Annotated in this window: 106 protein-coding genes, 1 other RNA gene, 2 pseudogenes and 1 other annotated feature (1 of these 110 running past the window's edge); of the genes and pseudogenes, 32 read left to right on the top strand and 77 right to left on the bottom strand. The window is 56.5% G+C overall.

Annotated features, from left to right (window positions below; genetic code table 11):
* The 6 genes from ABLV12_RS02585 to nqrC form a co-directional block, all read right to left on the bottom strand.
* A protein-coding gene (locus ABLV12_RS02585; RefSeq protein ID WP_348866759.1) for an FtsX-like permease family protein crosses the window boundary here: on the bottom strand, nt 1-26 show its 5' end (the start). Its footprint begins 1,105 nt before the window's first position; the window shows 26 of its 1,131 coding nt (coding positions 1-26); the start codon lies at nt 24-26; its stop codon lies beyond the left edge, outside the window.
* Entirely contained in the window at nt 16-1,299 is a 1,284-nt protein-coding gene (locus tag ABLV12_RS02580; RefSeq protein ID WP_004113521.1) for an ABC transporter permease, read from the bottom strand. The genes ABLV12_RS02585 and ABLV12_RS02580 overlap by 11 nt, the downstream gene beginning before the upstream one ends.
* Before the next feature lie 2 nt (nt 1,300-1,301).
* Entirely contained in the window at nt 1,302-2,681 is a 1,380-nt protein-coding gene (locus tag ABLV12_RS02575; protein ID WP_335270316.1) for a Fe-S-containing protein, read from the bottom strand.
* A gap of 262 nt (nt 2,682-2,943) precedes the next feature.
* A complete protein-coding gene (locus tag ABLV12_RS02570; RefSeq protein ID WP_004102822.1) occupies nt 2,944-3,471 on the bottom strand; it encodes an iron transporter in 528 nt (175 codons plus the stop codon).
* 27 nt (nt 3,472-3,498) lie between these two features.
* Entirely contained in the window at nt 3,499-5,439 is a 1,941-nt protein-coding gene (locus ABLV12_RS02565; protein WP_201506034.1) for an FTR1 family protein, read from the bottom strand.
* Nucleotides 5,440-5,689: 250 nt separating this feature from the next.
* A complete protein-coding gene (gene nqrC, locus ABLV12_RS02560) occupies nt 5,690-6,460 on the bottom strand; it encodes an NADH:ubiquinone reductase (Na(+)-transporting) subunit C (RefSeq protein ID WP_017145718.1) in 771 nt (256 codons plus the stop codon).
* Between the two features lie 303 nt (nt 6,461-6,763).
* On the opposite strand from nqrC, the gene ABLV12_RS02555 reads away from it, so the two are divergent.
* Together ABLV12_RS02555 and fdhF are read left to right on the top strand one after the other, a co-directional pair.
* Nucleotides 6,764-7,846: a malate/lactate/ureidoglycolate dehydrogenase gene (locus tag ABLV12_RS02555; protein WP_004102825.1), complete on the top strand. Its 1,083-nt coding sequence runs from the start codon at nt 6,764-6,766 to the stop codon at nt 7,844-7,846.
* A gap of 237 nt (nt 7,847-8,083) precedes the next feature.
* The gene (gene fdhF, locus ABLV12_RS02550; RefSeq protein WP_016809484.1) at nt 8,084-10,234 is read left to right on the top strand and encodes a formate dehydrogenase subunit alpha; all 2,151 of its coding nucleotides are present in this window, start codon (nt 8,084-8,086) and stop codon (nt 10,232-10,234) included.
* Nucleotides 10,235-10,385: 151 nt separating this feature from the next.
* On the opposite strand, the gene ABLV12_RS02545 is transcribed toward fdhF, so the two are convergent.
* The gene (locus ABLV12_RS02545) at nt 10,386-11,537 is read right to left on the bottom strand and encodes a M20 aminoacylase family protein (RefSeq protein WP_023321150.1); all 1,152 of its coding nucleotides are present in this window, start codon (nt 11,535-11,537) and stop codon (nt 10,386-10,388) included.
* Nucleotides 11,538-11,818: 281 nt separating this feature from the next.
* On the opposite strand from ABLV12_RS02545, the gene ABLV12_RS02540 reads away from it, so the two are divergent.
* Complete coding sequence (locus tag ABLV12_RS02540) at nt 11,819-13,024, top strand: MFS transporter (protein WP_004102828.1); 1,206 nt, start codon at nt 11,819-11,821, stop codon at nt 13,022-13,024.
* A 100-nt stretch (nt 13,025-13,124) separates the two neighbouring features.
* Here the strand turns inward: ABLV12_RS02540 and ABLV12_RS02535 are convergent, their stop codons facing one another.
* The 8 genes and pseudogenes from ABLV12_RS02535 to ABLV12_RS02500 all read right to left on the bottom strand — a co-directional run bounded on the left by ABLV12_RS02535 (nt 13,125) and on the right by ABLV12_RS02500 (nt 20,281).
* Nucleotides 13,125-13,847, bottom strand: a complete 723-nt coding sequence (locus tag ABLV12_RS02535) for an amino acid ABC transporter ATP-binding protein (protein ID WP_004102830.1) — start codon at nt 13,845-13,847, stop codon at nt 13,125-13,127.
* Entirely contained in the window at nt 13,831-14,598 is a 768-nt protein-coding gene (locus ABLV12_RS02530) for an amino acid ABC transporter permease (protein ID WP_004102832.1), read from the bottom strand. Before ABLV12_RS02530 ends, ABLV12_RS02535 begins: the two co-directional genes overlap by 17 nt.
* 64 nt (nt 14,599-14,662) lie before the next feature.
* The gene (locus ABLV12_RS02525; protein ID WP_004102835.1) at nt 14,663-15,433 is read right to left on the bottom strand and encodes a basic amino acid ABC transporter substrate-binding protein; all 771 of its coding nucleotides are present in this window, start codon (nt 15,431-15,433) and stop codon (nt 14,663-14,665) included.
* Nucleotides 15,434-15,528: 95 nt separating this feature from the next.
* On the bottom strand, nt 15,529-16,428 hold the full coding sequence (locus tag ABLV12_RS02520) for a MurR/RpiR family transcriptional regulator (RefSeq protein WP_004102837.1): 900 nt from the start codon (nt 16,426-16,428) through the stop codon (nt 15,529-15,531).
* A pseudogene (locus tag ABLV12_RS02515) lies at nt 16,425-17,395 on the bottom strand (ABC transporter substrate-binding protein); the annotation flags it as partial. The gene ABLV12_RS02520 and the pseudogene ABLV12_RS02515, both read right to left, overlap by 4 nt.
* Nucleotides 17,389-18,441, bottom strand: a complete 1,053-nt coding sequence (locus ABLV12_RS02510; RefSeq protein WP_049121755.1) for an iron ABC transporter permease — start codon at nt 18,439-18,441, stop codon at nt 17,389-17,391. The gene ABLV12_RS02510 and the pseudogene ABLV12_RS02515, both read right to left, overlap by 7 nt.
* The gene (locus ABLV12_RS02505; protein ID WP_348866758.1) at nt 18,438-19,463 is read right to left on the bottom strand and encodes an iron ABC transporter permease; all 1,026 of its coding nucleotides are present in this window, start codon (nt 19,461-19,463) and stop codon (nt 18,438-18,440) included. Before ABLV12_RS02505 ends, ABLV12_RS02510 begins: the two co-directional genes overlap by 4 nt.
* The gene (locus ABLV12_RS02500; RefSeq protein WP_004102842.1) at nt 19,460-20,281 is read right to left on the bottom strand and encodes an ABC transporter ATP-binding protein; all 822 of its coding nucleotides are present in this window, start codon (nt 20,279-20,281) and stop codon (nt 19,460-19,462) included. The genes ABLV12_RS02505 and ABLV12_RS02500 overlap by 4 nt, the downstream gene beginning before the upstream one ends.
* A 557-nt stretch (nt 20,282-20,838) precedes the next feature.
* Between ABLV12_RS02500 and ABLV12_RS02495 the strand changes: the two genes are divergently transcribed.
* Entirely contained in the window at nt 20,839-22,860 is a 2,022-nt protein-coding gene (locus ABLV12_RS02495) for a TonB-dependent siderophore receptor (protein ID WP_097365455.1), read from the top strand.
* Nucleotides 22,861-23,159: 299 nt separating this feature from the next.
* On the opposite strand, the gene ABLV12_RS02490 is transcribed toward ABLV12_RS02495, so the two are convergent.
* The 7 genes and pseudogenes from ABLV12_RS02490 to ABLV12_RS02460 form a co-directional block, all read right to left on the bottom strand.
* Nucleotides 23,160-23,948, bottom strand: coding sequence for an ATP-binding cassette domain-containing protein (locus ABLV12_RS02490; protein WP_004102846.1), 789 nt, complete (start codon nt 23,946-23,948; stop codon nt 23,160-23,162).
* Complete coding sequence (locus tag ABLV12_RS02485) at nt 23,942-24,937, bottom strand: ABC transporter permease subunit (protein WP_004113547.1); 996 nt, start codon at nt 24,935-24,937, stop codon at nt 23,942-23,944. Before ABLV12_RS02485 ends, ABLV12_RS02490 begins: the two co-directional genes overlap by 7 nt.
* Nucleotides 24,918-25,955, bottom strand: a complete 1,038-nt coding sequence (locus ABLV12_RS02480; RefSeq protein WP_024274305.1) for an ABC transporter substrate-binding protein — start codon at nt 25,953-25,955, stop codon at nt 24,918-24,920. The genes ABLV12_RS02485 and ABLV12_RS02480 overlap by 20 nt, the downstream gene beginning before the upstream one ends.
* Nucleotides 25,952-26,926 (bottom strand): ABC transporter substrate-binding protein, encoded by a 975-nt coding sequence (locus ABLV12_RS02475; protein WP_064397621.1) that lies wholly within the window; start codon nt 26,924-26,926, stop codon nt 25,952-25,954. Before ABLV12_RS02475 ends, ABLV12_RS02480 begins: the two co-directional genes overlap by 4 nt.
* Before the next feature lie 11 nt (nt 26,927-26,937).
* Nucleotides 26,938-28,083: an acyl-CoA dehydrogenase family protein gene (locus ABLV12_RS02470; protein WP_049121698.1), complete on the bottom strand. Its 1,146-nt coding sequence runs from the start codon at nt 28,081-28,083 to the stop codon at nt 26,938-26,940.
* Nucleotides 28,061-29,165, bottom strand: a pseudogene (locus ABLV12_RS02465) (LLM class flavin-dependent oxidoreductase). Before ABLV12_RS02465 ends, ABLV12_RS02470 begins: the two are co-directional and overlap by 23 nt.
* 145 nt (nt 29,166-29,310) lie before the next feature.
* Nucleotides 29,311-30,204, bottom strand: a complete 894-nt coding sequence (locus ABLV12_RS02460; RefSeq protein ID WP_348866757.1) for a LysR family transcriptional regulator — start codon at nt 30,202-30,204, stop codon at nt 29,311-29,313.
* A 107-nt stretch (nt 30,205-30,311) separates the two neighbouring features.
* Here ABLV12_RS02460 and ABLV12_RS02455 point away from each other — a divergent pair, with 107 nt between their 5' ends.
* Nucleotides 30,312-30,908, top strand: a complete 597-nt coding sequence (locus ABLV12_RS02455) for a cysteine dioxygenase (protein WP_004102858.1) — start codon at nt 30,312-30,314, stop codon at nt 30,906-30,908.
* A 1-nt stretch (nt 30,909) separates the two neighbouring features.
* Entirely contained in the window at nt 30,910-32,490 is a 1,581-nt protein-coding gene (locus ABLV12_RS02450) for a rhodanese homology domain-containing protein (RefSeq protein WP_115239470.1), read from the top strand.
* 304 nt (nt 32,491-32,794) lie between these two features.
* On the opposite strand, the gene ABLV12_RS02445 is transcribed toward ABLV12_RS02450, so the two are convergent.
* The 9 genes from ABLV12_RS02445 to ABLV12_RS02405 all read right to left on the bottom strand — a co-directional run bounded on the left by ABLV12_RS02445 (nt 32,795) and on the right by ABLV12_RS02405 (nt 42,738).
* Nucleotides 32,795-34,198: a DUF1996 domain-containing protein gene (locus tag ABLV12_RS02445; RefSeq protein ID WP_348866756.1), complete on the bottom strand. Its 1,404-nt coding sequence runs from the start codon at nt 34,196-34,198 to the stop codon at nt 32,795-32,797.
* Between the two features lie 80 nt (nt 34,199-34,278).
* Nucleotides 34,279-35,016, bottom strand: coding sequence for a polyphenol oxidase family protein (locus ABLV12_RS02440; RefSeq protein WP_004102865.1), 738 nt, complete (start codon nt 35,014-35,016; stop codon nt 34,279-34,281).
* 184 nt (nt 35,017-35,200) lie between these two features.
* Nucleotides 35,201-36,397 (bottom strand): 3-(3-hydroxy-phenyl)propionate transporter MhpT, encoded by a 1,197-nt coding sequence (mhpT, locus tag ABLV12_RS02435; RefSeq protein ID WP_023321160.1) that lies wholly within the window; start codon nt 36,395-36,397, stop codon nt 35,201-35,203.
* 74 nt (nt 36,398-36,471) lie between these two features.
* Nucleotides 36,472-37,488, bottom strand: a complete 1,017-nt coding sequence (gene mhpE / locus ABLV12_RS02430; protein WP_004113563.1) for a 4-hydroxy-2-oxovalerate aldolase — start codon at nt 37,486-37,488, stop codon at nt 36,472-36,474.
* A complete protein-coding gene (gene mhpF / locus ABLV12_RS02425) occupies nt 37,485-38,435 on the bottom strand; it encodes an acetaldehyde dehydrogenase (RefSeq protein WP_348866755.1) in 951 nt (316 codons plus the stop codon). The genes mhpE and mhpF overlap by 4 nt, the downstream gene beginning before the upstream one ends.
* Entirely contained in the window at nt 38,428-39,234 is an 807-nt protein-coding gene (gene mhpD, locus ABLV12_RS02420; protein WP_004113568.1) for a 2-keto-4-pentenoate hydratase, read from the bottom strand. The genes mhpF and mhpD overlap by 8 nt, the downstream gene beginning before the upstream one ends.
* 9 nt (nt 39,235-39,243) lie before the next feature.
* Nucleotides 39,244-40,110 (bottom strand): 2-hydroxy-6-oxonona-2,4-dienedioate hydrolase, encoded by an 867-nt coding sequence (gene mhpC / locus ABLV12_RS02415; protein ID WP_004113570.1) that lies wholly within the window; start codon nt 40,108-40,110, stop codon nt 39,244-39,246.
* 17 nt (nt 40,111-40,127) lie between these two features.
* On the bottom strand, nt 40,128-41,072 hold the full coding sequence (mhpB, locus tag ABLV12_RS02410; protein ID WP_023321164.1) for a 2,3-dihydroxyphenylpropionate/2,3-dihydroxicinnamic acid 1,2-dioxygenase: 945 nt from the start codon (nt 41,070-41,072) through the stop codon (nt 40,128-40,130).
* A gap of 1 nt (nt 41,073) precedes the next feature.
* Nucleotides 41,074-42,738 (bottom strand): bifunctional 3-(3-hydroxy-phenyl)propionate/3-hydroxycinnamic acid hydroxylase, encoded by a 1,665-nt coding sequence (locus tag ABLV12_RS02405; protein WP_348866754.1) that lies wholly within the window; start codon nt 42,736-42,738, stop codon nt 41,074-41,076.
* A gap of 190 nt (nt 42,739-42,928) precedes the next feature.
* Here ABLV12_RS02405 and ABLV12_RS02400 point away from each other — a divergent pair, with 190 nt between their 5' ends.
* From ABLV12_RS02400 to ABLV12_RS02385, 4 genes are all read left to right on the top strand, one after another.
* Nucleotides 42,929-43,735, top strand: a complete 807-nt coding sequence (locus tag ABLV12_RS02400; RefSeq protein WP_064397632.1) for a DNA-binding transcriptional regulator — start codon at nt 42,929-42,931, stop codon at nt 43,733-43,735.
* Nucleotides 43,736-43,832: 97 nt separating this feature from the next.
* The gene (locus ABLV12_RS02395; protein ID WP_160886018.1) at nt 43,833-44,891 is read left to right on the top strand and encodes an ABC transporter substrate-binding protein; all 1,059 of its coding nucleotides are present in this window, start codon (nt 43,833-43,835) and stop codon (nt 44,889-44,891) included.
* Complete coding sequence (locus ABLV12_RS02390; RefSeq protein WP_064397636.1) at nt 44,884-45,888, top strand: iron ABC transporter permease; 1,005 nt, start codon at nt 44,884-44,886, stop codon at nt 45,886-45,888. Before ABLV12_RS02395 ends, ABLV12_RS02390 begins: the two co-directional genes overlap by 8 nt.
* Nucleotides 45,888-46,637, top strand: coding sequence for an ABC transporter ATP-binding protein (locus ABLV12_RS02385; RefSeq protein ID WP_064397638.1), 750 nt, complete (start codon nt 45,888-45,890; stop codon nt 46,635-46,637). Before ABLV12_RS02390 ends, ABLV12_RS02385 begins: the two co-directional genes overlap by 1 nt.
* On the opposite strand, the gene ABLV12_RS02380 is transcribed toward ABLV12_RS02385, so the two are convergent.
* The 4 genes from ABLV12_RS02380 to ABLV12_RS02365 all read right to left on the bottom strand — a co-directional run bounded on the left by ABLV12_RS02380 (nt 46,621) and on the right by ABLV12_RS02365 (nt 51,541).
* Nucleotides 46,621-47,361: a substrate-binding domain-containing protein gene (locus tag ABLV12_RS02380; protein WP_348866753.1), complete on the bottom strand. Its 741-nt coding sequence runs from the start codon at nt 47,359-47,361 to the stop codon at nt 46,621-46,623. The two genes, ABLV12_RS02385 and ABLV12_RS02380, sit on opposite strands and share 17 nt — an antisense overlap.
* Nucleotides 47,362-47,420: 59 nt before the next feature.
* Nucleotides 47,421-48,257, bottom strand: coding sequence for a shikimate dehydrogenase (locus tag ABLV12_RS02375; protein WP_348866752.1), 837 nt, complete (start codon nt 48,255-48,257; stop codon nt 47,421-47,423).
* Nucleotides 48,258-48,288: 31 nt separating this feature from the next.
* Complete coding sequence (locus tag ABLV12_RS02370; RefSeq protein ID WP_142475159.1) at nt 48,289-49,608, bottom strand: MFS transporter; 1,320 nt, start codon at nt 49,606-49,608, stop codon at nt 48,289-48,291.
* Between the two features lie 76 nt (nt 49,609-49,684).
* Entirely contained in the window at nt 49,685-51,541 is a 1,857-nt protein-coding gene (locus ABLV12_RS02365) for a TIM barrel protein (RefSeq protein WP_335269644.1), read from the bottom strand.
* 126 nt (nt 51,542-51,667) lie between these two features.
* Here ABLV12_RS02365 and ABLV12_RS02360 point away from each other — a divergent pair, with 126 nt between their 5' ends.
* Complete coding sequence (locus ABLV12_RS02360; protein WP_004102904.1) at nt 51,668-52,306, top strand: TetR/AcrR family transcriptional regulator; 639 nt, start codon at nt 51,668-51,670, stop codon at nt 52,304-52,306.
* Between the two features lie 25 nt (nt 52,307-52,331).
* Here the strand turns inward: ABLV12_RS02360 and fumD are convergent, their stop codons facing one another.
* Nucleotides 52,332-52,544, bottom strand: a complete 213-nt coding sequence (gene fumD, locus ABLV12_RS02355) for a fumarate hydratase FumD (RefSeq protein WP_004102907.1) — start codon at nt 52,542-52,544, stop codon at nt 52,332-52,334.
* Between the two features lie 509 nt (nt 52,545-53,053).
* Between fumD and pykF the strand changes: the two genes are divergently transcribed.
* A complete protein-coding gene (gene pykF / locus ABLV12_RS02350; RefSeq protein ID WP_004102909.1) occupies nt 53,054-54,466 on the top strand; it encodes a pyruvate kinase PykF in 1,413 nt (470 codons plus the stop codon).
* Nucleotides 54,467-54,778: 312 nt separating this feature from the next.
* The gene (gene lpp / locus ABLV12_RS02345; RefSeq protein ID WP_003029373.1) at nt 54,779-55,015 is read left to right on the top strand and encodes a murein lipoprotein Lpp; all 237 of its coding nucleotides are present in this window, start codon (nt 54,779-54,781) and stop codon (nt 55,013-55,015) included.
* A 64-nt stretch (nt 55,016-55,079) separates the two neighbouring features.
* Here the strand turns inward: lpp and ABLV12_RS02340 are convergent, their stop codons facing one another.
* The 7 genes from ABLV12_RS02340 to sufA all read right to left on the bottom strand — a co-directional run bounded on the left by ABLV12_RS02340 (nt 55,080) and on the right by sufA (nt 61,689).
* A complete protein-coding gene (locus ABLV12_RS02340; RefSeq protein ID WP_348866751.1) occupies nt 55,080-56,063 on the bottom strand; it encodes a L,D-transpeptidase family protein in 984 nt (327 codons plus the stop codon).
* A 101-nt stretch (nt 56,064-56,164) separates the two neighbouring features.
* A complete protein-coding gene (gene sufE / locus ABLV12_RS02335) occupies nt 56,165-56,581 on the bottom strand; it encodes a cysteine desulfuration protein SufE (protein WP_160886012.1) in 417 nt (138 codons plus the stop codon).
* 11 nt (nt 56,582-56,592) lie between these two features.
* Complete coding sequence (gene sufS / locus ABLV12_RS02330) at nt 56,593-57,813, bottom strand: cysteine desulfurase SufS (protein WP_016807788.1); 1,221 nt, start codon at nt 57,811-57,813, stop codon at nt 56,593-56,595.
* Nucleotides 57,810-59,084 (bottom strand): Fe-S cluster assembly protein SufD, encoded by a 1,275-nt coding sequence (gene sufD / locus ABLV12_RS02325; protein ID WP_108704943.1) that lies wholly within the window; start codon nt 59,082-59,084, stop codon nt 57,810-57,812. The genes sufS and sufD overlap by 4 nt, the downstream gene beginning before the upstream one ends.
* Nucleotides 59,059-59,805, bottom strand: coding sequence for a Fe-S cluster assembly ATPase SufC (gene sufC / locus ABLV12_RS02320; RefSeq protein ID WP_004102917.1), 747 nt, complete (start codon nt 59,803-59,805; stop codon nt 59,059-59,061). The genes sufD and sufC overlap by 26 nt, the downstream gene beginning before the upstream one ends.
* A gap of 16 nt (nt 59,806-59,821) precedes the next feature.
* Nucleotides 59,822-61,309 carry a Fe-S cluster assembly protein SufB gene (sufB, locus tag ABLV12_RS02315; RefSeq protein ID WP_004102919.1) on the bottom strand — a complete coding sequence of 496 codons (1,488 nt, stop codon included), beginning with the start codon at nt 61,307-61,309 and terminating at the stop codon, nt 59,822-59,824.
* Between the two features lie 2 nt (nt 61,310-61,311).
* Nucleotides 61,312-61,689, bottom strand: a complete 378-nt coding sequence (gene sufA / locus ABLV12_RS02310) for a Fe-S cluster assembly scaffold SufA (protein ID WP_004102921.1) — start codon at nt 61,687-61,689, stop codon at nt 61,312-61,314.
* A gap of 537 nt (nt 61,690-62,226) precedes the next feature.
* On the opposite strand from sufA, the gene iraP reads away from it, so the two are divergent.
* Nucleotides 62,227-62,568: an anti-adapter protein IraP gene (gene iraP, locus ABLV12_RS02305; RefSeq protein ID WP_004102923.1), complete on the top strand. Its 342-nt coding sequence runs from the start codon at nt 62,227-62,229 to the stop codon at nt 62,566-62,568.
* Nucleotides 62,569-63,220: 652 nt separating this feature from the next.
* Nucleotides 63,221-63,547, top strand: a complete 327-nt coding sequence (locus tag ABLV12_RS02300) for a hypothetical protein (protein WP_004102933.1) — start codon at nt 63,221-63,223, stop codon at nt 63,545-63,547.
* Between the two features lie 119 nt (nt 63,548-63,666).
* On the opposite strand, the gene ABLV12_RS02295 is transcribed toward ABLV12_RS02300, so the two are convergent.
* The 3 genes from ABLV12_RS02295 to ABLV12_RS02285 form a co-directional block, all read right to left on the bottom strand.
* A complete protein-coding gene (locus tag ABLV12_RS02295; RefSeq protein WP_004102935.1) occupies nt 63,667-63,915 on the bottom strand; it encodes a GlsB/YeaQ/YmgE family stress response membrane protein in 249 nt (82 codons plus the stop codon).
* Between the two features lie 370 nt (nt 63,916-64,285).
* Nucleotides 64,286-64,696, bottom strand: a complete 411-nt coding sequence (gene menI / locus ABLV12_RS02290; protein WP_064397646.1) for a 1,4-dihydroxy-2-naphthoyl-CoA hydrolase — start codon at nt 64,694-64,696, stop codon at nt 64,286-64,288.
* Nucleotides 64,693-67,749: an FAD-binding and (Fe-S)-binding domain-containing protein gene (locus ABLV12_RS02285; RefSeq protein WP_004113593.1), complete on the bottom strand. Its 3,057-nt coding sequence runs from the start codon at nt 67,747-67,749 to the stop codon at nt 64,693-64,695. The genes menI and ABLV12_RS02285 overlap by 4 nt, the downstream gene beginning before the upstream one ends.
* 203 nt (nt 67,750-67,952) lie before the next feature.
* Here ABLV12_RS02285 and ydiK point away from each other — a divergent pair, with 203 nt between their 5' ends.
* Together ydiK and rprA are read left to right on the top strand one after the other, a co-directional pair.
* Nucleotides 67,953-69,074 (top strand): AI-2E family transporter YdiK, encoded by a 1,122-nt coding sequence (ydiK, locus tag ABLV12_RS02280; protein ID WP_004113594.1) that lies wholly within the window; start codon nt 67,953-67,955, stop codon nt 69,072-69,074.
* Between the two features lie 212 nt (nt 69,075-69,286).
* Nucleotides 69,287-69,394, top strand: an RNA gene (gene rprA / locus ABLV12_RS02275) — antisense sRNA RprA.
* A gap of 74 nt (nt 69,395-69,468) precedes the next feature.
* Here the strand turns inward: rprA and ppsA are convergent.
* Nucleotides 69,469-71,847, bottom strand: a complete 2,379-nt coding sequence (gene ppsA / locus ABLV12_RS02270; RefSeq protein WP_004113595.1) for a phosphoenolpyruvate synthase — start codon at nt 71,845-71,847, stop codon at nt 69,469-69,471.
* A 342-nt stretch (nt 71,848-72,189) separates the two neighbouring features.
* Between ppsA and ABLV12_RS02265 the strand changes: the two genes are divergently transcribed.
* The 3 genes from ABLV12_RS02265 (at nt 72,190) to hemP (ending at nt 74,570) form a co-directional block, all read left to right on the top strand.
* On the top strand, nt 72,190-73,023 hold the full coding sequence (locus ABLV12_RS02265) for a pyruvate, water dikinase regulatory protein (protein ID WP_004102943.1): 834 nt from the start codon (nt 72,190-72,192) through the stop codon (nt 73,021-73,023).
* Between the two features lie 154 nt (nt 73,024-73,177).
* Nucleotides 73,178-74,224 (top strand): 3-deoxy-7-phosphoheptulonate synthase AroH, encoded by a 1,047-nt coding sequence (gene aroH / locus ABLV12_RS02260; protein WP_224313644.1) that lies wholly within the window; start codon nt 73,178-73,180, stop codon nt 74,222-74,224.
* Nucleotides 74,225-74,390: 166 nt separating this feature from the next.
* Nucleotides 74,391-74,570, top strand: a complete 180-nt coding sequence (gene hemP / locus ABLV12_RS02255) for a hemin uptake protein HemP (RefSeq protein WP_160886036.1) — start codon at nt 74,391-74,393, stop codon at nt 74,568-74,570.
* Nucleotides 74,571-74,604: 34 nt separating this feature from the next.
* On the opposite strand, the gene selO is transcribed toward hemP, so the two are convergent.
* The 4 genes from selO to ABLV12_RS02235 form a co-directional block, all read right to left on the bottom strand.
* Complete coding sequence (gene selO / locus ABLV12_RS02250; protein WP_348866750.1) at nt 74,605-76,047, bottom strand: protein adenylyltransferase SelO; 1,443 nt, start codon at nt 76,045-76,047, stop codon at nt 74,605-74,607.
* Between the two features lie 257 nt (nt 76,048-76,304).
* Nucleotides 76,305-76,769 (bottom strand): NlpC/P60 family protein, encoded by a 465-nt coding sequence (locus ABLV12_RS02245; RefSeq protein WP_004102948.1) that lies wholly within the window; start codon nt 76,767-76,769, stop codon nt 76,305-76,307.
* Nucleotides 76,770-76,850: 81 nt separating this feature from the next.
* Complete coding sequence (gene btuD, locus ABLV12_RS02240) at nt 76,851-77,600, bottom strand: vitamin B12 ABC transporter ATP-binding protein BtuD (RefSeq protein ID WP_160885998.1); 750 nt, start codon at nt 77,598-77,600, stop codon at nt 76,851-76,853.
* Nucleotides 77,600-78,151, bottom strand: coding sequence for a glutathione peroxidase (locus tag ABLV12_RS02235; protein WP_109220976.1), 552 nt, complete (start codon nt 78,149-78,151; stop codon nt 77,600-77,602). The genes btuD and ABLV12_RS02235 overlap by 1 nt, the downstream gene beginning before the upstream one ends.
* A gap of 225 nt (nt 78,152-78,376) precedes the next feature.
* Between ABLV12_RS02235 and ABLV12_RS02230 the strand changes: the two genes are divergently transcribed.
* A complete protein-coding gene (locus ABLV12_RS02230) occupies nt 78,377-79,177 on the top strand; it encodes a MetQ/NlpA family lipoprotein (protein ID WP_004102954.1) in 801 nt (266 codons plus the stop codon).
* A 57-nt stretch (nt 79,178-79,234) separates the two neighbouring features.
* Here the strand turns inward: ABLV12_RS02230 and btuC are convergent, their stop codons facing one another.
* The 12 genes from btuC to ABLV12_RS02170 all read right to left on the bottom strand — a co-directional run bounded on the left by btuC (nt 79,235) and on the right by ABLV12_RS02170 (nt 89,283).
* Nucleotides 79,235-80,221 (bottom strand): vitamin B12 ABC transporter permease BtuC, encoded by a 987-nt coding sequence (gene btuC, locus ABLV12_RS02225; protein WP_029496803.1) that lies wholly within the window; start codon nt 80,219-80,221, stop codon nt 79,235-79,237.
* Between the two features lie 96 nt (nt 80,222-80,317).
* Entirely contained in the window at nt 80,318-80,617 is a 300-nt protein-coding gene (gene ihfA / locus ABLV12_RS02220; protein ID WP_004102960.1) for an integration host factor subunit alpha, read from the bottom strand.
* Between the two features lie 4 nt (nt 80,618-80,621).
* Nucleotides 80,622-83,009: a phenylalanine--tRNA ligase subunit beta gene (gene pheT, locus ABLV12_RS02215; protein WP_115239461.1), complete on the bottom strand. Its 2,388-nt coding sequence runs from the start codon at nt 83,007-83,009 to the stop codon at nt 80,622-80,624.
* 15 nt (nt 83,010-83,024) lie between these two features.
* Nucleotides 83,025-84,008, bottom strand: coding sequence for a phenylalanine--tRNA ligase subunit alpha (gene pheS, locus ABLV12_RS02210; RefSeq protein ID WP_004102962.1), 984 nt, complete (start codon nt 84,006-84,008; stop codon nt 83,025-83,027).
* Between the two features lie 41 nt (nt 84,009-84,049).
* Entirely contained in the window at nt 84,050-84,220 is a 171-nt protein-coding gene (locus tag ABLV12_RS02205; RefSeq protein WP_153675267.1) for a hypothetical protein, read from the bottom strand.
* Nucleotides 84,162-84,287, bottom strand: a sequence feature (Phe leader region). Its footprint overlaps the gene before it by 59 nt.
* Entirely contained in the window at nt 84,238-84,282 is a 45-nt protein-coding gene (gene pheM, locus ABLV12_RS02200; RefSeq protein WP_001386830.1) for a pheST operon leader peptide PheM, read from the bottom strand. (Overlaps the previous feature by 45 nt.)
* 117 nt (nt 84,288-84,404) lie before the next feature.
* Complete coding sequence (gene rplT, locus ABLV12_RS02195) at nt 84,405-84,761, bottom strand: 50S ribosomal protein L20 (RefSeq protein WP_004102963.1); 357 nt, start codon at nt 84,759-84,761, stop codon at nt 84,405-84,407.
* 50 nt (nt 84,762-84,811) lie between these two features.
* Nucleotides 84,812-85,009: a 50S ribosomal protein L35 gene (rpmI, locus tag ABLV12_RS02190; protein WP_001124225.1), complete on the bottom strand. Its 198-nt coding sequence runs from the start codon at nt 85,007-85,009 to the stop codon at nt 84,812-84,814.
* 96 nt (nt 85,010-85,105) lie between these two features.
* Nucleotides 85,106-85,648, bottom strand: coding sequence for a translation initiation factor IF-3 (gene infC / locus ABLV12_RS02185; RefSeq protein ID WP_052746887.1), 543 nt, complete (start codon nt 85,646-85,648; stop codon nt 85,106-85,108).
* 3 nt (nt 85,649-85,651) lie between these two features.
* Nucleotides 85,652-87,580: a threonine--tRNA ligase gene (gene thrS, locus ABLV12_RS02180; RefSeq protein WP_004102966.1), complete on the bottom strand. Its 1,929-nt coding sequence runs from the start codon at nt 87,578-87,580 to the stop codon at nt 85,652-85,654.
* A gap of 440 nt (nt 87,581-88,020) precedes the next feature.
* Nucleotides 88,021-88,254, bottom strand: coding sequence for a hypothetical protein (locus ABLV12_RS02175; protein ID WP_160885994.1), 234 nt, complete (start codon nt 88,252-88,254; stop codon nt 88,021-88,023).
* Between the two features lie 270 nt (nt 88,255-88,524).
* Nucleotides 88,525-89,283: a YdiY family protein gene (locus ABLV12_RS02170; protein WP_024274361.1), complete on the bottom strand. Its 759-nt coding sequence runs from the start codon at nt 89,281-89,283 to the stop codon at nt 88,525-88,527.
* 286 nt (nt 89,284-89,569) lie between these two features.
* Here ABLV12_RS02170 and pfkB point away from each other — a divergent pair, with 286 nt between their 5' ends.
* The 3 genes from pfkB (at nt 89,570) to ABLV12_RS02155 (ending at nt 91,856) form a co-directional block, all read left to right on the top strand.
* The gene (pfkB, locus tag ABLV12_RS02165; RefSeq protein ID WP_348866749.1) at nt 89,570-90,499 is read left to right on the top strand and encodes a 6-phosphofructokinase II; all 930 of its coding nucleotides are present in this window, start codon (nt 89,570-89,572) and stop codon (nt 90,497-90,499) included.
* 93 nt (nt 90,500-90,592) lie between these two features.
* A complete protein-coding gene (gene ghoS / locus ABLV12_RS02160; RefSeq protein WP_004103083.1) occupies nt 90,593-90,877 on the top strand; it encodes a type V toxin-antitoxin system endoribonuclease antitoxin GhoS in 285 nt (94 codons plus the stop codon).
* Between the two features lie 106 nt (nt 90,878-90,983).
* Entirely contained in the window at nt 90,984-91,856 is an 873-nt protein-coding gene (locus ABLV12_RS02155) for a fructosamine kinase family protein (protein WP_004103085.1), read from the top strand.
* A 19-nt stretch (nt 91,857-91,875) separates the two neighbouring features.
* On the opposite strand, the gene tonB is transcribed toward ABLV12_RS02155, so the two are convergent.
* Nucleotides 91,876-92,613, bottom strand: a complete 738-nt coding sequence (tonB, locus tag ABLV12_RS02150; protein WP_016808819.1) for a TonB system transport protein TonB — start codon at nt 92,611-92,613, stop codon at nt 91,876-91,878.
* A 211-nt stretch (nt 92,614-92,824) separates the two neighbouring features.
* Here tonB and ABLV12_RS02145 point away from each other — a divergent pair, with 211 nt between their 5' ends.
* A complete protein-coding gene (locus ABLV12_RS02145; protein ID WP_101869171.1) occupies nt 92,825-93,121 on the top strand; it encodes a YciI family protein in 297 nt (98 codons plus the stop codon).
* A 206-nt stretch (nt 93,122-93,327) separates the two neighbouring features.
* On the opposite strand, the gene ABLV12_RS02140 is transcribed toward ABLV12_RS02145, so the two are convergent.
* Nucleotides 93,328-94,428 carry an NADH:flavin oxidoreductase/NADH oxidase gene (locus tag ABLV12_RS02140; RefSeq protein WP_335269645.1) on the bottom strand — a complete coding sequence of 367 codons (1,101 nt, stop codon included), beginning with the start codon at nt 94,426-94,428 and terminating at the stop codon, nt 93,328-93,330.
* A gap of 290 nt (nt 94,429-94,718) precedes the next feature.
* On the bottom strand, nt 94,719-94,892 hold the full coding sequence (locus ABLV12_RS02135) for a YciY family protein (protein ID WP_004103093.1): 174 nt from the start codon (nt 94,890-94,892) through the stop codon (nt 94,719-94,721).
* Nucleotides 94,893-95,035: 143 nt separating this feature from the next.
* Between ABLV12_RS02135 and cls the strand changes: the two genes are divergently transcribed.
* Nucleotides 95,036-96,496 carry a cardiolipin synthase gene (gene cls / locus ABLV12_RS02130; RefSeq protein WP_004103095.1) on the top strand — a complete coding sequence of 487 codons (1,461 nt, stop codon included), beginning with the start codon at nt 95,036-95,038 and terminating at the stop codon, nt 96,494-96,496.
* Between the two features lie 34 nt (nt 96,497-96,530).
* Nucleotides 96,531-96,860 (top strand): HI1450 family dsDNA-mimic protein, encoded by a 330-nt coding sequence (locus ABLV12_RS02125; RefSeq protein WP_004103097.1) that lies wholly within the window; start codon nt 96,531-96,533, stop codon nt 96,858-96,860.
* A gap of 69 nt (nt 96,861-96,929) precedes the next feature.
* Here the strand turns inward: ABLV12_RS02125 and ABLV12_RS02120 are convergent, their stop codons facing one another.
* The 7 genes from ABLV12_RS02120 to ABLV12_RS02090 all read right to left on the bottom strand — a co-directional run bounded on the left by ABLV12_RS02120 (nt 96,930) and on the right by ABLV12_RS02090 (nt 104,797).
* Nucleotides 96,930-97,766, bottom strand: coding sequence for an ion transporter (locus tag ABLV12_RS02120; RefSeq protein WP_004103099.1), 837 nt, complete (start codon nt 97,764-97,766; stop codon nt 96,930-96,932).
* A gap of 45 nt (nt 97,767-97,811) precedes the next feature.
* Complete coding sequence (oppF, locus tag ABLV12_RS02115; RefSeq protein WP_004103101.1) at nt 97,812-98,816, bottom strand: murein tripeptide/oligopeptide ABC transporter ATP-binding protein OppF; 1,005 nt, start codon at nt 98,814-98,816, stop codon at nt 97,812-97,814.
* A complete protein-coding gene (locus ABLV12_RS02110; protein WP_004103103.1) occupies nt 98,813-99,826 on the bottom strand; it encodes an ABC transporter ATP-binding protein in 1,014 nt (337 codons plus the stop codon). Before ABLV12_RS02110 ends, oppF begins: the two co-directional genes overlap by 4 nt.
* Before the next feature lie 11 nt (nt 99,827-99,837).
* A complete protein-coding gene (gene oppC, locus ABLV12_RS02105; protein ID WP_004103105.1) occupies nt 99,838-100,746 on the bottom strand; it encodes an oligopeptide ABC transporter permease OppC in 909 nt (302 codons plus the stop codon).
* A 14-nt stretch (nt 100,747-100,760) separates the two neighbouring features.
* Nucleotides 100,761-101,681, bottom strand: coding sequence for an oligopeptide ABC transporter permease OppB (oppB, locus tag ABLV12_RS02100; RefSeq protein ID WP_004103106.1), 921 nt, complete (start codon nt 101,679-101,681; stop codon nt 100,761-100,763).
* Nucleotides 101,682-101,768: 87 nt separating this feature from the next.
* A complete protein-coding gene (gene oppA, locus ABLV12_RS02095) occupies nt 101,769-103,400 on the bottom strand; it encodes an oligopeptide ABC transporter substrate-binding protein OppA (RefSeq protein ID WP_004103108.1) in 1,632 nt (543 codons plus the stop codon).
* A 749-nt stretch (nt 103,401-104,149) separates the two neighbouring features.
* Nucleotides 104,150-104,797 (bottom strand): YchE family NAAT transporter, encoded by a 648-nt coding sequence (locus ABLV12_RS02090; RefSeq protein WP_024274364.1) that lies wholly within the window; start codon nt 104,795-104,797, stop codon nt 104,150-104,152.
* 477 nt (nt 104,798-105,274) lie between these two features.
* Here ABLV12_RS02090 and adhE point away from each other — a divergent pair, with 477 nt between their 5' ends.
* Entirely contained in the window at nt 105,275-107,950 is a 2,676-nt protein-coding gene (gene adhE, locus ABLV12_RS02085; RefSeq protein ID WP_004103112.1) for a bifunctional acetaldehyde-CoA/alcohol dehydrogenase, read from the top strand.
* Between the two features lie 178 nt (nt 107,951-108,128).
* Here the strand turns inward: adhE and tdk are convergent, their stop codons facing one another.
* Complete coding sequence (gene tdk, locus ABLV12_RS02080) at nt 108,129-108,746, bottom strand: thymidine kinase (RefSeq protein ID WP_335269647.1); 618 nt, start codon at nt 108,744-108,746, stop codon at nt 108,129-108,131.
* A gap of 144 nt (nt 108,747-108,890) precedes the next feature.
* On the opposite strand from tdk, the gene ABLV12_RS02075 reads away from it, so the two are divergent.
* Together ABLV12_RS02075 and hns are read left to right on the top strand one after the other, a co-directional pair.
* A complete protein-coding gene (locus tag ABLV12_RS02075; protein ID WP_032726314.1) occupies nt 108,891-109,211 on the top strand; it encodes a hypothetical protein in 321 nt (106 codons plus the stop codon).
* 93 nt (nt 109,212-109,304) lie between these two features.
* Nucleotides 109,305-109,712, top strand: coding sequence for a histone-like nucleoid-structuring protein H-NS (gene hns / locus ABLV12_RS02070; RefSeq protein ID WP_004103116.1), 408 nt, complete (start codon nt 109,305-109,307; stop codon nt 109,710-109,712).
* Nucleotides 109,713-109,845: 133 nt separating this feature from the next.
* On the opposite strand, the gene galU is transcribed toward hns, so the two are convergent.
* The 3 genes from galU to rssA form a co-directional block, all read right to left on the bottom strand.
* Entirely contained in the window at nt 109,846-110,748 is a 903-nt protein-coding gene (gene galU / locus ABLV12_RS02065) for a UTP--glucose-1-phosphate uridylyltransferase GalU (protein WP_004103117.1), read from the bottom strand.
* A 197-nt stretch (nt 110,749-110,945) separates the two neighbouring features.
* Nucleotides 110,946-111,959: a two-component system response regulator RssB gene (gene rssB, locus ABLV12_RS02060; protein ID WP_004103118.1), complete on the bottom strand. Its 1,014-nt coding sequence runs from the start codon at nt 111,957-111,959 to the stop codon at nt 110,946-110,948.
* 89 nt (nt 111,960-112,048) lie between these two features.
* Nucleotides 112,049-112,948 (bottom strand): patatin-like phospholipase RssA, encoded by a 900-nt coding sequence (gene rssA, locus ABLV12_RS02055; protein WP_004103119.1) that lies wholly within the window; start codon nt 112,946-112,948, stop codon nt 112,049-112,051.
* A 112-nt stretch (nt 112,949-113,060) separates the two neighbouring features.
* On the opposite strand from rssA, the gene ABLV12_RS02050 reads away from it, so the two are divergent.
* Nucleotides 113,061-113,519, top strand: coding sequence for a YchJ family protein (locus ABLV12_RS02050; protein ID WP_047719759.1), 459 nt, complete (start codon nt 113,061-113,063; stop codon nt 113,517-113,519).
* Nucleotides 113,520-113,561: 42 nt separating this feature from the next.
* Nucleotides 113,562-114,404, top strand: a complete 843-nt coding sequence (purU, locus tag ABLV12_RS02045) for a formyltetrahydrofolate deformylase (protein ID WP_004103121.1) — start codon at nt 113,562-113,564, stop codon at nt 114,402-114,404.
* The last annotated feature ends 213 nt before the right edge of the window (nt 114,405-114,617 follow it).

Here is a 114,617-nt window from a genome sequence, read left to right as displayed (position 1 = left end):
CACAGCATGTCGCGCTTAGCGGCCATATAGCACCTCCACAGGGTAAAGACGAGCGATCCGGCGGGCCGGGAACCAGGTACCGATTAAAGCAATCAGCACCGCTATCACCAGCACGCAGGGCACCACCACCCAGGCAAAATTCAGCGGCGTAGCAAACAGCATCAGGCCAATTGCCTTTGCCAGCCCCCAACCGGCGATACAGCCCAATGCGCCGCCGACCAGGCCGCCCAGCGCCGCTTCAAGGTAAAACAGCAGCAAAATTTGCCACTGGCGGGCGCCCAGCGCTTTCATGAGACCAATCTCTTTGGCGCGCTCCATAATCGTGCTGGTCATCAACGAGGCGATGCCCATCGCCGCCGCAGCCAGCGCGGCCAGAGTCACCACCCCCATCAGCAGCTGAATTTTGTCGATAACCACACCTTCCGAAGCAGCAACCTGCCAGACCGGACGCACCTCGGCGCCGGAAATGGCCTCTTCCAGCTGGTGGGCGATGGACGATACGTAGGCGGTGCAGTACCAGAGATCGTACTCTTCGGCATTCAGCGCCTCGAGATCCTCACGGGCACGGCGCGACAGCTCGTTCTCCGGTACCGTCAGCGCCGAGACGCGGATCGCCTGCACTTTTCCCGGTAGACCGAGCAGCTGCTGCACGACGCTAAGCGGCATCACCAGTTGGTTATCCTCATCGCCGCCGCTGGACAAAATACCGCTCACCTGGACGTTCAGCACCCTATCCGCAACGTTGAGGGCCAGGCGATCGCCGGGCTGCCAGCCGTAGTTTCGCGCCAGCGCGTGACCGACCAGCGTTTGCGGCGTCTCGCCGACCGGCTCCTGCGGCCATGCGCCGGTCACCTGCCAGAAGGGGCTGACCGTCCGCTGTCCGGTCTCGTACCCCTCTTCATCCGGGATACTGACCGGCTGGCTAAAAAAAGTGCCCAGCACGCGAATATCCTGTCCTGCCACGTTTACCTCGCCGCCGAGCATCGGGGCAAAGCCAACGATGTTATTGCGCCAGAAAATATCTTTGATGTTCGGCAGCTCGGATTCATCAAGAAAGTCGTCGCTGGCCAGCGGGTTGCTTTGCTCGCTGAACAGCGCCGGCAGCGCCGCCTGCCCGGCGGGCTCAATTAAAATATTGGCGCCGTAGGATTTCAGCTCGCGGGACATCTTGTCGCCGATATCGATAGAGACCGCCAGCAGCGCCGAGATCAGGCTGGTCGCCAGAAACACGGTCAATACCGCCAGCGCTTTGCGCCGCAGGTTGCGCCCCCACGACTGGTAGATCATTCGCCACAGCATGGTTACTCCTCCTTCACCGCGTCGGGCACAAACTGCTCTGGCGCATTGCGGAAACGGTCATAGTTGGCTTCAGAGGAGAAGAACCAGGTTTTACCGCCATAGCTGTATTTGTAGTCGGCGCGGGTGTTGGTCAGGGTGGAGCCATCCACCGGGTCGGTGACGTTAATCGTCAGGACGGTAGAGAAATAGTTACCTCCGCCGGCCAGCGCCGCGCCGGGTATCGTCAGCTCTTTGTCATCGTTGCGCCAGCCGTCGATCGGCACCGGGTTACAGCCGCCGGGCTTGCCAATCGAGGGGATAAAAATGTGCACACCGCAGGCGACACAAATCACCTGATTGCCTTCCATAACGTAGCCCTGATCGCCGCACAGCAGGCAGGCGTCAAACACCACGCCAAAGCGCAGCTTATCGGGATAGCGGTTAATGATAAAAAAGCGAATCGCTTTGCCGTCGTCCGCCACCCAGACGAAGCGATGCAGTTTGCCATCTCGAACCTGCTCGACCGGAATATGCACCTGGCCGTCGGCGGCCAGCGTAACCGCCTGCGCCTCGGACAAGCGCGGCGGCTGCGAAGCCACCAGATTCCACCATAGCTGGCCGCCGATAATCGCCAGCGCGCAGCAAACGGTGGTCAACCACAAACGGCTGGCTTTACGGCGTTCGGCCAGCGCAAGGCGGCGGGAGATGGGGTCCTCCGCGGCTTTAACCGCCCAATAATAGCGGCGTAGCGCCGGGATCCAGCACAGACACAGCAGCAGCAGTATCGCGGCGGCGGCCCAGTTATACATCGCCGCGTTGTTGGTCACCCTGGCGACAAAGCTCAGCAGCGGTTTCAGCAGCGGTAGCACCTGTAGCTTCATCAACAGCAGCAGCAGGTTACCGCCGAGCGGTAGCCACAGCAGGACCAACAGCAGCAGGGCCAGCGGCCAGTAGAAGCCGCGCATTCTGCGCAGCAGCATGGCGCAGAGCGCGCAGGCAAGGCACAGCAGCGCGAACGCCGCAGCCAGCGCGGTGATATTCAGCAGCAGATCGGTGTTCAGAACGTGCGTGGAGGTCAATCCGCCCAGGTTCGGGTCCAGCGCCCAGTGCCGGGCTGCGCCGAAAGTGAGGAGCCATTGCCACAGATAGCGAACGCGCGGCGAAGACCAGCTGAAGCTCAGTAAAAACAGCAGCGATACGAGGATTTCAGCGCCGACCAGCAGAAGCTCCAGCGTCTGGCTCGGGCGAATATACAGCCCGGCCAGTAGTCCGCAGCCCAGCGCGGTAAGCAGCGTCCAGACCAGCGGACGCAGGACGGGAGGCGCGCCGCGCCCCCAGAGTACGGCGGAAAGCAGCGCAATGCAGAAAAAGGCCTGTAGCGTCGTGACGAAAAAATAGCTCATGACTTTAACTCAGTACGGCGGATGAATAACACGCCGCAGGATGACCGCCCGGCCATCCTGCGTGAAAACACTCGCATCTGAGGATGCTGAGACTGATGACAACCCTGCTTTAACGATGGCGTCGCATTTCTGGCGGCTAACGCCTCACTCTGCTTACAAAAAAGTAATATCAGCAAGTTATGCGTTACCACAGGATCGCGAATGCGAAACGGAGATTTGCAGCAGGGCGCGCTTTGTCAACAATCTGAGCCTCCGGAGACGCTTAGTTCAGACCGACATATTTAAACTCATAGCTCACATCAAACGGCTTCCACCAGCGGCCGACGCCGGTTTCGCTATCGGTATGGCGGTGCATCCCGGCTTTCGACGGCGGATCAATGTGGTAGGTGACTTTATAGTTACCCACGCCCATCATCTTGATGTTCGCGCCGTAGTGCGGGCCGTCGCTCGCCACCATCGGCATAAAGGTGCCTTCCTGTTTTTCGCCGGTATCGCTATTGACCAGGGTGTAGGAGATCGTCAGATAAGGGATCCATTCACCTGCGCCAAAACCATTTTTACCGCCTTCTACCGCGTGAATATCCGCTTCCAGATGGATATCCGACTTCGCTGCCGGCAGCCCCATGCCGCGCGGCTCCATATCAATAGGCTGCAGGTAAACCGCGGCGATCTCCATTTCATTCATGGTGACCGGCTCGCCGGCCGGATACTCTTTAAAGGCCAGCGCCGCGGGCGCGGTGAAGATACTGGCCAGGGTGGCGCTGATCATCAGGGTCTTCTTCATGGTCATCTGACTCATCCTCTCGTCTTAAAATGGTTAGCAATGCGTTTTTATGGTTTCAGCGGGTGCCTGACGACGGCGCATGATCCATAGCGCCGCCAGCGCCGCGAGCAGCAATATGCCCTGCGGCAATAGCGTTTCCACATAGGGGTAAATTCCCAGCCAGCTGATTTCCGGTATTCCGGCGATCAGCGTTGGCTGAAATAGTTTGCCCTCCACCAGTTCCAGTACCCCTTTTCCGGCGAAGGCAAACGCCATCAGGTACATAAAACCGCCGGTGAACAGGAAGAAGGGTTTGAGCGGTAGCCGGACCACCGAGTAGCGCATGACGAGCCAGGCGATCAGCAGAACGACACAGCCGATAACAAACCCGGCGCCGATGGCAAGATGGCCCGGCAGCCCCTGGGCATCGCCAATCAGGGCGTAATAGAACAGTACCGTTTCGGCCCCCTCGCGGTAGACCGCAAGGAAGCTGGTTAACCACAGTCCCACCAGCGAACCGCGCGACAGCGAATGGGAGAGTTTGCCCTCAAGCCAGGCCTTCCAGTGGCGGGCTTCAACTTTGGACAGTAGCCAGTAGCTCATAAGGAACAGCATCACTACCGCAATCAGCATAGTGATCCCCTCCAGCAGCTCGCGGCTGGCGCCGGATTGAGTAAACAGCAGCTGGAAGATAAACGCCGTCGCCACGCTGGCGACCAGCGCCACCATCACCGACTGGCGGATCAGCGGCAGTTTGTCGTGATGGTTGTTTTTAACCAGATACGCGACGATAGCCGCCACAATCAGCAGCGCTTCCAGCCCTTCGCGCACGATGATCATCAGGCTATAGAGCAGCAGGCTCCACTGGGTCTCTTCGCCTTCGCCAAGCATGGTGACCGCTTTTTGCAGATCCGCCTCAAGGGCGGCGGCTTCCGCGGCCAGCCTCTCCTGCGGCTGTCCGGCCTTCATCAGGCTGACCATACGGGTAAAATGGGCCTCCAGAGAAGTTTTAAAGGCCGCATCGCGAGAACCGATTTTGTTCTCCATCCCGGTGGCTTCAAAGCGGTCGAAATAGGTGTCCTGTACGTCGAGGATCGCCTCCTGCCCTTCCCCATTTTGATAGCGCGTTAGCGCGGCGTTGATGCTCTGGTTAATTCCCTGGGCGACGCTTGCCCAGTCCGCGCGGGCGGTCGTTTCATCAGCCAGCGCGGCGTTATCGGCGCCAGAGGGAGCGCCCATCGGCCGATCGTCGCGGGTGGTTGGCAGACCCGGCAGAATATCTTCCAGATCCTGTAATAGCGTGGTGACCTGATACGACACCTCGTTCAGGCTGTCAGGCTGGGCGGCCAGAGTCAGCAGCGCGCTAAACTGTTGGTTAATGGCGGCCGCTTCCTTCGCCGAGCGATTTTGCCGCACCGAGGTTTCCATTCCGGAGTTTTTAAATCCCTGATACTGCGCCTGCTGCACCTGCTGGCTGGCCTGCGCGTAGTTGCCGGCCTGATACTCCGTTACCGCCTGCGCCAGCCTGTCGTCAAGGGTGCGGAAGCTCTCCTGCCAGTGCTGCGCAATGTCATCGCGCGTAAGCGCGGTATGCTGCTCTTCCGCCACCAGCCGATGCCCGCCGTCCAGCACCGGCTCAACTTCACGCAGCGCCTGCTTCAGCCCGTCGATACGTGCCTGCACCTCGCCGATCGGTTTGCCTTCACCGATCATGCGGCGGATCTCACCGAAAGTGCTCTCCATCTCGTAGCTCTTACGCGCCGAGATATTGATCCGAATTGGCCCTTCAAGGTTTTCAAACACTTCAAAGTAGGCCATTTGCACTTCGCGCCGCGCGTCGGTATTTTTTTGCTGCTGATAAAGTTCTGACGTTTTATCAAGACGTTGCTCGATATCTTCGATATAAGGCGCATACTGGGTCTGCGCCATCGCGCACGCGCTGCCAAACAACAGGCTCAACAGCATCAGCAGCAGGAAGGAACGAGGGCCAGTCATGACAAATCCCTTGCGAGTTAATGATAATGATTATCGTTGTCATTTTTACTCGCAATGTACATGACCTGGATCATGAAAATGTCAACCTGTGACAATTTATGTAAAATGTTGCAAAGAAATAATTATTAATAACTATCCGTTATTAGCGCGTGAGCGACGCCTGGCTTGCGCGAAATAGCTGTCGTGAGCGCATAAAAAAACCGGCGCGATCTTCGCGCCGGTTATGAGGCATATTTTGGCTTGTTCGATATTAACGGCGTAATATCTCAGGGTTATGCTGTAGCTGCCGGAGAAAATTGCCGTAGCCCTGCTCACCCACCCAATAATTAATACTCTTCTCGACGCCGACGGAGGTTAACGTCGCGCCGCTGATACCATCCACGGTGTAATCATCGTGCTGGCCAGGAGTATTTTGTACGACCTTCAGCGCCGGCTGGCCGTTATTATCGCGTATTTTTTTGCCCGGCCATTGGCGACGCCATTCGGGATCTGTCACGCGCGCGCCCAGCAGCGGCGTCTCATTTTGCTGATAATACAGCAGGTCTTTTACCGTGCGACCATCGGTAGCCAGCGCGATCAAGCCATACATCATCGATTTTGCCCCTTTACCGTAAAAAGGCAGTATAACCTGCTGAATTTCATTATCATTATTGCGAATAAGATAAACCACTGCCCGCGGGCAGCGCTGGCGAATGGGCGTCGGGTTCTGCGCTACTGCCGGTTCACCGCAGCCTTTTTGCCCAGCGGTATCCTCTCCCGGCGCAACAAACTGGCCGCTATCCAGATTAACCTGACGGACGATCACCCGTTTTGCATAGAGCGATTTCAGCGCCTGCGGATCGCGAGGTTCGTTGCCGGTTAAACCCGCCACCTGCAGCACCGCATTTTCTGTCGCCGCATTTTCCGGTACGGCATAATTGTCTTTGGACAGTAAAAACCAGGCGACAACAATTGCAAAAATAAGAATACAAAACACCATCAAAATTAAAACAATAATTTTACCTTTACGCATGCGCTTCATTTTCCCATCGGTTGGCATCCTTAATACAGAGTGCAATCATTTGCCTCTGGCTGTCCAGAGCTGATGATAATTATTATCGTTATCATTAATTCTGCAGAGCGCCAAAGCCGGCGGGATAAATATCCCCGACTGCAGAGAAAAATATCTCCCCCCTATTTTTTATTTCTCCCCTGTTCTCTGGAGATGATCGCCCAGCGTAACGACAGCCGCGCGCAAACCTTGATCTTCGCCGTTGCTCAGCGCAGCATGGAACGGCAAACACACTAAAACAATAATCCGCAACCCACTCACAGGAGAGAATCAGTGCAAACAGGACATCGCTTCCAGGCCACGGATCTGCATCATTTTGTTAAAACCCTTTTCGCCCATATGGGAAGCTCCCCCACCGAAGCGTCGCTTATCGCCGACCATCTGGTTGCCGCCAACCTGGCCGGGCATGACTCCCACGGCGTAGGCATGATCCCGAGCTACGTACGATCCCACGCGCAGGGCTATCTGCAGCTCAACCGCCACGCCAGCGTGATGAAGGACGCGGGTGCGGTTGTCACGCTGGACGGCAACGGCGGCTTCGGCCAGGTCGTGGCCCATGAAGCCATGCAGATCGGTATTGAGAAGGCGAAACAGCACGGTATGGCCGCCGTGGCGCTGCGCAATGCGCATCATATTGGCCGCATCGGCTACTGGGCGGAACAGTGCGCCGCCGCCGGAATGATCTCTATCCATTTCGTAAACGTGGTTGGCAACGTGATGGTCGCCCCGTTCCGCGGCAAAGATAGCCGCTTCGGCACGAACCCGCTGTGCGTGGTTTTTCCGCGCGCCGGCCATCCGCCGCTGCTGCTGGATTACGCCACCAGCGCCATCGCTTTTGGTAAAACCCGCGTTGCCTGGCATAAAGGCGTGCCGGTCCCTGCGGGGTCACTGATCGACGCTCGCGGCGTCCCCACGACCGACCCGGCGGTGATGCAGACATCGCCGCTGGGGGCGCTGCTGACCTTTGCCGAACACAAAGGTTACGCGCTGGCGACGCTGTGCGAAATTATCGGCGGCGCGGTATCCGGCGGTAAAACCTCGCATCAGGAGACCCTGCAGGGCAGCGTGGACGCTATCTTCAACTGCATGACCACCATTATTCTCAGCCCGGAAGCGTTCGATGCGCCGGATATGCAGCGCGAGACCGAAGCGTTTATCGACTGGTGTAAACAGTCCCCGCACGAGCCGGACGCGCCGATTCTGGCCCCGGGCGAGTGGGAAGAGGCTAACCGCCAGCAGCGCCTGGCGGAGGGCATTCCGCTGGACGCCGGAAGCTGGCAGGCGATTTGCGCCGCCGCCGAAGAAGTCGGTTTACCCGCCGACACCCTCGCGCGGCTGCGGCAGAAGCTGGCCTGATTTTCCCGCCATGACGCCCGCCCGGGCGTCATGTCATCGTCATTAGTGTCGACATCACTGCCGCCATCTCTTTTCCGAACAAATATTATCTTTATATTCAATGCATTAATTATTGGCACGCGCTGTGCATAACGCTTGCGTCATTTGCCGGTACGCTGGCTTATGGCGCCCTGACACCGGCGGGCCGGGTCCGGTCTGTCCGTTGTTGTTTATTCACTGTTAACAGGTCTGTTACTGATGAAAAAAATCACGAGCGTTTGCCCTTATTGCGGGGCCGGTTGCAAACTTAAGCTGGTCGTCGAAAACAATAAAATTATCCGAGCCGAAGCCGCTGATGGCGTCACCAACCAAAATCAGCTGTGCCTTAAAGGCTATTACGGCTGGGATTTTCTCAACGATACCCAGCTGCTGACGCCGCGTCTGCAGCAGCCGATGATTCGCTATCAAAAAGGCGGCAAATTCACCCCGGTAAGCTGGGATGAAGCTATCCGCTATACGGCGAAAAAACTGCGTGAAATAAAGGAGAAGCATGGCCCGCGCGCCATTATGACGACCGGTTCATCCCGCGGTACCGGCAATGAAACCAACTATGTGATGCAGAAGTTCGCCCGCGGCGTGCTCCACACCAATAACGTCGACTGCTGCGCCCGCGTCTGCCACGGCCCGTCGGTGGCCGGACTTCAGCTGGCGCTGGGTAACGGCGCGATGAGCAACTCGATCAGCGATATCGAAAACTCGAAATGTCTGCTGGTCTTTGGCTATAACTGCGCCGACTCCCACCCTATCGTCGCCCGCCGGGTGATTAAAGCCCGGGAAAACGGCGCGAAAATCATCGTCTGCGACCCGCGCCGTATCGAAACCGCCCGCATCGCCGATCGCCATCTGCAGCTCAACAACGGCAGCAACATGGCGCTGGTCAACGCCTTCGCCCACGTCCTGCTGGAAGAGGATCTCTATAACCACGATTACGTCGACCGTTTTACCGAGGGGCTCGACGCCTATCGCGAAACGGTAAAAGACTATTCACCTGAAGCCGTTGAGGAGATAGTCGGCGTGCCGGCCGCTGAAATTCGCCAGGCGATGCGCATGTTTGCCGCCGCCCCCTCCGCGACCATTATGTGGGGCATGGGCGTCACCCAGTTCGGCCAGGCGGTGGACGTCGTCAGAGGGCTGGCCAGCCTCGCGCTGTTAACCGGTAACCTCGGACGCGCCAACGTCGGCGTAGGCCCGGTGCGCGGGCAAAACAACGTTCAGGGTGCCTGCGATATGGGCGTATTGCCAAATATGTTCCCCGGCTACCAGGACGTCACCGACGCCAGCGTTCGCGATAAGTTTGCTAAAGCATGGGGCGTTAACCCGGCGGTCATGGACGACCAGGTCGGCACCCGAATCACCGAAGTGCCGCACAAAGCGCTGGCCGGCGAAATCAAAGCCTACTACATCATGGGGGAAGATCCGCTGCAAACGGAAGCCGATTTGGGCCTGGTGCGCAAAGGGATTGAGGCGCTCGATTTCGTGGTGGTGCAGGATATCTTTATGACCAAAACCGCAGAGATCGCCGATGTGCTGCTGCCCGCCACCTCCTGGGGCGAACACGGCGGCGTCTTCACCTGCGCCGATCGCGGTTTCCAGCGCTTCGAGCAGGCGGTTATCGCCACCGGCAACGTTAAGCGCGACTGGGAAATCATTTGCCTGCTGGCCAGCGAAATGGGCTACCCGATGCATTACGACAATAACCAGCAAATCTGGGACGAAATGCGCGAGCTTTGCCCCCTGTTCTACGGCGTCACTTATGAAAAAATGGGCGATATGAACCACGTTCAGTGGCCGTGTCCGACGCTGGATCACCCCGGTACGCCGTGGCTGTATAAAGATAATCTCTTCGACACGCCGACCGGCAAAGGCCAGCTGTTTGCCGCCCCGTGGCGAGCGCCGGCCGAAACCCCGGATGAAGCCTACCCGCTGGTGCTCTGTACCGTGCGCGAAGTGGGCCACTACTCGTGCCGTTCGATGACCGGTAACTGCGCGGCCCTGCAGTCGCTTGCCGATGAGCCGGGCCGGGTGCAAATCAATCGCGCCGACGCGCAGCGTCTCGGCATCGCCGATCAGCAGCTGGTGTGGGTGAGCTCGCGACGCGGTAAGGTGATTACCCGCGCCGACATTAGCGATCGCATTAACCAGGGCGCGGTGTATATGACCTACCAGTGGTGGGTGGGTGCCTGTAACGAGCTGACGCAGGATAATCTCGATCCGATCTCGAAAACGCCGGAAACCAAATATTGTGCGGTGAAGGTAGAGGCTATTGCGGATCAGCGCTGGGCCGAGCAGTATGCATGGAACAGCTACAGCGAGATGAAAGCCCGCCTGAAAGCGGCCGTGAACGTGTAAAACACCGGAGGGAGAGACGCGCTTCTCCCTCCATATCCACTTTCGCTCCCGGGGGCGGCGCGCAACGCGCCTTGCCCGGGCTACGGGTTCAGTGCCGTCTGCGGGCCGGTAGCCCGGACAGATGCGCAGCATCGCCTCCGGGATCGGTCTCTTACGCCAGCAGCGTCTCCACCAGCGTCGTCCACAGCGCCACGCCGTGCGGAATCAGTTCATCGTTAAAATCATAGCCGGCATTATGCAGCGGCTTTGACGCCGTCTCGCCATCGGTGCCGATCCAGAAATAAGCGCCCGGGCAGGCCTCCAGCATACAGGCAAAATCTTCCGACGCCATGGACGGATTACCGTTCCAGATCACCGCCGACTCGCCCAGAAGCGCACTCGCCACCTCACGAACTTTCTGCGCTTCAGCAGGATGGTTGGTGGTCACCGGATAGCCGGGATACCAGGCGATTTTGCCTTCCACGTCTGATACCTGCGGCTGGGCGGCGACATAGCTCTCGATCAGCCCCCTGACCCGCTCGCGCACCTGGTTGTTCAGGCAGCGAAAGGTGCCGCGCAGCACGACTTTATCCGGCAGCACGTTAATCGCCTCCCCGCCGGAAATCTGGGTAATGCTTACCACCGTGGATTCCTGCGGCGACAGGCGGCGCGACGGAATGGTTTGCAGCGCCATAATCAGCTGTGCCGCGGCGACAATCGGGTCCGCCCCGCGCTCCGGCATCGCCGCATGGCAGCTCTTGCCGGTCAGGGTGATTTCAAACGCATCGAGAGAGGCCATCATCGCCCCGCTGCCGATCGCCACCTGGCCCAGCGGCATTCCCGGCCAGTTATGCAGCGCGTAAATGGCATCCATCGGGAAGCGCGCAAACAGCCCCTCTTCCACCATTTTACGCGCGCCGCCCAGGTTCTCTTCAGCAGGCTGAAAAACAAAGTGCACGGTGCCGCGAAAGCATCGGGTCTGCGCCAGATGGGCCGCTGTCGCCAGCAGCATCGCGCTATGGCCGTCGTGGCCGCAGGCGTGCATCACGCCCGGGTTTCGCGATTTATAGCCGACGTCGCTCAGCTCGGTTATCGGCAGCGCATCCATATCGGCCCGCAGGCCAATTACCGGACCGGGGCCGTTCTCCAGCGTCGCGACCACGCCCGTACCCGCCAGCCCGCGATGCACCTGAAGGCCAAATGAAGCGAGCAGTTCAGCCACCCGGCGCGACGTTTCCTGTTCCTGATACCCCAGCTCAGGGCAAGCATGAAAATCACGTCGCCAGCGAATGGCCTCGGCGATCAGTGAAGGGGACACAGCCATGACATACTCCTTTCCTGCACAGCTTCAGCGCTGAACGAGTGTTTTATGCGATTTTTTAGGGCTACGGGTAACCCGCTAGCCTATTGGTTATATCCTTTCGCCCGCTCGCTGACAACTTCCGCCAAACCCAGCGCCAACGCGCCCCTGCGCGGCATCGGCCTGCACTGCGTTTTTTTGTAGTCATATCAACGGTGACATAAGGCGTGCGATTAATTATTATGCAGCTATACTGGCGTTTTGCCGAATAATTCACTCTACAGACCTCCTTAACCGAAAATAAAATGTTCAACCCAGAGCAGAATCGTCTTGCCCCCACGCTGGCGATGATCATGGCGGCTTCATTAGTGGGATTTATCACCGGATACACGGTGCCCTTAATCAGTCTGGAGCTGGCGCAGCAGCAGATTGATACCGTTTACGTCGGCCTGCTGGCCGCGCTTCCGCCAGCGGGGATGATGATCTCCTCCTTCCTCTCACCCGCGCTGTGCCGGCGTTTCGAGATGGGACTTCTGCTCTCCGTCAGCCTGGTGGCGCTGGCGGCAGCTACGATCGCCTCCTGCCTGTCGTTTGATATGCTTCATCTCCTGCTGCCGCGTCTGGTGACCGGCCTGGCGTCAGGGGTAATTATCGTCATTGGCGAAAGCTGGATCACCGGCGGCGCGGCGGGGAAAAATCGGGCCACCCTGACCGGCATTTATGCCTCCGCCTTTACCGGCTGTCAGCTGGCGGGGCCGCTGCTGATCTCCGCCGGAGAGGCCTGGCAATCCTGGACGCTGCTGCTGGTCGGCGTGGTGACCCTCGCCTGCCTGCTGATGCTGCGCCACCTGCCAACAGGCAGCCGCGAACGGCTGGCGGAACGGGCCAGCTGGCGCAGCCTCGGCGCTTTTTTACCGGTGCTGGCTTCCGGCGTTTTCTGCTTTGCCTTTTTTGATGCCAGCATACTGGCGCTGCTGCCGCTTTACGGTATGGATAAAGGGCTGAATGAAGTGACGGCGGTATTGCTGGTTACGGTAGTACTTACCGGCGATGCCGTATTTCAGGCGCCGCTGGGCTGGATTGCCGACCGCTTCGGCATCCGCCGCGTACATCTGACCTGCGCAATGGTCTTCTGCCTCGCCCTGCTGGCCCTGCCGTTCCTGCTGGCATCGTACATCCAGCTGATTGTCGGCTGCCTGATTCTCGGCGCCGCGGCGGGGGCGCTCTATACCCTATCGCTGGTCCGCGCCGGGAAAACCTTCTCCGGGCAGAAGCTGATAATGATCAACGCCCTGCTGGGCTTCTTTTGGTCTGCGGGCAGCGTGGCCGGCCCGGTGGTCAGCGGCTTGTTGATTAGCGTCTCGGGCTATGACGGCCTGCTTATCACGCTGTTTGTCAGCGGCGCGCTGTTCCTGCTGATTCAATGCCTGGGTAAAAACGAAAAAGCGCTACTGGCGGACGAACGTGAGCGCGAAGAAGAGAGGGATGATATTCGCGAGGCGGCGCAGTAACGCTTAAGGGCAGTCACGGTTTGACAGAACGAAAGCGCCCTCATCGCCCGCGTAAGGTCTTCTCCCCGGCAGCGCCGTCGCGCGCCGGGGCCGGGAGTCGTTACAGCACTTTACTTAAAAACGCGGCGGTGCGCGGGTTAGTCGGCGCGCCAAAGATCTGCGCCGGTTTACCCTCTTCCTGAATGATGCCCTGGTCGATAAAGATAACCCGGTCGGCCACTTCACGGGCAAAGCCCATCTCGTGGGTTACGATCACCATGGTCATCCCTTCGCTGGCGAGATTTTTCATCACCTCCAGCACGTCGCCCACCAGCTCAGGATCGAGCGCCGAAGTGGGCTCATCAAACAGCATAATCGATGGCTTCATCGCCAGCGCGCGCGCGATGGCCACGCGCTGCTGCTGGCCGCCGGAAAGGCTGGAGGGCCAGGCGTCGCGCTTATCGCTCAGTCCGACTTTCGCCAACAGCTCTTCCGCCAGATGCGTTGCCTCCGCACGCGCCATGCCGCGCAGGCTCATCGGGGCCATAATCAGGTTTTCCAGCACCGTTTTGTGCGGGAACAGATTGAAGCGCTGAAAAACCATACCAACGCTTTCCCGCATCTTATTCAGGTCGGTCGCGCGATCGTGAGCGGCATAGCCGTTCACCTCGACTTCGCCTTCGCTAACGGTTTCCAGCGCGTTCATGCAGCGCAGGAAGGTGCTTTTCCCGGAACCGGACGGCCCGATGATACAGACCACTTCCTGTGGCTTAATATCGCAGCTGATGCCGCGCAGAACGTGGCTGTCGCCGAAGCGCTTGTGTAAATTATGAATGTGAATCACTTTTGCCAAACCTCTTTTCCAGACGGTTAACCAGCTGCGCCAGCAGGAAAGTAATAACCCAGTACACCAGAGAGATGGTCAGGTAGGGTTCCCAGTAGGTGGCGTAAGCGCCGGAAACGGTGCGCGCGGCGTAGGCCAGGTCCGCCAGACCAATAGCCGACGCCAGCGAGGAGTCCTTGACGATGGCGATGGCGTTGTTGCCCAGCGGCGGCAGTATGCGGCGAAACGCCTGCGGCAGAATCACCTGACGCATGGTTTTCCACCACGGCATTCCCAGCGCGCGGGAAGCTTCCATTTGCCCCTTATCGATCGACTGGATCCCGGCGCGGAAGATCTCCGACACGTAAGCCCCGGCGTTCAGCGTAATCGCCACGATACAGGAGAGAAACGCGCCGTAGTTTGAGCGCAGCTCGCGGGCAAAATCGGCGCTCATCATGCCGCTGGTCACCAGCAAACCGTCGCGGGGATTGATAAACAGCGGCACCAGCGCAAAGTGCACCACCATAATTTGCACGAACAGCGGCGTGCCGCGAAACGCGCTGACGTAAAAGCGCACCGGAAACTGCACCAGGTAACGCAGAACGTACTTCCATACCCCATGTTCGGCTTTCGCCATGCGCCCCAGCCCGAGGGTCAGTCCCCACAGGGTGCCGAGGATCACGCAGATAATGGTACATTTAATGGTCATCAGGGCACCGTCCATAAACAGCGGACCGTACTCCTCAATGATCTCCCAACGGAATCCCGTCATAGCCCTTCCCTAAAAAATACGGCTATCGCCAGTGTCGATAGCCGTGATGAAAACAAAAATCGAATTATTGCTGCGCTGGCAGTGTCGGAACGTTCTCGTCGAACCAGGTTTTATAGATTTTGGCGTAAGTGCCGTCAGCGACGATCTTCTGTAAACCGGCGTTTATTTTCGCCTGCAGCTCGCTGTTGCCTTTGGCCACCGCGATGCCGAAATACTGGCGCTCAAATTTGGCATCCGGCACCAGCTTGAACTGCTTCTCGGGGTGCTGCTTAATGTAATATTTCACCACGCCGACGTCGCCGACCGCGGCGCTTACGCCGTCTTCAAACAGCTCCTGCAGCATCAGCGGGGTATTATCAAAACGCTTGATTGACGTGCTGTTCTTACCCAGCACCTCGGAAACCACAATATCGCCGGTGCTGGAGTTCACCACGCCGACTTTCTCATTTTTCAGCGCCTCAAGGGAGGTGACTTTCGAATCCGCCGGCACGACGATGGACTGCTCGGCCGGGAAATAAGGGGCGGAGAAATCCACCATTTGCTTACGCTTATCGGTGATGGTGATCCCGGAAATAATAATGTCGCGATCGCCGGTACTGAGGGTGGCGAAGATCCCTTCCCACGGCGTATTGACCAGTTTGATATCAAAGCCTTCCGCTTTGGCGATCGCTTTAATGATATCGATATCAAAACCTTCCAGCTGTTTTTGGCTGTTCTCAAATTCAAACGGGCGATAGGTGCCGCCGGAGCCCACCACATATGTTTGCTGAGCCGCCTGAGCGGTGCCGATCATTGCTGCCACCAGGCAACATGCTTTCATCCAGTTCTTAACCATGACAACTCCGTTTTATGCATTAATTTTGCATAAAAATACACACAGTCAGCATGGCATGCAACCGGAAACCTTCCCGACGGTAAATTATCTGTCGTTTAGCTTCGTTTACCGCCGGATTTACCAATAGCCCGATGCAATTCATTGATCCGCTTCATCGATTTCACCGTTTTTTGCGGCGCGGTGGAGGCGACCGACAGCACAATCATCTCCAGGCATACCAGCACCGTACCGTGCAGCGGCACCCGACCGTTATCGCCGCCGCGCGGCACCTCAATCACCACCTGCGCCTCCTGGCTAAAGCGGGAATCCACCGCCTGGGTCAGCAAAATCGTCGGTATTCCCAGTCGCCGGGCCTCGCGCAGGGTCGTCATCCCCTCCCGGTGCGGCGACTTTTGCCCCATCATAATCAGCACGTCGCCGCGCTGCAGGCCTATCAGCTGCTCGGCGAGGCTAAACCCGGTGCGGTTCATCACGTACGAAGGCAGACCGATGCGGCTCAGCAGCCGGGCGGTATATTCCGCCAGAATGCCCGAGGCGCCGATCCCGAAAATCCCCACCTGGCGGGCGTCGGTGAGCAGCGCCACCGCCTGCGCCACCGCCGCACGGTTGGCGGGGCGCGACAGCACTTCGCAGGCCCGCTGATGCCCGTCCAGCACGAAATCGATGCTCGAATTGACGTCGCTGGACAAGGCGCTCACCGTGGAGATCATTTTTTCCGACGAGGTCGCCGACGGGCCGAACCAGCGCTCCATGGTCTGCTTCAGCTCCCGCAGGCCGGCGAAGCCGAGCGCCTGGATGGCGCGCACCACCGTGGCGTCCGAGGTATTCGTCGCGGCGGCGATTTCCATAGCCGTGCGCTCCAGCACCGCTTCCCGGTTTTCGTTGATATAGCTCACCACCGCCAGCAAACGTGGCGACAGTTGATGCGCGCGAGCGCGAAAACGTTCACCGAACAGGTCCACCCGTCCCTTCTCTCTTTTAACCACCGTTTTCATTGCAATCCCTCGGGCAAAGGACGACCGGCAATGTGCGACTGCACCTGGGCGACCATCAGCGACAGCGCGGCGTAGGAGTTAGAGATAACCTCGTCGCGCGGCAGCAGAATATAGCGCCCGGTGCGGCAGGCGCGCATAAAGTCGCACCAGCCGGGCATCACGCTCTCCATCGCCTGCAGCTCATCCTGCGGCCTGCCGCCGGTATCGGAACGCCAGGTGGCAAATACGAAATCGGCGTCCAGCGCCGGTAGCTGCTCGGCGCTGACGTCAATACGCTGGCCATCGGGGATGTTGTCGATCAGCGGCGGAAAGCGAAATCCGGCATCGCGCAGCACGCGGCCCAGCGTATGATAAGAGTGATGCACGGTAACCTTGCCGTTGTTGGCCTGAATCACCGAAACCACGATTTTTTGCGTGTCCACAATCGACTTCAGCTGGGCAATCTGCGCCTGATAGCGGCGTTCGAGAATCAATAACCGCGGCTGGGTGCCGGTGAGCTGCGCCAGCTTGCTATAGATGCGCGGCGCGCTGCCCTGCAGGTGGTCGATGCTGACCGTCGGCGCAATCTTCTCCAGCTGCTCCACCGAAACGTGGCGGCTGGGCTCGGTAATAATCAGGTCCGGTTTCGCGGCGGCTACCGCCTCGAGATCGATATCCGCCGTGCCGATAAACCGAATCGCGCTGTTATCAAAATCAACGCCGGTCAGCTGAGCGCTGGCGCGTAAAAAGTGGCTGCCGTCCGGACGCGTCCGGCCATGGCTGGCCACCGGCGGGACGCCAAGCTCAATCAGCGGGATGGTGATATCCAGATCGTGCATCGACACAATGCGCTGCGGATGTCGTGGAACGGTGACCGTGCGACCTAAGTCGTCGGTAAAGGTTTGCGTATCGGCGGCCGAGGCGACGCCCGCCAGCAGCACCAGCAGAGAAACGAACCAACGCATAGCGATCCTTTTTGATTTACAGGGCGTCACGACGACGCCAGAGCAGAACGATAAAAAACGGGCAACCGACCAGAGCGATGACGATCCCAGCGGGGATCTGCAGCGGCGCGAACGCCAGTCGGCCAATGGTATCGGTGACTAACACCAGCAGCGCGCCAATTAACGCGCTGCCGCAGAGCAGCGCCACCTGGCCGCCGCGCAGCAGAAAACGCGCCATATGCGGCGCCATCAGGCCAACAAAGCCAAGGCTACCGACGCAGGAGACGCTGGCGGAGGTGAGCAGCACCGGCGCGAAAAAGCGCAACAGGGTGAGCTGCTGCAGACGTACGCCGAGGCCGATGGCCGTGCGGTCGCCGAGCAGCGCCACATCGGCGGCCCTGGCGGTCAAAAAAAGGATCATCGCCCCGGGCAGCGCCCAGCAGAAGGCAACGACCAACAGCGGCCAGGTCGCCGCGTGCAAACTCCCCGCCAGCCAGATCATCGCCGTTTGTACATCGCGCACGTCGGCGGTGGTCATAAAAATACCGACCGCCGCCGCCAGCGTCCACGACACGCCGATGCCAATGAGAATAAAGCGCGGGCGCGAACAATCGCGGGCCAGCGCCAGAACCAGCAGCGCCACCAGCACGCCGCCGAGCATTCCCGCCAGCGGCCGCCAGACCAGGCCCACCGCCGGGAAGAACAGCACCAGCGCCAGGACGACAATGCTGGCCCCCTCCTTCACCCCGATAAGCCCGGGATCCGCCAGACCGTTGCGGGTAATGCTCTGCATCGCCGCGCCGGCCAGACCGAGCATCGCCCCGCACAGCAGCGCCATAAACAGCCTCGGCAGGCGGATATCAAACAGAATAAATCGCTGCTGTTCGCCCACGTTTCCCCCACCCAGCAGCGCATGGAACAGGGTACCGGAGGGCATCGGGAAACTGCCGCGGGTCAGGCCAAACAGCGCCAGCAGCAGGATGACGAGCAGCGCAACAGCGGCGATGTTTAATGCCGCGGGCCGCAGCAGAATGTGCCAGCGGCCGCAGGTCAGCGGCCGAAAGCCGGCGCGACGGACGGCATTTTTCATTTAAAAAACCTCGCGGCGATAACAATAAACACCGGCGCCCCCACCAGCGCGGTCATTGCGCCGGTCGCCAGCTCCTGGGGGGCCGCCAGCGTGCGGGCGGCGATATCCGCCAGCAGCAGCACCAGGGCGCCAACCGGAGCGGCCAGCGGCAGCGCCAGGCGAATATCTTCGCTAATCAGCCGGCGCACCGCGTGGGGGACCACCAGCCCGACAAAGCCGATCGGCCCGGCCACCGCCACCGCGGAGCCGCACAATAGCGCAATGGCGGCCAGCCCCAGCAGGCGGGTCTGAACGATTTTCACCCCCAGCCCCAGCGCGACCTTATCGCCCAGCGCCAGCACGTTCAGACGCGGGGCAATGATCAGCGCGATCGTCAGCCCCGCCAGCGCCGGAAGTAGCGCAGCGCGCAGCGTTTGCCAGTTCAGCCCGGCAAGATCGCCCGCCAGCCAGGTACGCATCGCCAGTAGCGTTTGTTCATCGAGGATCAGAATCGCCGCCGTCACCGCCGAGGCAAAGGCCGACAGCGCCACCCCGCACAGGGTAATGCGCAGCGGCGTGACGCCACCGCGACCGGACGACGACAGCAGCATCACGCCGCCAAACAGCAGCGCCGCGCCGCAGGCGGCGGCCAGCGGCCTGGCTAACGCGACGCCGCCGAGGCTGATCCCCAGCGCCGATGTCGCCACCACCGCCAGCGAAGCGCCGGCGTTAAGACCGAGAATATGCGGCTCACCCAGCGGATTGCGGATCACGGTTTGCAGCAGCAGGCCCGCCACGCCGAGCGCCGCGCCGGTGAGCAGCGCCGCCGCGAGACGTACCAGACGTAAATCAACGATAATTCGGTGGTCAAAATTGCGCGGATCGTAATGGAACAGCGCCTGCAACACCGTTTGCGGGGAAATCCAGCGCGCGCCGAGCCCGAGATGCACCAGCGAGCCGCCCAGCAGCAGCAGGCTCAGCAATACCAGCGCCAGCCGGGGCCGGGATTGTCGGCGCTGCAGCAGCAGCGCGGAGGCGCTCATAAAGCTTTCTCCTCACGAGCGCGGAACGGCATAAAAAAGGGCTTGCCGGTCTGCGGGTTGAGTGACATCTGAACGTCCACGTCAAAGACGTTTTTGATCAGCTCCGGCGTGCAGATTTCCTGTTCATTAATCACCCCGGCGATCTGCCCTTTTTTGAGAAATACCAGCAGGTCGGCATAGTTCACCGCAAAGTTCAGGTCGTGCAGGACGGTCACCACGGTGCGGCCGTGTTCGCGGGTTAAAGTTTGCAGCAGTTCGAGGATATCGACCTGATAGCGCAGATCGAGCCAGGTTGTGGGTTCATCCAGCAGAATCGTCGCCGTTTGCTGAGCGAGGGCCATTGCGATCCAGCAGCGCTGGCGCTGGCCGCCGGAGAGGCTATCCACCGGTAAATGAGCGAATTCTGCGGTGCCGGTGAGCCGTAGTGCCTCTTCCACCGCCCGTTCATCGGCTTGCGACCATTGCCGCATCAGCCCCTGCCACGGATAGCGCCCGCGCGAAACCAGTTCAAAAACCGTCAGCCCCTCCGGGGTCAGCGGCGATTGCGGCAGAATGCCCAGCCGACGGGAAACCTCCCGGGTCGGCATCTGGTGAATCACCTCGCCGTCCAGACGTACGCAGCCCCCCAGCGGCTTGAGCATCCGGGCGATAGTCGACAGCAGTGTCGATTTACCCGAACCGTTGGCGCCGGCCAGAACGGTCATTTTCCCGTGAGGAATGGTGAGATGAATATTGTCGATAATTAACGTCTGGCCATATCCGGCCGACAGGGAATCAAGGACGATTCCCTGCTCTGCAGGCAACACCCGCTGTGGCATAACTCGCTCCCGCGCCGCAACGGCGTGGCGTCGGGCCCGCGCGTTCCGCACTCAAACATAAATAAATCTCATTCTCTTTTGATCATGCGGTGGATGAATGTAGTAGTCAATACCCCATTACCGCGTCTGACTTCACGCTTTATCACCTCCCCGTTAATGACCAGGTAAAAAATTTATTATCAATAAAAACAATAAAATAAACGCTTACCCTCTCGTCAGATCGCCGCTAAATGATTGATTATTCATTTCGCCGATTTTTTATCTTACATAACGTTTACTACTACATTTCTTCGTGTTTGAATGATTCTCAATTACATATCTGGCGCGCGGTACGGCGTAAAAAACAGCCAGGTTTATTTTCCAGGGCAATGATTTTATTGGCTTTACCTCACCGCAAAGGTGAGGTTCGTTCACGAGAAACAACAATGACTCCATTAAATGTCCCTTCTTCGGCATTAAAAGGGCGTGCGCTTTTTTCACTGATTTTTTTCACCTCACCGGGATTATTGGCAGCGGTTAATGGCGCCGATACAACAAAAAAAACCGCCGACGAGACCATGACGGTCGTGGCCGACGGCAGCAGGCAAAGCGCCACTAACGGTTATCAGCCGGTCAATACGTCAACCGCTACCCTGACCTCCATGCCGATGCTGGATATTCCTCAGGTCGTCAATACTGTCAGCGAACAGGTGCTGCAGGATCAGCACGCGACGAACCTCGATGAAGCGCTGTATAACGTCGCCAACGTGGTGCAAACCAATACCCTCGGCGGAACCCAGGATGCCTTTACCCGCCGCGGCTTCGGCGCTAACCGCGATGGTTCAATCATGACCAACGGCTTGCGCACCGTACTGCCGCGCAGTTTTACCGCCGCCACCGAACGCGTCGAAGTGCTTAAAGGCCCGGCCTCAACGCTGTACGGTATTCTCGACCCCGGCGGATTAATCAACGTGGTGACCAAACGCCCGGAGCGCACTTTTGGCGGCTCTGTTTCCGCCACCTCCACCAGCTTTGGCGGCGGTACCGGCCGATTTGACGTCACCGGCCCCATTGACGGGACGCCGCTGGCGTATCGGGTGATTGGCGAATATCAGCATGAAGATTACTGGCGTAATTTCGGCAAAGAGAAGAGCAGCTTTATTAACCCCTCTCTGACCTGGTTCGGCGAGCGGGCGACGGTGAACGTGTCATATTCGCACCGTAACTACAGTACTCCCTTCGATCGCGGCACCATCTTCGATCTGAACACCGGTCATGCGGTGAACGTCGATCGTAAAACCCGTTTTGATGAACCGTTTAATATTACCGACGGTTATTCCGATCTCGCGCAGCTGAATGCCGAATACCGTCTCAGCGACGCCTGGACCGCCCGCTTCGACTACAGCTACAGCCAGGATCATTACAACGACGATCAGGCCCGGGTAATGGCCTACGACTCGGCGACCGGCAACCTGACCCGCCGCGTCGATGCCACACACGGTTCAACCCAGAAAATGCACTCTTCGCGAGCGGATTTACAGGGTAACGTGGTTATTGGCGGCTTTTACAACGAGATCCTCACTGGTCTGGCCTATGAGAATTACGATCTGCTGCGCACCGATATGATCCGCTGTAAGAACGTCAAGGGTTTCAATATCTATAATCCGGTCTACGGTACTGTTGGCAAATGCTCCAGCGCTTCGGCATCCGACAGCGACCAGCGCATTCAGCAGGAGAGCTACGCGGGCTACGTTCAGGACGCGCTCTATCTTACCGATAAATGGATTGCCGTTGCCGGAGTGCGCTATCAGTATTACACCCAGTACGCCGGTAAGGGCCGCCCGTTTAACGTCAATACCGACAGCAGCGACCAAAAATGGACGCCGAAAGCGGGCCTGGTTTATAAGCTGACGCCGTCCGTTTCGTTGTTCGGTAACGTAGCGCAGTCGTTTATGCCGCAGTCCTCTATCGCCAGCTATATCGGCAACCTGCCGCCGGAAGAGTCCACGGCGTACGAGCTGGGCGCAAAGTTTGAGCTGTTCAACGGCGTCACCGCCAATATTGCGCTGTTTGATATTGATAAGCGCAACGTTCTCTACACGGAATCCGTGGGTGATGAAACCGTGGCGAAAACCGCCGGTAAGGTGCGCTCTCGCGGCGTCGAAGTCGACGTGGCCGGATCCTTGACCGATAACCTGAGCGTCATCGCCAGCTACGGCTATACCGATGCGAAGGTCACCGACGATCCGGATTACAAAGGCAAACCGCTGCCGAACGTGCCGAAACACACCGGTTCGCTGTTCCTGAGCTATGACATTCATAACGTCTACGACAGCAATACGCTGACGGTGGGCGGCGGCGGTCGCGCGGTGAGCAAACGTTCCGGGACCAACGGCGCGGATTATTATCTGCAGGGCTATGCGGTGGCGGATGTGTTTGCCGCCTATAAGATGAAGCTACAATATCCGGTCACCCTGCAGGTTAACGTGAAGAACCTGTTCGATAAGACCTATTACACCTCCTCCATCGGCACCAATAACCTCGGTAACCAGATCGGCGATCCGCGGGAAGTGCAGTTTACGGTGAAGATGGATTTTTAAGCCTCATCCCTGTCCCGGATCGCGGCGCGCGGCGCCTTATCCGGGCTACCACACCATAGCCCGTGCAAGGCGCGCCCCTACCGCGCCGCCCCAGGAATGCCCGCCGAACGGTCGGAATCAGCACGCCCCATGTAGCCCGGGCAAGGCGCGGCCCTACCGCGCCGCTCCCGGGACTACCCGCCGAACGGTCAGAATGAGCACAATCCCTGTAGCCCGGGCAAGGCGCGGCCCTGCCGCGCCGCCCCCGGGAATCCCCGCCGAACGGTCAGAATGAGCGCGCCCCCAGTTAGTGCGTTGCCTTACCAGTCCTCTCCCTGGCCAAGAATACGCAGAATATCCTGACGATGCTGCAGCAGCAGCGGATTGTCGCGATGGCGAGGATACGCCAGCGGCAGCGCAAACTCGGCGATAATCCGCCCCGGCCGCGGCGACATGATTAACACCCGATCGCACAGTAGCAGCGCCTCTTCGATATCGTGAGTGACCAGCAGGCTGGTATAGCCCTGCTGCTGCCACAGGGCGATCAGCTCCCGCTGCATGCTGATGCGGGTAAGCGAATCCAGCTTGCCCAACGGTTCGTCGAGCAGCAGCAGACGCGGTTCATTCAGCAGCGCGCGCGCCAGCGCCGCACGCTGCGCCATCCCGCCGGAAAGCTGGCGCGGCAACGCCTCACTAAACGCCTGCAGACCCATTCGCGCAATCAGCGCGTCGGCCTTTGGCTCAAGCCCCTTTTTCCCCTGCGCCTGCGGCCCCAGCAGCACATTTTGCCGCACCGTCAGCCACGGATAAAGGGTCGGGTCCTGAAACACCAGTATTCGCTCGGGCCCCGGCCCGCCCATCGCCGCCTCATCAATCTGAATTTGCCCGGCCTGCTGCGGCTCCAGGCCAGCCAGCAGCCGCAGCAGAGTGGATTTACCGCAGCCTGAAGGGCCGAGCAGCGCGACGCTTTCTCCGGGCCGCAGCTGCAGGCTGATATTCTCCAGCACCGGCACCGTCCGTTTGCCGAGGGTAAAAGCATGATGCAGATGGCTTATCGACACCGCCGCGCCGGTCGATGCCGCCTGAGAAGTGGCGTTCGCGGTTACCATTGCATCCCTCCCCGCTGCCAGCTCAGCAGCCGGTCGCGCACCATAAACAGCCCGCTAATCAGGCCGGAGCAAAGCAGCGCCATCACCAGCAGCGCCGCGTACATATTGGGATAGGCCGCCCAGCCCTGCGCCCACTGCAGATAAAAGCCGATCCCGGATTTCACGCCGACCATTTCGGCGACAATCAGCACCGAAAACGACGCGCCCAGCCCCATAAACAGGCCGACAAAAACGTTCGGCAACGCGGCGGGGATCGCCACGCGCAGGATCAGGAAACGCTGGCTGGCGCCCAAGGTGCGCGCCACGTCATACCACGCCTTATCGATGCCGATAACCCCGGACCAGGTCAGCACGGTCACCGGGAACCAGGTGCTGAGCGCGATCAGAAACACGCTGGCGCCAAAGCTGGAAGGGAAGATAAACAGGCACAGCGGCAGCAGCGCGGTGGACGGCACCGGCCCCAGCAGACGTAACACTGGATGCACCCAGTAGCCGATCCGCTGGGACCAGCCGATCGCCAGCCCGCTGATAAAACCGCAACTGGTGCCCAGCAGCACCCCGAGCCCGAGCAGCCCCAGCGAATGCAGAAGGCTATCGAGCAGGCGCGGCCAGTCATCGTGCAGCACCTCAATCAGCGCCTGCGGCGGCGCGAAAAACGGCACCGGCAAAAATGCCGTCTTTGCCGTCAGCCCTTCCCACAGCGCAAAGAGCAGCGGCAGCAGCGCCAGCCACTTTCCGGCATGCTGCAGACGCGTCCCCCGCTGCCGCCAGTAGCGGTAGCTCAGCGCCAGCACCAGCAGCCCGCCGCCGAGGGTGAACTGCGCCAGCGCCCACCCTTCGCTAAACGGCCAGCGCCGCCCGGCATCGGGCCAGGCCAGCGTATACAAGCCGCCCAGCAGCCACAGCGCGGCGGCCAGCCAGCCTTCCGTCCACCGCGGCCTGCCGCTTGCCGGGCGCGCCAGCGCCCGTTCAGGCGAAAACGTTGACATAAATGCTCTCCGCAAACTGATGGGGATCGGTTCCCGGTTTAATGACCTGCACCCGCTGAAGATCCACCGCGTACTGGGTCAGCTCTTTAACAAACGCTTCGCCCACCGCGTGATGACCGTGCCCCTGGCCGTGGAGAATGCCGCTGACCTCCGCCTCATTGGTATTCAGCGCATGGGCGAGGAAGGATTGCGCCACGCTCTCCGGGTGCGCGGCGGCATAGCTGTGCGCCTCAAGAATCGCCTGGGTGAGCGCGGCGGCGGCCGGTTTATGATCGCGCGCCAGGCTACCGCTGACCCCCAGTACGCAGCAGCTCAGCCTGGCATAATCGCCGGTCATATTGCTGGCGATAAGCTGATATTTACCGGTGTCCAGCAGACGATAGCTAAAGGGTTCGCTACCGCTGATGGCGGCGATTTCGCGTTTATCCAGCGCCACGCTGAGCAAATCCGCCGGATAGACTTTCCACTGCACATCGCTTATCGGATCGATACCGTGGCGCTTAAGCAAGATGGCGAAAAAGTTTTTATCCGGCCCGGCCATATCGGTGACGCCGATGGTTTGCCCCTTCAGGCTCTCCAGGCCGCCGAACGGCGAGTTTTTCGCCGTCAGCAGGTTCAGGCAGCCGCCGTGGGTTCCGGCGGTGAGCTTCACGTCGAAGCCCTGCTCCAGCGCCTTCAGCCAGCGCAGCGCCATCCCGACGCCAGCGTCGGCCTTGCCGGTGGCAATTGCCTCCAGCAGCACGTCCGTCGAATTGCCGAAGTTAACGAACTCCACGTCGAGATTGTATTTACTGAAGATCTTCTGCTGCTCGGCGACGGCGACTGGCGCCAGGCACACCGCGCTTTTGTTAATCGCCAGCTTGATTTTGTACGGCTGCGCCAGGCGCAGGGCCAGGTGTTCCTCACCACTCGCCATGGCCGCCATATCGTGAGCCCAAAGCGGCAGGGATGCGCCGGCCAGCGCAAGGCTGCCGGTCAAGCGTAAGAAACGACGGCGGGAAAAAGCAGAGGTTATCATGGCGTCGCCTCCGCATGGGCCTGCGCGGCAGGCACGCTAAAGCCGTTATCAAACGTCGGCGTCACCTCCAGCTTCGCGCGGATCAGCCCGTTGGCGAGATAAAAATCCGCCGTCGACTGCTGCTGGGCGACCGTCTTCGCGTTCAGAGGCTGCCACTGCGACTGGCGATTGGCAAACTGCGCGCGGGCGATATCCGCCGGGAAGCGAATAATCTCCCCCAGGGTTTTACCGTAGCTATCGAGATTGGCATACGCCCAGCGCTCGGCGCCGGCCAGGCGATTGAGGTAATCCTGCAGCGCCGCGCGCTTCTGCGGGTCCTTCAGGGCATCATCGGTTGCCGCCAGGAAGGTGTTGCCCGGCAGCAACCCTTTGCCGCTGACCAGGATCTGCCCCTCGGCGGTCTTCACCAGCTGCGTGGTGTACGGCTCCCAGGTCGCCCAGGCATCAACCGAACCGTTGAGCAGCGCCACTTTGGCGTCCACCGGACCGAGAAACACCCACTGCACATCCTTTGGCGAAATTCCCGCCTGCTCCAGCGCTTTCAGCGCCACAAAGTGGCCAATCGATCCTTTACCGGTAGCGATGCGTTTGCCTTTTAAATCCGCGGCGCTTTTCAACGCGCTGCCGGGCGAGACCAGCACCGCGGTGCCGGCCGGATTGCTTTTATCGACGGCGATGGCTTTAACCGGCGCGCCGTTAGCCAGCGCGAACAGCAGCGGCGCATCGCCGATTATCCCCGCATCCACCGCCCCGGCGTTAAGCGCTTCCGCCAGCGGCGCGGCGGCCGGAAACTCGGCCCATTTAATCTCATATGGGAGATTCTGCAGGGCGTTGGCGGCCTCCAGCTGCGAACGCATGCCGCCTTTTTGATCGGCAATTCGCAGGGTGATTCGCTCCTGAGCCGCCGCATAGCCGCTGAGGACCAGCAGTATGATCGCGCCGCCGAAAGCGGTAACATTAAATCTGCGCATGAGAATTATCCTTATTTTTGAAAAGCGTGTTTGCCAGCCGCCAGCCACGCGCTGTCGCTCTGCGGGGTGTGTACCCGTCCGCACAGCACGTTACGATAGTGGCGTTCCAGAGGATTTTGCCGACTCAGGCCATGGTTGCCGGTGAGCTCCAGCGCCAGGTTTACCGCCTGAATGGCATTGTCGGTAATCGTGACTTTCGCGAGATTCGCCTCAATGGCGGAAAAGCCCAGCTGCGCGGCCTTTTCCAGCAGACTGCGATTGACCAGTAGCCAGCCGTCAATCTGGCCGACTTTTTCCTGCACCCGCGGCAGGCTGGAAAGCGGTTGCCCAAGGCTCCCCGGGATACGCGTACCCAGCCAGGACACAAGCCAGTCGCGGGCCGCCCGCGCGATGCTGTCGTAAATTGCCGCCAGTAGCGCCGTGTGGCGGTTGGCAAACAGGCGAAACTGTTCAGCATCCGGCGCGGGAGGCGCATCGGCAGCCCATACATCCACCGCGTGATCGGCGGCCACCTGCACGTTGTTGAGCACCACTTCATGGCTGCCGGTTGCCCGCATTCCGCCGTGGTCCCAGCTTTTGACGACGCTAATACCGTCACTTTCGCGCGGCACCAGCCAGGTGCCGACCAGCGGCGGAGCGTCGTCGCTGCGGCCCCAGATGGCCAGCCAGCTCAGCCCCTCAATACCGGTGGTATAAATTTTATGGCCATTAATCTGCCACCCTTCGGCGCGGCGGGTCGCCACGGTTTGCGGCAGGCCGCCGCGCGCCGGGGAGCCCAGTTCCGGCTCCACGCGCAGGCTGTTGATCAATCCTCCCCGCTCAACGGCATCGTGAAAAACCCGCTGGCGCAGCGGCTCGGACCAGTTCTCGTTTTCCGCCAGCCGCAGATGATGCAGGTACTGCATGCAGACAATCAGCGCCGTCGCCGGTTCGCCCCAGGCAATAGCGGCAATCGCCTGCTGGAGCCTGGGAAGATCGGCACCTGCCCCGCCGTACTGCAGCGGTACGGCGAGGCTTAAAAAGCCGCGCTGGCGCAGACGGTCGATATTGTCGCGGGGAAAGTCGCCGCTGGCGTCGAGGCTGGCCGCCTGCTCCGCCATCAGCTGGCGAATCTCCGCGAGCCGTCGCGCCCACTCATCGGTAGCCGGATGGTTCACGATGCGCGCTCCGCCGCGGCGCGCAGGGCCGCTTTTTCGCGGGCGATCGGCAGCAGCGCTTTACCGTACTCCTGGGCATCGTTGAGCGGATCGAATCCGCGGATCAGGAAGTTGCGCACGCCGAGGTCGTAATAATCGAGCAGCGCGTCAGCAACCTGTTCCGGAGTGCCTACCAGCGCGGTAGAGTTGTGGCCGCCGCCCACCAGCTGCGCAATTCCGGTCCACAGACGTTTATCTACCACCTTGCCCTGCGCTGCGGTGGCCCGTAGACGCTGCGCCCCGACGCTGTCGGGCTTGGCTTTGAAGCCGTCCCCGCTCTGCGCCGCCCGTTCGGTGGCGACGTGCAGAATATGCTCGGCTTTTTCCCAGGCCTCAGCTTCAGTCGCGGCGATAATCGGCCGGAACGAGACGCTGAAGTCGATGTCTCGCTGATGTTTCGCCGCCTCGGCCCGCACGCGCTGGATGGTATCCTCCGTTTGCGCCAGCGACTCGCCCCACAGAGCGAAAACATTGGCGTGCTTGCCGGCCACGGCGATAGCGGCTTCCGACGAGCCGCCGAAGTAGAGAGGGATATGCGGTTTTTGCAGCGGGCGTATCGCCGACCACGCCTGTTCCGCCTGATAAAAATCATTGGCGATATCCACCGGCTGTTCGGCGGTCCATACCTTGCGGACGGTCTCAAGGAAGGCATCGGTACGCGCATAGCGCTGGTCGTGATCGAGATAATCGCCGTCGCGGCGTTGTTCGGCGTCATTGCCGCCGCTGATGATATGCACCGCCAGCCGTCCGCCCAGCAGATGTTCAAGGGTAGCGAACTTACGCGCGGCGAGGGTCGGCGAGACAAAACCGGGACGATGAGCCAACAGGAAGCCGATCTTTTGCGTCGACAGGCCCGCCAGCGCGGTCACCAGAAATCCGTCGGGTTGATCGGACCAGTGGCCCACCAGCAGGCGGTCAAACCCGGCGGCCTCGTGGGTTTGCGCGAAACGCACGATGTAATCGCGGTCAAAAATCGGACCGACCGGGGCGATGGTTTCCGACGACAGACGGTGGCCGATCATGCCGAGAAATTGAATGCTCATGCAGAACTCCTTGTAGCAGGATAATGAGTGGGCCGCCGCGGCGGCGCGTTTTCATTACCCTATACACGGGCTCTTAATGAACAAAATGCATTTTTATCATATCTTAATATGCGAGACAAGCATTTATAAAAATTATATATACGTTTCAGCCAGATACGTTTAGCTGCTGAACGACTTTGCCGGCGAAAAAAGTCAGCGGCTGGCTCAGATTAGCCAGATTCTGCGCGTGAACCAGCCACAGATGCACCTCGGGCTGGAAATCCGCCAGCGTCAATATTGTCACCTCATCGCGCCACGGGCTGGCGGCCAGCGCGGCGCGCGGGACCAGGCCAAGCCCCAGCCCTTGCGCCACGAGGCTGATTTGCAGCTGAGCGCCGGCGGTCTCAACATTCAGCGCCAGACGCAGCCCCTGGGACTGCAGCTCGCGAATCAGCCCGGCCCGCAGGCCGCAGCCGTCGGGATTAAGCACCCAGCCTTTTTCCGCGCAGTCGCGCAGCGCCCCGGCGTGAAGACGCCAGCTTTTGGCCGCAATCACCGCAATATCCAGCGGGCACAGCAAGCGCCCGCCGTAGCCCTCAGCAAAGCGTTGCTGTTCCGGCCCCATCGCCAGCACGCCGTCCAGCTCGACGCTTTCAAGGCGCTTTTGCAGCAGCCCGCTCCAGCCGCAGGTCACCTGCGGTCTCAGGGCGGGAAACTGCTGGCGCAGCGCGGTCAGCGCCGGCTGCAGCGCAATTTCCGCCACGCTCTGCGGAACCCCGAGACGCAGGATGCCGTGCGGCTCGGCCTCGGGGTCGAGCAGGCCGTACAGCTTTTTGGTCTCCCGCTTAATGCTCAGGCACTGCTCGTAAACCCGGTGCCCGGCGGCGGTCAGGGTGAGCGGCCGGGTCTGACGCACAAGCAGCGTCACGTTGAGGGTTTGCTCCAGTCGCTGAAGTCGGCGGGTTATCGCCGATTGGGTAATACCGAGATATTCCGCGGCCTGATTAAGCGAGGAGAACTGCACGGTGGCCAGCAGTGCGTCAATGTCGTCGATGCGCATAGCGTCCTTAATGTGATTTTTGCATATTAATATATGCGGAAATTGCATTTTAATTATATTAACGCCTTTGCTAGCGTAAAGACCAGTCCCGACAACAGGAAGCGACCATGACCGCACCGCGAGTGGAAAAATTACGCCAGTTTATTCAGGACCTTGATGCCCTGCATCGCGAATTTGCCGATGAGCCAGCCCTGCTTGACGCCGTGGCTCAGCGCCTGGCCACGCTGGTAAAAAAAGATGACTGGCTGCCGGAAGAGTACACCCTGCCGCACCCCCACCACTATCAGCAGTATCTACTGCATGCCGATTCCGGACAGCGATTTTCCATCGTCAGCTTCGTCTGGGGGCCTGGGCAATCGACGCCGATTCACGATCATCGGGTGTGGGGCGCCATCGGCATGCTGCGCGGCGCGGAGGAGAATCAGCGCTACCGCCTGGACGAGCGCGGCCAGCCGGTGGTCAGCGGCGTTGCCGAACGCCTCTCCCCTGGTGAAGTAGAAAAAGTCTCTTCCCGCGATGGCGATATTCACCGGGTGAGCAACGCCCTCGCGGATAGCGTCTCGATCAGTATTCACGTTTACGGCGGCAATATCGGCGGCGTCAGGCGCGCGGTCTATACCCCGGAAGGCCTCGTCAAACCTTTTGTCTCCGGTTACTCCAATCGCCACTTGCCCAATATCTGGGATCTCTCAAAGGATAATTAATATGCCCATCTGTTCTTATCGCCCGACCGCTCAGCTGCGCCAGGCGCTGCTTGACGGCGCGGAGCTGGCGCTGATCGATGTTCGCGAAGAGGCCGACTTTGCCCGCAGCCATCCGCTGTTTGCCGCTAATCTGCCGCTCAGCAAACTGGAGCTGGATGTTTTTCGACGCGTGCCGCGCCTGACGACGCCGATTACCGTCTATGACGGCGGCGAAGGTCTGGCGGAGCGGGCCGTCGAGCGCCTGCAGAGCTGGGGTTATCAGGATGTCGCGCTGCTGGAAGGCGGCCTCTCAGGGTGGCAACGAAGCGGCGGGGAGCTGTTTCAGGACGTGAATTCGCCGAGTAAAGCGTTCGGCGAGCTGGTAGAGAGCGAGCGGCATACCCCCTCGCTGAGCGCCGGGGAAGTGAAGGCGCTGCTCGAGGGTCAACAGGAGGTGGTGGTCGTCGACGCGCGCCGTTTCGATGAGTATCACACCATGAATATTCCCGGCAGCATCAGCGTGCCCGGCGGGGAGCTGGCGCTGCGCATCGAGGGCCTGATTCCGTCACCGCAGGCGACGGTGATCGTCAACTGCGCGGGGCGCACGCGCAGTATTATCGGCACGCAGTCGCTGCGCAACGCCGGTTTGCCCAATCCGGTCTACGCGCTGCGCAACGGCACCATCGGCTGGACCTTAGCCGGGCTTGACCTTGAGCGCGGCCAGCAGCGCCGCTACGATGCCGATTTTCGCGCCTCAGTCGAACGCGCGACGGCGGTGAGACAGCTGGCGGAGCGCGCCGGCGTCGCCTTTATAGACACCGCAACCCTTCAGCGCTGGCTGCGGCAGCCCGCGCGTACGACTTACCTGTTTGACGTTCGCAGCCCGGAGGAGTACGCCGCAGGCCATCTGCCGCTGAGCGTTAGCGCGCCCGGCGGGCAGCTGGTGCAGGAAACCGACCATTTCGCCAGCGTGCGCGGAGCGCGGATTGTGCTGATTGCCGATGACGCGATACGCGCGCCGATAACGGCGTCCTGGCTGGCGCAGATGGGGTGGGAAGTGGCGGTGTTAAATGATGCGCGCCCTGAAGACTTTAGCGAGCGCGGTACCCCCGCGGCCAAAGTACCGCCGGGGCCGCAGGCGGAGGAGATTTCGCCACAGCAGTTAGCGGAACAGCTGCGGGTACCCGGCACCGTGGTGCTGGACTTCACCACCAGCGCCAACTATGTCGCCCGGCATATCCCGGGCGCTTACTGGCTGGTTCGTTCGCAGCTGCGCCAGGCGCTGGAGGTGATACCGCAAGGAGAACGTTACGTTGTCACCTGCGGCAGCAGCCTGCTGGCCCGCTACGCGGTGCCGGAGGTAGCGGCTTTAACCGGTAAACAGGTGCAGCTGCTGAGCGGCGGCACCCTGGCGTGGATTGATGCCGGACTGGCGTTGGAGCATGGCGAGACGCATCTGGCGACGCCGCGCAGCGATCGCTATCAGCGCCCATATGAAGGTACCGATAACTCCCCGGCTGCAATGCAGGCCTACCTCGACTGGGAGTTCGGCCTGGTTGAACAGCTGGCGCGCGATGGTACGCACGGGTTTAAGGTATTGTGATTTCCCCCGCTCGCGCTGCGCTTAGCGGGGCTACGGGCCCCTGTACTCTGCTCCCGGGGGCGGCGCTAAGCGCCTGCCCGGGCTACAGGTTCACCGCCATCTGCCATCCCGTAGCCCGGACAGATGCGCAGCATCGCCTCCGGGAAATTATGCCGCGCTGTACTCTGCTCCCGGGGGCGGCGCTAAGCGCCTGCCCGGGCTACAGGTTTACTGCCATCTGCCAGCCCGTAGCCCGGACAGATGCGCAGCATCGCCTCCGGGAAATTATGCCGCGCTGTACTCTGTTCCCGGGGTATAGCTGCGATCAGATCTCCGGCGTATTTTTAAAGCCCATCAGCATCAGCATCGGCTCCTGCTGCGACCCCGCGGGATCGAAATGATAGCGGTTGCCCTGACGGTCTCCGCCGATATACCACGAGATCTCGGTTTTGCCCTCAGCCAGCGCCTTGCGCACCGCTTTATCAACATCGATCGTCCGGTATTCACGCTTTGAATTAAGATACAAAACCCCATCAGAGCTGTAGTTGCAGGACGGACGATGATTCCAGGTCACGCTGTTTGCGCTCCAGTCGTTACTCGCCGGATAGAGGAAAATCTGATCCGCGCCGTTGGTTTCCACTTTTCCACCGTAGATCCGCAACTGATATTTAAACAGCGAAGCGTCCTGGCCCTGCGGCAGCGGCGGGATCGGGAATTTCACCAGCGTCATGGTTTCCGGGTTATGCGTGCGCCCGCCGTTTTTCCAGTTATCGCTGACCACCAGATTTTCCGGAGCGGCATGGGTCACCGTCGGCTCGGTGCTGTCCACCAGCGCGTTCTCCTCTACCGTGGAGAAGCCATAAGGCACCGCGCTACCGCAGTCGATCCCCTTATTCATGCAGCGCTCGGTCATATAGTGCGCTGCCTCAACCGTCCAGCCGTTCATGAAATCCGCGTGCGCCGTATAGATGCTGCCCCAGCGCTCTTGACGCTTGTCGCCGCCCATGACCGGATCCATCGAAAGCTGAATTTTTGCCGTATCCAGCGTTTTTATCTGCGGCAGAACATATGCCACGTTCATGTTTACGGTCGGAATTTTAACCGGGTAATCGCCTGGACAGGCGCCATTGACGTCGTATGTCGCGTTACTGTGGCCGTGCGTCGGTTTCAGGTTGACGCCATCCCAGCAGTTGGGGAACTGGATACCGATATTAAACTGTACCGCATCCCCCGCTTTGCGCAGCCCGCAAATCTGATCGGCCTTATTGGTATAGCCATTGCCGTTGGCGCAGAGAAAGGTAATGCGCGAACTGGGAGCAGAACCGTGATGATCGCCCGCCAGCAGTTCGAGACCGGCCGGGAACGGATGCAGCGGATGCTGTTCGACTTTGCTGGTCTGGTAGTAGGTTTTTTGATAGGCCGGCGCGACCACCTGACCGTCCGGCAGCTTCAGCGATGGCGCCCAGTAGGCGGAGCTGTCGGCTTTGTTATCGCAGGTGGTTTCCGGCTGGTCGCGCAGCGTCTGATAGGTCGACACTGCGTCAGTATGGGTGTTGCCAAAAAAATCATGCCACATAGCCTGATTCGGTTTGCCGAACATCATAATGGCGTCATCGCCCAACGTATGGTGATAAGCGCAGACCACGTGGGCCTGCGGGCCGGCATGAGCAGAAAACGCGCCGGCGGCCAGCAGCGGCGCAAGAGTTAAAGCGAACGGGTTCAATTTCATTTTGCAATCCTCCTTGTTTGAAGGAGTGCAGAGATAGCAAACGCCCGCCGATGTTACACATCATCAAATATCATTTCGTCTCATCGGCCCGCACTATCAGGTTCGCGCATGATCCATGAGTACTGAAATGACTTCGGCGCCGGGAAATGCGTGCGCCGACGAAACGACCCCAGCAGCTGCGGCGTGCAGTAGGTACAGCTCCCCAGCCACTCCATGTTTTCTTCCGGCACCCCCGCGCTGCGCAGCAGGAGATGGGCAAAGGCCCGCAGATCGAACCAGACATTGTCGTCAGCGGTCGCTTGCGCCTGCTCCCCCACTGACGCCGCCTGATGGGGCAGGAAGAGCTGCTCCCGATGGCGCTTTGCCAGCTCGCCTGCGGGCATTGCCAGCAGAGCCTGATAGAAGTCGGCGGTGACTTCGTAGCAGCAGGCGTGAATATGCGGCCCGCTCACCACCACCAGATCTTGCGGGGCGACGTGATAACGCTGAAACAACGCCAGGCTATTTTCAATAATTCCGCTGGCAGCGCCGCGCCAGCCTGCGTGGACGCTACAAATATAGCGCCCATCGCGCGACGCCATCAGCAGCGGCAGACAGTCGGCGGTCACTACCCCTATCTTTTGTCCGCTGACGGCGGTAAACATCGCATCGGCATGGGGTCGCTCCGCCTGCGGCGCCAGATACTCATGCACGATGTTGCTGTGAACCAGTTTAACCGGCGCCATTTCGCTATAGGGAAAGGCGGCGGTTTCATGGACGTCGAGAAAGGCATACCGGATGCCGGGGATAGTGCTCAGTAAGCGGGAGGTAAAAGACATGATGCCCGGAAGAATCAATGGATGATGATTTAACCTATGCCAAAGTAGAGAGATGCGCAAGGCGAAGGACAGCGCCCCGGTTCGCGCTGCGCTTAGCCGGGCTACAAGCAACAAACTGCTGCGGGCCGGTAGCCCGGGCAAGGCGCGGGTTTACCGCGCCGTCCCCGGGAATAAACGAAAATGCTCAGGCCAGCGCGGCGCGCTTTTGTCGGCTCATCAGCCAGAACACCGCCACGCCCGCCAGCAGAATGCCGGGGGCGGACGCCGCCATCACCCCGACGGTGCCGGTGCCCAGCGCCAGCATTTTGCCAGCCAGCAGCGGACCGCTCATCGCGCCGAGACGGCCAATCGCCACCGCCGTTCCCACGCCCGTGGCGCGGATTTCGGTGCGATAGAACAGCGGAGCCAGCGCATACAGCACGCTCTGGCCGCCGGTGGCAAACAGGCCGGCGACAAAGCCGGAGAAGAGCATTGCGGTCAGCGAGGACGCGGTTCCCAGGGCCAGCAGCGACGCCAGCATACCGATATAAATCAGCAGCGACATCCATAGCGGACTGAGCTTATCCATCAGCGCCCCCAGCAGCAACGTCCCGCAGGCGGCGCCGAACTGCAGGACAAACATCACCCCCGCCGCCTCGCTGGGGCTGAATCCCTGGCCTACTAACAGCATCGGCAGCCAGTTGATCAACATATAGACCACCAGCAGCGTAAAGAAATAGCACAACCACAGGAGCAGAGTAGCGGCGGCGTTGCCCGGCGCAAGGAGCGTGCGTAGCGGCACGCCCTGTGCGCTGCGCCGAAACGCCTGCGATTCCGGCAGCCAGCGCATCAATAATGGCACCAGCAGCAGCGGAACGATACCGCCGACCCAGAACACCGTTTGCCAGGCCGCGGCAAGGCCGAAAAAGCCCAGCGCCGCCGCCAGCGCCGCGCCGATGGGCACGCCGCAGTACATCAGGCTGACCGCCCTGCCGCGAAAACGAGGACCCGCAGCCTCGGAGGTTAAAGCAATCAGATTCGGCAGCGCCGCGCCAAGCCCGACGCCGGTTAACAGGCGCGCCAGCAGCAGCGTCGGATAATTCCATGCCAGCGCGGTGGCGATTGAGAACAGGCCGAAGAGCAGCACCGAGCCGAGCAGAATTCGCTTGCGGCCGTAGCGATCCGCCAGCATGCCGCCCACCAGCGCGCCGGGCAGCAGGCCGAGGATCCCGGCGCTGAAAATCCAGCCCATCTGCATTTTATCCAGCGCGAACGCCTGCGCCATGCCGACGGCGGCGATGCCCGCCGCCTGGAGATCCAGCCCTTCCATCAGGGCCACCATAAAACAGAGCCCGACGGTTAACATCAGGCGCGAATTGCTTGCAGTCGTTGTTTGGGTCATAGGGTACCTTTGCGATATCCGGACAAGCGGAGCAGGTAAATGGCGGCTGATACGTTGCCAGCCGCGCGTTGCTTTTATTGATGACGATTGAGCAGGTCCAGCGCGACGTCGACGATCATATCCTCCTGACCGCCCACCATCCGCCGTTTGCCCAGTTCGACGAGGATATCCACCGCGCTCAGGCCGTAGCGCTCGGCGGCCACTTCGCTGTGGCGTAGAAAGCTGGAGTAAACCCCGGCATAGCCCAGCGCCAGCGTTTCGCGGTCAACCCGCACAGGGCGATCCTGCAGCGGGCGCACCAGCTCATCGGCGGCGTTCATCAGGGCATACAGATCGGTGCCATGATTCCAGCTGAGCTTATCGGCGGCGGCGATAAACACCTCCAGCGGCGCGTTGCCCGCACCGGCGCCCATCCCCGCCAGGCTGGCGTCGATGCGGTCGCAGCCCTCTTCCACCGCGGCGATGGAGTTGGCGACGCCGAGGCTCAGGTTATGGTGTGCGTGCATCCCGGTGGCGGTTTCCGGCTTCAGCACCGATTTGAGGGCGCGGAAACGATCGCGAATATCGCGCATATTCATCGCCCCGCCGGAATCGACAACGTAGATACAGGTCGCGCCGTAGGATTCCATTTTCAGCGCCTGCTGCGCCAGCTGCTCCGGAGTGGTCATATGGCTCATCATCAGGAAGCCGACGGTGTCCATGCCCAGCTCGCGGGCGAAGGCGATATGCTGCGCGGAAACATCCGCCTCGGTGCAGTGGGTGGCCACGCGCACAACCCGCGCGCCTGCCTGATACGCATTTTTCAGGTCATGCAGGGTACCGATGCCGGGAAGCAGTAAAGTCGCGATCTTCGCCTGGCTGACCGACTCCGCCGCCGCTTCAATCCACTGCAGGTCGCTGTGCGCGCCGAAGCCGTAGTTAAAGCTGGAACCCTGCAGGCCGTCGCCGTGGGCGACTTCGATTGAATCCACTCCCGCGCTATCCAGCGCCCGGGCAATCTGGCGTACATTGTCGAGTGAGTATTGATGGCGAATCGCGTGCATCCCGTCGCGCAGAGTCACGTCGGAGATATAGAGTTTTTTGCCGTTCATGCTGCCTCTCCCGCTGCGTCATTCAGCGCCTGGGCCATTTTTTCCGCCGTCGCCAGCGCCGCCGACGTCATAATATCGAGGTTACCCGCGTAAGCGGGCAGATAGTGCGCCGCCCCTTCGACCTCGAGGTAAACCGCCGTTTTCAGGCCGGAGAAGCGGCCGACGCCCGGCAGATTCACCGGTTTATCTTCCGGGATGACCTCAAACTGCACCTGCTGCTTCAGGCGATATCCCGGCACATAGGCCTGCACCGCCGCCGCCATCTCGGCGATCGACGCGGCAACCGCCTGCTGCGATGCCGCTTCGCTCAGGACATAAACGGTATCGCGCATCATCAGCGGCGGCTCCGCCGGATTCAGCACGATAATCGCTTTGCCTTTCGCCGCGCCGCCCACTTTCTCAATGGCCTGCGAGGTGGTTTCGGTAAATTCATCAATGTTAGCGCGCGTCCCCGGTCCGGCAGATTTGCTGGCGATCGAGGCGATGATCTCCGCATAGTGCACTTTTGCCACTCTGGATACCGCCGCCACCATCGGGATAGTGGCCTGGCCGCCGCAGGTCACCATATTGACGTTACCCTCGGCAAGATTGGCCTCGAGATTGACCACCGGCACGCAGTACGGGCCGATGGCCGCTGGGGTCAGGTCGATCACGCGGATCCCCGGTTTGGCTTCCCGCAACGCGGCGTCGTTTTTCACGTGCGCCCCGGCGCTGGTGGCGTCAAAAACCACATCGATATCGGCGAATTCCGCCATCTGCATCAGCCCGCCAACGCCCTCGTGGGTGGTGGCGATGCCCATACGCCGGGCGCGGGCCAGACCGTCGGACTCAGGGTCGATGCCGACCATCACCGCCATCTCCAGGTGCTGCCCGTGGCGCAGAATTTTGATCATTAAATCGGTGCCGATATTGCCGGAGCCGATAATGGCGACTTTACGTTTACTCATTACGCTGTTCCTCTTCGGCGACAAAGGTCGCCGCCACTGAACCTAAACCGTCGATATGGGCGATAAAACGATCGCCGGCGGTAATCGCCACCATCGGGCCTAACGCTCCGGTGAGCACGATATCGCCCGCCCGCAGCGGCTCGCCGAGGCTGGCCATTTTGCGCGCCAGCCACACCGCCGCGTTCAGCGGATGGCCAAGGCATTCGCTGCCGCGCCCGCTGGAGACCTCTTCCTCGTTACGGGTCATGCGCATCACGCAATGTTTCAGATCCAGCCCATCCGGACGCCGCGCCGGACTGCCCAAAACGTAAACGCCGCAGGAGGCGTTATCGGCGACCGTATCGACAAAGCCAATCGACCAGTCGCGGATACGGCTGCCGACCACTTCCAGCGCCGGCAGCACCCAGTCGATGGCGGCGTACAGTTCATCAAAAGTGGTATCGGCATGCGGCAGATCCTGTTTCAGCACCAGGGCGATTTCGGCTTCCACCTTCGGCTGCAGCACCCGGGAGAACGGCACATTGGCGTTATCGCCGTAGCACATGTCGGCAAACAGGGTGCCGAAGTCCGGCTGGTCAACGCCCAGCTGCTGCTGCACTTTAGGATGGGTCAATCCCACCTTGCGTCCCACCACCCGGCGGCCGTTCGCCACGTGGTGCTGTACGTTCATCCGCTGGATAGCATAGGCCGCTTCGGCATTGTCGACGCCGAGGAGAGCTCGCAGCGGTTCAATCGCCCGGCCGCGACTTTCCGCCTCACGCAACCGTTGCGCCAGGTGTTCAAGAGATAAAGTTGTCATTCTGCTTCCTCAGGCACGTGCCAGAAAATCGAGCACCAGCTGGTTAAAACTCTCCGCGTGCTCCCACTGCGCCCAGTGGCCGCAGTCGCGATAGATATGCAGTTCGGAACCGTTAATGCCCGCCAGCAGGCGCAGCCCGGCGTCCATCGGCACGAAGCGATCGTTACGCCCCCAGACGATCAGGGTCTGCGCGCGGATTTCGCCGAGACGCGGGCTAAAGTCCGGGAACTGCTTCGGGTTGGCTTCGAGACTTTTGACGAAATTATCCAGATGCTCCCGGCGCGATAGCATATTGTTGAGACGCGCGTCGAACAGGGCGTCAGTCAGATCGCGGGTATCGAAAACAAAGATGTTCATCATCTTTTTCAGGTTTTCGATGGTCGGTTCGCGATACAGGCCGTTCAGCAGCTTGATGCCTTCCGTCGGCATCGGCGTAAACAGGCTCATGCCGCCGGTTCCGCCGCCCATCAGCACCAGTTTGCCGACGCGCTCCGGCCAGCTGAGGGTAAAGGCCACCGCGCTGTGTCCGCCCATCGAGTTGCCCAGCAAATGCACGTTGCTGATATCCAGCTGATCAATGACGCTTTTCAGCACCCGGGCGTTCAGGTCGGAGCGGGAGCCGCGATTGACGATAGCATCGCTTTTCCCCCAGCCGGGGCAGTCCAGCAGAATGACCCGATAGCCCGCCTCCACCAGCGGGTCGATATTGCGGCTAAAGTTGGCCCAGCCGGTAGCTCCGGGGCCGGAGCCGTGCAGCATCACCACGGTTTCGTCACCCTGGCCGCAGTCATTAAAATGGATGCGTAATGTTTCTCCGCCCTCTTCCACGTTGAGAAAGCGGCTGGTGGCGGCTTCGGTTTGCGGTTGGTAGCTCATCATATTCTCCCGTTAATTCAGTTCTGCGCTGTGGCGCTCAGCGAGCCAAACCCGGCAATCCACTCGGGGATTGGTCGGTAATAGCGACCTTCGCAGCGCCAGCGGCCAAATGCGGATAGCGCGGCAAAGGCGGCCACCCAGGTTTTAATTTCGTGCGTTGATTTCCCGGCCATTGCCGACAGCTCTTCGTTACTGACGGCGTCCAGCTCCGCCAGCCGCCCCTGCTCCAGCAGGCTCATGAAGCGGGTATCCCAGACCGGATTGAGCGGATAGAGCGAGTGCTGATCCTCGATAAACTGCTTCGCCGCGCTAATCACGCGCTGCTGGCGCAGTTCCCGTTCGTCCGGCGGCAGCTGCCTGCCGCTGCCCAGCAGCCGGTCGCGCATATGGGCATCGGCCTTCGCCAGCTCCGGTACCGGCGGCTGATGCGACAGGCCGCCGGAGCCGAGGATTAATACCCGTTTATTGAGGGTGGTCAGAAAGCGGCCGATGGCTTCGCCCAGCATGCGGGTACGCTGAAAGCCCGGCAGCGGCGACGCGACGCCGTTGATAAACACCGGCAGAACCGGCAACGTATCCAGCCCGCCGAGCAGGAACTCCAGCGGTTGCGCGAAGCCGTGATCCACCTGCATGCAGTAGGAGACCGCCAGATCGATGCCCTCCTTCATCACAGCGTGGGCGCAGGCCTCCGCCAGCGCCGTCGGCACCGGCAGAACGCCGCTGGCGCTGCTGAAATCGCCGATAGAAGTTGCGCCGATGCCTAAACAGAACGGCGGCATCACATCGTAGAAAAAGCCGTTGTAGTGATCGGGGGCAAACAGCACCACCAGCTCCGGATCGAAAGCGGCAATACGCGCCCGCGCGTCGGCAATGGTGCCGTTAACTTCGTCCAGCACCGCCTGTTCCGGGTCAACGTAACCCACCAGCGGCGTATGCGAGAGGCAATGAAGATAAGCGTTCATATCAGGCCACCTGTTCAATCACGGTTGGCGCTTGCGCGGAGGCCAGCTGCATCTTGCTCGCCAGCGCGTTGAGCTTTTTGCCGAGGGTTTGCGGGATAGCCACGGTCGCGACGAAGCGATCCGGACGCACCACGGCGATGGCGGTATCGTGCTGCGCGAACCAGTTTTTCAGGCGGTTTTGCGTATCGCCGACGCGGATAACGCCGGGCACGTTGTCCTGATCGCAATGAATCTGTACTTCCGGCACGACCTGGATGAACTGCACCCCGACCGCACGCCAGCGGGCTATTTGCTCATCGTTGAGCCCCCACCGGGGATTGCAGCCCCAGGCGATAATGGCGAACCTGGCGCCAATCACCTCATCGAACAGCGTCACCTGCCCCGTTTCCAGCGTCACCTTCGGCTGGATAAACATTTTGCCAACCGGAGACGTTTTGCCTTCGCCTTCCGCCAGCAGCGCGCCGTCGCGATACTGCGGCATCGGCTTGAAACGCATTTCAAGGAAGTAGCGTTTGACCGGCGGCAGATAATTCAGCAGCCACGAAATTCCGTCGCGCACCGCGCCGTGCCAGCGTTTCGGCGGCGCCAGGACGTTGCCGGCGGTGACCGACAGGTCGATCATCGCTTTGGCGTGATCGCGCCGCTCCTGCTGGTAGCTGTCCAGCAGCGCCTCTCCGGCTTTGCCGTTCACCACCAGCGCCAGTTTCCAGGCCAGGTTAAAAGCATCGCGCATACCGCTGTTGTAACCCTGTCCCTGCCAGACCGGCATGATGTGCGCCGCGTCGCCCGCCAGCAGCACGCGATCGACGCGAAAGCGTTCGGCGATGCGTGCGTTATGGGTATAAACGCGCTGGCGAATCAGTTCGACGTTATCCGGGTCCGGCAGCACTTTGCTCAATAGCTGGCGCATCTTGTGCGGCTCGCTGAGCTGGGCTTCGGTTTCGCCGGGCATGACCATAAATTCGAAACGCCTGACGCCGTGCGGCAGCGCGGCGGAGACGTACGGGCGCACCGGGTCGCAGCACAGATAGACATGCGGCGTCGCCAGCGGATCGTTGGCAATATCGATAACAATCCATTGATTCGGCGCGGTTTTCCCTTCAAAAGGAATGTTCAGCGTGCGGCGGATAAAGCTGGCTCCGCCGTCGCAGGCCACCAGCCAGTCGGCGCGAACGGTTTCCCGCTCGCCGCCGCTGCCTTTAACATTTAACGTGACACCGTCACTATTCTGGCTAAAGGCTTCAACTTCGCGGGAAAACAGGCAGCGCACGTGGGGAAAGCGGCTGAGTCCGTCGTACAGCACGGCATCGACCTGCGGTTGAATAAACGCGTTACGGCGCGACCAGCCAAACTCGTCGGTCATCGGCTGAATATCGGCAAAGCAGCGCCCTTTGGGGGTGAGAAAGCGCATCGCGTGCCACGGCGTGGTATGCGGCAGCACATTATCTACCAGCCCCACGGCCTGCATCGCCCGCAGCGCCTCATCGTCGATACCGATGGCGCGGGGATAATCGATCAGCGACTCGAGCTTCTCGATCAGCACCACGCTGACGCCCATCTGCCCGAGGTAGTTGGCGATCGTCAGGCCAACCGGGCCGGCGCCGGCAATCGCGACCTGCGCGCTGTGCTGTACGGCGGGCTGGATATCAGGATTGGATGTTGTCATTTTCAAAACCTCACGCTTCGGACAAATTGCCGCCACTGCACTAATGTCAGCGAGGCAATTTGTTAACTAAATGTGAATTTATTTTTATTGTGAGGTCAGTATAGGGTTGGCGATTTACGCTACAATCAAAACATCACCTGATGTGCACCTGGTGCACAAGCTTGTTTAAACTGATTTTTATTGAGGATGCATGAACGAGAATTCGTCGGCGGAATACAAAACGGTACGCGGATTGAGCCGCGGATTATTGTTATTAAATTTGTTAAATAAATTCGACGGAGGCGCGACGGTCAGCACCCTGGCCGAGTTTAGCGGTCTGCATCGTACGACCGTCAGGCGGCTGCTGGAAACGCTGCAGGATGAGGGTTACGTGCGCCGCAGCCGCTCCGATGACAGCTTTCGCCTGACGATTAAAGTGCGTCAGTTAAGTGAGGGATTTCGTGACGAACATTGGATTTCTGCCCTCGCCACGCCGCTGCTTGGCGAGCTGCTGCGCGAGGTTTTATGGCCGACCGATATCACCACCCTGGACGTCGATGCGATGGTGGTGCGCGAAACCACCCACCGCTTCAGCCGCCTCTCCTTCCACCGGGCAATGGTCGGCCGCCGCCTGCCGCTGCTGCTGACCGCCTCCGGGTTAACCTGGCTGGCTTTCGCGCCGGAACACGAACGACGCCCGATCATCGATATGCTGGCTGCCCGCCCGGAAGCGGAGTATCAGCTGGCGCGCGAGCCGGAAAAACTGGCCGCCATTCTCGAACGCACCCGGCAAAACGGCTACGGTGAAAACTTTCGCGGCTGGCAGCAGGAGGAGAAAATCGCCTCCATTGCCGTTCCCGTTCGCCGTCGGCAGCGGGTTATCGGCTGCCTGAACCTGGTCTATATGGCCAAAGCTATGACCATCGACCAGGCAGCGCAAAAGCATCTCGCCTCGCTGCAGAAGGTCGCTACCCGCATAGAAGAACGGATGTCCGATGAAGAGGTGTTTTACCAATAACCTTGTCCATAGGGGGTAAATCGCCCGTCAGCCATTGCGCCCGGACTCGTTATATATTTTAATATACAACGATTTTTCCTTTGCCGCTGAGCCCATCATGTCCAGACATCCGCGCGTTTTCTTTGCTATGGCGCTGTTAAGCGCCAGCCTGTTCACCGGTCAGGCCTTTGCCGAGCGCACCCTCACCGACCAGCTGGGCCGTGAAGTCACCCTCCCCGACCGCGTCACCCGCGCCGTGGTGCTCCAGCACCAGACCTTAAACCTGCTGGTGCAACTTAATGCTGCTGACGACGTCGTCGGCGTCTTGAGCAGCTGGAAAAAACAGCTTGGCCCGCAGTTTGCGCGCTTTATGCCGAACATTGAAAAACTGCCGATGCCAGGCGATCTCACCCAGGTCAATATCGAGAGCCTGCTGGCGCTACATCCGCAGGTAGTCTTCGTTGCCAACTATGCGCCGCAGGCGATGATCCAGCAGATCCAGAGCGCCGGGATCCCGGTGGTGGCGATCTCTCTGCGCCAGGATGCCGCAGGGGAGAAAAACAAAATGAACCCGACAATGGCCAATGAAGAGCAGGCCTACAATGAGGGGCTGAAACAGGGGATCCGCCTGATTGGCGAAGTGGTCGGTCGCCAGGATCAGGCCGAACAGCTGATTGATTACACCTTCAGCGCGCGCAGTCTGGCCAATGCGCCGGTTGCCGACATCCCGGAAAATGAGCGGGTGCGGGTGTATATGGCCAATCCGGATCTCAACACCTACGGTTCGGGCAAATATACCGGCCTGATGATGAAGCACGCCGGAGCGCTGAACGTAGCCGCCGCCAGCGTGAAGGGGGCGCGCCAGGTCTCGCTGGAGCAGGTACTACAGTGGGATCCGCAGGTAATTTTCGTTCAGGACCGCTACCCGGAGGTGGTCAAACAGATACAAAACGACCCGCAGTGGCAGAGCATTGACGCGGTCAAAAACCATCGCGTGTGGCTGATGCCGGAGTACGCCAAGGCCTGGGGCTATCCGATGCCGGAGGCGCTGGCGATTGGCGAGCTGTGGATGGCGAAAAAGCTCTATCCATCACGCTATAACACCATTGATGTCGATGCGAAGGCGCAGGAGTACTATCAGCGTTTCTACCGCGTGAAGTGGTCGCCGGATGCTTAGTCATCGTCATCCGGCTCTGCTGCACTGTACCCTCGCGCTGGTAACGCTCATGATTGCACTCGCCTCTATCTGCCTCGGGCAGTATCCGTTAAGCCTGGCGGAGGTTTTTCGCCAGCTGGCGCATCTTTCCCCCCTCGACGGCGTCGCCGGTCAGGTGGTGTGGTCGGTCAGACTGCCGAGGATCGTGATGGCGCTGCTGGCTGGCGGCGCGCTGGGGCTGTGCGGGGCCACCTTACAAGGGGTGTTCCAGAACCCGCTGGTCGACCCGCATATCATCGGCGTCTCCTCCGGCTCCGCTTTCGGCGGGACGCTGGCGATTCTGCTGGGACTTAATGCCGCGCTGATGATGACCTCGACCTTTCTCTTCGGCCTTGCCGCGCTGATGCTGGTCTATCTAATCGCCGCGCTGCAGGGGCGCGAAAGTACCCTGGTACTGATCCTCTCAGGAATTATCCTCAGCGGCTTTTTTGCCGCCCTGGTGAGCCTGATGCAGTATCTGGCCGATACCGAAGAAACGCTGCCGAATATCGTCTTCTGGCTGCTCGGCAGCTTTGCCACCGCCAGCTGGCATAAAGTCCTGCTGATGGCGCTACCGGTAGCCTGCGCCGCGATGGTGCTGTTCAGGCTCCGCTGGCGGATTAACCTGCTGGCGCTGGAGGAAAAAGATGCCCGCGGGCTGGGCGTTTCGGTGACCGCGCTGCGTCGCGGGGTGCTGGTATGCTGCGCGGTGCTGGTCGCCGCTCAGGTGGCGGTCAGCGGCAGCATCGCATGGGTCGGGCTGGTGATCCCGCATCTGGCGCGGCTGCTGACCGGCGCCGATCACCGGCGTCTTCTCCCTATCGCCTTCTGGCTTGGCGGCGGTTTTATGATCGTCGTCGATGACCTTGCCCGCACGCTAACCCAGGCCGAAATTCCCATTGGTATTATCACCGCGCTGCTTGGCGCGCCGCTGTTCACCTGGCTGCTGGTGCAGTCGCGACGCACGGGCGCGCGCTGATGACCCTTTCCCTGAATTTAAGCAACCTGCTCTACGGTTATAGCCGACCGCTATTCGCCCCGCTGAACCTGCAGTGCCGATCCGGTGATATCTGGGCGGTACTTGGCGCCAACGGCCGCGGCAAAAGCTCCCTGCTCGATACCCTGACCGGCGTCCTGGCGCCGCTCGGCGGCCAGTTTACCGGCACCGGCGGTATCGCCATCGTGCCGCAGCATTTTCGTCCAGCCTTTAGCTGGCTGGTACGTGACGTGGTGCTGATGGGGCGGGCGCGCCACGTTAACCTGTTCGCTCAGCCATCGGCGGACGACGAGCGCCAGGTCCAGGAGGCGCTGGCGCAGTTGGGGATCGCGACGCTCGCCGACAAGGTTTTCCGTGCGCTGTCCGGCGGCCAGCAGCAGCTGGTGCTCATCGCCAGGGCGCTGGTGGGAGCCAGCCAGAATATCCTGCTGGATGAACCCTGCTCGGCGCTGGATCTGGCCAATCAGCAGCTGGTGCTGCAGCTGATTAGCGACCTGGCATATCGCCAGAAGCGGACGGTGCTGTTTACCACGCACGATCCCACCCACGCCCTGCAGGTAGCGAACCAGACTTTGCTACTGCTCCCCGACGGTGAATGGCTGGCGGGAGAATCCACCACCGTACTGACGGAAGAGAATCTTCAGCGCGCGTATGGTTTGGCGGTACGCAAAATCTGTCACCCGGGCTCGGCGCTGCCGCTGCTGGCCCCGCAGTTTACGATTCGCCGTTGATGGCTAAAAAGCCGGCGTTTTTCAGAAAACGCTGGCCCTCTCCGCCGAGGATAAAGCGGCACAGACGCTGCGCCCCGGCGCTCTGTTCAATCTGCGTCAGTTGATAATCGCAGCGAACATTCCACGCCGGCGGAATAACCAGCGTGCGCAGATCGCTGCACGCCGCCATCTGCGCGGCGTAATGCGCATAGCCGATGAACAGATCGGTTAAATTTTGCCGAATGAGCCACGCCCCGGCGGTTTCTCCCGCAGGCACCGGCAGCGAGTCTCGGCCGCCTACCAGCGGACGCGCGCGCGCCATGATGGCGGCACCGACGCCGGGACAGCGCTCTTCAATGTGGGAGAAAAGCTGCCAGGTGTAGTCGCCTGAAGGGTCGCAGCCCGGCGTTGAGGTTGCCAGACGCAAGCCCGGGTCGCTGAGCAGCGTCAGCCACTCCCGCGCCTCGGTTTTCGCGTCGCGCCGGACGGTCAGCATCAGCTGATTTCGGGCGAACCAATAGCACTCTCCGGCCAGCCCCGCCTGACGCAGCGCCTGCGGATGATGGCTATTGGCCGAGGCGAACACGGAGCACGGCTCTCCGGCCTCAATGCGCTCGCGCAGCAGACCAGCCGGACCGAAATGGACGTCGACCGGGATGCTGGTCTGTTGCTGAAAGCGCGCCAGCAGCGGAATGAAAGCGCTTTTCAGGCTTCCCGCTGCCAGCAGCTTTAGGGAGGGAGTCATAAGAACCATCGCTATATAGTCATAAATACAGCGCTATAATAACGCAGGTTCAGATCATTTCAGTAGCCAATTTCCGCCAGTTCACGCAGCTGTTCCGGCGTTGCCACCGGCAGGTTAAAGAAGCGCAGATAGGCCGGGATCATTTCAAACAGCATGTCGGTGCCGCGCTGAATGGGACAGCCCGCCGCCCGCGCGGCCTGCAGTAGCGGAGTAAATTCCTGGGCCATAACCACTTCGCCAACAAAAGTGCCCGGCGCCAGGCGCTGCGGGTCCAGCGGCAGCGGATCGCCCTCTTTCATCCCCAGCGGCGTAGCGTTGACCACCAGATCGTGCCCCTGCGGGTCGCGCTGCATCAGAGTGATATCCAGCCGAGGATAGTGCTCGAGCAGACGTCCGGCCAGCGCTTCCGCCGTCTGCGGGCGGACGTCGTACAGCGTCAGGGCGCTGACGCCCGCTGCCACCAACGATGCGGCAATGGCCGAGCCGACGCCGCCGCTGCCCACCACCAGCGCCCGCGCCCCTTGCGTCGCGAACCCTTTGCGCCGGATACCGAGAACAAAGCCTTCTCCGTCAAACATATCACCGCTGAGCGAGCCGTCGGCTTCGGGGCGAATCGCGTTACAGGCGCCCGCAATTGCCGCCGTCGGGCTAAGATGCTGCACCAGCCCGCAGGTGGCGATTTTGTGCGGCATGGTGACCAGCGCGCCAATAATATTGGTCATTTTAAATAGCATCGGGACAAAGGCGGCGTAGTCCTCAGTCTTCACGCCCATCGGCACTACTTTGGCGTCAACCTGTCGATCGGCAAACCACGGGTTATAAATCATCGGCGCTTTAAACTTCGCGGTCGGATAGCCAAGATGCGCTATCAGCCGCGTATTTCCACTAATCACCATTCCCTGCTCCTTTAACAACGACTGCATCACGTTACTGCGAAAGTTCGATACGCTTGACATCGCCCAGGATAAAGACATAAGCCGCCACGCCCAGCAGCGCTGCGCCGCCGATATAAATCAGCGCGTAGAAGAAGTTCCCGGAGGCTGCAACGATAAAACCGATGATCAGCGGCGTCAGGATCCCGGCGAGGTTAGCGCAGAAGTTAAACAGGCCGCCGGTCAGACCGCCAAGGCCTTTCGGCGCGATGTCGGAGATCAACGTCCAGCCCAGCCCGACCATCCCCTGACCAAAAAAGGCGAATGACATCACCAGAATCACCGCCAGATCGCTGGTCAGCCAGTTGGCGGAGATAATCGTGCTCGCCATCAGCAGACCGGCAATGATCGGCAGTTTACGCCCGAGATTCGCCGAACCGGTGGCCTTCAGCAGCTTATCCGAGACCCAGCCGCCGAACATCACGCCGCCCGCCGCCGCCAGGAACGGCATGATGGCAAAGAAGCCGACCTTAATCCACGGCATATGGCGTTCGGTGGCCAGATAAGTTGGAAACCAGGTCAGGAAGAAGACCAGCACCGTATTACCGGCAAACTGCCCGATGCTGGCGCCGAGAATCTGTCTTTTCGCCAGCAGCTGGCGAATCAGCGGCCAGCTAAAGGCGGTATGCTGCTCTGCGCCGGTGGACATTCCGCCGCCGTTGACGATGTGCTCGCGCTCCTGCTGATTGAGGTGTTTATCTTCATGCGGCTCGCGATAGCAGCGCCACCACACCAGCGCGAACATCACGCCGACTGCGCCGACGCTAATAAACAGCGCGCGCCAGCCGAAGCTGCCCATTATCCAGAACAGCAGCGGCGAAAAGCAGGCCAGTCCGAGATATTCGCCGACGGTATAGACCGCCGTCGCCTTCGCCCGCTCCTGCTGCGGGAACCAGGCGCTCACCACCCGACTGTTCACCGGGAAACAGGGCGCTTCGCTGACGCCGAGGCCAAAGCGGCACAACAGCAGACTTTTCAGGCCAACCGCCAGGCCGTGGAACATGGTGAATAGCGACCACAGGGTCAGCGCCAGAAAATAGGTCACTTTGTTGCCGAAGCGGTCAAGGAAGATGCCGCCGGGGATCTGCGCCAGCGCGTAGGTCCAGGCAAAGGCGGAGAACACGATGCCCATCATTGCGGCATCAATACCCAGCTCAGCGGTCAGCTGCGGCGCGGCGATACCCAGCACCGTACGGTCGAGATAGTTGATCATGGTGCCGACGGCCAGCAGCGCAAGAATACCGATACGCCGCCGGGAGGGCCTCACGCCGGACGCGGCCGCCGCCGTCGGGTGATTGTGGCTATAAGAGTTCATAGTCGTTTCCTGTCATAGGGTACAGCCGGATATTGTTATTGTGTTTGCAACGTTGGGTGGTGAACCATCTGCTACATTACTCGGTGTACTGCATTGCTGACAAGCGTACAGCTGCATTTACAGCACCATAAAGTGCGTAACCGTTGCGGCGCTCGGTCAGTTCAAAGAAAAAGCGTCCCACCGCAATCGGTCGGGTGTAGAGGTGAAAGAATTCGCCGCCGCTGCCATCGCGCTCGTAAAGAATTTGATGATTCTTCAACAGGTTAACAGGAATACCTTTCCCATAACGGGCCAGCAAATCTTCATAGTAGTTCGCCGGAATCGGCAGCGCATTGACGGCAACCTCGGGCACGCTTGCAAGCGTGGAAGATAAATCGCGGCAGGCAAAAGCCGCGTGCTGTAAACCAGCTCCCTGATAACAGGCCACTGAACGGGCAATTTGCGTGGCGCGGCTTTGCGAAATATTCAGCGCAAAGCGGATGTCGCCCTGCGGACTGCGTACCGCCAGGCTGCGCACCAGCCCGTACGGATCGGGTAGCGTTTGTTCATGCTCAAGGATAAAGCCAAATACGGTGCGGAAAAAAATGATCCAGTTATCGCGGCTATCCGACTCCATGCCAAGTGCCAGGTGATCGATACCACAATAATCGTCGCGCGGCGTGACGTCCGTGCGCAGATGGAAATCGCGCGTGTAGATGTCGTCGCCCACTTCAATCAGATAAATCAGGCTACCGTCCGGGGCGCAAACCGCCGGGATTGGGCTTTCGTTGGGACCGGCATCGCCCTGCCAGGTGGCATAGCCCAAGGCGCGGGCGCGCTCGACGATTGCCGCACTCTGGCTGACGCGTAGCGCCATAGCGCAGAGAGAGACTCCGTGACGCTGATGAAAATGGTCGGCCCAGCTATGCGGTTGGGCGTTAACCACCACCCGCGCCCCACCGTTGCGCCAGAGGGAGACGCGTTTTGAGCGATGCGTCCCCTCTTCAGCAAAGCCGAGCTGCGCCAGCCTGTCTCCGAGTACTCCCGCCTGCGATGGCGTGGCGGCAAACTCGATAAACTCGAGCCCGGCATAGACCGGTAGTTCAGCCGGTGCAAACAGCGGCGCGCGGCTTTCCGGCAGCCGGTGGCGGACCTGCTCTTCCAGCCACAGCAGCGAGCGATAGCCATCTTTCGCCGTCGCACCGTTGGGAGAAGCCCGGAAGCTGTCGTTAAAAATCTCCAGCGACCAGGGGCCACGATAGCCGCAGCGGATAATCTCGCAGGCAAAATCCACCAGCGGCAGCTGTCCCTGACCGGGGAAGCAGCGGAAGTGGCGGCTCCATTCGAGGATATCCATTTTCATCAGTGGCGCGTCGGCCATCTGTACAAAGGTGATTTTCTCCAGCGGCACGTCCGCCAGCTGCGCCAGCGTGTCACCGCGCGCCAGCACGTGGAAACTGTCGAGCACAATACCCAGCGCCGGGCTATCGACGCGTTTGACCCGCGCCCATGCCTGATGCCAGCGGTTAACGTGGGTGCCCCAGGCCAGCGCCTCGTAGCCGATGGTGATGCCTTCCTGCTCCGCCAGCTCAGCCAGAGCGCGTAAATCGGCCACCTGCAGTTCGACGTCGGCGGAACAGTCCGGCTGAACGTTACTGCACAGCAGCATGGTATCGCAGCCCAGCTCATGCATGAGCGCAAATTTGCGTCTGGCGCGTTCCATATTAGCGGTGAACTGGGCGCGGCTGGCCCCTTCAAAATCACGAAACGGTTGAAAAAGCGTGATTTTTAGCCCTAAATCTGCCGCCAGGTGGCGGATATCGGCCGGCGTACCGGTATAATAGAGCAGATCGTTTTCAAAAATTTCGACGCCCTGATAGCCCGCCGCTGCGATGGCATGGAGCTTTTCGGGTAAGGTACCGGAAATCGAGACGGTGGCAATGGAGCGCAACATAGTGTCCTCGGGTCATGAGCTGACTTAATGACCTGAATATGAATCATTTGGTTCAATTGCGCCATGACTGGTTGCAAAATTGTGATCAATATGTGTATTTTTTGCATCTCAAGAAAAGGAGCCGTTATGTCTGCCGTTGCTCATGATGAAGCACAATCGCTTAAGGAGCGGATCTTCGCCGCCGCTATTACCGTTTTCGCCGAGCACGGTTTGTCGGGCGCGCGAATGGAGCAAATCGCCACCGAAGCGCAGACCACTAAACGCATGGTGGTCTACTACTTCAAGACCAAAGAGCAGCTTTATCAGGCCGTGCTCCAGCACGTCTACGCGAGGATCCGCGAAACCGAGCAGCAGCTTGGGCTGGAAAACGTGCCGCCGGTTGAGGCGCTGGTGCAGCTGGTAAAGTGGAGCGTGCGCTATCACGCCACGCACGCCGACTATATGCGGGTTATCTGTATGGAAAACATGCAGCGCGGCAAGTGGCTGAAAAGCTCCGGACAGCTGAAACCGCTAAACCGTACCGCTCTGTCGATTCTGGAAGATATTCTGCAGCGCGGCCAGCAGCAAGGCGTGTTTCAGGCGGGTCTGGAGGCGCGCGATGTGCATCGATTGATCAGCAGCTTTAGCTTCTATCAGGTGTCGAACTTTTATACCTTTAGCAGCCTCTATCTGGACGACCCGATGCCGGCCATTGATGATGAAGCGATGGTCGCCCACCACTGCGATATTGCCGTCAAAGCGGTGATACGCTTTGTGATTTCATAAAGCTCAGGGAAACGCGCAGGTCCGGCTAGCTGCCGGAAAGCGCATGGACCACCTTCTCCATCGCTTCCTGCGTCAGCGCTGAGCGCTTGACCTTCGGGTTTGCCAGGGCGGTACGCAGCACGCCGGCGATAACGATATGCTTTGGCTCTTGACCCAGGTCGCGCATCTCAAGCACGACTTTACCGACAACGCGGCACATTTCCTGATACAGCGCCTCATCTTTGGCTGTGTTTCCCATGCTATTTGGCTCTCAAATTTTCATTATCAATCAAATCATTATTGATATATTTCCCGCTTAAATCAAACCAGCGTGCCGTTTCCGCGTCAGAGACCGCTTTTCCCGGGCAAACTTGTGAATAAACCCGCGTTTCTACTCTGTTTATCTTGTCAGATGATGAAAAAATGTGTTGCGCATAAGCATAGGATTAGTTTGCATTTTGTTAAGTATATAACTATAGAAATGAAACATGGTTTTCATTTTCTTTTTTGGATTGGGCAACGTATAATGCCCGGCAAATTCTTATTGAATGGTTTCAGCGCATTGGATTGCATGACTAAACGCATAACACGTTGCCTCTTTTCATGGGCTGAACCGCCAGCACACATTCTTCTGCACGCTCTTTTGTTGTCACCTATCCTTAGAGCGTGGCATAGCAACTTTCGTAATACAGGTTTAACTCTGCGGCAGTACGCCCACGGAGTCAGATTCCCCATCCCTATCCTTCACAACTTAAAGATTAAACTGTCATGAAAAAGACCAAAATTGTTTGCACCATCGGTCCGAAAACCGAATCCGAAGAGATGTTGACCAAAATGCTGGACGCCGGTATGAACGTTATGCGTCTGAACTTCTCTCACGGTGACTATGCGGAACACGGCCAGCGCATCCAGAACCTGCGCAATGTGATGAGCAAAACGGGCAAGAAAGCGGCAATCCTTCTGGATACCAAAGGTCCGGAAATCCGTACCATTAAGCTGGAAGGCGGTAACGACGTCTCCCTGAAAGCGGGCCAGACTTTCACCTTCACCACCGACAAATCGGTGGTAGGTAATAACGAAATCGTTGCGGTGACCTATGAAGGCTTCACCAGCGACCTGAGCGTCGGCAACACCGTACTGGTTGACGATGGTCTGATCGGTATGGAAGTCACCGCGATCGAAGGTAACAAAGTTGTTTGTAAAGTGCTGAACAACGGCGACCTCGGCGAGAACAAAGGCGTTAACCTGCCGGGCGTATCTATCGCTCTGCCGGCGCTGGCTGAGAAAGACAAACAAGATCTGATCTTCGGTTGCGAGCAGGGCGTGGACTTTGTTGCGGCCTCCTTTATCCGTAAGCGTTCCGACGTCGTGGAAATCCGCGAGCACCTGAAAGCTCACGGCGGCGAGAAGATCCAGATCATCTCTAAAATTGAAAACCAGGAAGGCCTGAACAACTTCGATGAAATCCTCGAAGCTTCTGACGGCATCATGGTTGCGCGTGGCGACCTGGGCGTTGAAATCCCGGTTGAAGAAGTTATCTTCGCGCAGAAAATGATGATCGAAAAATGTATCCGCGCGCGTAAAGTCGTTATTACCGCGACCCAAATGCTGGATTCCATGATCAAAAACCCGCGTCCGACCCGTGCGGAAGCGGGCGACGTGGCTAACGCCATCCTCGACGGCACCGATGCTGTCATGCTCTCAGGCGAATCCGCAAAAGGTAAATATCCGCTGGAAGCGGTCACCATCATGGCGACCATCTGCGAACGTACCGACCGCGTGATGACCAGCCGTCTTGAGTACAACAACGATAACCGTAAGCTGCGCATCACCGAAGCGGTCTGCCGCGGTGCGGTTGAAACGGCAGAAAAACTGGAAGCGCCGCTGATCGTCGTCGCGACCCAGGGCGGTAAATCCGCGCGCGCCGTACGTAAATACTTCCCGGATGCAACCATCCTGGCGCTGACCACCAACGAAACCACCGCGCGTCAGCTGGTGCTGAGCAAAGGCGTGGTAGCGCAGCTGGTTGAAGAGATCGCCTCTACCGACGCTTTCTATCACCTCGGTAAAGAGCTGGCGCTGCAGAGCGGCCTGGCGCGCAAAGGCGACGTGGTTGTTATGGTTTCCGGCGCATTAGTCCCGAGCGGAACCACCAATACCGCTTCCGTGCACGTGCTGTAATAATTTACAGGTTAATTAGTATTTCCTTTAAAAGCGCCTCATTGAGGCGCTTTTTTTTATTCCAGCACTAGCTGCTATTAATAAAAATGCAAATCGGAATTTACTATTTAACGCGAGATTATCTAAGATGAATCCGATGGAAGCGCGCTGTTTTCTCTCGCCTTTTTAAGGTTAACTGATGATTTCGATGCTTCTTTGAGCGAACGATCAAAAATAAGCGTATTAAAGTAAAAAAATATTCTCATCACAAAAAAGTTTGTGTAATACTTGTAACGCTACATGGAGATTAACTCAATCTAGAGGGTATTAATAATGAATCGTACTAAACTGGTACTGGGCGCGGTAATCCTGGGTTCTACTCTGCTGGCTGGTTGCTCCAGCAATGCTAAAATCGATCAGCTGTCTTCTGACGTTCAGACTCTGAACGCTAAAGTTGACCAGCTGAGCAACGACGTGAACGCAATGCGTTCCGACGTTCAGGCTGCTAAAGATGACGCAGCTCGCGCTAACCAGCGTCTGGACAACGCAGCTACTAAATACCGTAAGTAATAGTATCTGTGTAATAAAAATGGCGCACATTGTGCGCCATTTTTTTTGCCTCTCGTTCCCGCGCCTACTGCACCCTTTTTGCTTCGTCTACCTGCGCACTCTGTACGGACAGGCCCGACGTTGAGCTGCTGCCCGCGGATACCACCACCGGATATCCTGCTCGCCGGGTCAGCGCGCGTTTAAGCATGGCCTCATCCACCGCTTTATCGCCGGAGAATTGATGGAACTCCGCAGGAAGCGTATAGGCCATCGTCTGCGGGTTGCTGGTCTCATCCGGCGTCAACGGTCGATGAACTTCAACATAGCGCTTACCGTCCGGCTCCACGGCGAACTTGACCGGCTGATTGATAATCCGCACCGGCGTCCCGCTTTTCACCTGATTGAATAACGCCTGAATATCCGCCGCATTCATGCGCATACAGCCGGAGCTGACGCGTAGTCCGACGCTATCTGGCGCACTGGTGCCATGAATAAGATATTCCCCGTTGCCGTATGCCAGGCGCAGCGCATAACGCCCCAGCGGGTTATTCGGTCCTGCGGGCACGACCGGCGGCAGCTTAATTCCTTTTTCCAGCGAGCGAGCGCGAATGCCTGCCGTCGGCGTCCAGGTCGGGTTCGGAATTTTCTGCCCTATTCGCGTGGTCATCTCCGGGGTCTCCAGCCCCTGCTGACCAATCCCGAGGGGATAAACCTGCACCTGGTTCATTCCCGGCGGGAAGTAGTACAGGCGCAGCTCGGCCAGGTTGACGACGATCCCTTCCCGCGGCACGTCCGGCAGCAGCATCCGGGAGGGAATCAGCACCTGGGTACCCGGTTTAGGCTGCACCGGGGCAATCGTATCGTTCGCTTCGAGGATCAGCATCGCTGCGGTATCGAAACGACGGGCAATCGCCTGCAGGTTGCGATCATCCTCCTGTACCGTCCAGGACTGGTTCTCACCAATCAAACGACTGTTGGCAGGGGGAAGAGGGTAATCGACGGCCCAGGCTGCATGTGACGCGCTGAGGGCGCTCAGAACGGCTATGGTGATGAGAGAAGCGCGTTTCATACTGAGATTCCTTCTTTCGCTGATAAAACGCCAGGCCTGTTATGCACAACGGGAGGTTCCCCTCCCGTCGCGCATAACAGAATGAAATCTACTGTTTAATTCTAGCTAAAATTTGCCGCCTTCGCGCGGATTGCGCGGATCATCGCTTCCAGTCCTTGCGACCGTGAAGGCGTCAAGTGCTGCGTGAGGGCCATTTTTTCAAACCACGGGCGCACATCAAAAGCGAGGATATCCTTCGCCGTCATCCGATCGTAAAGAATAAACACCACCGCGATAAGCCCTTTCACAATAGCGGCATCGCTATCGCCGCGAAGCGCAATTGCGCCGCTCTGCTCCTGCGTCATCACGATCCATACCTGGCTCTGGCAGCCCTGAATGATGTTCTGCGCGCTATGCTCTTCCGGGCTCAGCGGCGCAAGGCGCTGCCCCAGTTCGATGATATAGAGATATTTCTCTTCCCAGTTCGCGCAACGGCTAAAGTTGCGCAGCAGTTTGTCTTTATCAGGTAACGCCGCCATAGTTGCTTCCTTTAGCTTAACAATTTGTGGATCCGCTGCAGGCCCGCTACCAGCCGGTCCACCTCTTCCGTGGTATTGTACATCGCCAGCGACGCCCGGCACATGGCAGGGACGCCGTAGAACTCCATGAGCGGCATGGCGCAATGGTGCCCGGTACGTACCGCAATGCCGTAGTTATCCAGGAAGCTGCCGACATCGTAGGCATGATGCTTGCCGAGATTAAAGGCAATCACCCCGAGCCGATTTTGCGGACCATAAAGGGTTAAATCCGCCACGCTCTCCAGCGCCTGCAGCGCGTAGCGCATCAGGGTTTGTTCATATTCCGCGATCTGCGTCAGACCCAGCGCGCTGACGTAATCCAGCGCCGCCCCCAGCCCGATGATACCGCCGGTGTTCGGCGTTCCCGCCTCGAAGCGCCACGGCGCTTTTGTCCAGGTCGTGCCTTGCGTCAGGCTGACCGTGGCGATCATCGACCCGCCCCCTTCCCAAGGCGCCATATCCTGCAGGATATCCTGCTTAACGTAGAGCATGCCGATACCGGTGGGGCCGTAAAGCTTGTGCGCGGAAAACGCGTAGAAATCACAGTCCAGAGCCTGCACGTCCACCGGATGGTGCATCACCGCCTGCGCGCCGTCCACCAGCACTTTGGCGCCGTGCTGATGGGCTAAAGCCACCAGGGCGGCGACCGGGTTTTCGGTTCCCAGCACGTTAGACACCTGGGTAATAGCCAGCAGCCGGGTGCGCTCATCAAACAGGCCGGGGATGGCATCGAGCTGCAGCGTACCGTCCTGATTCAGCGGGATGACCCGCAGTTCGGCGCCCACCCTGGCGCACAGCATCTGCCACGGCACGATATTGGCGTGATGCTCCATCGCGCTGACGATGATATTGTCCCCTGCGCCGACGTTAGCATTGCCCCAGCTGTTCGCTACCAGATTAATGCCTTCCGTGGTACCGCGAACAAACACCAGCTCTTCTGCCGATCGGGCATTCAGGAACGTCGCCCCCTGCTGACGCACCTGCTCCATCCGCGCCGTGGCTTCCGCGCTAAGGGTATGAATGCCGCGGTGTACCGCCGCATAGCCGTGGCGGTAAAACTCCGCCTCAGCGTTGATCACCGCTTCCGGCTTCTGCGCGCTGGCGGCGCTATCAAGGTAGGCCAGCGGCTGACCGTTCACCTCGCGATTAAGCACGGGAAAATCCGCGCGCACGCGTTCCACAGAAAATGTCATGCTTTACCTCCCGGCAAACGCTGGCCAATACGCGCCAGTATCTGCTGCCTGAGCGCCTCATCATCGATCGCTTCCGTGAGCTCCGCGGCAAAGGCGTAAAGAATCATCTGCTGCGCCGCCTGCTGCGTAATGCCGCGCGAACGCAGATAAAACAGCTGTTCATCATCAATGCGCCCGATGGTCGCGCCGTGGCTGCACTTCACGTCATCAGCGTAGATTTCCAGCTGCGGCTTGGTATCCACTTCGGACAGGCGGCCAAGCAGCAAATTATTGTTGGTCATCTGGCCATCGGTTTTAATCGCATGCTGGGCGACGTTGATCAGTCCATTAAACACCGCGCGCCCTTTATCGTTGACGATGGTTTTGTGCAGCTGACGGCTGTTACAGTATCCGACCTTATGATCGAGCCAGGTGCGGCTGTCGCACACTTCGTTGTTAACCGGCATCGCCAGCGAGTTAATCCGCAGGTTGCTGTTTTCACCGTTCAACTGCGTGCTGGTGTGGTGGCGCAGTACCGAGGCGCCGAGCAGAAAACTGCTGCTGAAGGCGGAGGCGTCGCGTCCGAGGGCCAGATCGTTATGGGCAAAGTGGTAGCTTTGCGCACTTTCAAACGCCAGCTTGATATGCTGCAGGTGGGCGTTATCCGCCACGGACATCGTCAGCCTTGCGCCGGTAAAATGGGCGGCGTCGTTGAGGCTCAGATAGTGTTCGATAATAGTCGCCTGCGCGCCGCTCTCCAGCTCCAGATGGTGGCGATAGTGGGCGGTGTTCATTTCATCGCCCGGCAGCCCGCGCGTCATGTGCATGATCAGCAGCGGCTTTTCCGGACGCTGGTGGCGCCCGACCCGGATATGGGTGACGCTGGTCGCCAGGCTTTCGGTCAAATGCAGAAAAACTTCGGGCTGAACGGCTTCAGGCAGCGGCTGACGGTCGTTATCTACCCGCACCTCAAAGCCGCTGGCGGTCAGGTCGTCGCTCAGGCGTTCGTTAAACTGGCCGTCGACAAAAACCAGACGCCATGCGTCCACCGCCAGCCCCAGCGCGTCGCGTTGGGCCGCCGTCAGCGTCTGCGGTTCCGCAGCGACAAAAGTATGGTTCAGTAACGCATCCAGCGGCGTATATTTCCAGTTTTCATGTTTACGCGTCGGCAGCCCCAGCCGCAGAAGCTGTTGCAAATGCTGATGCGCCTGCGGGCTGCGCTGCTCGCTTTGCGCTTCAAACAGATGGTGCCACTGCTGCAGCGCGTTACTGCTGTTCGGTAAGCCAGCCATAGCCCTGCTCCTCCAGTTGTTTGACCAGAGTAAAATCGCCGGATTTAACAATCCGCCCCTGGTACAGCACGTGGACGTAATCCGGCTTGATATAGTCGAGAATGCGCTGATAGTGGGTGACGATAATAAACGAGCGCTTGCCGTCGCGCAGCGAGTTGACGCCGTCGGAAACAATCTTCAGGGCGTCGATATCCAGCCCGGAGTCCGACTCGTCCAGGATGCACAGCTCCGGTTCCAGCACCGCCATCTGCAGGATATCGTTGCGCTTTTTCTCGCCGCCGGAGAAGCCGACGTTAACCGAGCGGGTCAGCAGATCCTCCGGCATCTTCAGCAGCTTAATTTTGTCCTCCATCAGGTCCTGGAAGTCAAAACGGTCAAGCTGCTCCTGGCCGCGGTAGCTGCGCACGGCGTTCAGCGCGGTTTGCAGGAAAAACTGATTGCTGACGCCGGGAATTTCAACCGGATACTGAAAGGCCATGAAGATGCCCTCGCCAGCGCGATCTTCAGGGGAGAGTTCCAGCAGATCTTTGCCTTTAAACTCCACGCTGCCGCCGGTCACCTCATAGTCTTCACGTCCGGCAAGCGTGGCGGAGAGCGTACTTTTACCGGAACCGTTCGGGCCCATAATGGCATGCACTTCGCCGGGGCGAACGTCCAGATTCAGTCCGCGCAGGATCTCTTTGTCTTCAACGGCGACCTGCAAATTTTTTATACTTAACATCTTATTTCCTTTGTTATCAGCCGACGCTGTGTTCAAGGCTAATCGCCAGTAATTTTTGCGCTTCTACGGCAAACTCCAGCGGCAGCTCTGAGAAGACATCCTTACAGAAACCGTTAACGATCATCGAGATGGCATCATCTTCGCTGATTCCGCGCTGCAGACAGTAGAACAGCTGATCTTCGCCGATACGGGAGGTGGTCGCTTCGTGCTCAAGCTGCGCGCTGTTATTACGGCATTCTACATACGGGAAGGTATGCGCCCCGCTGTCCGGGCCAATCAGCATGGAGTCGCACTGGGTGAAGTTGCGCGCGTTGGTCGCGGTGGGCATGATTTTGACCAGGCCGCGATAGCTGTTCTGGCTGTGGCCGGCTGAAATCCCCTTCGAGATAATCGTCGAACGGGTGTTTTTGCCGATATGGATCATCTTGGTGCCGGTGTCCGCCTGCTGGTGGCCGCTGGTCAGCGCTACCGAGAAGAACTCGCCAATGGAGTTATCGCCGCGCAGAATACAGCTCGGATACTTCCAGGTGATTGCCGAGCCGGTTTCCGACTGGGTCCACGACATTTTGCTGTTCTCGCCTTCGCACAGGGCGCGCTTGGTCACGAAATTAAGGATCCCGCCGGTATTATTGTCGCCGGGGAACCAGTTTTGCACCGTGGAGTACTTCACCTCGGCATCTTTATGAATGATCACCTCCACCACCGCCGCGTGCAGCTGGTAGCTATCGCGTACCGGCGCCGAACAGCCTTCGATATAGCTCACGTAGCTGCCTTCGTCGGCGACCAGTATGGTGCGTTCGAACTGGCCGGTTTTCTCCGCGTTGATGCGGAAATAGGTCGACAGCTCCATCGGGCAGCGCACGCCTTTGGGCACATAGATAAAGGTGCCGTCGGAGGCTACCGCCGCGTTAAGGGCGGCAAAGAAGTTGTCGTTGCCCGGTACCACGGTGCCGAGGTATTTCCTGACCAGTTCGGGATGATCGTGAATCGCTTCGCCGAAGGAGCAGAAAATAATCCCCTGCTCCGCCAGCTTTTCGCGATAGGTGGTCGCCACGGAAACCGAGTCAAAAATGGCGTCGACGGCCACCTCCCGCCCTTCGCGAACCGGTACGCCGAGAAGGTTAAACGCCTCTTCGACTTCGCTGGTCAGAAACGCACTGGACCCCGTTTGCTGTAGAGCTCCGGGCTCAGAAGCGCAGGCGTCATCGCAGTTGCCGCAGGAGGGCGCTGAGTAATAGCTGTAATCCTGATAATTCAGCTTGTCGTAGTGCGCTTTCAGCCAGTGCGGCTCTTCCATTGCCTGCCAGGCCTTGAAGGCGTTCAGACGAAACTCCAGCATCCATTCTGGTTCATTGCGGCGTGCAGAAATCGCCCGAACCACCTCTTCATTTATGCCTTTCGCCAGCTCATCGGTCTGTAGCTGGGTAAAAAAGCCCTCTTTATAGTTGAGTGGCCCGCCGCTCCAGGTTTTGACATCGTCAGTTGCTTCAGTATTACGAGACATAGTTACTCCGCCTGAACGCCAAAACTTTCGCCGCAGCCGCATTCGTGCTGCGCTTTGGGGTTATGAAATTTAAAGATCTGGTTTAAACCTTCGCGGACGTAGTCGAGCTCGGTGCCATCGATAAACGGCATGGCCTGCAGCGGCGCCCACAGTTTCGCGCCATCGCGCTCAAAAAGCAGATCGTCCTGCGCCGGTTCAGCGATGAGTTCGAGAACGTAGCCAAAGCCGGCGCAGCCGCTGGTTTTAACGCCCAGGCGTAGCCCCTGCTTGTCGGGTTGTTTGCTGACCAGTTCGCGAATATGGGCGGCGGCGGCTGGGGTCATCGCCAGGCCGCGCCAGCTGAAATCTTCGGGATTAAAAGTTCCTGCATGTGAATCCATCGCTCTACCTCATAGGTTGACGCCATCAGGGCATACCCACTATGTTAGTGATAATGATTATCACTTCAACCCATCCAGAGAAGGGGTATTGTCCCCGCAGGCTCATTTCTTGCGCTTTTTATAAGCATAGACCCTGTGCTCGGCGTTTTCAGCCTGCGAATTTCTGTTTTAATATATTGAAAAATAATAAGATATTGACGTTTGGCGCACTTAATTGCAGGCAATGGCAAAGATGTATCGAAAATACCGATTTATAAAATAGGCGCGGGAAAAAGCACTTTTCATCTACTTGCTGGACATTCAATGAGTTACACGCTTCAGGCCGCAACAAGCCAGCGTGCCGGCAGCAAAATCATCTGACAGCACATTGAGATAAAGCCATAGCGACGGATCGCCTGCAACCGATAATGAAAATACCCCACTACCACTGATGATATATTTTCTGGCATATTTATCTTCAATGGATATTTCGCTGATCCTGCAACGAATATAACCAGCGTGATCTTCGGCGTTTAACTCATTGATTTAAGGATTATCATGAATAATGTCATTCTCAGCATCATCGCGAAAATTTCAGCGATGGATGCAGAAAACAAGCAGCTTGCTGCGCAGGTTGAGGCCCAGTCGCTGCTGATAAGCGCATTGATGCTTGCCATTGGCGAGGAAGGAGGGGTCGCGGAGCTGGTTGGGAATGTGACCAAAGCAATTAACTCGGTGCTTGAATCATCGGAAGATATTCTTAAATCCGACGCTGAGCTTCTGCTGACTAAATTTCAGGAGCAAATAGCGCTCACGCAATTGATTAATACCCACGAAGATAAAATTAATCAAGCCGCACTCGGCGGCGGAGAGGCGACCAAAGGCAAACGCGTGGACTAAGCGGAGCCCTGCTTCCAGCGAAGTCCTGCCGCCTGTTCGCCGCGTCGGCGTCCACCGTGGCATCGGTTGATGCCGCGCTGCGCATAACGAGGCGCGGCGGCCAATAAACAGTATTAATATTTTCTTCACGTGCGTATCCGGCGGGACGATGGCATTTACCTCCCATTGCCCCTCTGGCTCCCGCGCCGCCTGATGCGCCACCCGACCAACATGCCAAATTGAGACGCTGTTTGCCCCCTCACTAACGCGAATCCATTCATGCAACGAAACCTATTCGTTTTCATTATAAGTGCTGTCATTTCACAGAAATAAAGATTTATTCAGTGCCGGCTGGCTCCTGTAGAATGCGCTGCTAAATTTCCTTCATCTTTTCACGCAATGTCGCAACGGCGACCGATCGGGAACCTGTGTTGTACTGAACTATGGATATAGAAACAGATGTCATGTCGATGTGTATGGTCGTCCTGTTAATTATTAGCGTTTTGCTCGATTAACCCCATTTCCCCCTTAAATTTCGTAAGCCTCACCGTCGCCGGACAGGCTTTCACATTCGTGAAGAAATAAGGAGATTCATAGGATTCGCCCGCCGTGGGATTGTTTGCCAAAAGCGTTGCCTCTAAGCTTTTATCGACATACTTATGAGGTAACAAAAATGAAAAAAACTATCATTGCGCTCTTCGCCGTCGTTTCGATTACCGTCACCAGCGCGTTTGCCGCCGATGCAGAGAAAGCCGAAACGCCCTTACCGGCGGCTGAGGCGCATAATGCTGGCCATCCCCCCTTCGAGCTGACTCAGGGTTATGGCCCAATGCCTTTCCCTGTGCCGCCGAAAAAACCGGTTATTTTCTCCGCCACCGTAGCCACCGATAATCCGGTCGAAACGATCAATAAACTCACGCCGCTGATTCCAGCCAGCAAAGCTAAACATTATGAAGTGCGCGTTGAAGTCGTGCCGGTCCCCGATATGCCCGCGCTGTAAGCGCGTATCGTGGTAATAGAATGAAAGAGGGGAAATTAAACACTCGGACATTTTAGAGATATTAAAAAGGCTGCCGACAATGGCGGCAGCCTCTGCACTTTATGGCGTTGCTGGTGCGGTTAGCTTCTGATCTTACGGTAGATGAAGAGTACGACCAGCGCACCAATCACCGCGACGACAAAGCTGCCGAAATTAAAACCGTCGACCCGGCCAAAGCCGAAGAAAGTACTAATCCAACCCCCGACAACTGCACCGATGACACCGAGAATTACGGTAACGATAAACCCGCCGCCGTCTTTCCCCGGCATAATCCACTTGGCTAAAATACCGGCAATAAGCCCAAAAATGATCCATGAAATGATACCCATAGCTAACTCCGTCCTCTTGTTACCTTGTAAATTCTGGTATTAAAAATATTAGCATAAATATTAACGATGTTTGATAAATTTATATTTAACATGGATGAGCTTGTCATATCAAAGATAATGGTCTACGCGCTAAAGATGTCGCACAAATAAGCGACCAAAGAATATAAAAGGTAGAAGGCTAATAATCCCTGGTGAGCAGCAAAGTTAAGCCAGGACTTTTCTTATAAAGCGTTAACATTGGGCCTGGTTAAATCTCAATACAAATAACAGTGCAAACCGGCAGCTAGCGGATATAGCGTAGGTACGTTCAGCGGTGATGAAGGATGGCAGGTAATAAGTATTAAAGGGGAAATCTTCCCCCTTAATTGACTTAAATTACGGCTGTGGTCAACCGCGACGAACAGCAAAGACGCCCCTGCTCATCAGTAATGTCGATCTGCCACACCTGGTGACGGGAGCCGACGTGCAGCGCCCGGCACACGCCGCGAACCCTCCCGCTGCGCACCGAACGAATATGGTTGGCATTGACCTCCAGACCGACCACCTTCTGTTCGCCTTCGCTGCACAGGTAGCCCGCCACCGAACCTAACGTTTCCGCTAATACCACCGATGCGCCGCCGTGCAGCAGGCCAAACGGCTGATGGGTACGGCTGTCTACCGGCATGGTCGCGGCGATGGTCTCGTCGGTCATGGCCTCGAAGCGTATATCCAGCAGGCCGACCATGTTCCCGTCGCCCATCGCATTCAGTTGCTCCAGCGTGCTGTAACGTTTCCAAATCATCCCATAATCTCCAGTAGCGCCTGCAGCGGATGGCGTACGCCGCTGCCTTCAATACGCTTCACCTGGCTACGGCAGGAGTAGCCGGTGACCAGACAGCGGTTGCGCGGCAGGCGCTGCATCGCCTGCTGCCAGGAGAGCGCGTAGATGGCCAGCGAATTGGCGTGATTCTTCACTTCATGACCGTAGGTCCCGGCCATACCGCAGCAGCCCACGTTAACGTTTTCCAGCTTCGCGCCAAAGCGTGCGAAGATATCCGCCCACTGCCGGGTAGAAGCGGGAAGCGCCGTCACCTCAGTACAGTGACCAAACAGATACCACGACTCGCCGCCTTGATCCTGCGCTGCGGTTTCCGTCAATGCCTGCGGCAACCATTCATGCACCAGCATCACGCGAAAATCGCCGCGCTTGTCGCCCAGCACCTGGTTGTATTCATCGCGATAGCAGAGCACCAGCGCCGGATCGACACCCACCATCGGCATGCCGAGCTGGGCCACGCGGTTAAGGAAGTCGGCAGTTTTCTGCGCGGTGCGCGCGAATCGCGTCAGGAAGCCCTTAATATGCTGCGCCTTGCCGTTGGGAGAGAACGGCAGCAGCACCGGCTGGTATCCTACTTTCTCGATCAGGCGAACAAAGTCGGCAACCACCTGCGCATCGTAATAGCTGGTGAAGGGATCCTGAACCACCAGCACCCTCTTCGCCCTCTGCTCAGGACTCAGCGCTTCCAGCTGTTCCAGGGTGGTATTCGCCGAACGGTGGCCGACCATCTGCTGCTTCAACGATGGGACGGAAAGCAGCGGAAGATCAACCATACCAATATGCTTTTCTGATAGCTTGCGCATCCACGGCTGATTGATAAAGAAGTTGAAGGTCTTTGGCGCATGCGCCATCAGCGGCGCGTAGGATTCAACCGTCGCCACCAGATGGTCGCGAACCGGGCGCAAATAGCGGCTATGGTAAAGCTGCAGGAAACGCGAACGGAACTCCGGAACGTCGATTTTAATCGGACACTGGGTCGAGCAGGCTTTACAGGCCAGACAGCCGGACATCGCCTCTTTAACCTCATGGGAGAAATCGTACTCGCCTTTACGTGCGTGCCAGCTATTGCGGGTACGCTCCACCAGAGTACGCAGGCTGGCGCGTTTTTCCGGCAGATCTTTTTCCAGCTGATTGGGGTCGATGCCGCGGTCCGCCAGCAGGCGCAGCCATTCACGCACCAGCGTTGCCCGCCCTTTCGGCGAGTGAATACGGTGGTTGCTGACCTTCATCGACGGGCACATCGGGCTTTTGGCATCAAAGTTGAAGCACAGGCCATTGCCGTTACACTCCATCGCGCCGCGCCACGAGCTGCGCACGGCGATAGGGATCTGCCGATCGAATGTCCCGCGCTTGACCGCATCCACCTTCATCATCGGCGCATCAACGCCTTCCGGAGGACAGATTTTACCCGGGTTCAGACGGTTATCCGGGTCAAACGCGGCTTTAATTTTGCGCAGTTCGCCGAACAGCTCTTCGCCGAAGAATGCCGGACTGTATTCAGCGCGAAAACCCTTGCCGTGTTCCCCCCACAGCAGACCGCCGTACTTAGCGGTTAACGCGACCACGTCATCGGAGATCCGCTTCATCAGCATCTCTTGCTGCGGGTCACACATATCCAGCGCCGGCCGCACGTGCAGCACGCCGGCATCGACATGACCAAACATACCGTAGCTCAGCCCGTGGCCGTCGAGCAGCTCACGGAATTCAGCAATATAATCGGCCAGGTGTTCCGGCGGCACGCAGGTATCTTCGGCGAAAGGTATCGGTTTGGCGGCCCCTTTGGCATTCCCCAGCAGCCCAACCGCTTTTTTCCGCATCGCGTAGATGCGCTCGACGCCGTCCAGCTCGTGACAAACCTGCCAGCCGATTACGCCCGCCTCGTTGCGTGCTATCAGTTCATCCAGGCGCTGACACAGGGTCGTCACCTGGTCATCAATCAGTTCGGCGTCATCACCGGCGAACTCGACGATATTCAGCCCCAGCATCTCCTTATCCGCAACGTCGGTAATGAGCTCGCTAACCGAATGCCAGACAATATCCTCCCGCGCCAGATTGAGCACCTTCGAGTCGACCGTTTCGACCGAAAGCGCCTTCGCTTCCACCATAAACGGCGCGTTGCGCAGCGCAGAGTTAAAGGAATCGTACTTAACGTTGACCAGCCGGCGCACTTTCGGCAAACGGGTGATATCCAGCCGCGCTTCGGTAATAAACGCCAGCGTGCCTTCGGAACCGGTCAGGATTCGGGTCAGATCAAATTCGCTCATGTCGTCGTTGAACACGTGGCGCAGATCGTAACCCGTGAGGAAACGGTTAAGTTTCGGGAATTTATCGATAACCAGCTGCCGCTGCGCTTTGCAGCGTTGATATACCGTGCGATAGATACGCCCGATCGCCGACTGTTCTGCGCCCAGGGTTTCCGCCAGCGCCGCCGGGATTGGCTGAGTGTCAAGAATATCGCCGCCGATCAGCACCGAGCGCACGCCGAGTACGTGATCGGAGGTTTTACCGTAGACCAGCGACCCCTGCCCGGAGGCGTCGGTGTTGATCATCCCGCCAAGCGTGGCGCGGTTGCTGGTCGACAGTTCCGGGGCAAAAAAGTAGCCGTACGGTTTAAGAAACTGATTAAGCTGGTCCTTAATGACCCCCGCCTCCACCCGCACCCACCCTTCTTCGGGGTTGATTTCAATAATGCGGTTCATATAGCGGGACATATCGACGATGATCCCGGCGTTCAGCGCTTGGCCGTTCGTGCCGGTGCCGCCTCCGCGCGGGGTAAAGATCAGCGTTTTAAAACGCTCTTCCGCCGCCAGTCTTGCCAGCAGAGCCACGTCTGCCGTGGAACGGGGGAATAAAATCGCATCCGGCAACAGCTGATATACACTGTTATCAGTTGCCATCGTTAGCCTGTCGGCGTAGCTGGTGGCGGTATCGCCGGTAAAACCCTGTTGCTCCAGTACCTGCAAAAAATTCAGCACCAGTTGAACGACACCTGGCGCTTGAGAAATCTGTGGGATCATGACGCTCGACCCTGCCTGACTATGTTGTGTTGTAAGTGATTAATCGTTTGCGTGACGCACCCAACTTTTTATCACATTTTTTTCATATGCGCCCGCCAGAATTAAGGGCAAAATCAGGCGCGCGAACTTATTGATATTATTATCAGTACATGGAATTACGCTGCGTCAGCCTTTTGACGCGACTGCAAAGGTAAAATTTCACTATGATTAACCCCAATCAGCCCCGGGATATACCGCAAGTTCTGCTGTCGGTGCTGTTTTTGTCCCTGATTATTATTTCCTGTCTGTGGGTCGTTCAGCCATTTATTCTGTCATTTGCATGGGCCGGTACGGTGGTCATCGCGACCTGGCCGGTACTTTTGCGTCTGCAGAGCCTGCTTTTCGGCAAACGCTCTCTGGCCGTACTGGTAATGACGCTGCTGCTTTTTTTACTCTTCGTTATTCCTATTGCGCTACTGGTCAATAGTCTGGTGGACAACAGCGTGCCATTAATAAAAGTGGTGACCAGCGGCAACTTTACCCCGCCGGATCTGGCGTGGCTGAATACGGTTCCGCTGATCGGCGATAAGCTGTACACCGGCTGGCATAATTTGCTGGAGATGGGGGGCACGGCGATTATGACTAAAATTCGCCCTTATCTCGGCACCACCACCACCTGGTTTGTTGGTCAGGCGGCGCATATCGGCAAGCTGCTGGTCTACTGCGGTCTTATGCTACTGTTTAGCGCGCTGCTGTACTGGCGCGGTGAACAGGTCGCCTATGGTTTCCGCCACTTCGCTACCCGTCTGGCCGCCAAACGCGGCGACGCGGCGGTGATCCTCGCCGGTCAGGCAATTCGCGCCGTGGCGCTGGGAGTGGTCGTGACGGCCCTGGCCCAGGCGGTGCTCGGCGGTATTGGTCTCGCGGTCAGCGGCGTGCCCTACGCGGCGCTGCTCACCGTGGTGATGATTTTTACCTGTCTTGTCCAGCTGGGGCCTTTACTGGTTCTGGTGCCGTCAATTATCTGGCTCTACTGGAGCGGCGATACCACCTGGGGTACCGTACTGCTGGTGTGGAGCTGCGTAGTGGGCACCATGGACAATTTTATCCGCCCGCTATTGATTCGTATGGGCGCCGACCTGCCGATGATTCTGATCCTTTCCGGCGTTATCGGCGGTCTGGTGGCGTTCGGCATGATTGGCCTGTTTATCGGGCCGGTTCTGCTGGCGGTCTCCTGGCGACTATACGACGCGTGGGTTAACGAAGCGCCGCCGCCGCCGAAAGATCCCGATCTGGTGCTTGAGGAGCTTAGCGAGCTCAATACCCGAGCCTCGCAGGATAAATAAGTCAACGGGCGGGGAAACCCGCCTTTTGCCATTGCGCCTTGACCGCTGTCGGGCACACCGCCCTCAAATATTAAGAAACACTAATATATTCCTCACAACAGTCCGCATTCCTCTGCCCACTAACCACATTTGCTTCGCAGATTCTTTACCTTAATTTAACTATTGAGAGGAATCCGATCGACGCAAAAAGCCTCAGTGCCTAGTATTAGCTCACGGTTATAAATCAATGCCTTGATTTATAAGCATGGAAATCCCCTGAGTGAAACAACGAATTGCTGTGTGTAGTCTTTGCCCATCTCCCACGATGGGCTTTTTTTTGCCCGTACGCTGACGGCTGAAACAAAAAATCCCCGCCATTGCTGACGGGGATTGCGCATTTTGTTTAGCGAAAAACTTACTTATTCAGCTCCGCCAGGCCAAGCCAGGTTTGCACCACGGTATCCGGATTGAGGGAAAGGCTATCGATTCCCTCTTCCATCAGCCAGGCGGCAAAATCTTCATGGTCTGACGGACCCTGCCCGCAGATACCGACGTATTTACCCTGTTTCTTCGCCGCGCGGATAGCCATCGACAGCAGCGCTTTCACCGCGTCGTTACGCTCATCGAACAGCTCGGAGACCACGCCGGAGTCGCGATCCAGACCCAGCGCCAGCTGCGTCATATCGTTGGAGCCAATGGAGAAACCGTCGAAGTATTCGAGGAACTGCTCAGCCAGCAGCGCATTCGATGGGATTTCACACATCATAATCAGCTTGAGGCCGTTCTCGCCGCGCTTGAGGCCCTGGCGCGCCAGCTCTTCAACCACCGCTTTTGCCTGCGCGACGGTACGAACAAACGGCACCATGATTTCGACGTTGGTCAGGCCCATATCGTTACGCACGCGTTTCACTGCTTCACACTCCAGCGCGAAGCAGTCACGGAAGCTTTCGGAGACATAGCGGCCGGCCCCGCGGAAGCCCAGCATCGGGTTTTCTTCTTCCGGCTCATAACGCTCGCCGCCGACCAGGTTGGCGTATTCGTTAGATTTGAAGTCGGAAAGGCGCACGATGACCCGTTTCGGGAAAAATGCCGCGCCAAGCGTCGAAATACCCTCGGTCAGGCGACCGACGTAAAACTCTCTCGGCGAGTCGTAACCTTTCATCAGCTCGCGGATTTCGTTCTGCAGACCCGGTTCCTGATCGTCAAACTCCAGCAGCGCGCGCGGGTGAACGCCGATCATCCGGTTGATAATAAACTCCAGACGCGCCAGGCCCACGCCTTCGTTCGGCAGGCAGGCAAAGTCGAAAGCCCGGTCCGGGTTACCGACGTTCATCATAATTTTCAGCGGCAGATCCGGCATATCGCCGACGGTGGAACTCTTGACGCTGAAGTCGAGAATTTCGGCATAGACGTAGCCGGTATCGCCCTCGGCGCAGGAGACGGTTACATTCTGGTTTTCCTGGATGCGATCGGTGGCGTTGCCGCAGCCCACTACCGCCGGGATCCCCAGCTCACGCGCGATAATCGCCGCATGACAGGTCCGCCCGCCGCGGTTGGTGACGATCGCCGCCGCTTTTTTCATGATTGGTTCCCAGTCCGGATCGGTCATGTCGGTCACGAGAACGTCGCCGGGCTCGATACGGTTCATTTCGCTGATATCATGAATGACTTTCACCGGACCCGCGCCGATGCGGTGGCCGATCGCGCGCCCTTCCGAAATAATCTGCCCTTGCGCATGGAGGGTATAACGCTCCATCACCTGGCCGCGCGAACGGACGGTTTCCGGACGCGCCTGGACGATAAACAGCTTACCGGTATGGCCATCTTTCGCCCATTCGATATCCATCGGGCGGTTGTAGTGCTTCTCGATTTGCACCGCCTGCTGGGCCAGCTCCTGCACTTCCGCGTCGGTCAACGAGAAAACGTCGCGCTGCGCCTGCGGCACATCTTCGATACGCACCTGCTTGCCGTGCTCCTGAGTTGGAGCATAAACCATGCGGATCTTTTTCGACCCCATGGTGCGGCGAACAATCGCCGGCCGTCCCGCTTCCAGCGTCGGTTTATGGACGTAGAACTCATCGGGGTTCACTGCCCCCTGCACCACCATCTCGCCAAGCCCCCAGGCGGAGGTGATAAACACCACCTGATCGAATCCGGATTCGGTATCGATGGAGAACATTACGCCGGATGATGCCAGATCGGAGCGCACCATCCGCTGCACCCCGGCGGATAGAGCCACGCCGCGGTGATCGTAACCCTGATGCACGCGATAGGAAATGGCGCGATCGTTAAACAGCGAAGCAAACACGTGCTTCACCGCGACGAGCACGGCGTCAAAGCCCTGCACGTTAAGGAATGTCTCTTGCTGACCGGCGAAGGAGGCATCCGGCATATCTTCCGCCGTTGCGGAGGAGCGCACGGCAAAGGAGGCCTCAGCGTCATCGGCGGACAGCTGGGTATACGCGTCGCGAATCGCATTTTCCAGTTCGCTCTGGAACGGCGTATCAATGATCCACTGACGGATCTGCGCGCCCGCTTTCGCTAATGCGGAAACGTCGTCAATGTCGGTTTCATCCAGCAGTTCATAGATGCGCTGGTTCACGCCGCTTTGGTCCAAAAACTGATTAAAAGCATCAGCGGTGGTGGCAAACCCGTTCGGTACGGACACACCCATACCTGACAGATTTGTAATCATTTCACCAAGGGAGGCATTTTTGCCCCCAACCCTGTCTACATCATTCATGCCGAGTTGGTTATACCAAAGCACCAGCGGTGACGAGCCATTGTTGGACATCGAGACAATCCTTTTGTGATTTAATACCAGTGATAAATAATTCACGATCGACTACGGGATTTATCCTGACATAATTATGCCGTTGAAAAAAACGGTGAATCGTTCAAGCAAATTATTTTTTCGTTTTTAGGATTCTTTTCCGGATATAGCTAAGCCAATGATTCTTCTAAAATCTGATGAAATTTGATACAAAAGATACGCAGTTGCGAAAAATGAACCAACCTTTTCATTAAAAATAAAAATAGCGTTTCACTTTTTAAATTTGAGACAAAGCCTGGAGTGATATGCTTAAATTTAATATCTGCTTTCAGCTAATTAAACTCTTTATACCGGATGGTCAAAATGGAAAGTGCTGTAGATCGCCACGTATTTTATATTTCCGACGGTACCGCTATTACGGCGGAAGTTCTGGGTCATGCGGTCATGTCGCAATTCCCGGTAGCCACCAGCAGCGTAACCCTGCCGTTTGTCGAAAATATCAGCCGCGCGCGCGCCGTGAAGGAACAAATTGACGCCATTTTCCAGCAGACCGGTATTCGACCGCTGGTGTTCTATTCCATCGTGCTGCCGGAGATCCGCGATATCATCGTGCAAAGCGAAGGCTTTTGTCAGGATATTGTTCAGGCGCTGGTGGCCCCCCTGCAGCAGGAGCTACGCCTGGACCCGACGCCAATCGCTCACCGCACCCACGGCCTGACCCCGGGTAACCTGAACAAATACGACGCGCGTATCGCCGCTATCGACTACACCCTTGCTCATGATGACGGGATTTCGCTGCGCAACCTCGATCAGGCCCAGGTGATCCTCCTCGGCGTTTCGCGCTGTGGGAAAACGCCTACCAGCCTGTACCTGGCGATGCAGTACGGTATCCGCGCCGCCAACTACCCGTTTATCGCCGATGATATGGACAATCTGATTCTGCCGGCATCGCTTAAGCCGCTCCAGCACAAACTATTCGGCTTAACTATCAATCCGGAGCGGCTGGCGGCCATCCGCGAAGAGAGACGGGAAAACAGCCGCTATGCTTCTATGCGCCAGTGCCGGATGGAAGTCACCGAAGTTGAAGCGCTGTATCGCAAAAATAAAATCCCTTGCCTGAACAGTACCAATTACTCCGTTGAAGAGATCGCCACCAAAATCATGGATATTATGGGGCTAAGCCGCAGAATGTACTAACACACTAGTACGATATCAAAAATTTGTTTATGCTATCACCCGTGGCCTATACAGGATCATGCCCTGCTCTTGCAATAAGCAGGGATTGGTTTATCGTGATGCGCATCACTTCCCGGCATTTTCGCCGCGGAAGAAACAGATTTTTGAGACCCCAATGAATAAAACAGACGAATTGCGTACCGCGCGCATTGAAAGCCTGGTAACGCCCGCGGAAATGGCGCAACGGCACCCCGTGTCCCCCGATGTTGCCGCCCACGTTTCTGCTTCGCGCCGCCGAATCGAAAAAATTCTCAACGGTGAAGATCGCCGCCTGCTGGTAGTGATCGGTCCCTGTTCCATTCACGATACTGATGCGGCGATGGAGTATGCGCGCAGACTGCAGGGTATGCGCGAACGCTATCAGCCGCAGCTGGAAATCGTGATGCGCACCTATTTTGAGAAGCCCCGTACGGTGGTTGGCTGGAAGGGGCTGATCTCCGACCCCGACCTGAACGGCAGCTACCGGGTGAATCACGGCCTTGAACTGGCGCGTAGCCTGCTGCTGCAGGTGAACGAGCTCGGCGTCCCCACCGCTACCGAGTTTCTCGATATGGTGACCGGACAGTTTATTGCCGATTTGATTAGCTGGGGCGCTATCGGCGCGCGTACAACCGAAAGCCAAATCCATCGCGAAATGGCCTCTGCGCTCTCATGCCCGGTGGGCTTTAAAAACGGTACCGATGGTAATACCCGTATCGCCGTTGACGCCATCCGCGCTTCCCGCGCCAGCCATATGTTCCTGTCGCCGGATAAGCAGGGCCAGATGACCATCTATCAGACCAGCGGGAATCCGTACGGCCATATTATTATGCGCGGTGGTAAAAAACCGAATTACCACGCTGCCGACATCGCCGCCGCCGGAGAAGCGCTGGCAGAGTTCGACCTGCCGGAACAACTGGTGGTGGATTTTAGCCACGGTAATTGCCAGAAACAGCATCGCCGTCAGCTGGAAGTTTGCGCCGATATATGTCAGCAGATCCGCTCGGGCTCGAACGCAATCGCCGGGATCATGGCCGAAAGCTTCCTTAAGGAAGGTACGCAAAAGGTCGTTGCCGGCCAGCCGCTGACCTGGGGACAATCGATTACCGATCCCTGCTTGAGTTGGGAAGACAGCGAACGGCTGCTGGATGAATTAGCCGCCGCAACCGCCACCCGCCTCTAGTCCCCTTCCCCGTCGCGATCGCGGCGGGGAGATTTTTCTCGCCAATGTCCGGCCGGACACCTGCTAAATCTGGTAATGCGTTAAATAAAGCTTGCCGTCAAAAACAACATTATTGATAATGATTATCATTGTTGCCTTGATTTTTATTTTTAGTGCTATGACGCGTATGGATAACACTGCCACAGCAGAAAAAACAAAAGACAATGCCCCGTATCCCGTTCCGACGGACAAAGAGATAAGCAGCCGGACATTATTAGGCAGCGAAGGACGGGTAGTGATTGAACATGGCGGTCAGCGCTATCTGCTGCGTCAGACTCATTCGGGCAAGCTGATCCTGACCAAATAATGCTCCCCGCCGGTAGAGGCAGGGAGAATGGTGATTAGCTCGAGCAGCTCACTTCAAGGCGCTTTCCCCAGTCCGGAGGACGCTGGCTATACTCATCCGTGCGATCGACAAAGGGCTGAGAAAGTGCGCTATGCAGACGTTCCAGTTCACGCATATCCCCCTGCTCTGCCTGCTCAATGGCTCGTTGAGCCAGCCAGTTGCGCAGCACGATAGCCGGATTCACGCTGCGCATTTGCGCCTGCCTTTGCGCATCGTCAATCTGTTCATCGCGCAAGCGCGCGCGATAAGCGGCAAACCAGCTATCGAACCTCTCACGATCAATAAATTCGTCGCGCAGCGGCGTGGCGGCGCTCTCCTGCTCGCTAAGGCTTAGCATTCGGAAGGTCCGCGTATAGTCGCTGCCCTCGCGCTCCATCAGAGAAAACAGGCCGTCCAGCAGCTCGTTATCCCCTTTTTGCTGGGTCAATAATCCCAGCTTGTCGCGCATACGCTGGCCATATGCCGTCAGCAGCACGTGCTGGTAGTCATCCAGCGCGCCGTTCAGCGCTTCCGCGCTGATAAACGGCGAGAGCGCTTGCGCCAGGCGCTGCAGATTCCATAGTCCTACCGCTGGCTGATGATCAAAGCTATAGCGCCCCTGATAGTCGGAATGATTGCAGATAAAGCCAGGCTGAAAATCATCAAGGAAGCCGTACGGGCCGTAATCCATCGTCAGTCCGAGGATCGACATATTATCGGTATTCATCACCCCGTGGGCGAAGCCGACCGTTTGCCAGCTGGCAATCATCTCCGCGGTTCGGGTGACAACATCCCTGAACCACACAATGTATTTATCCGCTTCATTTTGCAGATGAGGCCAGTGGTGGCGAATCACATAATCCGCCAGCAGCTGCACTTTTTGCGGCTCGCGGCGATAGTAAAAGTGCTCAAAATGGCCAAAACGCACGTGGCTTTCCGCCAGGCGCATCAGCATTGCCCCTTGCTCGACGGTTTCGCGGTACACCGGCGTATCGCTGGCGACCATTGCCAGAGCGCGGGTGGTGGGAATGCCCAGCGCATGCATCGCTTCCGAGGCCAGCCCTTCGCGGATCGTTGAGCGCAGCACCGCCCGCCCGTCTCCCATGCGCGAATAGGGTGTCAGCCCGGCGCCCTTCAGGTGCCAGTCAACGCGGCGGCCATCGGCCAACTGCTGTTCGCCGAGCAGAATACCGCGCCCGTCGCCGAGCTGTCCGGCCCACGAGCCGAACTGGTGGCCGCTGTAGACCTGCGCCAGCGGCGACATCCCCGGCAGCAGCGCTTCGCCGCCCCATACGCCAGCGCCCTTGTCCAGGTTAAACAACGACTCGGGAATGCCCAGCTCTTGCGCCAGCGGCGCGTTATGCCAGACAAGGCGCGCGTTCTCCAGCGGCGTGGGGGATAATGCAGTGTAAAAATCCGGCAGTTCATCACGCCAGTGGGTAGTAAAAGACAGGGTCATGTTTCCTCCTGCCTTCAGTGTAGTGCCTTCAACAAATTATTAACACGGGGCGAGTGCGGGGTTATTGCAATAATAAGCCGCACGGGGATTTAGCACGCTTCTGCCATTGCCCGGTAGCGTACCGGGAAGAGACGCGGATCGGCTGGTCTAATTTTTTTTGGGGGGGGATAGCTGAATCGGCAAGCATGGAGCGCTATCTCTCAGCCGCTTTGCCATGATGAGCAGGGAGACAGGGGCTCCCTGCTCATTAGCTAACGTTAGATCCTGCGCGCCTGCCAGAAATTTTTATGCCAGTAGACATTATCCAGCGATGAACGCGTGACGCCCTGGCTGGTGGAAGCGTGAATAAACTGGTTATCCGTGTCGTAAATACCGACGTGCAGACCGCTCTCGCCGGATCCGGTTTTGAAGAAGACCAGATCCCCGGGCAGCAGTTCGCTCTTATCGATTTTAGTGCCGATTTCCGCCTGTTCGCGGGTTTCGCGCGGCAGCTGTAACGCAAATTTATCGCGAAACGTCATCAGCACGAACCCCGAGCAATCAACGCCGCGCGGCGACATTCCGCCGTAGCGATACGGCGCTCCCCGCCAGTTCCTTAACTGCTCATTCAGGTTGGCAACGACGGTAATCGAATCAGCCAGCCGCGGATTTGGCGGCGGTGCACGGTGACTGCTACAACCCGCGAGAAATAACGCAACGCACAAAACGAGCCAGAAACGCATCTCAGACGAATCCTCTGTTCCCTATCCGGTTATCGGAATAATTTACCTTGTTTATCAATTCGCTGGCAAGCTGACTGCGTGCTACTGTGACGCAACGAGCATAAGATGACCCGCCACCTCAACCCGCTGAAACTCCATGGCATAGGCAGCGGTTAAATTCTCCTTGCTTAACACTTCCGCGGTGCTGCCGCAGGCGATAGTTTGCCCCTGACAGATAAGCCAGGAGCTGTGGGCGTGCCGGAGAGTATGATTAAGATCGTGGCTGCTCATGACGATGGCAATGCCTGATGCGCAGAGTTCGCTAAGCAGTCGATCGAGCGCGGCCTGCTGCGCCACGTCCAGGCTGTTCATCGGTTCATCCAGCAGTAGCAGTTGACCGGACTCGTTAGCCTGACGATGAATCTGCAGTATCACCGCCGCCAGGCGCACGCGCTGCCACTCCCCACCGGAGATGTGATTCACCTGACGTCCAAGCTTATCGCCTAAGCCCAGCTTCTGCGCAATGGCCGTCAGGAGTCCGTTTTGCGCCTCGTTCTGCAGATGCAGCGACAGGTAATGCCAGACCGGCATGGCGAAAGGCGGCATCTGGTGCTGGCTTAAGTAGGCGCGATGACGCGCCAGCTCCTGCGCCGGCCAGTCATTCAGAAGACGTTCATTCAGTCTTACCTGCCCCGGGCCGGTAGAGAGCCCCGCCATACGTGCCAGCAATGTGCTTTTCCCCGCCCCGTTTGGCCCCACCAGATGAATAATCTCTCCCGGTCTGATATCGGCTGAAAACGGCGCCAGCCGTCCTGGCTCTTCGACATCCTGTAGCTGCATCAAAAACGGCATTATTTCGCTAATGCTCCTTTAATAGCGGCCACCAGCTGCGGCTCATCCGGCGTCATATCCGGAGAGAAACGACCGATAACCTGGCCGTCGCGGCCAATCAGGAATTTTTCAAAGTTCCACAGAATGTCGTCGACATACAGCGGCGCGCGGCCTTTACTAGCCATGCGTTCATAGAAACCGCTGCCTGCTGGAGCAACGGCCTGAGGCGCCGCCGCAATCAGCTTTTGATACAACGGCGCGCGATGTTCGCCGTTGACGTCAATTTTGCTGAACATCGGGAAGGTCACGCCGTAAGTTGTACTGCAGAACGTTTTAATCTCCTCTTCGCTGCCCGGCTCTTGCCCCAAAAACTGGTTGCAGGGAAAGCCCAGCACGCTGAAACCTTCGCTTTCTAAATCCTTTTGCAGCGCTTCCAGTTGCTCATACTGCGGCGTCAGGCCGCATTTTGACGCAACGTTAACGATCAACAGCACTTTGCCTGCCCACGGAGCAAGCGTTGTTTTCTCACCATCGATAGTGGTGACTTCAGTATTAAGAATATCGTGTTGCATAGCCTTCCCTCAGTGAATAAAACCGGTGACTGCTTCAGGTGATCTCTATCTACTGTAGCGGATTCAGACCCGAGCATTCTACCTGGAATCGCCCTGGAGTGTCTCTTGATGTAACAGGCCGCGCAACATGAATTCATCTCAACACCGGTACAGAGCAATTCAGTGTACAGTGGTGAATGGATGTAATAGCATTTCGTTAATTGTTAATTTGAGAGAGTTTTGTTGATGAAAAAGATGTTTAGCACCGTGTTAATTGCGGCCTCCGTCGCGCTGTTATCGGCCTGTTCGCCGGATGAAGATAATAAAGTTAAAGTCGCGATCAATACCGGGCCGGATGAGGCTATCTGGAAAGTCGTAGAACAGGTGGCTAAAGAGAAATACAATCTCGACGTCGAGGTCATCTCTTTTAATGATTACGTCCTGCCGAACGAAGCGTTAAACAATAAAGACGTTGATGCTAACGCCTTCCAGACGCTGCCTTACCTTGAAGCGCAATCAAAAGAACGCGGCTATAAGTTTGCGATTGTCGGTAAAACCTTCGTCTTCCCGATCGCCGCTTACTCGAAGAAAATCAAAAATATTAGCGAACTGCCTGACGGCGCGACGATCTCCATTTCTAACGAAACCACCACCCTGGGCCGCAGTTTGCTGTTGCTACAGGCGCAGGGCTTGATCAAGCTGAAAGACGGGACAGGCTACCTGCCGACGACGCTGGATATTATTGATAATCCTAAACAGCTGAAGATTGTGGAAGTCGACACGCCGCAGCTGACCCGTACGCTTGATGACCCGAACGTCGCCCTGTCGATTATTAATACCAATTTCTCCGCGCAGGCTGGTCTGTCCGCCGCTCGCGACGGGTTATTTATGGAGGGGCCGGACTCTCCGTACGTCAACGCCATTGTTGCGCGCGAAGATAATAAAGACAGTAAAAAAGTTCAGGAACTGAAAGAGGCCTTCCAGACGCAAGCCGTTGCCGACAAGGCAGCGGAAGTCTATAAAGGCGATGCGATTAAGGGCTGGTAATGGATCGGCCGCATACAGAGGCGGCAATAAGCCTGCCCCTGTCTGTATGGCCGCCCGTTAATGCGGGCGGCCTGATTTAAGCAATAACCAGATAAACACCGGCGCCCCCAGGGTGGCGGTCACTACGCCAATAGGCAGCTCCGCCGCAGATAGCGCCAGCCGCGCGACGATATCCGCCCCCAGCAGCGCGCTGGCGCCCGCCAGCAGACAAGCCGGAAGCAGTACGCGGTGATCGCTCAAACCACATAAACGCAGAATATGCGGGATAACCAGACCGATAAAGCCAATCGCTCCGGCCAGCGCCACGCTGACGCCCACCAGCCAACCGGTCGCGACCACCAGCACCTTTCGCCATAACCACAGCGGAAGCCCCAGTTGACGCGCTGAAACCTCCCCCAGCGCGAGCAAATTAAGCGGCTGCGATTGCAGGCATCCCCAGGCCAGTACCGGCAGCAGCGCCAGCATCAACCACAGCTGCTGCCAGTCTACGCCGCCAAATCCGCCCATCATCCAGTACATCAGTTGGCGGAGATCGAAAGAGGTAGAGAAATAGACTGCCCAGGTCATCAGCGCGCTACAAATAATACCGAGCGCCACACCCGCCAGCAGCAGACGGCTGGTAGACAGATGCCGCCGGGCAAAACGTAGCAAAATAAAGGTTATGACCAGCGCGCCCGCGATTGCACACAGCCCCAGCGCCCAACCAGGAAGCAGTCCTTTTCCCAGCAATACGGCAGCAATCAGGCCGACTCCAGCGCCGTTTGAGACCCCCAGCAGGCCGGGCTCCGCCAGCGGGTTTTCAAACAGCGCCTGCATAATCGCCCCGGAAAGCGCCAGCGCGGCGCCCACCAGCAGAACGGCCAGGGTGCGCGGCAGACGTATCTGCCAGATAAACAGCTCACCTTTGGCGCTAAACCATTCGCCGGGGCCAATCCACTGGTCGCCCGCGCACAGGCTAATGGTCGACGTAGCCAGCAGCAGCAAGGTTAATACGGCAAGCCAGCGCCGGCTGCGGCGCCGTTGAATTTGAGCAAAGGTCAGCATAGATTTCTGCATCGGGGAAAAGGATGTGATTGATTTTACGGTATTCGGCGAAGAAAAGAAAAAAGGCCGCATCGCGGCCTTTTTAGTTAGTTCAGATTATTTGTCTCTGGGTGACGCATTTTCGACGCGGCTTTTTAGCTTCTGGCCAGGTCTGAAAGTCACCACTCGCCGGGCTGTAATAGGGATATCCTCTCCCGTTTTCGGGTTACGGCCCGGGCGTTGGTTTTTATCACGCAAATCGAAGTTGCCGAACCCGGAGAGCTTTACCTGCTCCCCGTTTTCCAGAGCGCGACGGACCTCTTCGAAAAACAACTCTACCAGCTCTTTGGCATCCCGCTTGCTAAGCCCAAGCTTATCAAACAGATATTCTGACATTTCAGCTTTTGTAAGCGCCATAGGTTCAATCCCTCAATGATGCCTGGAATCGCTCTTTCAATGCCTCTACACATTTGGCGACGGTAGCGGCAATCTCCTCTTCTTCGAGTGTACGGCTGGTATCCTGGAGGATAAGGCTGATAGCGAGGCTCTTGAAACCTTCCGCTACGCCCTTGCCGCGGTACACGTCAAATAAGTTTACGCCAACTACCTGATTTACGCCAACTTTCTTACACTCGGCTAAAACATCGGCAGCGGGAACGTTTTCTGCCACAACGACGGCGATGTCGCGACGGTTCGCCGGGAAGCGAGAAACTTCACGCGCCTGAGGCACCACGCGGTCTGCAAGCTTGTTCCACTCCAGTTCAAATACCAGAGTGCGACCGTTCAGATCCAGTTTACGTTCCAGCTCGGGATGAACAACCCCAATAAAACCAATACGTTCACCTTTCAGATAAATCGCTGCCGACTGGCCCGGATGAAGCGCATTATTAGCTTCGATACGGAATTCGATGTCGGACAGCTTACCGGTCAGGTCGAGTACAGACTCAAGATCGCCTTTTATATCGTAGAAATCGACGGTCTCTTTTGCCAGGTTCCAGTGTTCTTCATAGCGGTTGCCGCAGATAACGCCAGCCAGCATCAGATCCTGACGAATACCCAGCGGAGCCTGGGTATCAGGCACAAAGCGTAAACCGCTCTCAAAGATGCGTACGCGGTTCTGCTGACGATTCTGGTTGTAGACCACCGTTGCTAACAGACCGGTCCACAAGGAGAGGCGCATCGCCGACATTTCGCTGGAGATCGGGCTCGGCAGAATCAGCGCTTCCTCGCCGGCGTGGATCCACTGCTGTACTTTCGGATCGACAAAGCTATAGGTAATCACTTCCTGGTAGCCTTTGTCATTAAGCAACGTTTTCACGCGCTTAAGCGACAGATCCGCTTCGCGGTGGGTGCCCATAATCAGGCCCGCTTGTACCGGTTCATCAGGAATATTGTTATAGCCATAGACGCGGGCAACCTCTTCGACCAGGTCTTCTTCGATCTCCATGTCGAAACGCCAGCTCGGCGCCACGGCATGCCACTCATCCTGTCCTTCGGTAACTTCACAGCCCAGACGACGCAGAATGTCGCTAACCTGCGTATCTTCAATGTGATGGCCAATCAGACGATCCAGTTTGCTGCGGCGCAGACGGATGGTCGCAGGTTTCGGCAGAGTCGCTTCATTGGTAACGTCAATAATCGGGCCCGCTTCACCGCCGCAAATATCCATCAGCAGGCGGGTAGCACGCTCCATTGCCTGATACTGCAGCGCGGAGTCCACGCCGCGCTCGTAGCGGTGCGAAGCGTCGGTATGCAGGCCATGGCGGCGGGCGCGGCCGGTAATGGATAGCGGACTAAAGAACGCGCATTCCAGCAGAACGTTTTGCGTTTCATCGTTTACGCCGGAGTGCTCGCCGCCAAAAATACCGCCCATGGCGAGGGCTTTCTGGTGGTCAGCGATAACCAGAGTATCGCTATCCAGCTTCGCCTCGGAGCCGTCGAGCAGAACCAGCGTTTCACCTTCATGCGCCATACGTACGATGATTCCGCCTTCAATGCGGTCTTTATCGAATGCGTGCATCGGTTGACCGAGCTCAAGCAGAACGTAATTGGTCACGTCAACCACGGCATCGATGGAGCGAATACCGCAGCGGCGCAGCTTCTCTTTCATCCATAGCGGCGTCGGCGCTTTGACATTGATGCCTTTTACCACACGCCCCAGATAGCGAGGACACGCTTCCGGCGCGTCAACCTGGATTGGCAGAACATCGTCGATGGTGGCGGCAACCGGAGCCATTTCCGGGACATTCAAAGGCGCCTTGTTGAGCACGGCAACATCGCGGGCCACGCCGATAATTCCCAGGCAGTCGGCACGGTTTGGCGTGACGCTGATTTCGATAGTGTTATCGTCAAGCTTCAGGTATTCACGAATATCGGTACCCAGCGGCGCGTCGGCAGGCAGTTCGATAATACCGCTGTGATCGTCGGAAATTCCCAGTTCGGAGAAGGAGCACAGCATGCCTTCCGACGGTTCGCCGCGCAGCTTTGCCGCTTTAATTTTAAAATCGCCCGGCAGAACGGCGCCGATGGTAGCAACAGCAACCTTCAGGCCCTGACGGCAGTTTGGCGCGCCGCAGACGATGTCCAGCAGACGTTCTCCGCCGACGTTAATTTTTGTGACGCGCAGTTTATCGGCATTCGGGTGCTGAGCGCACTCAACCACTTCGCCAACGACAACGCCGTTAAAGCTGCCCGCCACCGGCTCTACGCCGTCAACCTCAAGGCCGGCCATCGTTATCTGATCCGACAGCGCTTCGCTATCGATGGCCGGGTTAACCCACTCGCGTAACCACAGTTCACTGAATTTCATTGTTCTGTCCTGCCCTTATTTAAACTGTTTGAGGAAACGCAGATCGTTTTCGAAGAACGCGCGTAAGTCGGTCACGCCATAGCGCAGCATGGTCAGGCGCTCCATACCCATGCCGAAGGCAAAGCCGGAATAGATTTCCGGATCGATGCCCACGTTACGCAGCACGTTTGGATGCACCATACCGCAGCCGAGCACTTCCAGCCATTTACCGTTTTTACCCATCACGTCAACTTCTGCAGACGGCTCAGTGAACGGGAAATAGGACGGACGAAAACGAATCTGCAGGTCTTCTTCAAAGAAGTTACGCAGGAAATCGTGCAGCGTTCCCTTCAGGTTGGTGAAGCTGATGTTAGTGTCAACGATCAGACCTTCCATCTGATGGAACATCGGGGTATGCGTCTGATCGTAGTCGTTACGATACACGCGGCCGGGGGCAATAATGCGGATTGGCGGCTGCTGATTAGCCATGGTGCGGATCTGTACGCCTGATGTTTGCGTGCGCAGCAGGCGCGTGGCATCAAACCAGAAAGTGTCGTGGTCAGCGCGTGCCGGGTGGTGGCCTGGAATATTCAGCGCATCGAAGTTGTGATAATCATCTTCGATCTCCGGGCCAGTCGCGACGGTAAAACCGAGCTCACCGAAGAAACTTTCAATACGATCGATGGTACGGGTCACCGGATGCAGGCCACCGTTCTCGATACGACGCCCCGGCAGAGAGACATCAATGGTTTCCGAGGCCAGACGCGCGTTGAGCGCTGCGCTTTCGAGCGCTGACTTGCGCGCGTTAAGCGCCTGCTGGACCTGCTCTTTCGCTTCGTTGATAACCGCACCGGCTGCCGGACGCTCTTCAGCAGGCAGCTCACGCAGGGTCGTCATCTGAAGGGTCAGGAGACCTTTTTTACCCAGGTATTCCACGCGGACGTTGTCCAGCGCAGCAACATCTGATGCCTCGTTAATGGCTGCCTTCGCACTGGCAACCAGCTCTGCGAGATGTGACATGGTTTTCCTCATTATGTCGGTGCAGACACCGGTTATGGTTATTATTTTGCTCTCACTATTTCGAGCCGCAGACGGCGGGCAATCCGCCCGTTGTCAGAATGACCAGGGCCAGCCACTCGTCTGGGGCTTGAAATAGAACAAGCCAGTTCAGATACAAAAAAAGCCTCCACAGTGGGAGGCTTTTTGGCGCTGTTTTCCGTTTCTTCTTTCACGCGCTAGCCTCCTGAGTTCAGGTGCTAAAGTAAAAAAAGAAGCGGAAAATAGCAGCATTCATGCTTGCATTACCTTGTCTGGTAAAAACGTAAGAACGATATTGAAAAGCTTACGCGAATAAAAGTCAATGTATTGATAGTCTTGAAACGAAAAGAGGGAGACAAGCTCCCTCTTTCAACTGGCTTATGCCAGAGCTGCTTTCGCTTTTTCGACCAGCGCGGTGAACGCTAATTTGTCGAATACTGCGATGTCAGCCAGGATCTTACGGTCGATTTCAACAGAGGCTTTTTTCAGGCCGTTGATGAATTTGCTGTAAGAAATACCGTTCTGACGTGCTGCTGCGTTGATACGCGCAATCCACAGTTGACGGAACTGACGCTTTTTCTGACGACGGTCACGATAAGCGTACTGACCAGCTTTGATAACAGCCTGGAAGGCAACGCGGTATACGCGAGAACGCGCACCGTAGTAGCCTTTAGCTTGTTTCAAAATTTTCTTGTGACGTGCACGGGCAACTACACCACGTTTTACGCGAGCCATATGTGCTCTCCTGTATCTATTCTAATTAAAAAGTTAAAAGGGTTAACGACTTATGCGTACGGCAGGCACGCGATGACCAGGCCCAGATCGCCTTTGGAAACCATGGCTTTCGGACGCAGGTGACGTTTACGCTTGGTAGCTTTTTTGGTCAGAATGTGACGCAGGTTAGCGTGCTTGTGCTTAAAACCACCTTTACCGGTTTTTTTGAAGCGCTTAGCAGCACCGCGTACGGTCTTAATTTTTGGCATTTTAATAACTTCCACTTCGCATTGTTAATAAACGAAACATAGGCGAACAACGGCTGTGGAACCCGCAGGCTCCACAGACATTGCTACTTGAAGGCCTTACTGTTTCTTCTTAGGAGCGAGCACCATGATCATCTGGCGGCCTTCGATCTTCGTTGGGAAGGATTCGACTACTGCCAGTTCACTCAGATCGTCACGGACGCGGGTAAGCACTTCCATACCGATCTGTTGGTGGGCCATCTCACGGCCGCGAAAACGCAGCGTGATCTTGGCCTTATCGCCATCTTCCAGAAAGCGAATCAGGCTGCGGAGTTTTACCTGATAATCGCCATCGTCGGTGCCAGGACGGAACTTAATTTCCTTAACCTGGATAACTTTTTGCTTTTTCTTCTGTTCCTTAGAAGACTTGCTCTTTTCATAAAGGAACTTGCCGTAGTCCATGATACGACAAACTGGCGGTTCGGCGTTAGGGCTGATTTCAACTAAATCTACTCCAGCTTCTTCAGCTTTTTCGATTGCTTCTCTCAGACTCACAATACCCAAAGCTTCGCCTTCCAGACCAGTTAAGCGAACTTCCAGGGCGCGAATCTCGCCATTAATACGATTCGGACGTGCCGTTTGAACTCGTTTTCCGCCTTTAATACCTTATTCCTCCAGTTGTTTTAGACTGCGGCTGCGAATCTCTTGTTGCAGCTTCTCGATAACTTCATTTACGTCCAGGCTGCCCAAGTCTTTGCCACGACGGGTACGCACGGCGACTTTGCCGGCTTCTACCTCTTTGTCGCCACAGACCAACATGTAAGGGACACGACGTAAAGTGTGCTCGCGGATTTTAAAGCCTATCTTCTCATTTCTCAAGTCTGCTTTTACGCGAATGCCCGCATTTTGTAGTTTACGCGTCAATTCGTTAACGTATTCAGCCTGAGAATCAGTAATATTCATGACCACAACCTGCACCGGCGCAAGCCAGCTTGGGAAGAAGCCCGCAAACTCTTCGGTCAGGATGCCGATGAAGCGCTCCAGCGAACCAAGAATTGCGCGGTGAATCATTACCGGAACCTGTCGTTCGTTATTTTCACCCACATAAGAGGCGCTTAAACGCTGCGGCAGGGAGAAGTCCAGCTGTACAGTACCGCACTGCCATGCACGATCGAGGCAGTCATACAGGGTAAATTCAATTTTCGGACCGTAGAACGCGCCTTCACCCAGCTGATACTCAAACGGGATGTTGTTCTCTTCCAGCGCAACGGCCAGATCCGCTTCAGCACGATCCCAGGTCTCATCGCTACCGATGCGTTTTTCCGGGCGAGTCGACAGTTTGACGACGATTTTCTCGAAGCCAAAGGTGCTGTACATATCGTAGACCATACGAATACAGGCGTTCACTTCATCGCGAACCTGATCTTCAGTACAGAAGATATGGGCGTCGTCCTGAGTAAAGCCACGTACGCGCATCAGGCCATGCAGCGCGCCTGACGGTTCGTTACGATGGCAGCTACCGAATTCAGCCATACGTAACGGCAGATCGCGGTAGGATTTCAGACCCTGGTTGAAGATCTGTACGTGACCCGGGCAGTTCATCGGCTTGATGCAGTATTCACGGTTCTCAGAAGACGTGGTGAACATCGCATCTTTATAGTTGTCCCAGTGGCCGGTTTTTTCCCACAGCACACGGTCCATCATAAACGGACCTTTAACTTCCTGATACTGGTACTCTTTCAGCTTAGAACGCACAAAAGTTTCCAGTTCGCGGAAGATAGTCCAGCCATCGTTATGCCAGAATACCATACCCGGCGCCTCTTCCTGCATATGATACAGGTCGAGCTGCTTGCCGATTTTACGGTGATCGCGCTTAGCGGCTTCTTCCAGACGCTGCAGATAGGCATTTAAGGCTTTTTTATCTGCCCATGCGGTCCCGTAGATGCGCTGCAGCATTTTATTGTTGCTATCGCCGCGCCAGTAGGCGCCAGCGGTCTTCATCAGTTTGAAGTGATGACAGAAACGCATATTCGGCACATGCGGTCCACGGCACATATCGACATATTCTTCATGATGATACAAACCGGGTTTGTCATCATGAGCAATGTTTTCATCAAGAATGGAGACTTTATAGCTCTCGCCGCGCTTCACGAAGGTTTCACGCGCTTCGTGCCAGCTGACTTTCTTCTTAATGACGTCGTAGTTTTTCTCGGCGAGCTCGTGCATACGCTTTTCGAGCGCGTCGATATCTTCCTGGGTCAGGGTATGGTCCAGATCGACATCATAGTAAAAACCATTGTCGACAACCGGGCCGATCGCCATTTTGGTATTTGGCCACAGCTGTTTAATTGCGTGCCCTAAAAGGTGCGCACAGGAGTGACGAATAATCTCAAGACCATCTTCATCTTTCGCGGTGATGATAGAGAGCGTCGCGTCGTTTTCAATTAAGTCACAGGCGTCGACCAGCTCGCCGTTGACACGACCCGCAATGGTGGCTTTCGCCAGACCGGGGCCAATATCCAAAGCGACGTCCATCGGGCTCACAGCATGATCAAAATGGCGTTGGCTGCCATCAGGAAGCGTAATTACAGGCATTTCATGTCCTTATTTGCAGTGGTGCCCCACACGAAAGAGCACATACAAAACAATATAATCATAATTATCAACATGTTCCGGCTCAGTTCCCGCTTCACTCTGCGAAAATATGTGCACGCTCGTTCACCGACGCGTACCCACCTGCAGCCGCCTGTTGATAACACCGACGGTTAGTTTACACATCATTACTGCGTGATTAAAGTCACATGAGACTAAATGGTTATTGTTGATGGGAAAAAAAGGGGGGCGCGACTAACGCAGCGTAATTCTTTCGCAACAAGATGCACAACGCAGGACGGGATGACCCATAAAGGATATTTATGATTTCACATAAATAGTGAATGTTTAACCGAAAACGCGCAAAGCAAAACCGGTACAACATTACCCGGTTTGCTGCTTCACGAAATAATTAAAGGGGGATGTTAAATGGTGATGAAATATCAGGACCATTCCCCGGCAACAAGTTTATGAACATCAAAAGCATCGTTCATTGACTGCCCGGTTGATTGTGAACCCGGCGCAATGTTGGAACCCGCTTCGACATCGGTGGCTTTAGCAATGCTAACTTGCGTATGATCGTTATTACCCGGCTGCGGTGCGGGAGCGGCGGCAAATGCGCCAAAAGACAGCGTGCACAGCATCACGGCCGCGAGTGCGATTTTGCTATTTCTCATGATAGTCATTCTCTTATTTGTTTCAGGTAATAGAACGGAATCGTTATCTCCGCCTGTGTTCCACAGTATAGATCCAGATCACATTTTTGTCCGACCCAATATTTATCTTTTCGTGTCAAATTAACTGCATATTTGTCAGCAAAAAGACAATTATGAGGAAATTATGAAGGCCGGTTCTTTTTATAAAAAACAAAACAAGAGACCAAAAATAATAATGCCACTTTATGCCAAATTTAAAACAAACAGGCCGGAATATCCGGCCTGAAAATATTACATTTTATATCCGAGCGATAGCGTTGTACGACGATCGGTGTGTTCCGGTGCCGAGGATGGCGGTTCCGAGTTCCACGTCAGGTTATAGGCCACTTTGAGCGCAAAATGCGCATTGATCGCCACATTCAATGCACTTTCCGAGTTCAGCGTCGTATCTTCAGCGCCGAATACCGAAACGCCCTGGGTAAATCGGGCGTTATCGGTCATCTGCCAGGCATAAGTGCCGGAAGCGTAGCCCAGAGGCTGGGTATCGTTATCTCCATCGGTATACTCGTCGTAACGCACGCCGGGACCGAATTCGAAACGCAGGCTGTGTACCGGACCATTCATGATCTGCCGACCATAACCCGCGGTGAACACATCACGCTGCTGATAGCCATTGTAACGATCGGTCAGCCAGCTGGCCTGGCCAAAGATATAGTTCTGATCGGTCAGGTTATACCGGCTACGTCCACCCAACGCGTACTTTTCCGAAGAGCGCTGATCGTTTGACGATGTATTGCTGGCATTTCCCCACAGCGACCATGCGGTCGTATTGCCATACCAGGTCAACGTGGAGTCTGCGGTCATTGAGGAACTTTTCGTATTGCCGGACTGCGCCAGATAGCCGGCGTTAACAGTTCCTTCGAAAGGTTTTTTGGCAGAAGAAGGGTCATCCATGACAGTAAAAACGGAATCATCGGCCATTGCGTATGCAGACGCAAAGAGCCCCCCCGCCAGCATTGCCGCTGCGGGTACTGTCTTCAAAAGCTTCATTTAATTTTAAGTCCGTACAACCTATAAGGAGACCAGGAGGGTCCCGGAAACTTTCGCGAGGATCGCAGATTGCCGCTCCAGGAAAGGGAGTAAATTATAAAAAAGCACGATTAACTTAGCAATCAATTACTCTTTCGTTTTTTGTATAAGACCCTTCTTAAAACAATTTTTATTTCATAAAGATAAAAGCCAGGCCCGGCGAAAATCACTTGCGGCTTTCCCTCACCTCCTTTAAGTGCCATGCTTAAAATCAGAGCAGCTAAATTCGTATTATGGAGGAAACCGGATGACCAAAATCTATACGCTCACGTTAGCCCCCTCGCTCGACAGCGCCACGCAAACCCCGCAAATTTACCCGGAAGGCAAGCTACGCTGTAGCGCCCCCGTATTTGAACCCGGAGGCGGCGGTATTAACGTGGCGCGAGCCATCACGTTTCTTGGCGGCAGCGCCACCGCTATCTTTCCCGTCGGCGGCGCAACGGGTGAACATCTGACCGCGCTGCTGACGGATGAGCATGTTCCCGTCGATACGGTAGAAACCCATGACTGGACGCGACAGAATCTTCACGTTCACGTGAATGCCAGCGGCGAACAGTATCGTTTCGTGATGCCGGGCGCGGCGTTAACCACAGAAGAGCTTCATCTTCTGGAGCAAAAAGTTCTCGCCATTGCTCCAGGCTCGTTGCTGGTGATTAGCGGAAGCCTGCCGCCGGGCATCAGCGTCGAAAACCTGACGCAGCTGGTCAAAAACGCTCAGCAGCATGGCCTGCGCTGTATTGTTGATAGTTCCGGCGACGCGCTTGCCGCCGCGCTTGATGTCGGCAATATCGAGCTGGTTAAGCCGAACCAGAAAGAGCTCAGCGCGCTGGTACAGCGGGACCTGAGCCAACCGGATGATGTGCGTCTTGCCGCGCAGGAGCTTATTCGGTCAGGCAAAGTCCAGCGCGTTGTCGTCTCTTTGGGTGCACAGGGGGCGCTGGGTGTTGATATGAATGGAAGTGTCCAGGTCGTACCGCCGCCGATGAAAAGCCAGAGCACCGTCGGCGCCGGCGATAGCATGGTCGGCGCCATGACCTTAAGGCTGGCGGAAAATGCCTCACTTGAAGATATGGTTCGCTTTGGGGTGGCGGCGGGTAGCGCGGCAACGATAAATCAGGGCACCCGCCTTTGCTCGCTGGAAAATACGCAAAAAATCTACGACTACCTGCGCGGTTGATTACGCCTCACTCCCTCTGTCTTTACAGGGGGAGTCGCCAAATCAACAGGATGGTCTATGCTAAAAAAGCCATGGATAACAATGGGGTGAAAAATGAGTAGCGAAATTACTGCCTGGGTGGTCACGGTTCGTTTTCACGAAGAGACGTTAACGGAAATTAATGAGCTTAGTAATCACCTGACTCGCGCCGGATTTACCCTGGTTTTAAACGATGATGAAGGCAACCCCCACGAGCTGGGAACCAACGTTTTTGGTCTGCTTTCCATGCAGAATGCCGAAGAGGTCAAAGCCTTGAGCGCGGGTTTAGCCGAAACTGCGCTGGGAAGAACCGTCGACGTTACCGTTGCCACATTCAGCGAGTGGTTAAAAGCTCAATAAGTGCGATTGACGCGACAGAAAACGTTCAGTTGTGCGTCAGTTCGAATTTTGCGCCTGGGTTATGCGCTAACCTTATGAAAAGTTGGCAAACATGGGGAGAGACGGCATGTGGCAAGCGATCGGCAAATTATTAAGCGATTTGCATACCGAAGCAGCTGAAATCGAACTGCGCAACGAACTACCCGGCGGCGAGATCCACGCGGCCTGGCATTTACGCTTCGGCGGCCGGGATTACTTCGTAAAGTGCGACGAACGTGAGCTTTTACCCATCTTCACGGCCGAGGCAGACCAGCTTGAGCTACTGTCACGCAGCAAAACCGTGAACGTACCGCAGGTTTTTGCCGTAGGCAGCGACCGGGATTACAGCTTTCTGGTGATGGAATACCTCCCTCCTCGCCCGCTGGATGCGCACAGCGCTTTCCTGTTAGGCCAGCAAATCGCCCATTTACACCAATGGAGCGACCAACCGCAGTTTGGTCTGGATTTTGACAACGATCTTTCCACAACGCCTCAGCCGAACGCCTGGCAACGTCGCTGGTCTACGTTCTTCGCCGAACAACGCATAGGCTGGCAGCTGGAGCTGGCCGCCGAGAAAGGTCTGCATTTTGGCGATATCGATAGTCTTGTCGATACCGTCCAGCAGCGGTTGAGCAATCATCAACCGCAGCCGTCGCTGCTTCACGGCGATTTATGGTCCGGTAACTGCGCACTCGGGCCTGACGGGCCATACATTTTCGACCCGGCCTGCTACTGGGGCGATCGCGAGTGCGATCTGGCGATGCTGCCGCTGCATCCGGAACAGCCGCCGCAAATCTACGATGGCTATCAATCCGTTTCGCCGCTGCCGTCCGGTTTTCTCGAGCGGCAGCCAATTTACCAGCTCTATACGCTGCTGAATCGGGCTATCCTGTTTGGCGGCCAGCACCTGGTGACGGCGCAAAAAGCGCTTGATGACGTCTTAATGGAAAAGGCCCCGTAAGGGGCCTTGTTTCTGCGGGTTAGTTAATTTGAACGCCTTTCATGCGGAACTGAATAGTCATGGTAATACCGGTCCCCGGTTTACCCGGCTCATAGCGCCATTTGCGTAAGGCGCTTTTCACTTCACGTTCAAACATATTGGCTGGCTGGGCCGAAAGGATCTGCACGTTATCCACGCGCCCATCCGCTGTCACGTCAAACTTAACCCGTACGCTTCCTTCAATCCGCAGCGCCTGGGCACGTGCCGGATAGGTCGGCTCTCCGCGGCTTAACGCCCGCGGTCCCGAAGGCGCCGTGACGGTTGGTTTAGCGGTAGCGGTTGAAGTGCTCGGCGCGGTACGCGCTGGCGCCGTATTTGCATTTTCAAACGGCGAGGCCGGGCGCGTCTCCGCCGGTTTTACATCCCGCTTCGGTTGCTCAACTTTTTTTTCCGGCTTTGGTTTAGGCTTTGGCTTCGGTTTAGGCTTCGGTTTATGGATAACCACCGGCGCCTCTTTTGGCGGTTCCGGAAGCGCTTCCGGCTCTGGCTCGGGTTCCGGTTCAACAACGGGTTCTACGACCGGCTGCGCCGCCTGAGGCGGTTCCAGATCTGCCGGGGCTACCATAGTGATCTCAATGGGTTGCGATGGCGAAGGCCGTTCAATAACCTGATGTACCGAAGTATAGAGCAACGCCGCGACAACACCGCCGTGGATAACCACGGACAGTAGCGTAGGCCACGGAAAGCGGCGAGGTAAATCAAAGGTCATTGCGCTCATAGTCGTTTCTGTTGAAAAATGATGTCCCGATTTTAAATGCAAATAGCAATCATATTCAACTAGGGTTGTTGGCTTGTATCAAAATTTGCCCTGTTTTCTGACAAAAAGCCTCCGGAGCATGGCATTCTGAGGATCGTCAGCATCTTTGCATTGCAGTCAACGACGGTTTCACTTAACGTGATTCGCCAATTTATTGATAAGGAGCCATGCCGTGCTTTACGTTATCTACGCTGAAGATATCGCCGACTCTCTGGAAAAACGGACGTCGGTACGTCCCGCCCACCTGGCGCGTTTGCAATTATTACATGATGAAGGTCGTTTACTGACCGCAGGCCCATTGCCTGCCGTAGACAGTAATGAACCCGGCGCGGCGGGCTTTACCGGCTCAACGGTCATTGCGGAATTTGAATCACTGGAAGCGGCGCAATCATGGGCCAATGACGATCCCTATATTGCCGCAGGGGTTTATCAGAAAGTGTCGGTCAAACCGTATAAGAAAGTCTTTTAGAATCTAAAATTTTTAAGCAATAAGAGTGCGTTAAAAGTTTTATCTATGGCGATCGTTCATGAGAGGACGCTTCCGTGTCCGCGAGTACGCAATGGTCGCCATCCTTATTTCCCTTCACCTTCTCGATTCCAGCAGTCGCTGTAAGCAACGTCATGATGATAACCGTTGCCGGCGGCGCATCAGCACCGCCGACTTGCTGTTGTTGATTAGCTATTGGAGTGCAGCGTGCCTTTGAGACCATGTGGTTCCGAGCGAAGATACTGTGGCGGAACGCTCACATGGGCTCCCAGAGCGGCAGCTGCCTGCCAGGGCCAGTGCGGATTGTAGAGCGCCGCGCGGGCAATGGCGATGAGATCGGCGTCGCCATGGCTTAACGCATCTTCCGCCTGCTGGGGTTCCGTCACTAAGCCCACCCCAATCACCGGGATATTCACCCTCTCCCGGATTTCACGGGCGAACGGCAGCTGATAGCCCGGGCCAACCTGAATCGCCTGATGAGGCGACAATCCACCGCTGGAAACATGAATATAGTCGCAGCCGAGAGCCTCAAGCTTCTGGCTGAAGAGAATTGATTGTGCATTATCCCAGCCGCCATCAACCCAATCGGTCGCAGAAAGTCGCACTCCCACCGCGATGTCCTGACCGACAGCCTCGCGAATGGCCTGAAAGACTTCGAGCGGGAAACGCAAGCGGTTCTCCAGAGACCCGCCATACTCGTCGGTGCGCTGGTTACTGAGCGGAGAAAGGAACTGATGAAGCAGGTAACCATGAGCAGCATGCATTTCAATCAACTCGATACCCATCCGCTCAGCGCGTTTGGCGCTGTCTGCGAATGCCTGCTTGATGCGTTTCATCTGGTCCTGAGTAAGCTCAACCGGAGGACGATCGCCTTCGCCATAGGCCAGCGCTGATGGCGCAACCGCGTCCCATCCGCCAGCATCATGTGCCAGCTGTTGTCCCCCCAGCCAGGGGGCTGCGGAAGATGCTTTTCTCCCGGCATGGCCCAGTTGGATGCCGATGGGGATTGAAGAGTACTGGCGTATATCTTTCAGTACGGCGTGTAATGCGGCTTCCGTTTCGTCATTCCATAAGCCCATATCAGCCGGGGTGATTCGCCCTGCTGGCTCGACAGCGCTGGCTTCGATAATCAGTAAACCTGCGCCGGAAAAAGCCAGTTGTCCAAGATGGATACGATGCCATGCCGTCGCCTTGCCATTGTCGGCGGAATACTGACACATTGGAGCAATGACAATGCGATTCTCAAGTTCCAGCTTACCGATTCGCACCGGACTAAAAAGTTGACTCATAGATACCTCTCAATAATAGAAGCCTTACGGACATTATAAGTAGCATGTGTGATGCATGGTACTTCCCGTTTTTTGCGTTTATACGCGTTGAGCCAGCCTTATGAGCCGGGAAAAGGTGTTGTGGCGATGAGCCTTCCTGCCAGCATTCGGCTAATGCAAACAATAACCCAGGATCCGGTGCGAAAAAGGGTTTCTCTGGCTAAAGAAAGAGGGTGTCAATATAAGAGTATGCTCACAACGAAACGCGGATAAAACAGAGGCACCGCGAACGGTGCCTTTTGTTTCGACTCTCAAAACTCAGAGAAGGTGAACAGCAGAGAGTGACGTTGCCGTTTAACCAGCTCCTTTCTGATGGAGAGGATGCGCATATTGCGACGCGATTGGCCTTCCAGCCAGCGTGCTTTACGGCGACTCACCTGTCTAAGCATGCGCCAGCGCCCTACTTCCGTTCTACTACGCTTCATTGCAACTACTCTACGAGTGAAAACAGCCTGCATTATAGACCGATGAATCGGGCTAACCAACGCTTTCGCTGCGTTTTTATTTGCCAGATGGATGCTGATGCGTAAACTCATGTCATCAAGTCATTCAAAAGGATTTTTCATCTATGACAACCTTTTACACGGTGGTGAACTGGCTGGTTATACTCGGTTACTGGCTACTTATCGCCGGTGTAACATTACGGATATTAATGAAAAGACGCGCGGTACCGTCAGCGATGGCGTGGCTGCTGATCATTTATATCCTTCCGCTGGTAGGGATTATCGCCTATCTCTCATTTGGCGAACTGCACCTGGGTAAACGTCGCGCCGAGCGCGCGCGGGCCATGTGGCCATCGACGGCTAAGTGGTTGAAGGATCTTAAGGCCTGCAAGCATATCTTTGCCGAAGATAATAGCCCGGTCGCGGAATCCTTGTTCAAGCTCTGCGAACGTCGTCAGGGAATTGGTGGCGTTAAAGGCAACCAGCTACAGCTGCTTACCGAATCCGATGACGTCATGCAGGCGCTGATTCGCGATATTCAGCTCGCTCGTCATAATATCGAGATGGTGTTCTATATCTGGCAGCCCGGCGGCATGGCCGATAAAGTCGCAGAGTCATTAATGGCGGCGGCGCGGCGCGGCGTGCACTGCCGGCTGATGCTGGACTCCGCGGGGAGCGTGGCTTTCTTCCGCAGCCCCTGGGCCGCCATGATGCGTAATGCCGGCATTGAAGTCGTCGAAGCGCTGAAGGTAAACCTGATGCGCGTCTTCCTGCGCCGCATGGACCTGCGTCAGCACCGCAAAATGGTCATGATCGATAACTATATTGCCTATACCGGCAGTATGAATCTGGTCGATCCGCGTTTCTTTAAGCAGGACTCCGGCGTAGGCCAGTGGATCGATCTGATGGCGCGAATGGAAGGTCCGGTCGCGACAGCCATGGGCATTGTCTACTCCTGCGACTGGGAGATTGAAACCGGAAAACGTATTTTGCCCCCGCCGCCGGACGCGAACATTATGCCGTTTGAAGAGGCCAGCGGGCATACGATTCACACCATTGCCTCGGGCCCGGGATTCCCGGAAGACCTGATCCATCAGGCTCTGCTGACTGCCGCCTATGCAGCCAAAGAGCATTTGATCATGACGACACCTTATTTTGTGCCCAGCGACGATCTACTGCACGCCATCTGCACTGCCGCCCAGCGCGGCGTTGACGTCAGCATTATTTTGCCGCGCAAGAACGACTCGCTGCTGGTCGGCTGGGCTAGCCGCGCTTTCTTTACCGAGCTGCTGGCTGCCGGGGTGAAAATCTATCAGTTTGAAGGCGGTCTGCTGCATACCAAGAGCGTGCTGGTTGATGGCGAACTTAGCCTCGTGGGTACCGTTAACCTCGATATGCGCAGCCTGTGGCTTAACTTCGAGATCACGCTGGTGATTGACGATGCCGGTTTCGGCAGCGATCTGGCCGCGGTGCAGGATGATTATATTTCCCGCTCGCGCCTGCTGGACGCCAGGCTGTGGTTAAAACGTCCGCTGTGGCAACGGATCGCCGAGCGACTGTTTTACTTCTTCAGTCCGTTGCTGTAAAACGTGCCAATCAGATGTTTAATGGGTAGCAATCATGGATATGGATTTAAACAACCGCCTGACCGAAGACGAAACGCTTGAACAGGCCTACGACATTTTCCTTGAACTGGCCGTCGATAACCTCGACCCGGCGGATGTCATTCTGTTCAACCTGCAGTTTGAAGAGCGCGGCGGCGCCGAGCTGTTTGACCCGGCACCGGACTGGGAAGAGCACGTGGATTTCGACCTCAATCCTGACTTCTTCGCTGAAGTGGTGATTGGCCTGGCCGATGAAGATGGCGGCGAAATTAACGATATTTTTGCACGCGTGCTGCTTTGCCGCGAGAAAGACCACAAGCTCTGCCATATCCTGTGGCGCGAATAAGCTCTTTCTTAAGCAAATAGCTAATAAAAGAAGAAGCCTGCCTGAGTGAATCAGCGCAGGCTTTTTTATTTATTCCGGCAGTTCACTGCCGCAAGCATTGCAGTAGCGAGCACCTTTTTCATGAGCGTGATGCTGACAGTGCGGACACTGGCGCTGCGTGCGGCGATTCTGAAAGGCGGCGGTCATATGGCTGGTAATTAAGCCGGTAGGGATCGCAATAATCGAGTAGCCAATTAAGATAAGTATGGATGCCAAAATGCGCCCCAGCGGCGTATGCGGCGTAATATCGCCATACCCTACCGTAGTTATCGTCACTATCGCCCAGTAAACCGACGCATTTAGCGTAGTAAAACCGTATCGCGGCCCCTCAACCAGATACATCAGGGAGCCAAAGATCACCATCACAATGGCAATAAAAGAATAGAACAGGATCAGCTGGTGGCGTGCGCTGACGATAGCGGACCAGAAAATATTCAGCGACGGCATAAAGCGCAGTAGCTTAAGGATGCGCAATGCCCGGATGGCGCGCATCGCCCGCCAGGCAAACACGTACTCAATACTGATCTCGGGCCATAGCCACATAACATAAAGCGGTAAAATGGTGGCCAGGTCAATAATTCCCCAGAAGCTGAAAATATACTTTAGCGGATTCGGCCAGCTGATAATGCGCAGAAAATACTCAAAAGTAAAAACCGCCGTGACGATAAGTTCGAGCCAGACGAAAATATGCCATTCGTCTAATGTCAGATGATATTGCGTACCGAGCCCGGACTCGATAAATATCACCAGCACGCTGAGCAGGGCAAATATGCCGCAAAGTCCCTCAAAATGACGACCGGAACGGCGATTTTGATCGAAGAGTAAATGATACAGCCGCAGACGAGCGGCATGAATATGAAAAGCCACGTAAACCTCGCTAATAAAAGGGCTGACTTACGTCAGCCCCAGAGATTATAACGGGTCTACCTTCAGGCAGGAAACCGCATGGCGGAAACTGCCCTCCAGCACCGGTCGCGTTTTTGCGCACTCCGGCCCGGCGATGGGACACCTGGTACGGAATACGCATCCCGACGGCGGATTAATCGGCGATGGCAGCTCCCCTTCCAGCAGCTGGATCGTTTTATTCTTTTCCTTATCGGGGTCCGGCACCGGCACCGCCGACATCAACGCTTTGGTATAGGGGTGCAGCGGATTATGGTACACCTCATCGTAGGTGCCCAGCTCCACGGCATGACCAAGATACATCACCAGCACGCGGTCGGAAATATGCTTTACGACCGCCAAATCGTGGGCGATGAAAATCAGCGACAGCCCCATTTCCCGCTGCAGCTGCTGCAGCAGGTTAACCACCTGTGCCTGAATCGACACGTCCAGCGCGGAGACCGGCTCATCGCAGATAATGAGCTTCGGTTCAAGAATTAGCGCGCGCGCAATACCGATACGCTGACACTGGCCGCCGGAGAATTCATGCGGATAGCGGTTAATCAGGTTCGGCAGCAGGCCCACTTTCATCATCATCGCCTTCACGCGGTCGCGAACTTCCTGTCGCGGCATTTTGGGATGATAGGTGCGCAGCGGCTCGGCAATAATTTCCCCGATCGTCATGCGCGGATTGAGCGACGCCAGCGGATCCTGAAAGATCATCTGAATATCGCTACGCACGTCGCGCCACTCTTCGGCCTTCATGCCCAGTAAATCTTTGCCCAACCAGGCGACTTTACCGTCGGTGGCTTTCACCAGACCAATGATCGCGCGCGCGAACGTCGACTTTCCGCAGCCTGACTCCCCGACCACGCCCAGGGTTTCCCCTTCATACAGACGCAGCGTCACGCCATCTACCGCTTTCAGCGTTTTTGACGGCTGCCAGAACCACTGTTTACCGTCTTTAATATCAAAGTGCACCTTCAAATCGGCGATTTCGAGCAGGACTTTTCTTTGTTCCGTTACGGCGTTCATAGCAAATCCCCCACCGGTTGAAAGCAGGCGCGCAGGCGGCCAGGTGCAAACTCCTCCAGAGGCGGAGCGCTATTGCAAATCTCCATCGCATGCGGGCAACGCGGCTGGAATGGACAGCCCTTGGGCAGACGCAGCAGGTTCGGCGGGTTACCGGGAATCGTCAGCAGGGCATCGCCTTCCGCATCCAGCCTCGGTACTGCATTGAGCAGTCCGATGGAATACGGATGCGAGGGTTGGTAAAAGACGTCGCGCGCCTCGCCATACTCCATGGTACGCCCGGCATACATCACCAGCACCTTGTCGCAGATGCCGGCGACAACGCCCAGGTCGTGGGTAATCATGATGATTGCGGTATTAAATTCGCGCTTAAGCTCATTGAGAAGCGTCATGATTTGCGCCTGTACGGTCACGTCCAGCGCCGTGGTCGGTTCATCGGCGATCAGCAGCTTGGGCCGGCACAGCAGCGCCATCGCAATCATCACGCGCTGGCGCATCCCGCCGGAAAACTCGTGTGGGTACATTTTCATCCGCTTGCGCGCTTCCGGCATTTTGACCGCATCCAGCATTTTCACCGACTCTTCAAACGCTTCGGCTTTACTCAGCGCTTTGTGCAGCATCAGAACTTCCATCAGCTGCTCGCCTACCCGCATATAGGGATTGAGCGAGGTCATCGGGTCCTGAAAAATCATGGAGATCTGCTCGGCGCGCAGCTTATTCAGTTCGCGCTCCGGGAGGTTAAGGATCTCCTTACCGTTAAAGGTCGCTGAACCCCCGATGCGACCGTTTGCCGCCAGCAGGCCCATCAGCGCAAAAGCGGTCTGCGACTTACCGGAACCGGACTCGCCCACGATGCCTAAGGTTTCCCCGGCCCGCAGATTGAAATTGAGATCGTTGACCGCGGTCACATCGCCATCGGGGGTACCAAAGGTGACGCGGAGATCTTTCACATCCAGAAGCAATCCGGATTGTTGGGCAGTCTGCGGCGTTTTCGCCGTTTCAATCGTACTCATGACGGCGCTCCTTAGCGGTCTTTCGGGTCGAGGGCATCACGCAGGCCATCGCCGATAAAGTTAAAACAAAACAGCGTAACTACCAGGAAACCGGCAGGAAACAGTAGCAGCCACGGCGACACTTCCATCGAGTTGGCGCCATCGCTGAGCAGCGCGCCCCAGCTGCTTAACGGCTCCTGGGTCCCCAGACCGAGGAAGCTTAAGAAGGATTCAAACAGAATCATGCTTGGGACCAGCAGTGAGGCATACACCACAACCACTCCAAGCACGTTAGGCACGATATGGCGGATAACGATATTGCGCGTTGAAACGCCGCCGACCTGCGCAGCCTCAATGAATTCTTTCCGCTTCAGGCTCAAGGTCTGACCGCGAACGATACGCGCCATATCCAGCCAGGAGACCATGCCTATAGCCACGAAAATCAGCAGGATATTCTGGCCAAAGAAGGTCACCAGCAGAATGACGAAGAACATAAACGGGAAGGAGTTGAGGATTTCCAGCAGGCGCATCATCACCGAATCCACTTTGCCGCCCAGATAGCCAGAAAGCGAACCGTAAAGCGTTCCCAGAATCACCGCCACCAGCGCAGCAGCAACGCCGACCATCAATGAGATACGCCCGCCGATAGCCACGCGCACCAGCAGATCGCGGCCGGAAGAGTCGGTACCAAAGTAGTGGCCGGACTCCATATCGGGCGCGCTGGACATCATGCCCCAGTCAGTATCGTAATAGGAGAACTGCGTTACCATCGGCGCGATGGTAACGAACAGCGCAATAATCACCAGCACAATCAGGCTGGCAACCGCGGCGCGGTTATGCATAAAGCGGCGGCGGGCATCCTGCCAGAGGCTACGCCCCTCGACTTCCAGTTTTTCACTGAAGTTTTCCAGCGCCTCGTTGTTTTTCTTACTTAACATCATGGCGAACCCCAGCGTCAGTAACGAATTTTCGGATCGATAACGGCATACAGCACGTCAACAATCGCGTTAAACAGAATGGTCAATGCGCCCACCAGAATGGTCAGGCTGAGCACCAGCGAGTAATCGCGGTTCAGCGCGCCGTTGACGAACAGCTGACCGATTCCCGGCAGACCATAAATCGTTTCGATAACCATTGAGCCGGTGATAATACCGACGAAGGCGGGCCCCATATAGGAAAGTACCGGCAGCAGCGCAGGCTTTAAGGCATGGCGCAGAATAATACGGCGCATCGGCAAGCCTTTTGCCCTGGCGGTGCGGATGAAGTTAGAGTGCAAAACCTCGATCATCGAACCGCGGGTAATACGCGCGATACTGGCGATATAGGCTAATGACAGAGCGACCATCGGCAAAATCATATATTGCAGCGCCCCGCCGTTCCATCCCCCGCCCGGCAACCAGTGCAGCGTAATGGCGAATATCATGACCAGCAGTGGCGCCACCACGAAACTCGGTATCACGACCCCGGTCATTGCTATCCCCATCACGGCAAAATCCCATTTCGTATTTTGCTTCAATGCTGCAATAACCCCGGCCGTCACGCCGAGCACCACCGCCAGAAAAAACGCGGCGAAGCCTAATTTGGCTGACACCGGGAAGCTGGAGGCCACCAGATCGTTGACTGAATAATCTTTATATTTAAAAGAAGGACCGAAATCACCGTGCGCCAGCTGCTTCAGGTAGTTGAAGTACTGGGTCATGATGGGGTCGTTTAAATGGTATTTTGCTTCAATATTCGCCATGACTTCCGGCGGCAGCGTGCGTTCACCGGTAAAAGGGCTTCCCGGCGCAAGACGCATCATGAAGAAAGAGATAGTAATAAGAATAAATAGCGTCGGAATCGCTTCCAGACAGCGACGTAAGATAAATTTTAACATTGCCCGTACCTTCTGGCGTGTGCCTTCAATAGTGCGATGAAATAAGACACCGTGAGGCAGGCAATAATGCCGCCTCACGTATTGCCATTAGTGCTTCACAATGTACATATTTCTTGTGTAAGTATTATCCAGCGGATCTTTACCGGTATACCCACCTACCCACGGCTTAACCAAACGGGCGTTAACATAATAGAAGACCGGTACAATGACGGAGTCTTTATCCAGCTGCTGCTCAGATTGTGCATAGAGATCCGCGCGCTTTGCTTCATCGCTGGTTTTCAGCGCTTCGGCAATAATCTTGTCGAAAGCCGGGCTCTTATAATGCGAAGTGTTGTTTGAGCTGTCGCTCAGCATGGTATTCAGGAAGGAAGTGGGTTCGTTGTAGTCTGCGCACCAGCCGGCGCGTGCGACATCGAAGGTACCCTGATGGCGATTATCGAGGAAGGTTTTCCATTCCTGATTTTCCAGCTTCACGTTGACACCCAGATTTTTCTTCCAGATCGAAGCCACGGCGATAGCCAGTTTTTTGTGCAGATCGGAAGTGTTATAGAGAAGATTGAAAGTCAGCGGCTTGTCAGCAGAATAGCCGGCTTCGGTCAGCAGTTTTTTCGCTTCTTCATTACGTTTTTCCTGTGACCACTTGAACCACTCAGGTTCGATGAGCTTCATGCCATCGGTATACGGCGGCGTATAGCTATAGGCTGGCAGGTCGCCCTGGTTTTTCACTTTATTGACAATAATATCGCGGTCCAGCGCCATCTTCAGCGCGGTACGCACGCGAACATCGGTAAACGGCGCTTTCTGGTTATTGATTTCGTAGTAATAAGTACACAGATACGGATCGACGTGAACTTCTTGCGGGATCTCTTTTTTCAGTTTCTGGAACAGTTCGATCGGCATATTGTTATAGGTCATATCGATTTCGCCGCTGCGGTAGCGGTTGACGTCGGTGACTTCAGAAGCGATCGGCAAAAAGGTAACCTGATTAATAACGGTTTTGCCGTTATCCCAGTAGTTAGCATTACGTTCCAGTACAATACGTTCGTTCACTACCCAGTCTTTTAATTTATACGCGCCGTTGCTGACGATATTGGCCGGCTGGGTCCATTTGTCACCAAATTTCTCAATAGCGGCTTTAGGAACTGGAGAAACGGATGGGTGCACGAGAAGTTTGTAGAAATAAGGTACCGGTTCGCTAAGGGTCACTTCGAAGGTATGATCGTCCAGCGCTTTGACGCCCAGATCGGTTGCTGGCTTTTTCCCGGCGATGATGTCGTCAACGTTGGCCAGGTGACCGTACTGTAAATAACTTGCATAAGGCGAGGCTGTTTTCGGATCCGCCAGACGCTGCCAGCTATAAACAAAATCTTGCGCGGTAACCGGCGAACCGTCGGACCACTTAGCATCTTTACGCAGATGGAAGGTCCAGACTTTAAAATCTTTGTTGTCCCATTTTTCCGCCACACCCGCCACCGGATGGCCATCAAGGTCGCTTACCAACAGCCCTTCAAACAAATCGCGGCTAATATTGGACTCCGGCACGCCTTCAATTTTGTGCGGATCGAGAGACTGAACTTCGGAGCCGTTGTTACGTACCAGCGTTTGTTTATCCGCCAGCTGTACCCCTGCCGGTACATCTGCCGCCACCGCGGCGTTGATTGTCATTAATGCAGAGAGTACGCCTGCGGCTACCAGGCTTTTTTTCGTGATGATGGTCATGTGTTTGTTACTCCACTCATTATAATTACTGGCTATTTAACCAGCCTGTTTTCTCTTTTCTGGATTCTGAACAGTGCAGGAGTTTATGCAGCTGCCAGCGAGTACTGCTTGCTATCACCGACTTATTTATTACGACCGCTCAAACGGCAGCCTTGACGTCGATTCTTACCCCCCTGTCCGGGGGCGATTTTAAGTCGCAATGAGCTATTTAATAAGAATTCTCATTTGCGCATGAATTCACTAAAGATCACGCCGGAAAGTACCAAAACGCTTTATTGTCCGCCAATGCAATTTGCAAATATGTTACCGGATTCTCTTTTGTCGCCAGATCATTGCGGTAGCCGAGTCAGCATCAGGCAGGGCAATGTTTAAAAAATTGTTATTTATCATGACGTTAAAATAGAATACTCGCATTGAATGCCAAATCTCAGTGAATCGATGAAATTTTGTACGAAAATTTAACATTCGCTTATTATTTAGCACATTCATCTGCTTCACGAGATAAATTACTAATATCATTTCGATTATCAGACGGCAAGCGCCAGAGAATGATGTGAAGAAAATAACAGTAGCGACTGTGGGTAAAACGGCAGGAAAGACGTAAATTACAGGGGTAATTAACTGAAAATAAATAACATTATCAGGCATTAAAAAAACGTATACCAGCCAGATAAATCACCATTTTTGATATGTTTTACTGATATTTAGCAAACGCGGGACAATGAGCCCCGCGCACAAAGCGATGCGGGTTAATTCACCAGCCCTGGAAACAGCGCCTTTATACCGGTCACGATAAACTCAATCCCGAGAGCCATCAGCAACAGTCCCATAATACGGGTAATTACGTTGATACCGGTTTGACCAAGTAAACGAACCAGCCAGGGGGCCATACGGAAAATGCCCCAGCAGCATAGCGCAAAAAGCGCGATAGCGACGGAAAAGCCAACAAAGTGGGCGACACTGTGATAGCGCGTTCCCCAGACAATAGTCGAACTGATGGCCCCGGGACCGGCCATCAGGGGCAGCGCCAGCGGCACCACGCCAATACTCTCGCGAATGGCCGTTTCTGATTTTTCTTGCTTGTTCTGTTTATCCTCGCCCAACTTGCCGCTAATCATCGACATGGCAATGGTGACGACCAGAATCCCGCCGGCAATGCGGAAAGAATCAATGGAAATGCCGAAGACCTGCAGAATTGCATCGCCCAAAAACAGCGACGTGAGCAGGATAATGGCGACGGACAGGTTGGCGGTCAGGTTGGTTTTGTTGCGTACGGCCGCCGTCTGGTAGCTGGTCATACTAATGAACACCGGGATAATGCCAACCGGGTTTACCAGCGCAAATAACCCAATAAAAAATTTAAAGTAGGCTGAAAAATCGAACAACGACTGAATCACAGGGCGCTCCGCAGCATCATAAAAATGGCTGTTGACAGTTACCAGCATAAAATATCCGCGAGAAGATACGCTGTTTGATAGCATAATTCATCTCTATTCATCTGGAAGTACATAATAAGGCTGGAATGTTATTTATTTGTTTATGCAATGCTATTTAGTCATTTAATTAGCATACCGTATCATTACACTTGAGCAAATTGGTCAAAAAATGACCTGCTGAAAGGTATCAGCTTTGCCGATTATTGATTTAGATCACATAATTTGTACTCAGAAGTGAGTAACCTTGTTTACACACAGAGAGGAGGCACAACAGCGGTACCTGAAAGAAAAAACAAAAGCTTTTTTAGTCAATCGGTGAAGTCAGAAGCACAAAATTCTTTACGTTAACATTTAAATGCAAGCAGTTAACACACTGTCTATACTGTCGAATCGAGCTACTGATTCACTAAAAAAGTTTAACATTATCAGGAGAGCATTATGGCTGTTACTAATGTCGCTGAACTTAACGCACTCGTAGAGCGCGTAAAAAAAGCCCAGCGTGAATATGCCAGTTTCACTCAAGAACAAGTAGACAAAATCTTCCGCGCCGCCGCTCTGGCCGCTGCAGATGCTCGAATCCCTCTCGCTAAGATGGCCGTTGCCGAATCCGGCATGGGCATCGTCGAAGATAAAGTGATCAAAAACCACTTTGCTTCCGAATACATCTATAACGCCTATAAAGATGAAAAGACCTGCGGCGTCCTGTCTGAAGATGACACCTTTGGTACTATTACAATCGCTGAACCGATTGGTATCATCTGCGGTATCGTCCCGACTACTAACCCGACTTCAACCGCTATCTTTAAATCTCTGATTAGCCTGAAGACTCGTAACGCCATCATCTTCTCCCCGCATCCGCGTGCAAAAGATGCAACCAATAAAGCAGCTGATATCGTACTGCAGGCGGCTATCGCTGCCGGCGCGCCGAAAGATCTGATTGGTTGGATTGACCAGCCTTCCGTAGAACTGTCCAATGCGCTGATGCATCACCCGGATATCAACCTGATCCTCGCTACCGGCGGTCCGGGCATGGTTAAAGCAGCGTACAGCTCTGGTAAACCGGCAATCGGCGTAGGCGCGGGTAACACTCCCGTTGTTATCGACGAAACGGCTGATATCAAACGCGCCGTCGCATCCGTACTGATGTCTAAAACCTTCGATAACGGCGTTATTTGTGCTTCCGAGCAGTCCGTAGTCGTTGTAGATTCCGTATACGACGCCGTTCGCGAACGTTTCTCCAGCCACGGCGGCTACCTGCTGCAGGGCCAGGAGCTGAAAGCGGTTCAGAATATCATTCTGAAAAATGGCGCGCTGAACGCCGCTATCGTTGGTCAACCTGCGTATAAAATCGCTGAGCTGGCAGGCTTCACCGTTCCTGTGTCCACCAAGATTCTGATTGGTGAAGTCACCGACGTTGATGAAAGCGAGCCGTTTGCCCACGAAAAACTGTCCCCGACGCTGGCGATGTATCGTGCGAAGAACTTCGAAGACGCGGTTGATAAAGCGGAAAAACTGGTTGCTATGGGCGGTATCGGCCACACTTCCTGCCTGTATACCGACCAGGATAACCAGCCAGAACGCGTTGCTTACTTCGGTCAGTTGATGAAAACCGCACGTATCCTGATCAACACCCCGGCTTCTCAGGGTGGTATCGGTGACCTGTATAACTTCAAACTCGCACCTTCCCTGACTCTGGGTTGTGGTTCATGGGGTGGTAACTCCATCTCGGAAAACGTTGGTCCTAAGCACCTGATCAACAAGAAAACCGTTGCTAAGCGAGCTGAAAACATGTTGTGGCACAAACTTCCGAAATCTATCTACTTCCGTCGTGGCTCACTGCCAATCGCGCTGGATGAAGTGATTACTGATGGTCACAAACGCGCGCTGATCGTCACCGACCGTTTCCTGTTTAACAACGGCTACGCAGACCAGATCACTTCCGTACTGAAAGCGGCCGGCGTTGAAACAGAAGTTTTCTTTGAAGTGGAAGCTGACCCGACTCTGACCATCGTCCGTAAAGGCGCTGAGCTGGCGAACTCTTTCAAACCGGACGTGATTATCGCCCTGGGCGGCGGTTCCCCGATGGACGCGGCGAAAATTATGTGGGTCATGTACGAACATCCGGAAACCCACTTCGAAGAGCTGGCGCTGCGCTTTATGGATATCCGTAAGCGTATCTACAAGTTCCCGAAAATGGGCGTTAAAGCCAAAATGGTGGCGATCACCACCACGTCTGGCACCGGCTCTGAAGTCACGCCGTTCGCCGTTGTTACCGATGATGCAACCGGGCAGAAATACCCGCTGGCTGACTATGCCCTGACCCCGGATATGGCGATTGTTGATGCCAACCTGGTCATGGAAATGCCGAAATCCCTGTGCGCGTTCGGTGGTCTGGATGCGGTGACCCATGCGCTGGAAGCTTACGTTTCCGTACTGGCTTCCGAGTTCTCCGACGGCCAGGCGCTGCAGGCGCTGAAGCTGCTGAAAGAAAACCTGCCGGCGTCTTACCATGAAGGTTCTAAGAACCCGGTAGCGCGTGAGCGCGTACACAGTGCTGCAACGATCGCCGGTATTGCGTTTGCTAACGCCTTCCTGGGTGTATGTCACTCCATGGCGCACAAACTGGGTTCTCAGTTCCACATTCCTCACGGTCTGGCGAACGCCCTGTTGATCAGCAACGTTATCCGCTATAACGCCAACGACAACCCGACCAAACAGACGGCATTCAGCCAGTACGACCGTCCGCAGGCCCGTCGTCGCTATGCGGAAATCGCTGACCACCTGGGTCTGACTGCACCGGGTGACCGCACCGCAGCGAAAATCGAAAAACTGCTTGGCTGGCTGGAAGAAATTAAAGCTGAACTGGGTATTCCTAAGTCTATCCGCGAAGCTGGCGTGCAGGAAGCTGACTTCCTGGCCCACGTTGATAAGCTGTCTGAAGACGCATTCGATGACCAGTGCACCGGCGCCAACCCGCGCTATCCGCTGATTGCCGAGCTGAAACAGATTCTGCTGGATACCTACTACGGTCGCCATTACGTCGAAGGCGGCGTGGAAGAGAAGAAAGAAGCCGCGCCGGGTAAAGCTGAGAAAAAAGCGAAGAAATCCGCTTAATCTCACCGTAGTCAAGAACGTTAATACCAGCCCCATCTTATGATGGGGCTTTTTTTATCTCCCCCGTTCAGCGGCCCACATAAGGTCTCAGACGGCCGAAATGTATAATCAAGGGTTCAGAGTTGAGGAATAAAAAAAGGCGCTATATAAGCGCCTGAGAGGGTCTCACGGGAAGGTATTAGTAGGTGTGCTGCCTGTTCTGCACAAAGCTTAAAGAACCGACGCTCAACGCCTCCTTATAATGCTTGCGGCAGACGGACACATAGCGTTCATTACCGCCAATCACTACCTGTTCCCCTTCATTGTACGGCCGCCCCTCCTGGTCGAGGCGCAAAACCATGCTCGCTTTACGACCGCAGAAACAGATAGTTTTTAATTCAACCAGCTTATCTGACCACGCCAGCAAATATTGACTGCCGGTAAAAAGTTCACCGCGAAAATCAGTACGCAGTCCATAGCACAGCACGGGGATATCCAGCTGGTCTACGACTTCAGACAGCTCATGCACCTGTTCGCGCGTCAAAAACTGGCTCTCATCAACTAATACGCAGTGAATCGGCTGACGTCTATGTTCGTCGGCAATGGCGGTAAATAACGCTGTCTGCGTATTATACAACCGCGCCGGCGAGGAGAGGCCAATCCTTGAACTCACTTTCCCTGAACCAAAGCGATCGTCAATCTCTGCGGTATAAACCAGAGTACGCATCCCTCGCTCCTGGTAATTGTATGAAGACTGCAACAGAGCGGTAGACTTGCCTGCATTCATTGCTGAATAGTAGAAATAAAGTTGTGCCATCGGCCGCGTAACCCCAATCAATGTGTTTTTTCGCAGCAAAATTGTATCATATATTCACTCACTATCAGCCCTCACCGTGTGGGTATTGCCGGGAATGTCCGGTCAACGAATGCCTGATAGATTAAGCATCTTAATTGAAGGGGAATGCCTGCTATTCGTGCGCCAACAGCGGTCCGCTCCCACATCGCTATTGCGCTTTTGTGCTTACCAGGCATTTTTCTGATAGCTATAACCGCGCTGGACAAGTGTTTTATATTAAACATCATCGCCGCTGCTGCGCTAATACTGACAATGATATTTATCCATGCAAAGTATAATTTTTCTCATCGCGTAACAGAAAAAGCATACTATCTCAGGGTTTTAGCTTATGTTTTCCACCGCGCTATAAGCAGGAAAGATGTGAACCCGCACATAAAATTTAAGTTAAATGAATTAATTCCCGAGACAAATAACAAGTTATTTTGACTTCCTTACATTCTCCCCTATTGCACATCTGAATTTATCGCTCTATTATTAGACCAACAAACCACCCCACAATATAAGTTTGAGATTACTACAATGAGCGAAGCACTTAAAATTCTGAACAACATCCGTACTCTTCGTGCACAGGCAAGAGAATGCACCCTTGAAACGCTCGAAGAAATGCTGGAAAAATTAGAAGTTGTCGTTAACGAACGTCGTGAAGAAGAAAGCGCTGCGGCTGCGGAAATTGAAGAACGCACTCGTAAACTGCAGCAATACCGTGAAATGCTGATTGCTGACGGTATTGATCCTAATGAACTGCTGAGCACTATGGCTGCAGTTAAAGCGGGAACTAAAACCAAGCGCGCTGCACGTCCGGCTAAATACAGCTACGTTGACGAAAATGGCGAAACTAAAACCTGGACTGGTCAGGGTCGTACTCCGGCAGTGATCAAGAAAGCGATGGATGAGCAAGGTAAAACGCTGGACGATTTCCTGCTGTAATATGCCCGCGCATCCGTTTAAAAATCCCGCTTCGGCGGGATTTTTTTTATCCGCTAATCGGACCTGTGCCCTGCGGACATAAAAAAACCGGGAAACGAATCTCGCTCCCGGTCGTGCATTGTGTAGCGATCAATTACTTCGCGATGGCTTTTTCCAGCCAGGATTTAAATTCAGCGCCCAGCGACTTATGGCGCACGCCATATTCAACGAAGGCCTGCATATAGCCCAGCTTATTACCGCAGTCGTGGCTTTTGCCTTTCATATGATAGGCTTCAACGGTCTCTTTTTCGATCAGCATATCGATGGCATCGGTCAGCTGAATTTCGTCACCGGCTCCCGGAGGCGTTTTTGCCAGCAGCGGCCAGATATCGGCGCTCAGCACATAGCGACCTACAACTGCCAGGTTAGACGGCGCTACGTCCGCTTTCGGTTTCTCAACAACGCCGACCATCGGTACGCTCTCACCCGGCTGCAGGGACTGGCCCTTGCAATCAACAACGCCGTACGCGGTCACGTCAGCAACCGGCTCAACCATAATCTGGCTGGCTCCGGTCTCGTCAAAACGAGCGATCATTTCCGCCAGGTTATCGCGGGACAGATCGGATTCATATTCGTCAAGAATAACGTCCGGTAAAATAACCGCGACCGGCTCATTGCCGACAACCGGATGCGCGCACAGCACAGCATGGCCCAGACCTTTAGCCAGCCCCTGACGCACCTGCATAATAGTCACGTGCGGCGGACAAATAGATTGCACTTCTTCCAGCAGCTGGCGTTTTACACGTTTTTCCAGCATGGCTTCCAGTTCAAAACTGGTATCGAAATGGTTTTCGATGGAGTTTTTAGAAGAGTGCGTCACCAGAACAATTTCTGTAATCCCGGCGGCGATACATTCGTTAACAACATATTGAATTAATGGCTTATCTACCAGCGGCAGCATTTCTTTCGGAATAGCCTTAGTAGCGGGCAACATCCTGGTGCCTAATCCCGCAACCGGGATGACAGCTTTTCTTACTTTTGAATTAAGCGCAGCCATTGAAATCTCCTGGACTGTTCGTTTTTTAAACTTCTCGTTAATAATATGGTATCGAGTATATCAGCCTGTTCAGTTGAACCTGTTCCGAAAAGGATTAGATATCTCCGAATTAGGAATTTTACGCATTAAACCCGGCGATAGTACCACCACAAAAGATCGCGTGGTAATCCCACTTGGGTAAAAATAAGCGCAATTGTTCACTCCGCAGACAACATAAGGCGTAAACGTCCCCCGGCCCCCCAAATTTGGCACTGCCATGATGCGCAGCGTTGACTAATTTGGTTGAGATAGGCATTACCCAGGGTACCTAACGGAACGCCATTGCTAATCTGAATTTGGTGTTCCCCCGTATTCAACGTGCCATTCAAACCCGCGGAAACCAAAATTAAATTTTTCAAGCCGCTATGGTAATACCCTACCAATAATGGAAATTGCCCCGGCAGGTTAGCCTGACGCAGTAATTGATTGACCTGTTTAAGCAGGCTCCCCATCTCCGGTAAACGCTGTCCCTGATGAGCAAGCTGCTCCTGCAGCAGGCCATTGAAAAGGGCGCGCAGTAATAAAGCAGCAAGAACCCCATTATCACCCGCTCGCGTGACGTCCAGACAATAAAACGCCAGATCGTTTTCTGATAGCGGCGCAATGTCGAGCACGAGACCGGGCTTATCGACGGAGACAAGCTGCCGATAGTGAATACGGCAGTTCGACATCTCCTGTTGGACCGGGGGCTGAAGCTCCTGTAGCAGCCTTGACGCCGCGGAGGGATCGCTGACCAGCGCGTCCCAATCCTCAAACAGGCGTTCCTCCTCTTCGACACGAGAATTAAACATGTTGGGGTAGAGGCAGGCGTACACGGTTTCTCGCAGGCGATCGAAATCTTTTACCGGTTTAAGAAGAATGTCCTGCACGCCAAGGCGCAGCGCTTTGGCGATATCCGCCATATTTTCCGTCGCTGAAATCATCAGAATCGGCAGCTGCTCGCCCTGATTGCGCACATGCTCCACCAGCTGCAGGCCGTTCATTCGCGGCATGGAAATATCGCATATCATCAAATCGGGTTTTGACTCGGCCATTTTTTGAAGTGCATCCACGCCATCTTCCGCCTGGACGATGGTCGCGCCCAGCGAAGCTAACCAGGTGTGCATAAGTGAGCGGAAAACGGGTTCGTCTTCAACTATCAGAATCTGTTTTCCCGCCAATGGCTGCGTCATGATCTCTCCCCTGACTGACGATAAGTTAATAGTGGCACGCGATTCACGCTACCGCCTGTCAGAATTTACTTAAGTATGCATCAAATGCGCTACACGGAGGTACGCACTAAAGGTAATAGTTCATCCATTCTCTTTTCCACTGCCAGATGTCCGGCAGCGATAGCTTCGCCGGCACGGTGGAAATCCAGCGTGGAGATTTGCGGGCAAAAGGGCTGAATCAGGATATCCGGCGGGTCGCCCGCCATACGGTTTCGCTTAAGACGATTTTCCAGAACCTGAATGGAAGTCGACATGATCTCCATTGCCGTCGGCGCTACCGTCGCCCGACGTGAGGTCATACGCGCCAGGCGGGAGCGCAGCCGTGAATGCCACGAAAAATCTTCTTCGGCCTCCGGACGCGGCACCTCCATGGATAATAAATCCTGCTGCATCAGATGCGCGTCGTGCTGCAAATCAACGGCAATAACGATATCCGCGCCCATTGCCCGAGCCAGGGATACCGGCACGGGATTAACCACCGCGCCATCCACTAGCCAGTAACCATTATGCATGACCGGCGACATCAGACCAGGCATACTGCACGAGGCACGAATCGCCAGATGCAGATCCCCTTCCGTAAACCACAGTTCGCGACCGGTACTTAAATTGGTGGTAACGGCCGCAAAACGACGCTCGCAGCGTTCAATCTCGGTGACCGGTAGCAGTTTACGATATTGGCTAAATACCCGTTCGCCCCGCAGCAAGCCCCCTCGCTGCCAGGAGAGATCCATTAATTTCAGGACGTCCCAGTTGCTAAAAGAGCATACCCATTTTTCCAGCGCCGGAAGGCGGTTGCAGGCGTAAGCCGCCCCCACCAGCGAGCCAATAGAGCACCCTGCGATGACATCAACGTCAATGCCCGCACGCTGTAATGCATTAATCACACCGATATGCGACCACCCGCGGGCGGCTCCTGCCCCTAGCGCCAGACCGATCTTGAGCTTTCTCATTCTTACCGAAACATATCCTTCCACTCCGGGCATGGCATCATCGCCATACCTCAGTTAACATATTGCGCTTTGGCGGCGTAGCGCCGTCTTTCTTTATCCCATGGAGGCCGTTTTGTCGCCATTATGCCCCTGCGGCAGCGCTCTGGAGTATAGCGCATGTTGTCAGCGTTATCTGACTGGCACGCAGCTTGCGCCAGATCCGTCACAGCTGATGCGTTCCCGCTATAGCGCATTTGTTATGCAGGACGCCGACTATCTGATTAAAACCTGGCACCCCTCCTGTCAGGCGCAACAGTTTCGCGCGGACCTGGAGAACGGGTTTAAGCAAACTCAATGGCTGGGTCTCACCGTCTTTGCTGCCGATGAAGGCAGAAGTCCCGATGAAGGCTACGTCAGCTTTATCGCGCGTTTCACTGACAATAACCGCTCCGGCGCCATTATTGAACGATCCAGATTCTTAAAAGAAAACGGACAGTGGTACTATATTGACGGAATGCGACCGCTGATCGGTCGTAACGACCCCTGCCCTTGCGGTTCAGGTAAAAAATTTAAAAAATGCTGCGGCCAGTAAGCCAGCAGCAGGAATAGCAAACACTACAGGATTTTCCCCGCGATGCATTCACTACAACGTAAAGTACTACGCACCATTTGCCCTGATCAGAAAGGCCTCATCGCGCGTATCACGAATATCTGCTATAAGCACGAGCTGAACATCGTGCAGAACAATGAGTTCGTTGACCACCGGACCGGCCGCTTCTTTATGCGTACCGAGCTCGAGGGTATTTTCAATGACTCCGTTCTCCTGGCTGACCTCGACAGCGCGCTGCCGGAAGGCTCGATTCGTGAGCTCAACCCAGCAGGCCGCCGCCGTGTCGTCATTCTGGTGACTAAAGAGGCGCACTGCCTCGGCGATCTGCTGATGAAAGCCAACTATGGCGGGCTGGACGTAGAAATCGCCGCCGTCATCGGCAATCACGAAACCCTGCGCTCGCTGGTTGAACGCTTTGATATTCCCTTCCAGCTGGTGAGCCATGAGGGGCTAACCCGCGAAGAGCACGATAAGCAGATGGGTGATGCTATCGCCGCCCATGAACCGGATTACGTCGTGCTGGCGAAATACATGCGGGTGTTGACCCCCGAGTTTGTCTCCCGCTTCCCGAATAAGATTATCAATATTCACCACTCATTCCTGCCGGCGTTTATCGGCGCGCGTCCGTATCATCAGGCCTATGACCGCGGGGTGAAGATTATTGGCGCAACCGCCCACTACGTGAACGATAATCTGGATGAAGGCCCCATCATCATGCAGGACGTTATTCATGTCGATCACACCTACACCGCAGAAGATATGATGCGCGCTGGCCGCGACGTTGAGAAAAACGTTCTGAGCCGCGCATTGTACCAGGTGCTTGCACAGCGGGTGTTTGTTTACGGCAACCGAACGATTATTCTTTAATCGATAATGAAATTAACTGGTTAGCTTTACGGCTTTACGCGTAAAAATCAGGCAACCAGTTTATTTTTAGCAAACGAATACTTTACAGTGGCGCGTCATTTGATATGATGCGCCCCGCTTCCCGATAAGGAAGCAGGCCAGTATTAAGCATTACCCCGTGGTGGGGTTCCCGAGCGGCCAAAGGGAGCAGACTGTAAATCTGCCGTCATCGAC

Source organism: Klebsiella sp. CN_Kp100 (genome assembly GCF_040065315.1).
Taxonomy (GTDB): Bacteria; Pseudomonadota; Gammaproteobacteria; order Enterobacterales; family Enterobacteriaceae; genus Klebsiella; species Klebsiella oxytoca.
Note: the sequence above shows the minus strand (reverse complement) of the source record. Positions and strands in the feature narration are given on the sequence as shown.

What these genes read in the sequence shown, in the direction of transcription:
- ABLV12_RS02580 (WP_004113521.1), bottom strand. Translation starts at nt 1,299, where the DNA reads ATGCTGTGGCGAATGATCTACCAGTCGTGGGGGCGCAACCTGCGGCGC.
- ABLV12_RS02575 (WP_335270316.1), bottom strand. Translation starts at nt 2,681, where the DNA reads ATGAGCTATTTTTTCGTCACGACGCTACAGGCCTTTTTCTGCATTGCG.
- ABLV12_RS02570 (WP_004102822.1), bottom strand. Translation starts at nt 3,471, where the DNA reads ATGACCATGAAGAAGACCCTGATGATCAGCGCCACCCTGGCCAGTATC.
- ABLV12_RS02565 (WP_201506034.1), bottom strand. Translation starts at nt 5,439, where the DNA reads ATGACTGGCCCTCGTTCCTTCCTGCTGCTGATGCTGTTGAGCCTGTTG.
- nqrC (WP_017145718.1), bottom strand. Translation starts at nt 6,460, where the DNA reads ATGAAGCGCATGCGTAAAGGTAAAATTATTGTTTTAATTTTGATGGTG.
- fdhF (WP_016809484.1), top strand. Translation starts at nt 8,084, where the DNA reads ATGAAAAAAATCACGAGCGTTTGCCCTTATTGCGGGGCCGGTTGCAAA.
- ABLV12_RS02545 (WP_023321150.1), bottom strand. Translation starts at nt 11,537, where the DNA reads ATGGCTGTGTCCCCTTCACTGATCGCCGAGGCCATTCGCTGGCGACGT.
- ABLV12_RS02540 (WP_004102828.1), top strand. Translation starts at nt 11,819, where the DNA reads ATGTTCAACCCAGAGCAGAATCGTCTTGCCCCCACGCTGGCGATGATC.
- ABLV12_RS02530 (WP_004102832.1), bottom strand. Translation starts at nt 14,598, where the DNA reads ATGACGGGATTCCGTTGGGAGATCATTGAGGAGTACGGTCCGCTGTTT.
- ABLV12_RS02525 (WP_004102835.1), bottom strand. Translation starts at nt 15,433, where the DNA reads ATGGTTAAGAACTGGATGAAAGCATGTTGCCTGGTGGCAGCAATGATC.
- ABLV12_RS02520 (WP_004102837.1), bottom strand. Translation starts at nt 16,428, where the DNA reads ATGAAAACGGTGGTTAAAAGAGAGAAGGGACGGGTGGACCTGTTCGGT.
- ABLV12_RS02510 (WP_049121755.1), bottom strand. Translation starts at nt 18,441, where the DNA reads ATGAAAAATGCCGTCCGTCGCGCCGGCTTTCGGCCGCTGACCTGCGGC.
- ABLV12_RS02505 (WP_348866758.1), bottom strand. Translation starts at nt 19,463, where the DNA reads ATGAGCGCCTCCGCGCTGCTGCTGCAGCGCCGACAATCCCGGCCCCGG.
- ABLV12_RS02500 (WP_004102842.1), bottom strand. Translation starts at nt 20,281, where the DNA reads ATGCCACAGCGGGTGTTGCCTGCAGAGCAGGGAATCGTCCTTGATTCC.
- ABLV12_RS02495 (WP_097365455.1), top strand. Translation starts at nt 20,839, where the DNA reads ATGACGGTCGTGGCCGACGGCAGCAGGCAAAGCGCCACTAACGGTTAT.
- ABLV12_RS02490 (WP_004102846.1), bottom strand. Translation starts at nt 23,948, where the DNA reads ATGGTAACCGCGAACGCCACTTCTCAGGCGGCATCGACCGGCGCGGCG.
- ABLV12_RS02485 (WP_004113547.1), bottom strand. Translation starts at nt 24,937, where the DNA reads ATGTCAACGTTTTCGCCTGAACGGGCGCTGGCGCGCCCGGCAAGCGGC.
- ABLV12_RS02480 (WP_024274305.1), bottom strand. Translation starts at nt 25,955, where the DNA reads ATGATAACCTCTGCTTTTTCCCGCCGTCGTTTCTTACGCTTGACCGGC.
- ABLV12_RS02475 (WP_064397621.1), bottom strand. Translation starts at nt 26,926, where the DNA reads ATGCGCAGATTTAATGTTACCGCTTTCGGCGGCGCGATCATACTGCTG.
- ABLV12_RS02460 (WP_348866757.1), bottom strand. Translation starts at nt 30,204, where the DNA reads ATGCGCATCGACGACATTGACGCACTGCTGGCCACCGTGCAGTTCTCC.
- ABLV12_RS02455 (WP_004102858.1), top strand. Translation starts at nt 30,312, where the DNA reads ATGACCGCACCGCGAGTGGAAAAATTACGCCAGTTTATTCAGGACCTT.
- ABLV12_RS02450 (WP_115239470.1), top strand. Translation starts at nt 30,910, where the DNA reads ATGCCCATCTGTTCTTATCGCCCGACCGCTCAGCTGCGCCAGGCGCTG.
- ABLV12_RS02445 (WP_348866756.1), bottom strand. Translation starts at nt 34,198, where the DNA reads ATGAAATTGAACCCGTTCGCTTTAACTCTTGCGCCGCTGCTGGCCGCC.
- ABLV12_RS02440 (WP_004102865.1), bottom strand. Translation starts at nt 35,016, where the DNA reads ATGTCTTTTACCTCCCGCTTACTGAGCACTATCCCCGGCATCCGGTAT.
- mhpT (WP_023321160.1), bottom strand. Translation starts at nt 36,397, where the DNA reads ATGACCCAAACAACGACTGCAAGCAATTCGCGCCTGATGTTAACCGTC.
- mhpE (WP_004113563.1), bottom strand. Translation starts at nt 37,488, where the DNA reads ATGAACGGCAAAAAACTCTATATCTCCGACGTGACTCTGCGCGACGGG.
- mhpF (WP_348866755.1), bottom strand. Translation starts at nt 38,435, where the DNA reads ATGAGTAAACGTAAAGTCGCCATTATCGGCTCCGGCAATATCGGCACC.
- mhpD (WP_004113568.1), bottom strand. Translation starts at nt 39,234, where the DNA reads ATGACAACTTTATCTCTTGAACACCTGGCGCAACGGTTGCGTGAGGCG.
- mhpC (WP_004113570.1), bottom strand. Translation starts at nt 40,110, where the DNA reads ATGAGCTACCAACCGCAAACCGAAGCCGCCACCAGCCGCTTTCTCAAC.
- mhpB (WP_023321164.1), bottom strand. Translation starts at nt 41,072, where the DNA reads ATGAACGCTTATCTTCATTGCCTCTCGCATACGCCGCTGGTGGGTTAC.
- ABLV12_RS02405 (WP_348866754.1), bottom strand. Translation starts at nt 42,738, where the DNA reads ATGACAACATCCAATCCTGATATCCAGCCCGCCGTACAGCACAGCGCG.
- ABLV12_RS02400 (WP_064397632.1), top strand. Translation starts at nt 42,929, where the DNA reads ATGAACGAGAATTCGTCGGCGGAATACAAAACGGTACGCGGATTGAGC.
- ABLV12_RS02395 (WP_160886018.1), top strand. Translation starts at nt 43,833, where the DNA reads ATGTCCAGACATCCGCGCGTTTTCTTTGCTATGGCGCTGTTAAGCGCC.
- ABLV12_RS02390 (WP_064397636.1), top strand. Translation starts at nt 44,884, where the DNA reads ATGCTTAGTCATCGTCATCCGGCTCTGCTGCACTGTACCCTCGCGCTG.
- ABLV12_RS02385 (WP_064397638.1), top strand. Translation starts at nt 45,888, where the DNA reads ATGACCCTTTCCCTGAATTTAAGCAACCTGCTCTACGGTTATAGCCGA.
- ABLV12_RS02380 (WP_348866753.1), bottom strand. Translation starts at nt 47,361, where the DNA reads ATGACTCCCTCCCTAAAGCTGCTGGCAGCGGGAAGCCTGAAAAGCGCT.
- ABLV12_RS02375 (WP_348866752.1), bottom strand. Translation starts at nt 48,257, where the DNA reads ATGGTGATTAGTGGAAATACGCGGCTGATAGCGCATCTTGGCTATCCG.
- ABLV12_RS02370 (WP_142475159.1), bottom strand. Translation starts at nt 49,608, where the DNA reads ATGAACTCTTATAGCCACAATCACCCGACGGCGGCGGCCGCGTCCGGC.
- ABLV12_RS02365 (WP_335269644.1), bottom strand. Translation starts at nt 51,541, where the DNA reads ATGTTGCGCTCCATTGCCACCGTCTCGATTTCCGGTACCTTACCCGAA.
- ABLV12_RS02360 (WP_004102904.1), top strand. Translation starts at nt 51,668, where the DNA reads ATGTCTGCCGTTGCTCATGATGAAGCACAATCGCTTAAGGAGCGGATC.
- fumD (WP_004102907.1), bottom strand. Translation starts at nt 52,544, where the DNA reads ATGGGAAACACAGCCAAAGATGAGGCGCTGTATCAGGAAATGTGCCGC.
- pykF (WP_004102909.1), top strand. Translation starts at nt 53,054, where the DNA reads ATGAAAAAGACCAAAATTGTTTGCACCATCGGTCCGAAAACCGAATCC.
- lpp (WP_003029373.1), top strand. Translation starts at nt 54,779, where the DNA reads ATGAATCGTACTAAACTGGTACTGGGCGCGGTAATCCTGGGTTCTACT.
- ABLV12_RS02340 (WP_348866751.1), bottom strand. Translation starts at nt 56,063, where the DNA reads ATGAAACGCGCTTCTCTCATCACCATAGCCGTTCTGAGCGCCCTCAGC.
- sufE (WP_160886012.1), bottom strand. Translation starts at nt 56,581, where the DNA reads ATGGCGGCGTTACCTGATAAAGACAAACTGCTGCGCAACTTTAGCCGT.
- sufS (WP_016807788.1), bottom strand. Translation starts at nt 57,813, where the DNA reads ATGACATTTTCTGTGGAACGCGTGCGCGCGGATTTTCCCGTGCTTAAT.
- sufD (WP_108704943.1), bottom strand. Translation starts at nt 59,084, where the DNA reads ATGGCTGGCTTACCGAACAGCAGTAACGCGCTGCAGCAGTGGCACCAT.
- sufC (WP_004102917.1), bottom strand. Translation starts at nt 59,805, where the DNA reads ATGTTAAGTATAAAAAATTTGCAGGTCGCCGTTGAAGACAAAGAGATC.
- sufB (WP_004102919.1), bottom strand. Translation starts at nt 61,309, where the DNA reads ATGTCTCGTAATACTGAAGCAACTGACGATGTCAAAACCTGGAGCGGC.
- sufA (WP_004102921.1), bottom strand. Translation starts at nt 61,689, where the DNA reads ATGGATTCACATGCAGGAACTTTTAATCCCGAAGATTTCAGCTGGCGC.
- iraP (WP_004102923.1), top strand. Translation starts at nt 62,227, where the DNA reads ATGAATAATGTCATTCTCAGCATCATCGCGAAAATTTCAGCGATGGAT.
- ABLV12_RS02300 (WP_004102933.1), top strand. Translation starts at nt 63,221, where the DNA reads ATGAAAAAAACTATCATTGCGCTCTTCGCCGTCGTTTCGATTACCGTC.
- ABLV12_RS02295 (WP_004102935.1), bottom strand. Translation starts at nt 63,915, where the DNA reads ATGGGTATCATTTCATGGATCATTTTTGGGCTTATTGCCGGTATTTTA.
- menI (WP_064397646.1), bottom strand. Translation starts at nt 64,696, where the DNA reads ATGATTTGGAAACGTTACAGCACGCTGGAGCAACTGAATGCGATGGGC.
- ABLV12_RS02285 (WP_004113593.1), bottom strand. Translation starts at nt 67,749, where the DNA reads ATGATCCCACAGATTTCTCAAGCGCCAGGTGTCGTTCAACTGGTGCTG.
- ydiK (WP_004113594.1), top strand. Translation starts at nt 67,953, where the DNA reads ATGATTAACCCCAATCAGCCCCGGGATATACCGCAAGTTCTGCTGTCG.
- ppsA (WP_004113595.1), bottom strand. Translation starts at nt 71,847, where the DNA reads ATGTCCAACAATGGCTCGTCACCGCTGGTGCTTTGGTATAACCAACTC.
- ABLV12_RS02265 (WP_004102943.1), top strand. Translation starts at nt 72,190, where the DNA reads ATGGAAAGTGCTGTAGATCGCCACGTATTTTATATTTCCGACGGTACC.
- aroH (WP_224313644.1), top strand. Translation starts at nt 73,178, where the DNA reads ATGAATAAAACAGACGAATTGCGTACCGCGCGCATTGAAAGCCTGGTA.
- hemP (WP_160886036.1), top strand. Translation starts at nt 74,391, where the DNA reads ATGGATAACACTGCCACAGCAGAAAAAACAAAAGACAATGCCCCGTAT.
- selO (WP_348866750.1), bottom strand. Translation starts at nt 76,047, where the DNA reads ATGACCCTGTCTTTTACTACCCACTGGCGTGATGAACTGCCGGATTTT.
- ABLV12_RS02245 (WP_004102948.1), bottom strand. Translation starts at nt 76,769, where the DNA reads ATGCGTTTCTGGCTCGTTTTGTGCGTTGCGTTATTTCTCGCGGGTTGT.
- btuD (WP_160885998.1), bottom strand. Translation starts at nt 77,600, where the DNA reads ATGCCGTTTTTGATGCAGCTACAGGATGTCGAAGAGCCAGGACGGCTG.
- ABLV12_RS02235 (WP_109220976.1), bottom strand. Translation starts at nt 78,151, where the DNA reads ATGCAACACGATATTCTTAATACTGAAGTCACCACTATCGATGGTGAG.
- ABLV12_RS02230 (WP_004102954.1), top strand. Translation starts at nt 78,377, where the DNA reads ATGAAAAAGATGTTTAGCACCGTGTTAATTGCGGCCTCCGTCGCGCTG.
- btuC (WP_029496803.1), bottom strand. Translation starts at nt 80,221, where the DNA reads ATGCTGACCTTTGCTCAAATTCAACGGCGCCGCAGCCGGCGCTGGCTT.
- ihfA (WP_004102960.1), bottom strand. Translation starts at nt 80,617, where the DNA reads ATGGCGCTTACAAAAGCTGAAATGTCAGAATATCTGTTTGATAAGCTT.
- pheT (WP_115239461.1), bottom strand. Translation starts at nt 83,009, where the DNA reads ATGAAATTCAGTGAACTGTGGTTACGCGAGTGGGTTAACCCGGCCATC.
- pheS (WP_004102962.1), bottom strand. Translation starts at nt 84,008, where the DNA reads ATGTCACATCTCGCAGAGCTGGTTGCCAGTGCGAAGGCAGCCATTAAC.
- rplT (WP_004102963.1), bottom strand. Translation starts at nt 84,761, where the DNA reads ATGGCTCGCGTAAAACGTGGTGTAGTTGCCCGTGCACGTCACAAGAAA.
- rpmI (WP_001124225.1), bottom strand. Translation starts at nt 85,009, where the DNA reads ATGCCAAAAATTAAGACCGTACGCGGTGCTGCTAAGCGCTTCAAAAAA.
- thrS (WP_004102966.1), bottom strand. Translation starts at nt 87,580, where the DNA reads ATGCCTGTAATTACGCTTCCTGATGGCAGCCAACGCCATTTTGATCAT.
- ABLV12_RS02175 (WP_160885994.1), bottom strand. Translation starts at nt 88,254, where the DNA reads ATGAGAAATAGCAAAATCGCACTCGCGGCCGTGATGCTGTGCACGCTG.
- ABLV12_RS02170 (WP_024274361.1), bottom strand. Translation starts at nt 89,283, where the DNA reads ATGAAGCTTTTGAAGACAGTACCCGCAGCGGCAATGCTGGCGGGGGGG.
- pfkB (WP_348866749.1), top strand. Translation starts at nt 89,570, where the DNA reads ATGACCAAAATCTATACGCTCACGTTAGCCCCCTCGCTCGACAGCGCC.
- ghoS (WP_004103083.1), top strand. Translation starts at nt 90,593, where the DNA reads ATGAGTAGCGAAATTACTGCCTGGGTGGTCACGGTTCGTTTTCACGAA.
- ABLV12_RS02155 (WP_004103085.1), top strand. Translation starts at nt 90,984, where the DNA reads ATGTGGCAAGCGATCGGCAAATTATTAAGCGATTTGCATACCGAAGCA.
- tonB (WP_016808819.1), bottom strand. Translation starts at nt 92,613, where the DNA reads ATGAGCGCAATGACCTTTGATTTACCTCGCCGCTTTCCGTGGCCTACG.
- ABLV12_RS02140 (WP_335269645.1), bottom strand. Translation starts at nt 94,428, where the DNA reads ATGAGTCAACTTTTTAGTCCGGTGCGAATCGGTAAGCTGGAACTTGAG.
- ABLV12_RS02135 (WP_004103093.1), bottom strand. Translation starts at nt 94,892, where the DNA reads ATGAAGCGTAGTAGAACGGAAGTAGGGCGCTGGCGCATGCTTAGACAG.
- cls (WP_004103095.1), top strand. Translation starts at nt 95,036, where the DNA reads ATGACAACCTTTTACACGGTGGTGAACTGGCTGGTTATACTCGGTTAC.
- ABLV12_RS02125 (WP_004103097.1), top strand. Translation starts at nt 96,531, where the DNA reads ATGGATATGGATTTAAACAACCGCCTGACCGAAGACGAAACGCTTGAA.
- oppF (WP_004103101.1), bottom strand. Translation starts at nt 98,816, where the DNA reads ATGAACGCCGTAACGGAACAAAGAAAAGTCCTGCTCGAAATCGCCGAT.
- ABLV12_RS02110 (WP_004103103.1), bottom strand. Translation starts at nt 99,826, where the DNA reads ATGAGTACGATTGAAACGGCGAAAACGCCGCAGACTGCCCAACAATCC.
- oppC (WP_004103105.1), bottom strand. Translation starts at nt 100,746, where the DNA reads ATGATGTTAAGTAAGAAAAACAACGAGGCGCTGGAAAACTTCAGTGAA.
- oppB (WP_004103106.1), bottom strand. Translation starts at nt 101,681, where the DNA reads ATGTTAAAATTTATCTTACGTCGCTGTCTGGAAGCGATTCCGACGCTA.
- oppA (WP_004103108.1), bottom strand. Translation starts at nt 103,400, where the DNA reads ATGACCATCATCACGAAAAAAAGCCTGGTAGCCGCAGGCGTACTCTCT.
- adhE (WP_004103112.1), top strand. Translation starts at nt 105,275, where the DNA reads ATGGCTGTTACTAATGTCGCTGAACTTAACGCACTCGTAGAGCGCGTA.
- tdk (WP_335269647.1), bottom strand. Translation starts at nt 108,746, where the DNA reads ATGGCACAACTTTATTTCTACTATTCAGCAATGAATGCAGGCAAGTCT.
- ABLV12_RS02075 (WP_032726314.1), top strand. Translation starts at nt 108,891, where the DNA reads ATGCCTGCTATTCGTGCGCCAACAGCGGTCCGCTCCCACATCGCTATT.
- hns (WP_004103116.1), top strand. Translation starts at nt 109,305, where the DNA reads ATGAGCGAAGCACTTAAAATTCTGAACAACATCCGTACTCTTCGTGCA.
- galU (WP_004103117.1), bottom strand. Translation starts at nt 110,748, where the DNA reads ATGGCTGCGCTTAATTCAAAAGTAAGAAAAGCTGTCATCCCGGTTGCG.
- rssB (WP_004103118.1), bottom strand. Translation starts at nt 111,959, where the DNA reads ATGACGCAGCCATTGGCGGGAAAACAGATTCTGATAGTTGAAGACGAA.
- rssA (WP_004103119.1), bottom strand. Translation starts at nt 112,948, where the DNA reads ATGAGAAAGCTCAAGATCGGTCTGGCGCTAGGGGCAGGAGCCGCCCGC.
- purU (WP_004103121.1), top strand. Translation starts at nt 113,562, where the DNA reads ATGCATTCACTACAACGTAAAGTACTACGCACCATTTGCCCTGATCAG.